The following is a 113829-nucleotide window of genomic DNA, read 5'->3' on the forward strand; positions in this document are numbered from 1 at the left end:
CGGCGGACTCGGTCATGTCGATGGTCCGCGGCCGGGGCAGCGTCACCTCGGTGATGGAGTGGATGTGGCCGGGCTTGGTCCCCAGCATCACGATCCGGTCGGCCAGGAACACCGCCTCGGAGACGGAGTGGGTCACGAAGACGACCGTCTTGCGGTTCTCCAGCCAGATGCGCTGCAACTCCACGTTCATCATGTCGCGGGTCTGCGCGTCCAGGGCGCCGAAGGGTTCGTCCATCAGCAACACCTGCGGGTCGTGCGCGAGCGCGCGGGCGATGGAGACGCGCTGCCGCATACCGCCGGAGAGCTGGTGCGGGAGCTTGTTCTCCGCCTCGGGCAGCCCGACGAGGGTCAGCATCTCGCGGACCTTCTCGGTGCGCTCCCGCCGACCCATGCCGGCCATTTCCAGCGGCAGGGCGACGTTGGCGCCGGTCGTGCGCCACGGCATCAGGGTCGCCTCCTGGAAGACGAAGCCCAGTGGCCGGTCGGCGCGCTCCGGTCGGTCGCCGTGGTCGAGGCGGACCCGCCCCACGGTGGGGCTCTCCAACTGACCGATGATCCGCAGCAGGGTGGTCTTGCCGCAACCGGACGGGCCGAGCAGCACGACGAATTCGCCGTCGGCGATGTCGAGCGAGACGTCGCTCAGCGCGAGCATCGACTGCCCGCCGGCGCCGGCGAAAACCTTGCTGACACCCTCCACTTTGATCGCACTCATGGCCACCCCTGTCGCCCGCCGGGCTCGCGATAATCGCGAGATTGTTCGCTTGTGCAGTACGCCGTTCTGTTGGTGCGAACGTAAGCTATGTTCGGCGGCAAGGTCAATGGTCCGCGGGGCCGGACTCGGCGCCACTGGTTCCATACCAATCCCCCGAACCGGGAGTTAACGCCATGAAACATTCGGCGCAACGCACTGCGGTGCTGGTCATCGACATGCAGAACGACTTCTGCTCCCCCGCCGGCGCGATGGCGGCCCTCGGCGCCGACGTGCAGGTCAACACCGCTGTGGCCGGTCGACTGCCGAGCTTCCTGGACCGCGCACGCCACGCCGGCTGCCTGGTCGTCTGGGTACGGCAGGCCGCCCACGAACAGCTCGTCTCACCGGCCCGACGGGCCCGCGCCGAAGCGATGGGACGCAGCCCGCTCAGCGTCTGCGCCGCAGGCTCCTGGGGCGCGGAACTCGCCGAAGGGCTGCGGCCCGAGCCGGGCGACTGCCACCTGGAGAAGACCCGCTACAGCGCCTTCGTCGGCACACCCCTGCACAACCTGCTGCGCGCGCACGGACGCGACCACGTGGTGGTGGTCGGGACGGCCGCCAACGTCTGCGTGGACTCCACCATCCGCGACGCGTACATGGCCGACCTGGCCACCACGATGCCGACCGACCTGGTCGGCTGGACCCGCGCGGACCTCGCCGAGGCGGCGATCCGCAACCTCGGGTTCTACTTCTGCGAGACGACGACCTCGGCCGAGCTGCTCTCGGACTGGTCCGTGGTGGACCGGGCCGCCTGACGCCGCGCCACACGCCTGCGGTCCCCCTGCTCCGGCTCGGCCGGGGCAGGGGTGGCGGCCGGCTGGTAGCCAAGCTCCGCGCTGACCTGACGGGCCGCATCGGCCACCAGGTCGCCGTACTCGGCAAGCAGACGCGGCGAGAAACGGTCCTGGGGCCCGCACAGCGACAGCGAACCGTAGACCTCGCCCGAGGCGAGGCGGATCGCCGCCGCCACGCTCGCGGCGCCGGCCTGCCGCTCACCCTGGCTGACCGCGTAGCCCTGCTCACGAACCTGCCGCAGGTCGGCCCAGAGTTGCTCGACCGAGGTGATGGTGGCCGCCGTGAGCGGCACCAGCTCATGGCCGGCGAGATACTCGGCCACCTCGGCGTCGGGCAGCGCCGCCAGGATCGCCTTGGACGACGACCCGGCGAGCAGCGAATGTCGGGAACCGAGCGTGACCGACATTCGGATCTCGTGCGGTGAGAGCACCTGGTCGGTGTAGACCCGTACCCAGCCCTGCCGCATCGACAGGGTCGCGGTCTCCCCGGTGGCCTCCGTCAACCGACGCATATGGCGATTGGTGACGGCCTGGACGTCGATGGCGCGCAGCGCGGCCAGACCGACCGCCAGGGCACCGGACCCCAACCGGTATCGCCGGGTGCCTTCGTCGAAGGTGACGAACTGGTTGGCCGTCAGCTCCTTGAGGATGCGGTGGGCCACCGCCTTGGGCAGATCCAGCTCACGCGCGACAGTGGACACTCCGACCATGTCCGGACTGCGTTCGGCGAGCAGGTCGATCACGGCCAACGCGCGACCGAGGCCGCTGGTCGTGTAGCGGTGACCGTCCGCTGGTTCAATCACCGGCACCGCTGATCCCCCATTCGGCCCTGATCGTGCTGACACCTGCCGCGCGCTCGCGGCGGCCCGTACGGGCCGCCGCGAGCGCCCGGAGTCTAGTGCTGGATGCCGAGCATACTGACACGACGTAGATACTCTTTGGCATCCTCGGGGTTTTCCGCGAGCGTCCGCAGGCGGATCAACCGCTCGCGGCGGCCGGCCAACTCGACCCCGTCGGCCGACGTGCGGTTCTCCGTCGTGGTCGGCTGGACGAACTGCTCGGCGATCGACCGGCGGCGCTGCGCGTACGCCGCGGTGGCCGCGTCCTGGTCGGGCTCGGCCAGGGCGGCGGCGACCGCCACCGCGTCGTGGATCCCGGAGTTCAGTCCCATTCCGCCGGTGGTGCTGCTCAGGTGGGCGGCGTCGCCGGCCAACAGCACCCGACCGATCCGGAAGGAGGCCGCCAGCCGCTGGTGGCTGCGGTACATCTGGTGCTGGCTCAGCGGCAGCTCACCGGCGTCCGGCCGATCACCCAGCAGCAGCGCGACGGCGGCCAGGAAGTCCGGGTGGGTGCCCGACGGCGGCTCGTCGTCGACCCCGGTCCCGGTCGACAGCGCCGCCCGCCAGATGTCCGGGGTCCGGATCAGCGAGAAGCGGCCGCGGGGGCCGGACCAGTAGCCGACCGCGCCGAGGTCGGGCACCGCGTCCTCGAAACGGAACGGGGTGGCCACGACCAGGCTCATCGTCGGGTACGTGAAGCCGGGGAACGGCACCTCCAGCAGCTTGCGGGCGGTGCTGTGCGCGCCGTCGGCGGCAACCACCCAGCTGCAGGTCACCGCGGTGCGGGTGCCGTCCACGGCGACGTCGAGGGTGACCTGGGTGTCGTCCTGACGCAGCCCGACCACGTCGTGTCCGAACCGGATGTCCACGTTCGGGTCCTGCGCGACCGCCTGGCGCAGCAGCCGGACCAGCTTGTACTGCTCGAACTGCAGACGGAACGGGTAACGGGTCTCGCCCTCCAGCAGTTCGTAGGGGAAGCGGGCCGTCTCGGTCAGCTCGAGGTCGCGGTAGTCCAGCCGGTGCACCCGGACCGCTTCGGCGAGCATCGGTGCGGCCAGATCCAGCTCGTCGAGCAGTTCGGTGGTCGGCGGGTGGACGGTCGAACCCCGCCACTCCGACTGCACCTCGTCCTGACCGCGTTCCAGGACGATCACCGGGATGTCGCGTCGGGCCAGGGCCAGAGCCGTCACCATGCCGACGGGTCCGCCGCCGAGGACGACGACCGGTGCTTGTACGGGGTGGCTGGGTGACGCCACGTTCACTCCTTCCCGCCGGCGATGTCGCCGACGACTCCGGTCATCGAGGTGTGCGCCACGACCGCGGCCAACTGCCGCAGCGCCGCGCTCGGCGACTCGCCCGCCAGGTCGGTCGCGCCGGCGGTCTCCAGCAACTGCCAGGCGCCGGCCAGGTTCGACGAGAGCACCGGCACGGGTGCGGTCGGCAGGACCTCGTCGAGCACGTCCAGGCTGGGCGCGCCGGTGCCGGTCAACAGCACCGCATGCCCGGGCGGGAACCCGCCGGCCTGCAGCACCTGCCGGACGGTGTCGCGCACGGTGGTCGAGGTCAGGTCGTAGATGGCGCCCGTGCCCGGCACCCGCACCGGCGCGCCGACCGTACGGCCGGTGGTGCGCCAGAACGCCGCCGCCTGCTCGGTGAGCCAGTCCGGGTACGGCGAGACCAGGGTCAGCGAGCGTACGCCGAGACGGTCGAGCAACTGCCGTACCGCGCTCGCGGCACCGAACACCGGCGAGCCGAGTCGCTGCGTCGCCGCGTCGTCGGTGCGGTGCGCGTCGGTGTGCCCCGGCCGGTAGTAGCAGCCGGTGCAGGCGACGTAGGTGGCCGCCAGGTCCAGGCCCTGCAGGGTGGCGGCGGTCTCGGGCAGCAGTTCGGCGTACCGGTCCAGCCGCTGTGCCAGCGGGCCGTCCACGACCGGCAGGCGCGCCACGTGGTGGCGCACGCGCAGCGGCAGCAGCCGGCGCAGCTCAGGCTCCACCGTCGGGTTGGCCGGTGGGACGATGATGCCCAGTGCTTTCTCCATCACCCACACCTACCAAATCGTTCGACTGAGCCGTACGCCGTTCTACGTACTGGAACGATAGGGGCTGGGGTGGGACCGGGTCAACCCATTCGTGACCGCTCCCGGACCGGACGATGACACGGCGCGACCAGGCAGGACGTGCTGAACCGGTCCGCCTCAGAGGCCGCCACCGACGCGCAGGACGGCGCCGGTGGTGTAGGAGGCGTCCGGGCTCAACAGCCAGGCGACGGCGGCGGCGACCTCGTCGGGTTCGCCGGGGCGGCCCAGCGGAATGCGGGCGGCGGCGCGGTCGGGCCGGTCCGGTTGACCGGACAGGGCGTGGATGTCGGTGCGGATGATGCCGGGGGCGACGGCGTTGACCCGGATGCCCCGGGGGGCGAGTTCCTTGGCCAGGCCGATGGTCAGGGCGTCGGTGGCGGCCTTGACGGCGGCGTAGTGCACGTACTCCCCGGGGCTGCCGAGGGTGGCGGCCACGGAGGAGATGTTGACGATGGCCGCGCCGTCGGTCATCCGGTGCGCGGCCTGCTGGGCGCAGAGCACGTAGCCGACGAGGTTGACGTCGACGACCTCCCGCAGGTCGTCGACGCGCAGGTCGGTGAAGGGGCCGATCGGGCTGGTGATGCCGGCGTTGTTGACCAGCCCGGTGACGGGGCCGAGTGCGGCGGCGGCGTCGAACAGGGCACTGACCTGGTCGGGGTCGCGGGTGTCGGCGGGGACGACGACGACGCGTACGCCGGTGGCGCGCAGCTCGGTGGCGACGGCCTCGGCCGTGGCGTGGTCGCGGCGGTAGCCGAGGGCGAGATGGTGGCCGGCGGCGGCGAGGCGGCGGGCGGTGGCGGCGCCGATGCCACGGCTGCCGCCGGTGATGACGGTGACCGGTGGTGTCATTGACCTTCTCCCCTGTCCCGACCGGTGGCGGCGACGTTACCGTGACGGTCGATGCGGTGGGCAGCGTGATGTGGCGCAGCACACGACCGGGTGCACACCGATGTCGTGGTCGGTGGGCGGGTGGGGGACGCGCGCGGCCCGGGCGTGGGGGCTGATCTTCGGGTTGTCGGCGGCGGCTGGTATCAAGGCAGGCGATTGAACACGTGTACGAGGGAGAGGTCGTGTGATGGGTGCCGCTGACCAGGGTTTGTCCGATGACGAGGTTCGTGGCATCCGGGAGGCGCTGGCCGCCGGCCGTAAGCCGAAGGTGATGTTCACGGCGGCGGCGGGTCAGATCGCCGGGCAGTTGGGTCAGGTCGTCGAGCTGACCGATCCGTCGGTGTCCGACGAGTTCGTGGTGGTGCGCTTCGGGCGCGACGAGTTGCCCTTCTCCCCCGCAGATGTGGCGATGGCGCCGCGCGGCGCCGGTCGCCGACCGGCGGAGTCGAAGGTGGAGGCTGCGCCGGCCGAGCCGGTGGCGGCGGAGCCGGAGTTCGTGTTGGACCAGGTGCCGCAGCCACGTCGGGAGGAACCGAAGGTGCGGGAGGAGTCGAAGGTGGAGGCAGCGGAGGCGAAGCCGGCCCGGCGGGCGGTGAAGGCGACGAAGCCGAAGGGCCCGGCAGGGCTGACGGTGACCTTGGCGTACGCCGAGGGCGAGTGGACGGTCGCCGCTCAGCAGGGTGCGAAGGCGCTGGCGAAGCCGTACGTGGTGAAGCCGGCGGAGGCGCTGCGGATGGTGGCGTTGGTGGACGTGCCGGGGGTGCACGAGGCGGTGGAGCAGATCCTGGCGGCGGAACGCGCCGAGGCCGAGCGGCAGGCGGAGAAGCTGCGGGCCGAGTTGGCCGAGATCGAGGCCCGGCTGGCGGAGTTGCGCGAGGCCAGCTGAGCGGAGTCGGTGACGTGGGGTCCGGGGCCGATGCCCCGGGCCCCACGCTCGCTTGTCAGAAGTAGTCGAGGGCCTGGGCGGGTGCGCCGGCGGCGAGCAGGTCCAGGGCGCCCGGGTCGGGTGTGCGGTGCTGCAGGAGGCCGGCTTCGGCGAGGGTGCGGGCGGTGGCGGTGGCCGTGTAGAGGCGGGCGAACCCCCGCACGGTCAGGTGCAGGTCGGTGTCGGTGCTGCTGCGGCGCAGCCGGGCCTGGCCGTCGGCGACGGTGAGCTGCCAGGTGCCGGTGTTCCAGTCGGCGAGCTCGTCGGTGAGGGCGAAGGTGACCTGCCCGCGGACGTGTGCGGGCCAGCCGCGGGCTTCGACGGCGCGGACGACGTCGACGGGACGGTGCATCCAGGTGTCGCGTTCGTGTTCGCGGGCGCGTTCGACAGGCAGGTGTGCGCTGAGGGCGTCACCCGTCAGCGGGGTCAGCCGCACCGTGGGGGCGACGCTGTGCCAGCTGGCGAGCACGCCGATGAGCGCGCGGGCGGCGTCGGCGCTGGTGGCGAGGGCGTCCTCGACGGTTAGGACGGAGTCGGGGCCGTAGCCACGGCCGCGGTTCCAGCCGGCGTAGCCGACCAGGGTGTCGTCGTGTTCGACGAGGGTGAGCCCGTCGTAGGGCAGTTCGTCGCCGGGGGCGAAGCGGGGGTGGGTGCGGGTGAGCAGGCCGTTGCGGTGTGCGGCGACGCGTTGGTACAGGTCGACGGTGGCCGGCAGGTCGGCGGGGGTGCCGGCGCGTACGACGAGGTGCGGTGCCGGCCGGTGTCGGGGCAGCGCGGTGGTGGGCAGGTCGAGGGTGCGCAGGTGTCCCGCGACGTCCCAGCCGAGGGCACGGTAGGGGGCGCTGGTGGTGGCGAAGAGGGTGCTGACGGCGGCGCCGCGTTCGTGGGCGCCCCGCAGCAGAGCGCGCAGCAGCGCCCGGGCGATGCCGGTGCCGCGGGCCTCGGGGGCGATGGCGACCCCGGCGACGTCGGCGGCGGGTACGGCCCGGCCGGTCCACCACTGCTCGTCGTGCAGGTCGACGGCCTTGCCGACAAGGGTGCCGGCCGGGTCGAAAGCGCCGTAGCTGGTGCGGCCGGCGGGTGCAGCGGCGGGCTGCGGGGGCGGCTGCGGGTCGCCGCCGAAGGTGAGTCGGCCGAGCTGCCAGGCGGCGGGCAGGTCGTCTGCGGTGAGTTCGCGGATGGTCAGCTGCACGGCCTGACGATAGTGATGTCCGCTCAGCCGGTGCGGGTGCTGGGTTGGTGGCGGACCGGGAAGTTGACCGAGTTGGCGATGAAGCAGAGGTGGTGGGCGTCGTCGTGCAGGGCGGTGGCGGCGTCGACGGTGTCCGGGTCGGCGACGGTGACCTCCGGGTGCAGGACGACGTCGGTGAAGCGTCCGCTGCCGGTGTTGTCGGTGGTCATGGTGCCGCTGGCGTGGTCGACGTAGTCGGTGACCACAATGCCGTTGTCGGCGCACAGGTGCAGGTAGGCCAGCATGTGGCACTGGGACAGGGCGGCGAGCAGGAGTTCTTCGGGGTTCCAGCGGGTCGGGTCGCCGCGGAAGGTGGGGTCGGAGCTGCCGGGGATGACCGGGTGACCGTCGGCGGTGACGTCGTGGTCGCGGCGGTAGTCGCGGTAGCCGCTGGTGCCGGTGCCGAGGTTGCCGGTCCAGGTGACGGTGGTGGCGTAGGTGTGGGTGTGCAGGCGGGGCATGGTCGCCATGGTGCCGGATCGGGCCGGAGGCCGTGGCCCCCGGCCCGATGGCCGATCAGTTCAGTGCTGCGGGATGTGGGCGACGCCGATGCGCTTGCGGAACACCCAGTAGGTCCAGCCCTGGTAGGCCAGCACGATCGGGGTGAAGATCACCGCCACCCAGGTCATGATCTTCAGCGTGTAGGGGGTGGAGGCGGCGTTGACGGCGGTCAGCGTGCCGGCCGGGTCCAGCGTCGAGGGCAGCACGTTGGGGAACAGCGCCGCGAACAGCGTGGCCACGGCCAGGGCGATGGCCACCGCGGTGCCGGTGAAGGCCCAGCCTTCGCGGCGTACCTTGGCGGCGGCGAGACCACCGAGCAGGGCCAGTGCCGCGCCGACGGCGAAGACCACGGCGGCGGTGCTGGAGCGGATGGTCAGGGTCCAGCTGAGGAAGGCCACGGCGAGCACGGCGGTGCCGACCCCGAGGCGTACGGCCAGGGCGGCGGCGCGGTCCCGGATGTCGCCGACGGTCTTGAGGGCGATGAACACCGCGCCGTGCGTGAGGAACAGGGCCGCGGTGGTGGCGCCACCGAGCAGGGCGTACGGGTTGAGCAGGTTGAACAGGCCGCCGGCGTACTCGTGGTCGGCGGTCAGGGGTACGCCGCGCAGGATGTTGGCGAAGGCGACGCCCCACAGGATGGCCGGGACCAGGGAGCCGAAGAAGATGGCGGCGTCCCAGCGTCGCTTCCAGGAGGCCTCCGGGCGCTTGTGGCGGTATTCGAAGGCGACCCCACGCACGATCAGGGCCAGCAGGATGAGCAGCAGCGGCAGGTAGAAGCCGGAGAAGAGGGTGGCGTACCACTCGGGGAAGGCGGCGAACATGGCGCCGCCGGCGGTGATCAGCCAGACCTCGTTGCCGTCCCAGACCGGCCCGATCGTGTTGATCATGACGCGGCGTTCCCGGTCGTCACGGCCGAGTACCGGTAGCAGCATGCCGACGCCGAAGTCGAAGCCCTCGAGGATGAAGTAGCCGGTGAACAGTACGGCGACGAGGAGAAACCAGATGGTGGTCAGTTCCACGATGGGGCTCCGGGTCAGTAGGCGAAGGCGAGCGGGCGCTCGCTGTCGTCGGTGTCGTCGGGTTCGGGGTCGGGGGTGACGTCGGGGACCCCGGCCTTGGCGTAACGCAGCAGGAGTTTGACCTCGACGACGGCGAGGGCGGCGTAGATGAGGGTGAAGGCGGTGAAGCTGGTGAGGACCTCGGTGAGTGAGACGCTGCGGGACACGCCGTCGCGGGTGAGCATCTCGCCGAAGACGATCCAGGGCTGGCGGCCCATCTCGGTGAAGATCCAGCCGAAGGAGTTTGCCAGCAGGGGCAGGATCGGCATGGCCAGGCCGGCGCGCAGCAGCCACTTGCTGTTGGGGGTGGTGCGGCCCTTGCGGTGGGTCCAGAGGACCAGCAGGGCGATGGCGGCGGCGGCCAGCCCGAAGCCGATCATGAAGCGGAAGCTCCAGTAGGTGACCGGGATGATCGGGGTGTAGCTGCCGGGGCCGTACTGGGCGGTGTAGAGGGCCTGCAGGTCGTTGATGCCCTGCACGGTGCCGTTGGGGTCGCCGGTGCCGAGGTACGACAGCAGGTAGGGGATCTTGATGGCGAACAGTTCGCGGCTGCCGTCGAGGCTGCCGACGGTCAGTACGGAGAACGAGGCCGGGCTCTCGGTCTGGTAGAGCCCTTCGGCGGCGGCCATCTTCATCGGCTGCACCTGAGTCATGATCTTGCCCTGGATGTCGCCGGTGATGGACACGGCGACGGCCGAGACGAGGGTGACCCAGGAGCCGAACTTCGCGGCGAAGCGGTACGCCGGGGTGTCGGCGCTGTCGCGGTTGCGGATCAGGTGCCACAGGGCGACGGCGACCAGCAGGCTTCCGGCGACGAGGAAGGAACCCGCGATGGTGTGCGGGAAGGTGATCAGGGCGACCTTGTTGGTCAGGACGGCGACGAAGTCGGTCAGTTCGGCGCGGCCGGTCTCGGGGTTGAAGCGGTAGCCGACCGGGTTCTGCATGAACGAGTTGGCCGCGAGGATGAAGTAGGCCGACAGGTTGGTGCCGATCGCGGCGGCCCAGATGCTGGCCAGGTGCAGGCGCTTGGGCAGCCGGTCCCAGCCGAAGATCCACAGGCCGATGAAGGTGGATTCGAGGAAGAAGGCGACAAGGGCCTCGATGGCCAGCGGGGCGCCGAAGATGTCACCGACGAAGCGGGAGTAGTCGCTCCAGTTCATGCCGAACTGGAATTCCTGCACGATGCCGGTGACCACACCCATCGCAAAGTTGATCAGGAACAGCTTGCCGAAGAACTTGGTGAGCTTGAGGTACTTCTCGTTACCGGTGCGGTGCCAGAGGGTCTGAAGGATGGCGACCAGGACGGACAGCCCGATGGTCAGTGGAACGAAAAGAAAGTGGTAGACGGTGGTGACACCGAACTGCCAGCGGGCGACGTCCAACGCGTCCACCTGCGACCCCCCAGGCTGCTGCTCATACTACAAGACGTAGTAGATACTACCGCTCGTCGTACAGCAAAGTGCAGAGTCGAGGGGCCCGAACGGGCCCGGGACCAATGACCCTGCTCACCTCTGCCGGAGGGCCCGCCGCGATCAGCCCGATCGCGGCGATGACGGCACTGTGCATGGCCGCGCGTCGCCGAGCCGCCCGCTCAGCCGGGCGACAACCTGCGCAGGGCTCACGCCCCCAGGCATCGGTAGGTGGCTCGGGCATGCGACCATGCCCGCTGATGGACCTCGCGCACTCCCCCTGGCAAGCTCCGCTGATCTGGCGCGCCGCGCAGGCGCTCGCCCGTGGCGTGGTCGCGCTGCTGGCTCGGCTGGAGGTCACCGGCGACCTGCCCGCGTCGCTGCGCGACAGGCCGCTGATCCTGGCCGCCAACCACATCAGCCCGTTCGACCCGATCGTCCTCACCGCCGCCTGCCGGCAGCGCCGGATCGCGCCCCGGATCATGGCCACCGGCGGGCTGTTCCGGGTACCGGTGATCGGTGCCGCCATGCGCGCCGCCGGGCACATCCGCGTCGACCGGGGCACCAGCGCAGTGCACCGGGCGCTGGACGACGCCGCCGCGGCGGTCACCGCGGGTGCGGTGATCCTGGTCTACCCGGAGGGGCGCATCAGCCTGGACCCGGGCCTGTGGCCCGAACGCGGCAAGACCGGCACCGCCCGGCTCGCCCTGGCCTGCGGCGCCCCGGTCATCCCGGTCGCCCAGTGGGGCTCCCACGAGGTCCTGCCCTACCAGGCGCCCAAGGGACTGCTCGGTGGCGTGACCCGCGCCCTGCTGCGTCGCCCGACAATCCGGGTGCACTTCGGTGAACCGGTGCCGCTGGCCGACCTGACGGCGAGCCGACCCGGTGTGGCCCGGCTGGCCACCGACCGGATCATCGACGCCCTCACCGACACCCTCGCCCCGCTGCGCCCGGACGAACCCGACCGGCCCCGGCACGTCGACCCGGGACGGCCGGTCGACACCAGCCGCTCCCACCGGCGACGCACCGCCGCCGACTGATCCGATCCGACCGGCTCGGGTCGATCAGGGTCGGGCCCGGCCGGGTCGGATCAGGCGGTCAGGGTCGTCACGGCAGGGCTTCGCCGCGGGCGGTGAGCCACAGCTCGTACCACTGCTCGTGGGTGAGGTCGGGTTCACGGCGTACCGCGTCGGCGCAGGCGCGGATGCGCTCGGGCCGGGAGGTGCCGATCACCGGCACGATCCGGGCGGGGTGCCGCTGCAGCCACCACAGCAGGATGGTCTCCGGCGTGGTGTCGTGCTGCTCGGCCAGGGCCGCCACGTGCGCGGTGGTGGCGTGCTCGGCCGGGGTCTGGGCGGCACCGGTGAACCGGCCCCGGGCCAGCGGACCCCAGGCCTGCACCCCGACCCGGTCGAGCAGGCCGCGCTCGACGGTGCCGAGGGGGAAACCGAGTGTGGCGGCGGGCGGGGTGTTGACCAGGACGCCGGCCTCCAACCAGTCGCGGTCGGCCAGGCTCATCTGCAACTGGTTGACGATCAGCGGCAGGTCCAGGTGCGCCTGGAGGTAGGCGATCTGTGCGGCGGCCATGTTCGACACGCCGAAGTACCGCACCAGGCCCTCCCGGTGCAGCGCGGTCAACGTCTCGGCGACGTCCTCCGGGTCGGCCAGCGGGTCCGGCCGGTGCAGCAGCAACACGTCGATCACGTCGGTACGCAGCCGGGTCAGGCTCTGCTCGACGCTGTGCCGGATGTGGGTGCCGCGCAGGTCGTAGTAGCCGGGTCGGTCACCGTCGGGCAGGTGGATGCCGCACTTGGTCTGCAGCAGGATGCGCTCGCGCAGACCGGGCGTACGGGCCAGCACCTCACCGAAGACGGCCTCGGACTTGCCGTGGCGGTAGATGTCGGCGTGGTCGAAGGCGGTGACGCCCACCTCCAGGGCGGCGACGATGGCGGCCTCGGCGGCGTCGATCTCCGCGGGGCCGTAGGGTTGCCGGTCCCAGCCCCCGCCCAACCCCATGCACCCGTAGATCAACCGGTGGGTGCGGATGTCGGTCACGGTGCGGGACTCCTTCTCGATCATGGAGTGTGGATAGCACAACCGGTCCGCCGGTGCCCGGTGCGGGTGGCGGCCACGTCCCCGCCACCCGCAGGTCACCGGGGCCGGGCATACTGCGCTGCGTGCCACCCCGTTCGCGCTACCTCGACGGCTCGACCCCGCTGGCGTTCGCGCACCGTGGCGGTGCCGCCGACGGCGACGAGAACACCACGGCGGCGTTCGCCCGTGCGATCGACCTCGGCTACCGGTACGTGGAGACCGACGTGCACGCCACCGCCGACGGCGTGGCCGTGGTGTTCCACGACGACACCCTGCAACGGGTGACCGGCGCACCCGGCCGGGTGGCCGACCTGCGCTGGGCCGACCTGGCGGCGGTGCGCGTCGGTGGGGCCGCGGCGGTGCCCCGCCTCGACGAGGTGCTCGACGCCTGGCCGCAGGTGCGGTTCAACATCGACGTCAAGTCCGACCGGGCGGTGGTGCCGACGGTGGCCACGGTGACCCGGGCCGGCGCCGGTGACCGGGTGCTGCTCGCCTCGTTCAGCGACAGCCGGTTGAGCAGGCTGCGGGCGTTGACCGGCGAGCAGGTGGCGACAAGCCTCGGGGTCCGGGGGGTGGCGCGGCTGCGCTGGGCCTCGCTGACCGGGCGGCGACTGCGCCTGCCGCCGTCGGTGGTGGCCGCGCAGGTGCCGGTGCGCTACGGCCGGCTGCCGCTGGTCGACCGCCGGTTTCTGCGTACGGCGCATCGGTTGGGGTTGCAGGTGCACGTCTGGACGATCGACGAACCTGCCGAGATGCACGAGTTACTTGATCTTGGTGTTGATGGCATCATGACCGACCACGTCGGCGTGCTGCGCGACGTCTACCGCAGCCGCGGCCACTGGGCCGCCTGAACAAACAGGGCAAGGGACCCCACATGGCCGAGACGGTGACCCCCACCGCGCAGGACGACGCTCCTCCCCCCGCCAGCACCCGCCGCGAGCGCACCGGCTGGTACTTCTACGACTGGGCCAACTCGGCGTTCCAGACCACCGTCATCACGGTGTTCCTCGGGCCGTTCCTGACCAGCGTGGCCAAGGTCGCCGCCGGGTGTGAACTGGGTGCCGACTGCAACGGTTACGTGTACCCGTTGGGCATCAAGGTGGCGGCCGGCTCCTACTACCCGTACCTGATCTCACTGTCGGTGTTGCTTACCGTCTTCGTGCTGCCGGTGATCGGGGCGATCGCCGACCGGTCGCTGCACAAGAAGCGGCTGCTGGCCGCCACCGCGTTCACCGGTGCCTTCGCCACCATCGGCATGATCTTCGTGACCGGGGACCGGTACCTGCTCGGCGGCCTGCTGTTCATGGTCGCCAACATCAGCTTCGGTGCGGCGATCGTGGTGTACAACTCGTTCCTGCCGCAGCTGGGCGGCCCGGACGAACGCGACGGCATCTCCAGCCGGGGCTGGGCGCTGGGCTACCTCGGCGGTGGTCTGCTGCTGGCGTTGAACCTGGTCGCGGTGCAGTCGTTCGACAACGGCACCGCCGAGCGGACCCTGGACCTGGCCCGCTGGTCGATCGTCTCGGCGGGCCTGTGGTGGGCGGTGTTCACCCTGGTGCCGCTGCGCTGGCTGCGGGAACACCCCACCGCCGCGGCGCTGGCCGCCGGTGGCCGGGGCAACGTGCTCACCGACGGATTCCGGCAGCTCGGCCGCACCCTGCGGGAGGTCAAGGCGTACCCGCTGACGTTGTTCTTCCTGCTCGCGTTCCTGGTCTACAACGACGGCATCCAGACCGTCATCACCCTGGCCAGCCAGTACGGCACCGAGGAGCTGCGGCTGGACCAGAGCACCCTGATCGTGACGATCCTGCTGGTGCAGTTCCTGGCCTTCGGTGGGGCGTTGGGCCTGGGCGCGCTGGCCGGGCGGATCGGCGCCTGGAAGACGGTGCTGCTGAGCCTGGTGCTGTGGACCGCGGTGATCGTCGGGGCGTTCCGGTTGCCGGCCGAGGCACCGCTGCCGTTCATGATCCTCGGCGCGGCCATCGGCCTGGTGCTCGGCGGCAGCCAGGCGCTGAGCCGCTCCCTGTTCAGTCAGCTGATCCCGGCCGGCAAGGAAGGCGAGTACTACGGCTTCTACGAGATCAGCGACAAGGGCACCAGTTGGCTCGGCCCGCTGGCGTTCGGCCTGGTGTTCCAGCTGACCAACTCCTACCGGGTCGGTCTGGTCTCCCTGCTGATCTTCTTCGTGGTCGGTTTCGTGTTGCTGCTGGCGGTGCCGATGCGTCGGGCGATCGTCGCGGCCGGCAACACCCCGCCACGGGTGCTCTGAGGCACATCGCGCGCCCCGCCGTGATCGGCCCGTCGCCGCCGATCCGCTAGGCTGCCCGTCCGTGACGAGCCCCGCAGACGCCGTGCCGACCTGTTTGTCCCGACCCGCGCTGGACGGGTCGAGTGACACCCCGGCCGGGTGTGTCGCCGCCCGTGGTGTCGACGGGCGGCCCGCGCACGCTGCCGCGCTGCGGTTCTACTGGGGGCCGATGGACTGCGGCAAGTCGACGATGGCCCTGCAGATGAACTACAACCACGCCCGGCAGGGCCGGCGCGGGCTGGTCACCACCCGCATCGACCGTTCGCTGGGCCCGCAGGTCACCACCCGCATCGGGCTGGCCCACGAGGCGATCGAGATCACCGACGAGGTGGACCTGCGGGCACTGGTCCGCGACGCCTGGGCCGACGGGGTACGGGTGGACTACCTGATCTGCGACGAGGCCAGCTTCTACTCGGTGCAGCACGTCGAGCAGATGGCCGAGCTGGTCGACAGCTACGACGTCGACGTGTACGCCTTCGGCCTGGCCACCGACTTCCGGTCCTGCCTGTTCCCCGCCGCCCAGCGACTGTTCGAACTGGCCGACACGGTGGCCCGCATCCAGGTCGAGGTGCTCTGCTGGTGCGGGCGTGAAGGGCTGCTCAACGCCCGGGTCGCCGGCGGGCGGGTGGTCCGCGAGGGCGAGCAGGTCGTCATCGGTGACACTGTCGACACCGCCGACGTGCGTTACCAGGTGCTCTGCCGGCGTCATCACCGCAGCGGCGACCTGGGTCCCCGCGTCACCGTCGACGCCTGACGGCCGTCCCCCGCCACCGGTCTGTACGACCGGCGGATAACAAAATGATCACTGCTGCGAACCTTTCCCCGGGTCCCGCCCCTTCTGGTGCATGACGAGACGTGAGCAGGGGCCGTCGGCGCCCCGCGAACCGGTGGGGGTACAGGTCGAATGAGGTTCGCGTTGCGGCGTGCCCGAGGCACGAAAGGGCTGCTGCTGGCCGCCGCCGGGGCGGCGCTGGTGGCTACCGTCGCCCTCACCGGACTGGCCGCGTACAACCGGGACGTGGTCGACTCGGGCACCCGTAACGTGCTCGCCGCGGCCACCCCGCAGGAACGCTCGGTGCTGATCCGGTCGTCGGCCGGGCGTACCGCCGACGCCCTGCAAGAACGCGACACCGCCCTACGCGAGCAGGTACGCGTCGACGTGGACGGGTTGGCCGCCCGGGTCACCTCCGCCGGGTACGCGGCCGGCCGGCAGTTGCGCGGCGACGCCGGTGACGCCACCGCCGACCGTACCGGCAGCATCTACGCCTCGGTGATGTTCCTCGACGACCTGCCGGAGCACGCCCGGCTCACCGCGGGCGCCTGGCCGCAGGCCGGCTCCGCGCGACCGGAGACCGCCCTGGCGGCCGCGGCCGCGGCGACGCTGCGGGTGGGGGTCGGTGACCGCATCCCGATCACCGACGGACTCACCGAACGGGTCACCGAGGTGACAGTGGTGGGGGTGTTCACGCCGGTGGACCCCGACGCCGCGTACTGGCGGCTCGCGCCGGAGACGGCGACCGGTTCGCTGCCGCAGGCGGCCACCTACGGCCCGATGATCGTGCACCGCGACGACTTCGTCACCCATTTCCTGGCCAACGCCTCCGCCGGCTGGCTTGTCGAACCCGACCTGTCCACGATCAGGACCACCGGCGAGTTGGACCGGTTGGCGCAGGTGGCCACCCGGATCGTCACCACCACCACGGCGCAGGCCGGCCTCGGTGACTCCGCGGTGGCCATCAGCGACCTCGCCAGCCTGGTGCCCCGGCTGCAGCAGGCCACCCTCGTCGGCCGTTCCGCGTTGGTCACTCCGATGCTGCTGGTGGTGGTCCTCGGCGGGTACGCGCTGCTGCTCGTCGCGGTCCTGCTCACCGAGCACCGCCGGGGTGAGACGGCGCTGCTGCGCGCCCGGGGCGCCAGCCGATGGCAACTGGCCGGGCTGACCGCCCGCGAGGCCACCCTGGTCGTCCTGCCCGCCGCCGTCCTGGCCCCGCTGCTCGTCACCGAACTGCTCGGCCTGGCCGGGCACCTCCCCGGGCTCGCCGCGGTGTCGCTGCGCCCGGACGTGTCACTGGACGCGATGATCTGGCTGGTCGCGGGGGCCGCGGCCGCCGGTTGCGCGCTGGCGATGATCGGGCCGAGCCTGCGCCGGGGCGGCAGTTACGTCGCCGACCTGGCCAGCCGTTCCCGGCCGAGCCGCCGCGGCATGGTGCAACGGGCCGGACTCGACGTGCTGCTTGTCGGTCTGGCCCTGCTGGCGTGGTACCAGCTGAGCCGGTACTCCTCACCGCTGTCGCGCAGCCGGGGCGGCGAGTTGGGCATCGACCCGCTGCTGGCCGCCGCACCCACGCTCGGGGTGCTGGCCGGGGCGGTGCTCGCCCTGCGGCTGCTGCCCCCACTGGTCCGACTCGTGGAACGCTGGGTGGACCGCAGGCCGTGGACCGCCACCATGCTCGGCACCTGGCAGGCCGGTCGGCGACCGCACGCCGGTCCGGTGCTGCTGCTCGCCCTCGCCGTCGCGGTCGGCACCCTCGCCTGGTCACTGGCCAGTACGTCCCGACAGTCCCTCGACGACCAGGCCGCCCACCAGGTCGGCGCCGACCTGCGGCTGACCGAGACCGACGGATCGGCACCCGACGACCGGGCCGACCGGCTCGCCGAGCTGCCGGGCACGACGGCGGTCCTGGCCGGCTGGCGGGACCGCCTGCGGGTCGGGCCGGACCTGCAACCGCTCACCGTGCTGGCCTGGGACGCCGAGTCCGCCGGTGAGGTGGTGCGGATCCGTCCCGACCTGGCCGACGGCTCGGCCGACACGCTGTTCGACGGACTCACCGCCGGGCGTGTGACGGCACCGGCGACCCCGCTGCCGGCGGGCACCCGACAACTGACCGGACAACTTCGGACCAGGATCGACCATCCGTTCGGCGCCGTCGCTCCGGTACGCCACCATGCGGTGCTCTCCGGACCGGGCAACGGATACCGGCGGGTGCTGCTCGGCGTCACCGGCAACGGCGACCGGCTGCCCTTCTCCGTCGAACTGCCGGCCGCAGACACGCCCTGGCGGCTGGTCGGCTTCACCGTCGAGACCGCCGGCAGCGACCGGATCACCATCGACTGGCAGCTGTCCGACCTGCGGGCCAGCCGGGACGCCTCTCGTGGGGAACCGGTCGACCTGGCGGCCGACGGCCCGTGGCGGATGGTCAACCCGTCCGGTCCGGTGGCCGCACCGAGGGCCACCGGGAACACCCTGAAGGTCAGCTACGTGGGAGGCCAGGGAGCGGATATCTACGCCCGAGGCAAGACGTTGCGGCTGGGCATCTCCCGACCCGCGGCCGGCGGTCTGGTGCCGGCGGTGGCCACGCCGCAGGCGCTGGCCGCACTGCGGCGCGACATCGGCACGCAGACCCAGTTGTTCCTCGGCGGCGCCGACGTCGACCTGACCATGGTCGACACCATGGTCGCGGCACCCGGCGACACCGACGACGCCGCGCTGCTGGTCGACCTGCCGTCGCTGGCCACCCGGCTCTTCCACGACTACGGCATCGTCCGTCCACCGGAGGAGTGGTGGCTGGCCACCCGGCCCGGTCAGGCGGAACAGGCGGCGAACGCGGCCGCCGCGCTCGACGGCCTGACCGTGCTGAACCGGGAACGGGTCGCCGACGAGTTGGCCCGTGACCCGTTCGGGGTGGGTGCCCGCGGTGCGCTGTTCGCCGCCGCCCTCGCCGCGGTGCTGCTGGCCGCCGTCGGGGTGGCGGTGGACGTCAGCGCCACCGCCCGTCGACGAGCCACCGAGTTGGCCGTGCTGCACACCCTCGGCGCCGGACACCGCCTGGTCGCCCGGTCGCTGCTGGCCGAGCAGTCGTTCCTGGCCGGGATGGGTGTGCTGGTCGGCCTGGCGGTGGGGGTCGGGGTCGCCGCGACGATGGCACCCCTGGTCATCCTCACCCCGTCCGCCGAGCGACCCCATCCACCGCCGTTGCTGAGCGTCGACTGGCCACCGGTGGTCGCCACCGGCGCGGGCCTGCTGCTGTTGGCGCTGACCTTCAGCGCCGCGGTCTCGGCGACCATGCGCCGCCGCCTGACCGCCACTCAACTGCGCATCGGGGAAGACCGATGAGCATCAGCCCCGCAGTCGCGAACGAAAGGCACGACACCGTGAGCGCGAGGAGTGAGCTTGCGAGCCCCGCAGTCGCGAACGAAAGGCACGACCAGTGGTGAGGCGGATCGGGGCGTACGGCGCCCAGGTGGGGCTGTTGGCGGTGCTGGGGTTGGTGGCGGCGGTGCTGCTGACCGCGATGCCCCGGCTGGCCAACGGGTACGCCGACCGTAGTCTGCACGCCGATGTGGCCCGGCTGCCGCACCTGGTCCGTGACGTGTCACTCGCCGTCGAACAGCGCCTCGACCAGCAGCGGCCCGACGAGGTGAAGCCGGCTGCGGCGGGTGAGGCCAACCTGGAGCGGTTCGCCGCGGCGTTGCCGCAGCCGCTGCCCTCGCTTGTGGATCGCCGGTGGTACGCCGCCGTGCTGGACGAGCAGAACCTGTCCGCCACCGGTGACGATCCGCCGATGGACGGCGGGGCGGCCAAGAAGATCGGTCTGCGTGCGCAGACCGGTCTGCAGGATTCGGCGGTGCTCACCGCCGGTCGCTGGCCGGACACCGAGGCAGGCGGGTCGGCCGAGGTGGCGGTGTCCACGGCGGTGGCCGAGGTCCTGTCGCTGCGTCCGGGCAGCCGGCTGCGCTTCACCGGCGCAAGCCCGGCGAATCAGGCGTCGGCGCAGGTCGTCGGCGTGTTCAACGCGCGCGATGCCGGCGATCCGATCTGGGACGACCTGACGTTGGGCCTGAACCCGATCGTGCCGGTCGTCGATGGCGAGCCCTACCTCGCCATGGCGGTCACCGACTGGGCCGGAATCGACACCGTGGTCGCCGGCAGCGGTGTGCCGGTCAGCTACCAGTGGCGGTACCGCCTCGACGAGCGGCGACTGGACACCGCCACGCTGGAGACGGTGGTCACCGCCCTCGGCGACACCCGGCGCACCGAATGGCTGCCCCGCTCGACGGTGCACACGTCGCTGGACGTCGCGCTGGTCCGGTTCGTCGACCAGTTGCACGCGGTGCAGGCGCTGCTCGCCATCGCGCAGACCGGCCTGGTCGCCAGCCTGCTCGGGCTGATCCTGCTGGCCGCCCGCCTGACGGTGCAACGCCGCCGCGACGAGTTGGCGTTGCTGCGGGCCCGAGGCGCCTCGCTGGCCGCGATCGGGCGACGAACGCTCGCCGAGGCGCTGCCGGTGCAACCGGTCGCGGTGCTGCTCGGGTGGCTGATCGCCACCCGGGTGCCGGGCCGATCGGAGGGAACGCCCTGGGGGGTGCTGCTGCTGGCGGTGCTCACCACCGCCGTGGTGCCGGTGCTGGCCATGCTGTCGCAGCGGCGGGCCGCGCTGACCGCCGGGCGGGTCGACCTGGTCCGGCAGCGCCCGTCCGTACGCCGGTTGGTGCTGGAGGCCGGTGTGTTGGTGCTCGCCGGTCTGGGTGTGGTGCTGCTGCGTCGCCGTGGCCTCGACCCGGCCGGCGGTGTCGACGCGTACCTCAGCTCGGTGCCGGTGCTGGTCGCGGTCGCTGCCGCGCTGGTGGCGATCCGGCTGCTGCCGTGGCCGCTGCGACTGGTCGGCCGGCTGACCGGCCGGGCCCGGGGCGCGTTGTTGTTCCTCGGTGTGGCGCGGGCCGGTCGGGGCGCGCCGGTGGCGTTGGGACCGTTGGCGGTGTTGATCGTCGCGGTCAGCACCGGCGTGTTCGGTGGGGTCGTCACGACCACCGTGGCCGCCGCCCGGGATCGGGCCGCGACGCTGACGGTGCCGGCCGACGCCTGGCTGACCGGGTGGGCCTTCTCCCCGGACGCGGCGGACGAGCTGAACCGGGTGCCCGGGGTGCAGGCGGTGGCTCGCGTGTCGGTGGAGTCCAGCCGGCGGCTGTTGTCCGAGGCCGGGCCGCAGGCGAGGGCGCTCGGGCAGGCGCGGGTGCTGGTGGTGGATGCCCCGGCGTTCGCCGAGGTGGTGGCCCGCAGCGGGGTCGACGTGCAGGTGCCTGCCGCGTTGCGGTCCGCGGCCCGCGGTGACGGGCCGGTGCCCGCGGTGGTGTCGCCGACGTTGGCGGCGGAACTCGGCGACACCGCAGTGGCCGACGTCCAGAGCCGGTGGTACGAGTTCCGCGTCGCCGCGGTCGCCGACAGCTTCCCCGGCGTGGGGTTGGGGGTCGACCGGTTCGTGGTGCTGCCGTGGCAGGCGCTGCCGGAGTACGAGTTCACCCCGATCATCCCCAACCGGTATCTGATCGCCGGCGACGGTGTCGACGAGGCGAAGCTGCTGGAGGTGGCCGACGCCACGCAGCGTCGCCGGCAGTCCGAGGTGCTCGGCAGGGAGGTGACCCGGACGCAGCTGCCGGCGACGTTGGAGACCCGGCAGGCGTACCGGGACGGGCTGGAGCGTACCGGGGCCAACGAGGTGTTGACCTTGGCTTTCACCGCGGGTGCGGCCGGCGGCGCGGCACTCGCCGTCCTCGCTGTCGGGTTCGCGGTGGTCGCCGACGCGGCCGGCCGGGGCCGGATGCTGTCGCGGCTGCGCACGATGGGCCTGTCCGCCGCGCACGGCCGCCGGCTGCTGGTGTACGAGCTGGTGCCGCTGGTGGTGGTCGCGGCGGTGACCGGTGCGGCGGTGGGCATCGCCCTGCCCCGGCTGCTCGGCCCGACCCTCGGGTTGGCCCAGTTCGCGCCCGGTGTGCCGATGCGCGATCACCTGGACCCGTTGGTCGTGGGCGGGGTGCTGGCGCTGGTGTTGCTCGGGCTGCTGGCCGGCCTGTTGGTGGAGAACCTGGTGAACCGACGGATGCGTCTCGGTGAGGCGCTGCGTCTCGGAGAGGGGAACGCATGACCGTGGTCAAGGACGCGCCGGACCTCGCGACGCTGCAACGGCGCGCGGCGGAACGGGCCGCCGCCCGGGCCGGTGGCGCAGACCGGTTGCGTGGGCACATCGTCTGCGACGGGCTGGTGCGCATCTTCACCACCGAGGGGGTGGAGGTCGTCGCCCTGCAAGGCCTGGACCTGGTGGTCGACCGGGGTGAGCTGGTGGCCATCGTGGGGGCCTCCGGTTCCGGCAAGTCGACGGTGCTCAACATCCTGTCCGGGTTGGACACCCCGACCGCGGGGATCGCCCGGGTGGCCGGCTACGACCTGTTGACAATGTCGGCGCGGAAGCGGTTACGGTACCGGCGGCACACGGTCGGGTTCGTGTGGCAGCAGACCGGGCGCAACCTGCTGCCCTATCTGACCGCTCGGGAGAACGTCGAGTTGCCGATGCGGCTTGCCGGCCGGGGCGGCCGGGCCGGTCGGCGGCGGGCGATGGAGCTGCTGGAGATGGTCGGGGTCGGCTACTGCGCGGATCGCCGGCCGGGGCAGATGAGCGGCGGCGAGCAGCAGCGGTGCGCGGTCGCGGTGGCGGTGGCCAACGACCCCGAGGTGCTCTTCGCCGACGAGCCGACAGGTGAGCTGGACGAGGCCACCGCCGCCGAGGTGTTCGGCGCGTTGCGGGCCATCAACGCGGAGTTGGGGGTCACCGTCGTGGTGGTCACCCACGATCCGCAGGTGGCCTCGCAGGTGCGGCGCACCATCGCGATCCGCGACGGCCGGACCGCCTCCGAGGTGCACCGCACCGCGCGCGTCGGCGCCGACGGCGTCGAGGAACTGGTCACCGAGGAGTACGCGGTGCTCGACCGGGCCGGTCGGATGCAGTTGCCCGCCGGTTTCGTCGACGCGTTGGCGTTGCGGGACCGGGTGAAGCTGACCCTGGAGCCGGACCACGTGCAGGTCCGCTCCGGCGAGGAGAGGAAGACGGTGTGAGCGAGGATCTGGTCCGGGTGCAGGGCCTGTGCCGCGACTACGGCAGCGGCGACCGGGTGGTGCACGCGCTGCGGGACGTGTCGCTGCGCGCCGGACGCGGTGAACTGGTGGCGGTGCGGGGCCGTTCGGGTGCGGGCAAGACCACCCTGTTGAACCTGATCGGTGGTCTGGACCGGCCCACCGCGGGCCGGGTGTGGGTGGCCGGTCACGAGGTGACCGGCGCCGGCGAACGGGACCTGCTGCGGCTGCGGCGCGATGACATCGGGTTCGTGTTCCAGTCGTTCGGGTTGATCCCGATCCTGTCGGCGGCGGAGAACGTCGGCGTGCCGATGCGGTTGGCGAAGGTGCCGGCGGCGCAGCGCGAGGAACGGGTGTCGGTGCTGCTGGAGCTGGTCGGGTTGGGTGGCCACGCGGCGCAGCGGCCGTACGAGATGTCCGGTGGGCAGCAGCAGCGGGTGGCGATCGCCCGGGCGCTGGCCAACGACCCGGCGTTGCTGATCGCCGACGAGCCGACCGGTCAGCTGGATTCGGAGACCGGGCGCGCGGTGATGGACCTGTTGCGGGCGTTGGTGCACGCCCGTGGGATGACCGCGCTGGTGGCCACGCACGATCCGACGTTGATGGAGTTGGCCGACCGGGTGCTGGTGCTGCGCGACGGCCGGCTGGTCGAGTCGTCCGAGCCGGTCGGGGTGTGACGGTCAGTACGGGTCGCCGCAGACCCGCCAGCCGTCCTCTTCACGCACCACCGACAGGTCCCGCTCTTCGGTGCTGCCGCTGTCGCGGGTCAGCCGTACGGTGACGGTGCCGTACGGCCGGCCGGCGCGGGTGGCCACCGACACGTCGACGATCTCGTAGTCGCGCACCACCGGCGGGGTGCGGACCCAGCTGGCGAAGCCCAGTTCGCTCCACCGGCTGCGCGCGTCGCTGCACAGCCGCCCGTACGCGCCGTCGGTGTCGCCCGCGGTGACCTGCCGCAGGAACCCTTCGGCGGTCTCCCGGACCGGGCCGGCGGCCTGCGTGACGACCTGGACGTTCCAGGCGCCCAGGCCGGCGACGCCGACGCAGCACAGGGCCACCCCGATCCCGGCGAAGGTGAGCCCAGCCCGCATCGGGTGGCGTCGCCGGGCCGGTCTGCTCCACGACTGCGCAGCGCCCACACCCTCAGACGGTAGAGAATTCGCCGCCACGGCGGGCGGAAAGCCGCCGCCGTCGGTGGGGTGGGCGCTGCGCGCCGGTCAGCCGCGACGGCGGGCGCGAGCGGCCCAGATGACGTACGCGGGATCCCGGTCGAGGTTGTGCCGGTCCCGGTCGTAGCGGCGGGTGGTGCGCGGGTCGGCGTGACCCATGGCGTCCTGCACGTCCTCCAGCGGTACGCCCTCCGCGCGGGCGGTGGTGGCGAAGGCGTGCCGCAGCGAGTGCGGCGACAGGTGCGCCCAGGCCGGTATCTGGGCGCTGCGGGCCAGGCGGCGGACCAGCCGGAACACCGAGTGCCGGTCCAGGCGGGCACCGCTGGCGGTGACCAGCAGCGGGCCGGTCAGCTCGTTGACCTGCACGCCCTCGGCGGCGGCCCGCTGCGCCAGGTACGTGTCGACGGCGTGGGCGGTGGAGGGGGTCAGCGCCCGACGGCGGGCCTTGCCGCCCTTGCCGACGAAGCGGACGCTGCGGTGTCCCCGTTCCGCGCCGAGGTCGGTGATGTCCAGGGCGACCAGTTCCCCGACCCGCAGGCCGAGGTCGGCCAGCAGGGCGATGGCGGCCCGGTTGCGGGCGGCGGTCGGCCCGGTTTCGGCGTCGGCGGCGGTGAGCAGCGCGTCGACCTCGTCGGGGGTCAGCCCGATGGTGGCGGAGTGGTCGCGGTCGACGCGGGGCCGGTCGGCGTCGGCGACCGGGTTGGTGTCGACGGCGCGCAGCTTGACCAGGAAGTCGTACCAGCTGGACAGGGCCGACAGCCGGCGGGCCACGGTCGCCGGGGTGAGTGGACGCCCGGTGCGCGCCACCAGTGTGGACTCCAGTGTTCGCGCGTACTCGTTGACGTGCAGGAAGTTCACCCGCAGCGGGTCCAGGTGGCGGTCGGTGCACCAGGCGAGCCAGTTGGCGACGTCGCGACGGTAGGCGTCGCGGGTGTGCTCACTGAGTCGCCGGTTGCGCAGCCACGCCTCGGTGACGGCGATCGGGCCGCCGGGCAGAGCGGGATGATCCGGTGGGCGGAACAGTACCGGAGTGTTGGACACGGCCATGTGAAAAAGGTTCCCAGCCGGGAGGCCGGTTCACGATCAGGCGCGCCGGAACATGATCAGCAACCCTGGGCGGCTGGTCCGGTCGATGTGGAGTGAGGACGACGGCGGGACGGCACCCGTCCCGCCGTCGTCGCGGTCGCGGTTTCAGGCGTTGATCTGCTTGCGGCCGTTGCCGGTGGCGCTGATGGCCACCTTGCGGGGCTTGGCCCGCTCGGCCACCGGGATGCGCAGCGTCAGTACGCCGTTGTCGTAGCCGGCTTCGAGCTTGTCGGTGTCGAGGGTGTCGCCGAGGAAGAGTTGCCGGTGGAACACCCCCATCGGGCGCTCGGCGGCGACGAGTTCGACGCTGTCGCCGGTGGGGCGGCGACGCTCGGCACGGACGGTCAGCACGTTGCGTTGCACGGTGCAGTCGATGCTGTCCGGGTCGACGCCCGGCAGGTCGAATGCCGCGTAGAAGTAGTCACCGTCGCGGTAGGCGTCCATGTGCATGACGGCGGGACGGCTGGTGGTGCCGAAGAACTGCTCGGCGATCCGGTCGATCTCCCGGAACGGGTCGGTGCGCATCAGCATGTCGTGCCTCCTCGGTTCCTTGGGCCGAAGGTTTCAGAGTTGAGTCCGTACGACTCAACTTCACCTACGTGTTTAACGCGCTCGCCGCTCGTCGTCAAGTCGAGTTTTCAGTGGTCGTTCTCGGGTAGCTGGCTGACCAGGACGACCGGCACCGTCAGGTGCATCGCCCCCAGGGCGATCTTGGCGCCGGCCGTGGCGTCGACCTGGAGCAGAGGCGCGAACGACAGCAGCGTGGCCGCCACCACGAGGCTGAACCAGATGGTGGTGGCGGATCGTCCGGTGAATCGCTCCAGCAGGGCCAGTGCCGCCCAGCCCAGCAGGGCTGCTGCGAGGGAGACGACGACGACCGGAACGAGGTTGACGACCATCACGGCCTGACCGGGGCTGCGTACCGCGTAGTCGGCGCCGCCGAACGCCCCGACCAACCAGATCGCGACACAGGCGGCAACGGCCGCCAGGATGCCGAGGGATCGGCGGCGCAGGGACGCGGTGGTGCTGACGGATGGCGCGGTGGTGCTGCTCATGGGCCACTCCTTGGTTGGGTACCTGCACAGTGACCGTATCAGATGATCTCGCGCGGGACGATCTGTTTCGAGATCAAGCAGGCGTACGAAGCGCCGCTCAGGTCGCCGGTTTGTGGCGGGTGCGTTCCTGGTGGCGGCGGGCCTTCAAGCGGTTGCCGCAGGTCTTCATCGAGCACCAGCGGGCGGTGTTGGCGCGGCTGCGGTCCAGGTGGAACAGGCGGCACTCGTCATTGCCGCAGGGGCGCAGTCGACCGGGGCGGCGTGTCTGCACGTCGTACCAGGTGAGCACCAACTCCACCGCGAGCATCCGTTCGGGTGGTCCGTACAACCGCCAGCGCAGGGTCGACCCGTCGACCTCGGGCACCTGCTGGACGCCGGTGAGGATCCGCCGCAGGTCCGCCTCCGGCACCGGGCCGCGCGTGGCGACCTGAAGCACGTCCCTGGCCGTACGCAGCCACTCGATCGCCGGCGCGTCGTCGGCACCGCCGTGCTCGCGCGCCCACTGCCGCAGTGCGTCCTCGTCGGCCCACCGGTCCTGCGGTCGGCCGTCCACCACCGGAGTGCTGTTCAGTGCCTCCAGCAGCGCCTCTTCGTCGATCATCCACCCACCCGGTCGGCTAACCCTCTTGATTGCCTTGACAGGTTACCCCGACATTCGGTCCACTGGGCGCAGGTAACCATCAAAAGCATTCGAGAGGGTTAGTCATGGTCGAGGTTCGTCACCGGTACGCCACCGTGCGAGGGCACCGCATCTTCTACCGCGAGGCAGGGCCCCACGACGCGCCGACGCTGCTGCTCCTGCACGGCTTCCCCACCAGCTCACGGATGTTCCGCCAGCTGATCCCGCGCCTCGCCGACCGGTTCCACGTCATCGCCCCCGACCACCTCGGCTTCGGCCACTCCGACACCCCGCCCGCCGACACGTTCACCTACACCTTCGACGCGCTCGCCAACCTCACCGAGGCGCTGCTGACCGACCTCGGCATCACCCGCTACGCCATCTACGTGCAGGACTACGGCGCGCCCGTCGGATGGCGGCTCGCGCTACGCACCCCGGCGGCCGTCACCGCCGTGATCAGCCAGAACGGCAACGCGTACGACGACGGCTTCGTCCCGCAGTTCTGGGCACCTGTGTGGGCGTACGCCAAGAACCCGGGACCGGACACGGAGCCCGCGGTCCGCGAGGCGCTCAGCGTCGACGCGATCCGCTGGCAGTACCTGCACGGCGTGGACCGGCCCGAACTGGTCGACCCCGACACCTGGACGTCCGACCACCGCGACATCAGCCGCCCTGGCAACGACCTGGCCCAGCTCGCCCTCTTCCGCGACTACGCCACAAACCCGCCCCTGTACCCGCGGCTGCACGCGTACTTCCGGCAGAGCCAGGTGCCGCTGCTGGCCGTATGGGGCGCCGAGGACCTCATCTTCGGCCCGGACGGCGCACGCGCATTCACCCGGGATCTACCGGCGGCCGAGATACGCCTGGTGCCCGGAGGCGGTCACTTCCTGCTCGAAAGTCACCTGGACACCGCGGCCGGTCACATCCGGGACTTCCTGACCCGGACGGTGCTGACCTGAGACTCGCCGCTAACAGACCGAGCCGGCCGGCCCGCAGGCGTTGACCCGGGACAGCCGCCCGCCCACCAGCCGCTGCACCGCGCTGAGGAACACCTCACGCTCGCTGTCCGGCAACGCGGCGAGCACGTCCTGTTCCAGCCCGGCGGCGATCTCCTGAGCCTGGTCGAGCACCTGCTCGCCCTGCGTGGTCACCTCCACCAGCCGGGCCCGTCGGTCGGTCGGCGACGGGACCCGGCGGGCCAGGCCGGCGGCCTCAAGGTGATCCAGGGTCACCACCATTGTCGTCTTGTCCACCCCGCACAGGTCACCGAGCTGCCGCTGGGTGAGGCCGCCGGCCCGGGCCCGGGCCAGCACGCAGTGGTCCCGAGGAGTGATGCCGAGCTCGGCCAGGCCCACGGCGTGCTCCGCGCGCAGGGCGTGGCTGGCCCAACTGAGCAGAAACATCAAGTCCGACGGGCGCCCCGGCGACGGGATGGTCATGCCCTGAGGTTAACAACATATTCCGAACCGGGATCGTTGCCTCGATCACGGACCGGGTACCCGTCGACGGCCGATCTGACCGACAATGGGTGCCGTGACGCGGTCGACGGCACCCGAGACCGACCTCGGCCAGCCCCGACGGCCGGGCCCACCCGCTCCGGGCCCCCGGTCCGGTGGCCCGTGGCTGGTCGCCGGGGCGGTCACGATCCTGCTGCTGATCATGGCGCCCCGTTACGGCTACCACCGCGACGAGCTGTATTTCCTGCTCGCCGGGCGCCACCTCGACTGGGGGTACGTGGACCAGGGGCCGCTGGTGCCCGCCCTGGCCCGGCTGGTCGACACGATCGCGCCGGACAGCCTGCTCGCCCTGCGTACGCCGTCTGCGCTGCTGGCCGGTGCGGCGGTGCTGATGGTCGCCGCGATCGCCCGGCAGCTCGGTGCCGGCCGCGGCGCACAGACGCTCGCCGCGGCCCTCGGCGGCGCGTCGGGCATCACACTGGCCAGCGGTCACCTGCTCAGCACCACCACCGTCGACCTGGTGATCTGGCTCGCCGCCGCGCTGTGCACGGTCCGGCTGCTGCGTACCGCCGACAGTCGGTGGGCCCTGGCCGTCGGCGCGGTCCTCGGCATCGGCATGCTCAACAAGTTGCTGCCCGCGCTGCTCGCCGTCGGTCTGCTCGCGGGACTGGCGATCGCCGGACCACGCCGGCTGCTGCGCGACCGCACCGTGCTCCTCGCCGCCGGGATCTTCGCGCTGCTCGCCGCGCCGACCCTGCTCTGGCAGGCGACCCACGGATTTCCCCAGCTCGGGGTCGCCGCCACCATCTCCGGCGGGGACAGCTCCTACAGCGGTCGGCTCGACGCGGCCATCCTCCAGTTCCTGATCATCAGCCCGTTCGTCGTGCCGATCTGGTCGATCGGGCTGTTCGTGCTGGTGCGCCGTCCGGCGTGGCGCAGGTACCGGTCGCTGGGCTGGGCGTGGCTGGTCGTCGTCGGTGTCGTGCTGCTCGCCGGCGGCAAGGGCTACTATCCCGCTCCGCTGCTGCTGGTGCTGACCGCCGCCGGTGCGGTCGTGGCCGCCCAGTGGGCGCAGCACGGCCGGGCCCGCGTGCGCCGGGTGTTGCTGGCGGCCGTCGTGGTGCTCACCGCCGCCAGTAACACGGTGCTGCTGCTGCCGGCGTTGCCGGTCGACCGGCTGCCCGGCTTCGTGGTCGCCGTCAACTACGACACCGGCGAGACCATCGGCTGGCCGGCGTTCACCGACTCCCTCGCCGCCGTGCACCGCCGGCTACCGGCCGACGAGCAGGCCCGGGCGGTGATCCTCACCGGCAACTACGGCGAGGCCGGCGCGGTGGCCCGGTACGGCCCGCAACGCGGCCTGCCCGCCGCCTACTCCGGGCACAACAGCATGGCCGACTTCGGCCGGCCACCGGAGGACGCCGACGTGGTGATCGCCGTCGGCTGGCAACAACCACAGCAACTGCGTACGTGGTTCACCGAGGTGACCCTGGCCGGCCGGGTGGACCAGCGGGTGGCGGTGGACAACGACGAGAACGGCGGGCCGATCTGGCTGTGCCGGGGCCTGCGCCGCCCGTGGGCCGACATCTGGGCCACCGAGGTACGCCACAGCGGGTGACCGTGGCATCAACGAAGCGCCATGGCCGATGGTGTGGACGGGTTAAGGTGCGGCGATGAGCTTCCAGTCTGCCGCGGTCGAGGCGCTCAAGGCCGATCCGGCCACCGCTGCACTGCACCGCTCCCTCGAGGTCTACTACGGCGACCCGGAGCGCGACGCGGCGATGGACGCCTTCTACGCCCGCTTCGTACGCCCCGGCGACCTGGTGTTCGACATCGGCTCGCACGTGGGCGACCACATCGGCAGCTTCCGCCGCCTCGGCGCCCGGGTGATCGCCGTGGAGCCGCAACCGCTGTGCCTGCGCGCGTTGCGGGCCATCTACGCCGACGACGACCAGGTCACCCTGGTGGCGGCGGCGTGCGGGGCGCAACCGGGTCGGATCGGCTTCCTGGTCAACTCCGCCAACCCGACCGTCTCCACCGCCTCCGGTGACTTCGTCGCCGCCGCGGCCGGCGCCGGTGGCTGGGAGGACCAGGTCTGGGACGGCCAGATCGAGGTACCCGTCACCACCGTCGACGCGTTGATCGCCGAGCACGGTACCCCGGCCTTCACCAAAATCGACGTGGAAGGATTCGAGGACGCGGTGCTCGCCGGTCTGAGTCGACCGCTGCCGGCGCTGTCGTTCGAGTTCACCACGATCGGACGGTCGGTGGCGCTGCGCTGCCTGGACCGGCTGGCCGCCCTCGGCTTCGGCGGCTTCGACGTGGCCCTCGGCGACACCAAGGCGCTGACCCTCGGCCGTTGGGTCGACGCCGCCGAGATGGCCACCCATCTGCTCGCGCTGCCGCACGAGACCAACTCCGGCGACGTCTACTGCGTCCCGGCGACCAACCGGTAGAGGTGTGCCGGTGCCGTTCGCGCCGCCTGCTACGACGGCAACCTGTCGGCGGCGGGCCATAGCATGAACCGATGCTGTCCCAGATCAACGGGCTGTCGCGACACTTCACCGAGGAGACCCTGCGGGCCTACCTGCTGAGCCGCTCCACGCGTGCCGACAACGGATGTCTCGTCGTGCGTGGCTATGGCCCTCAGCGCGGCGTGTATCAGAAGCTGGCCGGTCGGGCCTGGGCGCACATCGCCGCGTACGTGGTCTTCGTCGGCGGCTACGACCCCACCTTCGAGGTCCACCACGACTGCGGTACCCCGGACTGCATCGAGCCCAGCCATCTGCGTCAGCTCAGCCACGCGGACAACTGCCGGGAACGTGCCCAACGTCCGTGGTGCCGCAACGGCCATGAGCGGGAAACCGATCCCGTGACGGGCCGGCTGCGGCGGCTCTGTCGGGCCTGCAACCGACAGGCACAGCAGCGGTGGCGCGAGCGTCAAGCCGCGACGGTCGCCGACGCCCGCGCCACGTACGGACGCCAGCCGTCCTGATTGGCGGTCCATCTCCACCACCGTGTCGAAGCCCCGCTGCCGGCCGCTGATCCTCGGTCGACGCCACGAATACACCAGCCCAACTTCTTACGCACAATAACAGTCATTATGATGCACGCACGATATGCCCACTTTGTGACGGTGAATTACCGGATTGCTGAGTAAAGTAATCCGGTAATTCGAAGTGGGGTGGTTCCGCCGTCGGAGATCGGCTCGCCCGTGGTTCCAGCGGGGTGCTGTGTCAGAAGCAATCAACGGCGCTGTCCGGCTGAAGCCGCACGCCGCGATGAGTTGCCGGCAGGGATTGCCGCGAGCCAGGCGCAGCTCGCATCGCATCGCCCGTTCGGCCGTCCGTGGCTGACGATCGGACATTTCCATGTGCGTGTGCCCCGAGGCGACGGCTACGAAGGACGAATGACAAACGAGGTGACCATCCCCCTGCTGCCCTGCCCGTCGATCGACGACATCGTCGCCTTCTACTCGGTGCTCGGGTTCCACACCACGTACAAGCAGCGCAAACCCAACCCTGCCGTGGGGTTGCAACGGGAAGACCTGAACCTGCAGTTCTTCGAGATCCCGGGGTTCGATCCGGCGCAGTCCTACGGCTCGTGCATCGTGCTGACCTCGGACACGGGGCAGTTGTACCGGGCATTCGCGGCGGGCATGCGCGCCGCGTACGGCAAGGTGCTGGTCTCCGGGACGCCACGGATGACCCGACCCCGGGCGCGGAAGAACGCCGACGGGCTGAGCGGCTTCAGCGTCATCGATCCCGGCGGCAACTGGATCCGCGTCTTCCAGAACACCCCGGCCTCCCCCGCCCCGGCGTCGACCGGGCGGCTGGGCAAGGCGATGGCGAACGCCGTCGTGCAGGCCGACTCCCGAGGGGACGCCCGACAGGCGGCCCGGATTCTCGACAGCGCACTGGCCCGTCCCGAGCCGGATGACGACCCGGTCGCGGTGGTGGAGGTGCTCGTCTACCGCGCCGAGGTGGCGATGGCCCTGGACGATCCGGCCACGGCGGCCGAGATGCTGGCCCGCGTCGATCGTGTCGCGTTGAGCGCGGACGACGCCACACGGGCCGCTGCCGCGTACGAGGCCGCTGCGGACCTTGAGGCAGCGCTGTCCTAGGTAGCACGCGCGGGCCGAAACGGCGCGGCCGTCAGCGTTCGGCGGACGCCGGCGAGTTGAGGCCGATCCGGTGCACCTGGTCCGTCAGGGCCGCCAGAAAGGTGGTGAGCGCGGGAGCGGCCGGGGTGTCCCGGGTGGCGGCGACCAGGCGGCGTTTGAGGGCGGTCTCGGCGATGTCGCGGATCGCGAGGGCGGGATCATCGCCGGGCAGGGTGAGGGCGGGCATCAGGGACACGGCGGCGCCGGCGCGGACGAGTTCGAGTTGCACGTCGGCGTCGCTGGCCCGGTGTCGCAGGTCGGGTTCGTAGCCGCCGAGGGCGCGGCAGGTGCCGACGACCATGGCGTGGTGGCCGGTGCCCTCGGCGGAGGCGGCCCAGACCTCCGAGCGCAGGTCGGCGACCGCGACGGGCCCGCCGGTACGGGCGAGTGGATGCGCGGCGGGCAGCACGATCTTCAGCGGTTCTTCGAGCAGGAGCGTGAAGCGTAGTCCGGCCGGCCGGGGGCGCGGGTGGCCGTCGTACTCGTCGCCGATGACCACGTCGACCGCACCCAGCCGCAGGCTGGGCAGGGCCTGTTCGAGTTCCAGCTCGAATATCTCCACCCGGATCTGCGGGTGGTCGGCCCGCAGGCGTACCAGGGCGGGCACGAGCAGGCGTCGGGCCGCCGACTGCAGGCCGCCGGCGCGTACGGTGCCGCGGATGTCGCCGCTGAGGGCGGCCAGGTCGGCCGCTGCCGTCTCGGCCGCCGACAGCAGCACCCGGGCGTGCTGCGCCAGCAGACGTCCGGCGTCGGTGAGTCGCACACCTCGTCCGGCCTTGGTGAGCAGCGGGGCGCCGACCTCCCGTTCCAGCAGCGTGAGCTGCTGGGAGACCGTGGACGGGCTGTAGCCCAGCGCGGCGGCGACGGCGGCGAGGGTGCCGCGTTCCTCGAACTCCCGCAGGAACCGCAGCCGCCGCAGGTCGATGTCGATCATTCGGAAATGCTAAAGAGTCAGCTGCGGGAATCGTCGCTGGACCCGAGGGGTCACCGTCCAAGATCATTGCACGCATGGGTGCAGCACTGTGTCTTCTCTCCGCGGCCTGCTTCGGCGCGATGGCGATCTTCGGAAAGCTCGCGTACGACGCCGGGGTGTCACCCGGGGCGTTGCTGCTGGTGCGCTTCAGCCTGGCCGCCGTCCTGCTGGGGATGGTCCTGCTGGTGCGACCGGGGCTGCGCCACGCCGGTGCGCGCACGGTCGACGCGGCCGGGCGGGCGCCGATGAGGCGGGGGCGGGTGCTGGCCGTCGCCGTCGGCCTGGGCGCCGTCGGGTACGCCACGCAGGCGAGTCTGTTCTTCTCCGCGCTGCAACGGATGGACGCCTCGCTGCTGGCCCTGATCCTCTACACCTACCCGGTCATGGTGACCGTGGTGGCGGTGGCGCTCGGTCGGGACCGGCTCAGCCCCGCGCGCGGGGCGGCGCTCGTGGCCGCCTCGGCGGGCACCCTGCTGGTGCTGCTCGGTGCCGGCGGGGTGAGCTTCCACCCGGTCGGGGCGTTGCTGGCGTTCGCCTCCGCGGTCACCTACACCGTCTACATCCTGGTCGCCGACACGGTGGTGCACCGGTTGGCCCCGGTGGTCCTGACGGTCCTGGTGATGACCGGTGCCGCCGGCACGCTCGGCGTCCGCGCCGTGCTCACCGGCGGCGTCGACCTCGGGTTCGGGCCGTCGGGATGGTTCTGGCTGGCCTGCATCGCCGTGGTCTCCACCGTGGTGGCGATGCTCACGTTCTTCGCCGGGCTCAAACGCACCGGCCCGTCGACGGCGGCGATCCTGTCCACCTTCGAGCCGGTGGTCACCGCCGCACTGGCCACCCTCGTCCTCGGCGAGTCCCTGACCCCGGTGCAGCTCCTCGGCGGCGTGCTGGTGCTCTCCTCCGTCGCCGTCCTGCAACTGCGCCGGACCCGCCGTCAGGGCCCGGCACCCGAGCGTGATCGGCCCGTTGTGACAGCGGGAGTCGGGTCGTAGGCGGTCAGCCGGCGCGGCGGCGGCGGAACCAGGTACGCCGGGGCGGCGTCGGTGCCTCGGCGACAGCGGCCGGCGACGCGGTGCGGGTGGCTCGGCGATCGGCCTGCCAGCGCCGCACCACCGCGTCGGCATTCACCGGTCGCACCACCACCTTCGGGCCGGACGGGTTACGCAGCCACGCGATGATCTCTTCGTTCAAAGCGGCGACGCAGGCCCGTACGGACTGCTCGGTGGGCAGGTCACAAACCTCGTCGGGCAGCTGTTCGATGCGGCGGCGCAGCAGCAGCGGGGTGGGTAGCAGCAGGTCGGTGGGCACCTGCTCGCGTTCCAGGAAGCTCTTGATCCACCAGGACTCGTCGTAGGGCAGGCCACGGCCGGGAATCGGCTTGCCCGCACCGGGCAGGTTGTCGAACTCGCCCCGTTCCTGGGCCGAGCGGATCTGCGCTTCGACCGACGCCTGCCAGCTGTCCATTCCGCGACTCCCCCCACCTCACGGTAACGCGACCACGGGTACCCGATGCACAGCGTCATCGTGTCCGTCGGCATTCCGCGAGTCGTCCGTCGCGCCGAACGACAGCGGCGCTAGGCTCCCCGACGAAGACGGGGGTGTACGACGATGGTGAGTACTGCCGGAATTGTCGGAATCGCGCTTGTCGCTCTGGGGCTGGTGCTGACGCCGGGGCCGAACATGGTCTACCTGGTGTCGCGGTCGGTGACCCAGGGACGGCGCGCCGGGTTGATCTCGCTGCTCGGGGTGGCGGCCGGTTTCGCGGTCTACCTGGCCGCCGCGGTGGCCGGCATCGCCACGGTGTTCGTGCTGGTGCCGGCGCTGTACACGGCGGTGAAGGTGGCCGGTGCGGGATACCTGCTGTGGCTGGCGTGGCAGGCGGTGCGTCCGGGTGGGCATTCGCCGTTCACCCCGACGCCGCTGCCGGCCGATCCGAACCGCCGGCTGTTCACCATGGGCCTGGTCACCAACCTGCTCAATCCCAAGATCGCCATCCTGTACGTGTCGCTGCTGCCGCAGTTCATCGACCCGAGCCGGGGTGCGGTGGCGGTGCAGAGCCTGCTGCTCGGGTCGACCCAGATCGCGGTGGCGTTGACGGTGAACGGGCTGATCGTGCTCACCGCCGGCAGCATCGCCGGGTTCCTCGGCCGACGGCCCATGTGGCTGCGCGCGCAGCGGCTGGTGATGGGTACGGTGCTGGCGGCGCTGGCCGTACGCATCGCCGCCGACCGTTCGCACGCCGCCGTGGCCGCGCCCTGACCTCAAGCTGTCAGTGTTCGCGCAGCACGGCGACGCCGCCGGGCGGCAACTGCACCGCCTCGCCGACCGCGGTCGCGGTGAGCAGGTCGGTGCCGCGGGCCGGAACCCGTTGCGGGGTGTCGGTGTGGTTGAACAGGAACAGCCAACTGCCATGCGCAGCACGGCGGCGGACCGCCTCGACGCCGGCCGGTGCGTCCGGGCACACCGGGGTGAGGCCGGCCGACCGGGCCGCCTCGTCGAGCAGGCGGCGATAGGTGGCGTCGTCGGGTCGGGTGGAGACGTACCAGGCGGTCCCGGAGCCGGCCCGGTGCCGGGTGATCGCCGGCTGGCCGTCGAGGACCCCACCGGCGTACGCGGTGATCACCTGCGCGCCGGTGGGCCGTAGCGTCTCGGCCCAGATCCGCCCGGTCCCGCCGTCGCTCAGCCGCACCTGGTCGTCGGCGGCGAGCGGATGGAACTCCTCGACCCGCACGCCGAGCAGGTCGCGTAGCGCGCCCGGGTAGCCGCCGAGTCGCACCCTGGCGTGTTCGTCGGCGACCCCGCTGAGGTACGTGGCCAGCAGGTGTCCCCCGCCGGTGACGTACTCGCCGACCCACTGGGCGGTGTCGTCGTCGGTCAGGTAGAGGGCGGGCAGGACGAGCAGCCGGTACCCGGTGAGCGGGTCACCGGGCAGCACGATGTCGCAGCCGTAGCCGGCGTGCCAGAGGGCGCGATGGGCGGCGGCGCTCTCCTGCTGGTGATCGAGCCGGTCCGAGGGCATACCCGGGTGGCGCAGCGCCCACCCGCTCGCCGCGTCCACCGCCAACGCCACACCGGCCTCGACCTGCCCGTCGACCTCGGCGAGTCGGTGCAGGGCGGCGCCGAGGTCGGTCGCCTCGCGGAAGACCCGGCTGTCCGGGCCGGCGTGTGGCACCAGCGCCGAGTGGAAGCGTTCGGCGCCGCCGGTGGGGGCCCGCCACTGGAAGAACATCGCCCCCTGCGAGCCGCGGGCGACGTGGGCGAGGCTGTGTCGGATCATGCGGCCGGGTTCCTTGGTGTGCGCCCGACCGGTGGTGTGGATCTGCTGGGGGGCGCTTTCCATCAGCAGCCAGGTCGACGTCGGGTCGCCGTGGTGGCGGCTGCCGTGCCGGGCCCAGCCTCGGGCCAGGTCGGCGACCAGGGCGGTCTGTTCCTCGGCGCCGATGTCGACCGCCGACGGGTAGTGGTCGACGGCGACCACGTCCACCTCGCCGGCCCAGCGGGCGTGGTCGACCGGCACCCAGTCGCCGAGCACGTAGTTGGTGGTGACCGGGATGCTCGGGTTGGCGGCGCGCAGCAGGTCGCGTTGTTCGCGGTACGCGGCCAGCAGGGTGTCCGACCAGAAGCGACGGAAGTCGAGCAGTTGGCCGGGGTTGGCCAGGTACTGGGTGGCGCGGGGGGTGCTGATCTGCGTCCAGTCGCTGTAGTGCTGGCTCCAGAAGCTGGTGACCCAGGCGTCGTTGAGGGCGGCGAGGTCGCCGTGTCGGTCGGCCAGCCAGCGGCGGAACGCGCGGGCGGTGTGTTCGCAGTGGCAGATGGTGCCGTACTCGTTGTGCACGCGCCACAGCGCCAGGGCCGGGTGGTGGGCGTACCGGTCGGCGAGGGCGCCGGCGATGCCCCGCGCGGCCGTACGGTAGGCGGGCGCGGCGGCGCAGTAGGTGTCCCGGCTGCCGTGGTGCAGGCGTACGCCGTCGGCGGTGACCGGCAGGGCGCCCGGGTGGACCGCGGAGAACCACGGCGGCGGGGAGGCCGTCGGGGTGGCCAGGGCGACGCGGATGCCGCCGGCGTGCAGCAGGTCGAGCACCTCGTCGAGCCAGTCGAAGGTGTACCGGCCGGGGGCCGGTTCCAGGCGGGACCAGGCGAACACGCCGACGGTGACCAGGTTGACCCCGGCCCGGCGCATCAACGCGACGTCCTCGGCCCACACCGACGCCGGCCACTGTTCCGGGTTGTAGTCCCCGCCGAAGCAGAGTCGGCCGTCGTTGAACATGCCACCCACCCGCCCATTTAGTTTGAGATCCGTCCAAACTAGGGATGGACTCTGCCCATGTCAAACCCCGACCGATACTTTCGGCGGCCGGTCATGCGTTGACAGTTCGTTGGAAAGTTAAAGAAACTGTCGGCACTGCCCGAGGTGGGTCGGGCCCACGGTCGGAGCCGTCCGGAACCGGCGCAGCGGAAGGGAGTTTGCCGCCTCCGACGCCCCGACTAGCATTAGTTGGGTTTCCAATCCAATAGACCGATCGACGGTGATCCGTCCCCAGGACAGGCAAGTGCCAGCGCGGCCGGCGGCGTGCCCGGCCCGCCACGGCCGTACGCGATGATGGACGCACGCCGTGACACCGGCGCAGGGAGCGGGCAGATCGTGATCAGCATCCACAGCGAGCCGCAGCCGACCGACCTCGGTGACGTGCGGGTCGCCAACCGGGCGGTCGTACTGCGACACGTCCGTCTGCACGCCCCGTGTTCCCGGGCCGACATCGCCGCGCACACGGGCCTGAACAAGGCCACCGTCTCCAGCCTGGTGGCCGAGCTGATCGATCAACGGCTGATCCGCGAGACCGGGCTGACCGAGAACCGGGTCGGCCGCCCGGCGACGATGCTCGTGCTCGACGGCGAGCCGTACGCCGCCCTGGGCCTGCAGATCGGCGCCGACGAACTCGTCGCGGTCGCCATCGACCTGGCCGGCAATCGCCTGCTGACCTGGCGGCGGGCCTTCGCCGCCGGCACGGCCTCCCCCACCGAGACGCTCCGGGCGCTGGCCGCGCTGGCCCGTCGGGCGATCGGCCGGGTCGGCGCGCAGGGCCGCACGGTGCTGGGTCTCACCGTCGGCGTGCCCGGGCTGGTCGACTCGGCCGGCACGGTGCCGGTGGCCACCGCTCTCGGCTGGCGGGAGGTGCCCGTCGCCGCCGAACTGCGCGCCGCGCTGCGGGAACCGGCCTTCACCGTCGGCGTCGACACCGTCGCCAACCTCGCCGCCATCGCCGAGCAGCGGCACGGCGCGCACGCCGGCACCGCCGACCTGGTGCACCTGACCGGCGGCATCGCCGTCGGCGCGGGCATCATCGCCGACGGCCGGCTGCTGCGCGGCGGGCGTGGCTTCGCCGGCGAGATCGGCCACCTGTGCCTCGACCCGACCGGCCCGCAGTGCTTCTGCGGCGGCCGGGGCTGCCTGAGCGCCCTGGTCGGCCTGCCCGCGGTGGTCCGCCGGCTGCTGCCCGACGTCGAGGCCGACGGCCCGGTCACCGACTACCTGCCGGAGTTGCAGCGGATCGTGGCGCTGGCCCGGCAGGACGACCCGGCCGTGCTCAGCGGGCTGGCCGAGACCGGCCGGCACCTCGGGCAGGGGGTGGCCGTCCTGGTCGACCTGCTCAACCCGGAGGCGGTGGTGGTGGGCGACCACCTCGCCACCCTGGCTCCCTGGCTGCTGCCCGCGGCCCGGTCCGGGCTGGCCACGCGCGCCCACGCACCCGGCGCCGGCGGCTGCCGGCTGGACGCCTCCATCCTGGACACCGCGGCGGCCCTGGGTGGCGCCACCGCCGCCCTGGCCGCCGTCGAGGCAGGACGCCTGCCCGGGCGCTGATTCCGGCGACACCGACCGACCCGGGTGATCGACGGAGCACCGCGTCCGACCCTGCGCCGAGTCTTGACCGGACCCGTGCCGGGTGCCAACCTCGAAGCGAGCCGCTCCGCTCGGGCACCCGGGGCGGCTTGCTTTCCACGGTTTGTCGAAGCGCTTCACCAGCGTCCGGGCCGACGACCGTCATCCCACCCTGACCTGCGATGCCGCTCGGCCATCGGTCGTCGAAGCGCTTCGACTCTCGGCGTGCCGGGCACTGGAAGGCGAACCACCATGACCGACCGCAGTACGCCCCCGCACCAGACACGCGTCGACGACCTGGTCGCCGCGCTGACCCTGCCGGAGAAGATCGGCCTGCTGCACCAGTGGCAGGCGCCGGTGCCCCGGCTCGGCCTGCCCGGCTTCCGCACCGGTACGGAGGCGCTGCACGGTGTCGCCTGGCTCGGCCCGGCCACCGTCTTCCCCCAGGTGATCGGCCTGGCCAGCAGCTGGAACCCGGAACTGGTGCGGGCCGTCGGCGTCGCCGTCGGCGAGGAGGTACGCGCCAAGCATCACGCCGACCCGCAGCGCGTCGGCCTCAACGTGTGGGCGCCGGTGGTCAACCCGCTGCGGGATCCCCGCTGGGGACGCAACGAGGAAGGCTGGTCCGAGGATCCGTGGCTGACCGGCACGCTGGCCACCGCGTACGCCCACGGGCTGCGCGGTGACCATCCGCAGCGGCTGCGCACCGCCCCCACGGTCAAACACTTCCTCGCCTACAACAACGAGACCGACCGGGCCACCACCTCCAGCGACCTGCCGTCCCGGGTGCTGCACGAATACGAACTGCCCGCCTTCCGGGCCCCCATCGCCGCCGGCGCGGCGGTCGCCGCGATGGCCTCCTACAACCTGGTCGACGGGGTGCCGGCGCACGTGAGCCCGCTGATCGAGGCCGAGTTACGTCGTTGGGCGCCGGGCGAGGTGCTTGTCGTCGGCGACGCGGGCGCGGTGAGCAACCTCGCCGGGGTGCAACGGCACCTGCCCGACCACGTCAGCGGATTCGCCGCCGCCCTGCGGGCCGGCGTCGACAGCTTCACCGAGGACGACACCGACAGCGCCCCCACCCGGCAACGCCTGACCGAGGCGCTGCGTCGAGGACTGATCAGCGTGGCCGACGTCGACCGGGCGGTACGCCGCATCCTCACCCTCCGCTGCCGCCTGGGTGACCTGGACCCACCGGAGACCGACCCGTACGTCACCGGCACCGACGTGATCGACTGCCCGGCGCATCGGCGGCTGGCCCGGGAAGCCGCCCGCCAGTCGGTGGTGCTGCTGCGCAACGACGGCCTGCTGCCCCTGGCCGCGCCGCCGCGCATCGCCGTGCTCGGCCCGCTGGCCGACACCGTGTACGAGGACTGGTACAGCGGCACCCTGCCGTACGCGGTGACCCTGCACGACGCGCTGGCCGCGCGGCTGCCGCAGGTCAGCACCCATGCCGGCGCCGACCGGATCGCGCTGCGGGTGGCCGGACGCTACGTCGGCTGCCCGGACGACGCCGACGGTGGCCCGCTGACCGTCGACGTCGAACCGGCCTGGTTCGACGTGTTCGACTGGGGACGGGACACGGTGGCGTTGCGGGCCGTCGGCAACGGTCGACACGTCGGCGTCGACGACGACGGCGTGCTGGTCAACGACCGACCGGGGCCGGGCGGCTGGGTGGTACGGGAGACCTTCCAGTTCGACCCGCTGCCCGCCGGCACGGTGCTGCTGCGGCACCTGGCCACCGACCGGTACGTCACCGTCGACGCCGACGGGCGGCTTCGGGTCGACGGCGACGGACCGCAGGCCGCCACCGCCTTCGTGATCGAAGTCGGTGGCGACGGGGCCGCCGAGGCCGCCGCGCTGGCCGCCGCCGCCGACGTGGCGGTGGTGGCGCTGGGCAACCATCCGATGGTCAACGGCCGGGAGACCGAGGACCGGGTCGACCTGGCCCTGCCGGCCCGCCAGGAGGCGCTGCTGCGGGCCGTGTACGCCGCCAACCCACGCACCGTGCTGGTGGTGACCAGCAGCTACCCGTACGCGATCGGCTGGGCCGAGCAGCACCTGCCGGCGGTGCTGTGGTCCGCGCACGGCGGACAGGAACACGGCAACGCCCTGGCCGACGTGCTGCTCGGCGACGCCGAACCGGCCGGCCGGCTCACCCAGACCTGGTACGCCGACACCGCCGAACTGCCCGACCTGCTCGACTACGACGTGATCGGCGCCGACTTCACCTACCTGTACCACCGGGGTGAGCCGCTGTTCCCGTTCGGACACGGCCTGTCCTACACCGACTTCGACTACACCAACCTGCGCCTGAGTGCGACGGCGGTGCCGGTCGGCGCGGAGGTCGAGGTGAGCGTGGACGTCACCAACACCGGCGAGCGGGTCGGCGAGGAGGTGGTGCAGCTCTACACCCGGCAGCGTCGCTCCCGGGTCAAGCAGCCCCTGCGACAGTTGCGGGACTTCGCCCGGGTGACGGTGGCGCCCGGCGAGTGCCGCACGGTCACCCTGCGGCTGCGCACCGCGGAGCTGAGCTGGTGGGACGTCGACCAGGGCCGCCTGGTGGTGGAGGACGCCACCCACAGTGTGCTGGTGGGCCGCTCCGCGACCGACGTGCGGCTCACCGGCACCGTGGCCGTACGCGGTGAGACGCTGCCGTGTGCGTCGCGGCTGTCCAGCACGAGCGGGGCGCGGTGAGCGGGCGCGGACGGGTGGCGTCCGGGCAGCCGACCATCGCCGACGTGGCCCGCCACGCGGGTGTGGCGGTGAGCACCGTGTCGTACGTGCTCAGCGGCAAACGGGCCATCTCCGAGGTGACCCGCAGCCGGGTGCTGTCCAGCATCCGGGTGCTCGGCTACCACCCGAACGCCGGGGCGAGGGCGTTGGCCAGCCGCCGGTCCAACGTGATCGCGTTGGTGCTGCCGCTGCGCTCGGGCATTCAGGTGCCGGTGGTGATGCAGTTCGCCACCGCCGTGGTGACCTCGGCCCGCCGCCACGACCACGACGTGCTGCTGCTCACCTCCGACGAGGGTCCGGAAGGGCTGCGCCGTATCGCCGCCGGTGCCCTGGTCGACGGGGTGCTGGTGATGGACGTGGAGTTGCACGACGTACGGGTGCCGTTGCTGCGGCAGCTGGGCCGACCCAGCGTCCTGATCGGGCTGCCCGCTGACACCAGCGAGCTGACCTGTGTGGACCTGGACTTCCACCGGGCCGGGCAGCTCTGCGTGGAGCATCTGGCGGGGCTCGGTCACCGACGGATCGCCCTGCTCGGCGCCCCGGGGGCCGTCTACGACCGGGGCACCGGGTTCGCCCACCGTACCCGCGCCGGGGTGATCGAGGCGGCGGCCCGCCACGGTGTCGACGCGGTGACCATGCCGTGCGAGGAGAACGCCGCCGACGTCCACCACCGGGTGGTCGGGCTGTTCGCCCGCCACCCGGACATCTCCGCGTTGATCGTGCAGAACGAGGCGGCGGTCGCACCGATGCAGGCGGCCCTGGCCGCATCAGGTCGCCGGGTGCCCGACGACGTGTCGGTGGTGGCGGTCTGCCCCGACCAGTTCGCCGACCACGCCAGTCCCCGGTTGACCTGTGTGCCGGTGCCCGCCGAGGAGATCGGCCGGCAGGCGGTGTCGCTGGTGATGGGCAAACTCCGCGACGAGCCGGTGCCGGAGGTCACACTGCTGCCACCACGGTTGACTGTGCGCGACAGCACCGCCCGCCCCGGCCACTAGACTGCCCGTTCGATGGACGCCGAGCCCGCCACCGACACCCGCCCCTGCGCCCACTGCGGTGCCGACGTGCCGCAGCGGGCCGGCGCGGGCCGACCCTTCCGCTACTGCCGGGACAACGACGGCGCCTGCCAGCGTGCCTCCCGCAACAGCCGGATGCGTCACCGCAACGCCCCCGGCCTGCCCGGTCAGGTGGCCCGCACCTGGGAGGCGGTGGACCGGCTCGACCAGATCGTGCAGACGTTGACCGAGGCCCTGCACGCCGAACTGTCCCCGGCCGGGGTGGAACGGCAGTTGGCGCAGGTACGGGCGGAGACGGCCGGTGCGGTCGCCGCGGCGCAGACCGAACGCGACGAGGCGGTGCGGGCGGCCGAGGACGCCGCGGCCCGGGCCGAGCGGGACCGCCGGCAGGCGCAGGCCGCCACCGCCGAACGTGATGCGGCCCGCCTCGACGCCGACCGGGCCGCGCAGCGGGCGGCGGCAGCCGACGCGCGGGCCGAGCGGGCGCAGGCCGACCGGGACGAGGCCCGCCGGGCCGCGGTCGCCGCCGAGGCGCTGCGCGCGAAGGCGCAGACCGACCTGGACGACGTCCGCGAACAGGTGGCGGCCACCCGCGCCGACCTGGACGCCGAGCGGCGTCGCACCGCCACGCTGGTCGCCGAACGTGACACCGCCCGCGCCGAGGCGCACCGCGCCGACCGGGCCGCCGCCGAGGCCACGGCCCGTGTCGAGGCGCTGCGCGCCGAGGTGGAGCAGGTCCGCGCACAGGAACAGCAGGTGCGGGCCGACCTGGCCCAGGCCCGTACCGACGCCGAACAGGCGACCGCGCGGCTGGCCGCCGTCCGCGTCGACCTCGACCAGGCGCAGCAGGCCCGGGCGCAGGCCGAGGCGGACCGGCAGCGGGCCCAGGCCACGGCCCGGCAGGTCGGGGTCGACCTGGCCGCCGCGATCGCCGACACCGATTCGCTGCGCGCCGATCTGGCCGCCGCCGTCTCCCTCGCCGACACCCTGCGCGCCGAGCTGGCCGCCGTACGGGAGGCGGCAGCGGCCGCCGACAGCCGCATCGGCGAGCTGACGCAGCGTCTGCGGGCGGCCGAGAGCGACCGCGACGACGCCCGGGAGCGGGTCGCCCAGCTCGCCGGTCAGGTCGCCGAGCTGGCCACCGCGCTGACCCGGCGCGCCCCCACCGGCTGAGTCGCGCCGCCCCTCGCGCCCGGTCGGGGAGCGTTTCGGGGTGAAGGTGGCGAGGCGCTACGCCGGTGCGGTGGGACGGCGGGCTAGGATTTGCGCTGACGGCGGCGATGGGCCGCACGACCCGGCCGGGGCGGACCCCGCCGGGCACATGCCGTGGCCGGTTACCCTTGACTGTGCACCCGCGGGTAGCGGGCCGTCGAGGCGTGGCCGCAGGGAATGGCCCGGCGACGGCGGACCGTTACACCGACAGGACCAGCACCACCGAAGAGGGGAAGTCGATCATGGGCGAGCGCATGCTGCGCGGTAGCCGACTGGGCGCGGTCAGCTACGAATCCGATCGCAACACGGAGCTCGCGCCGCGGCAGACCCGCGAGTACCTGTGCGCCAAGGGCCACCAGTTCGAGGTTCCGTTCGCCGTCGACGCCGAGGTGCCCACCACCTGGGAATGCAAGTTCGACGGCAGCGTGGCCCGGCTGGTCGACGGCACCGAGCCGGAGCAGAAGAAGGCCAAGCCGCCGCGTACCCACTGGGACATGCTGCTGGAGCGGCGTTCGATCGCCGAACTGGAGGACATCCTCGCCGAGCGGCTGCAGGAGGTACGCACCCGCCGCGGTCGCGCCTGACCCGTCCGACGACGACGCCCCCGGGAGGTCACCTCCCAGGGGCGTCGTTCGTTGTCTCGTCAGCGTGGCTCGACGATCTCACCCTCGATGGCCTGACCGTTGTCGACCACCGGCGCGGCCGGCGGGCGCGGCGTGGCCAGACCGGTCGGCTCCGGTCGGGTCGCCTCATCCGGCTGCGGCGCACCCCGGTACACCCGCACCCGACGCGGCCCGAACAGGTCACCGGCGGTCATCGACGACACCCGACGCTCGGCGGCCCGCTGCATCCCGCCACGCGCCAACTTCCGCACCGGCGGCACCAGCAACACCACCCCCACCAGGCCACTGACCAGGCCCGGGGTCGCCAGCAGCAACGCGCCGAGCAACCCCACCAGCCCGTCGGTCACCTGCCGTCCCGGCGGCCGACCGGACTGCGCGGCCTCCCGGAAACCCCGCCAGGCGCGGATGCCTTCCCGCCGCAGCAGCACCATGCCGAGCAGGGACGCCGCGAACACCAGCAGGGTCGCCGCGCCGAAGCCGATCGCCCGGCCCACCAGCACGAACACGGCCAGCTCCGCGACCACGGACACCAGCAGGGCCAACGGTACGAACCGCAGTGACCGGCGCATATCACCCCATCCGCCGCATGGCGTGTCAACGTACGCGGCTGGCCGGTGCGGCGCAGCCGTCTGCGTACCTCCAGCATGACACGACCCGGCTCACGGCCACCGCGCCTGCCCCGCCGTGACCGCCCGCCACCCCCGACGCACCGCCGTACGCCGGTCATCCACCGCCCACCCGGTGATCCGCCACAACGCCTCCACCACGATCAGCGGACTCATCTTGCTGGCGCCCCGTTCCCGTTCCGCGAACGTGATCGGCACCTCCGCGATACAGGCCCCGGCCCGATGCGCCAACCGGCACAACTCCACCTGGAACGAATAGCCCTGCGACGACACCGACTCCAGGTCCAGCAGGTCCAGCAGGCTCGACCGGTAGACCCGGTAACCACCTGTCGCATCGGCCACCGGCATCCCCAACGCCAGCCGCGCGTACAGGTTGCCGCCCCGCGACAACAGCAGCCGCCGCAACGGCCAGTTGACCACCCGCGCGCCCCGCGTCCACCGCGACCCGATCACCACGTCGGCGTCGACGGCGGCGGCCAGCAGAGCCGGCAGATCCCCCGGATCGTGCGACCCGTCGGCGTCCATCTCCACCACCGCGTCGAAGCCCCGCTGCCGCGCCCACGCGAACCCCGCCAGGTACGCCGCGCCGAGCCCCTGCTTGCCTTCCCGGTGCAGCACGTGCACCTGAGCGTCGGCGCGGGCCAGGTCCTCGGCGATGGCGCCGGTGCCGTCAGGGCTGTTGTCGTCGGCGACGAGCACCTCCACCTGCGGGGCGGCCCGCCGGACCCGACCCACGATCGCCGAGACGTTGTCGGCCTCGTTGAAGGTGGGGATCACCACCAGCACCCGGCCCACCCCAGGCACCTCGGTCATCGCCGGACGAATGGTCTCCTGCATCACCGCTGCCTCCCTCGTGCCGGCCCGCGGGTCTAGCCGGGGCGCCGCCGCAGCACCGCCGCGCCGGCCAGCGCGGCCACGGCCAGCCCGGCCAGCAGCACCTCCGGCAGCATCCCGATCCGGGTGGCCAGCGTGCGCCCCTCGGTCAGCGTCAGCTGCCGTACCACGACCGCGCGGGTGTTGAAGCCGGTCGCATCGCTTACCCGCCCGTCCGGGGAGACGAACCCGGACACCCCGACCGTGGAGGCCATCAACGCCGGCCGACCGTGCTCGACGGCCCGCAACCGCACCATGGCCAACTGCTGACGGGCCTCGGCCACGTCGAAGGTGGCGTTGTTGGTCTGCACCACCAGCAACTGCGCCCCACCGGTCACCGTGTCCCGCACCAGCCCGTCGTAGGCGACCTCGAAACAGATCACGTCGCCGAGCACCACCGCCGGGGTACGCACCACCCCCGCCTCGGTGCCGGCCACGAAGTCGGCGCGGACCCGGTCGACCTGCTTGCTGACCATCCGGGCGAGGTCGCGCATCGGCACGTATTCGGCAAACGGCACCGGATGCCGCTTGATGTACAGCTGCTCCAGGTCCGGGCCGGTACCCGGACGCCACAGCAGCCCCGCGTTGCGCACCTGCCCCTGCTCCGGGCCGCTCAACACCGCCCCGACCAGGATCGGCACCCCGACGGCGTCGGCGGCGGCCGAGATGCGGGCACCGGCGGCCGGGTTGCGCAGCGGGTCGATGTCGCTGGAGTTCTCCGGCCACACCACCAGGTCGGGCTGTGGCCGCGCACCGGCGGCCACCTGGCCGGCCAGCTCGATCGTGGCGTCGACGTGGTTGTCGAGCACCGCCTGCCGTTGGGCGTTGAAGTCCAACCCCAGCCGCGGCACATTGCCCTGCACGATGGCGACCGTGACACTCCCACCGCTCGCGGACCCGCCCAGCGGCACCAGCAGCGCGCCGGTGAGCAGCACCAGCACCGCCGCGCCGGCCCCGGCAGCCGGAACCCACCAGCGTGCCGCGGTGGGCTGCCGACGGGCCTGGACCAGCCACCAACCGGCGGCGACGAGCAGCCCACCGGTCACCGCCACCGCGAACGTCACCAGCGGGGCGCCGCCGACGGCGGCCAACCGCAGCAGCGGCGAGCCGTCCTGACCGAACGCCAGCCGCCCCCACGGAAACCCACCGAACGGGGTGCGGTCACGCAGCGCCTCCTGCCCCACCCACAGCACACCGGTCACCACCGGCCACACCGGCGGGAACCGGTCGACAAGCGGCGACACCCACGCCGTCGCCACACCCAACAACGCCAGATACGCGGCCTGCAACAGCGACAACAACACCCACGGCAGGTAGCCGGTGTGCAGGTTCGTCCACGCCAGCAACGGCGCGAACAGGGCCACACCGGTCACGAACCCCAGACCGGCACCGGCCCGCAGCCGCCGCCGATGCGTCGCCGCGGCCAGCAGCGCCACCCCCACCGGGGCCAACGGCCACCACCCGTACGGCGGGAAGGCCAGCAGCAACGCCAACCCGGCGGCCACCGCCATGGCCACCGCCACCGGCAGACGCAGCGGCGACAGGCGCGGTGGCGGGGTGGCCGCGGCGACAGGGTCCACGGTCGTCACGGGCGAGTCGGGCACGGTCACCCGCCGAAGGCTACCGGGGCCACCGGGGCGGTGACGCCGCCGGTCGGCCGACTCACATCCGCCGGGCCACCACCACCGCGTCGTGCACGACGATGTCGCGGCCCTGCGGGTCCACCGCGCCACGCGGGCGGGTCTGCGCCACCAGCACCTCGAACTGCTGCGGGTCCAGCTCGGCGGCGACCTGCTCGGCGGTGAACATCATCTCCGGGTAGTGCAGGCGGTGCGCCGTGGACCGCAGATCCCGCGGGTGATGCCCGACGATCAGCAGCCGCCCACCGGGGGCCACCGCGGCGGCCAGCCGCGCGTACAGCTCCCGCCGCGGCTGCGGCGGCAGATGCATGAACTGCGCCGACACCAGGTCGTACGCCCCCTCGTCCAGGTCGCCGCGCAGCAGGTCGGTGTGCACCCACTCGATGCGCTGCGCGACCTGCTCACCCACCTCGCGGGCGTGCTGCGCGGCCCGCTGCAGGGCGGTCTTGGAGATGTCCACCCCGGTGACCCGCCAACCCCGTTCGGCCAGCCACACCGCATCGGCCCCCTCCCCGCAGCCCACGTCCAGGGCCCGCCCCGGCGTCAACTCCGCCGCCTCGGCCACCAGCTGCGGGTTGGGTCGGCCACTCCACACCGCCGGCCGTTCCTGGTAGCGCTGCTCCCAACCGGCCTCGGTGAACGCCTCCTCCCGCAGGCGGCGGTGCCGCGCCACCGCCTGCCGGGTGTCCTCCTCCATCAGATCCGCGTTGATCGCCGCCGCGGCGGTGATCCCGGCCCCCGCCGCGCGGATCACCTTCGCCGACAGGTCGGCGACGTTGCCGGCCACCCACACCCCCGGCACCGAGGTGGCCCCCGACGGCCCGGCCGGCACCTGCTCGCCGAGCACATGCCCGAACATCTCCACCGGCTCCGCCGCCAACCCCAACGACCCCAGCAGCTCCGACCGGGCAGTCATCTTCGGACCCACCACCAGCACGTCACACTCGACATGCTCCCCCGAGGTCAGCCGCACCCCGGTGACCTGGTCGGCGTCGACGGTCAGCTCGGCCACCGGGCCCGGCACCACGGCCACCCCCAGGGCGGCCAGCCGCTCGGCCTCCTCGGCCTCAGGCGCCGGCTCGTGGTGCAGCAGAAGCAGCACGTCGGCGCTCCACTGCCGCCACAGCCGCGCCTGGTGTGCCGCCAGCGGCCCGGTGGCCAGCACCGCGATACGTCTGTCGGCCGCCTCCCACCCGTGGCAGTACGGGCAGTGCAGCACGTCACGTCCCCACCGATCGGCCAGCCCCGGCAGCGGCGGCAACTCGTCGACCAGACCGGTGGTGATCAGCAGCCGCCGCGCCCGCACCGCACGCCCGCTGTCGACGGTGACCGTGAACTCGTCACCGTCACGGTCGACACCGGTGACCCGCCCGGTCACCAACTGCCCGCCGTAACCGGCCACCTCGTCGCGGCTGATCGCCGCCAACTGCGCCGGCGGCACGCCCTCCCGACCCGGGTAGTTGTGCACCCCGGCGGCCGGGGCGTTACGCGGCTCACCGGCGTCCACCACCAACACCGAACGGCGCGCCCGGGCCAGCGTCAACGCCCCCGCCAGACCGGCGGCCCCGCCACCGACCACCACCACGTCGTACCTGTCGTCCATGTCCGCTCCCTCGTCGGTTCTGTGCGTCACCATCCACCCGCACCACCGGTGACGACAAGTATTGTTGCCGTTGTGGCAAACGACGAGGCGGCGGTGCTGGCAGCGGTGGGTCCCCGCCTGCGGGCCCTGCGCAAGAACCGCGGCACCACCCTGAGCGAACTCGCCGACACCACCGGCATCTCGGTGAGCACCCTGTCCCGACTCGAATCCGGACAACGCCGCCCCACCCTGGAACTGCTGCTGCCCCTGGCCCGCGCCCACCAGGTGCCGCTGGACGAACTGGTCGGCGCCCCCGCCGTCGGCGACCCCCGGGTACACCCCCGCCCGATCGTCCGCCACGGCACCACGTTCCTGCCGCTGACCCGCCGCCCCGGCGGCCTGCAAGCCTTCAAACAGATCCTGCCACCGCACAGCCCCACCGAAACGCAACTACAGTCCCACGAAGGCTACGAATGGCTGTACGTGCTCTCCGGCCGGCTGCGACTGCAACTCGGCGAACACGACCTGATCCTCGAACCGGGCGAGGTCGCCGAGTTCGACACCCGCACCCCGCACCACATCAGCAACCCCGGCCCCGAAACCGCCGAAGTGCTCAACCTGTTCGGCCCGCAGGGCGAACGCCTGCACGTACGGGCCCGACCCGCCACCGGCTGACCGGCCACCAACCAAGTCGGGGCGCGGCGTGCGCCGCGCCCCGATGCTCCCAGGCCCCTTCCCGGCCGGTGGGGCGAGAGTGCGGCACGCCGACCTTCGGACCGACACGACGGTGACTGGCTGTCCCCGTCGGGCCGTTGTCTACTGGCCGTGCACCTCACCCTGCCCGTACACCGGTAACCGCGGCCGGTTCGCGCCGCCCCGCCGACCCCCGCCCGCTGGACCTGGCCGCCGCAACAACATGTCGCTCGGCCAGCGGACGAAGGGACGAAGCGAACAACAGCCACTTCCCGTGGTAGGACTCAAAGACGGTACGTGGGCCACCCCCGCCCTTGTCAACCCACCACCGCCGAGTCGTCACCACACATCGGCGTGTCGCACCCCACCCCGGCGGTGCGGCCGGTCAACCGAGCAGCGACCGCAGCAACCCCCGCGCCGCCACCGGATACTCCCCCACCAGCAGACCCGCCGCCGCCAACACGTAGTCCACATCGACCACCGGCCGCGCCGCCCGCGGCACCGCCCACCCACCGGCATGATCGGTCAACACCGCGTCCAGCACACCGCCCGCCTCGTTGTCCCGGGCGTGGCGCAACACCCCACCCGACCCGACCAGCAGCCGCACATCCCGCAGATCCCGCCCCGACCGCTCCCCCGTACCCACCCCACGGGCATGCCGACGCACCGCCACCGTCGCCGCCAACGCCGCGATCCGCGCATCCACCGCCCGCCCCGCCGCATCGGCCGGCAGAAACCCCGCATCAGCGGCCCGCCGCGCCGCCGCCGACTCCAACTCGTCCGCCTCGACCGGCCCCACCAGCCGTTCCTCGATTGCGGCCCGCACCACCCCCGGCGCACTCCACCGCATCCCCAGATCACCCTCGACCGTGCGGGCCCGCCACAACGACCCCGCCACCTCCCGACCCGGCCCACTGGCCCGCTCGTCCGGCGTCAACACCGAATACACGTCCGTGGTGGCCCCACCCACATCCACCACCACCAGGTCACCACCGGCCACCTCGGCCAACGCCTCCACCCCGGTCAACACCGCATCCGGGGTCGCCGCCCGCACCAGGCCGGCGAACCTGCGCCCCCGCGACAACCGCTTACCACCGATGACGTGCCGCAGGAACACCTGCCGGATCGCCTCCCGCGCCGACGCCGGCGCCAACACCCCGATCCGCGGCAACACGTTGTCGGCCACCGTCACCGGCACCCCCGCCGCCGCCAACAACCCCTGCACCTCGTCGCGGACATCCCCGTTGCCCGCCACCACCACCGGCACCCGCAACCGGGCCCGCGCCAGCCGGGTCGCGTTGTGCAGCAACGTCTCGGCATCCCCACCGTCGGTGCCACCGACCAGCAGCACCACATCCGCGCGAGCCGCCCGCAACGCCGTCAACTCACCCCGACCGAGCCGCCCGGCGGCCACATGCACCACGTTCGCGCCCGCCGACAACCCGACCCGCCGACCCGCCTGCGCCGTCACCAGCGGCTCGTAACCCACCACCGCCAGCCGCAACCCACCCCCCGCCGACGAACACACCAACCACGGCACGTCCCGCGCCCCCAGGCCCGCCAACGCCGACCCGACCGCCGCCTCCAGACCGTGCAGCACATCCGTGTCCACCGACGTACGCGCCGACGCCGACGCCACCAGCCCCCCGCCGTCGAGGTCCACCACCAGCACCTTGGTGAACGTCGAACCGACGTCGGCGCAGACCGCGACCCTCACGCCGCCGACGGAACGACCACCGTGCCGGTCGCCGTCACCACCACCACCGGCTCCGCCAACACCTCCGCCGCCGACCCACCCCGATCAGGCCGCCCCCGACACACCACCCGCGCCTCGAAATCGAGGGTGCGGCTACGGGTACCGACCCGCGTTACCGTCGCCACCACCTCCAGCACGTCCCCCGCCCGGATCGGCGCCCGGAACTGCACATCCGAATAGGACGCGAACAACCCCTCATCCCCGTCGGTGCGGATACACACCTCCGTGGCCACATCACCGAACAACCCCAACGCGTACGCCCCGTCGACCAGATCACCGGCATAGTGGGCATGCGAATACGGCACGTACCGCCGGTGCGTCACCGACAACCCGACCCGCGAATCAGACATCACTTCACCCTCTTGTTCGTGTCCGTGAGCAACGCATCGACCAGATAGCTGGCCACCTCACCCGGCGTCGTCCCCCGACCGAAGATCCGATCCACCCCCAGCTCGGCCGCCATCGACTCGTCGAACCGCGGCCCACCGACGATCAGCAACGGCCGCCGCCCCGCCGGCATCGCCTCCCGGAACGCCGCCGACATCTCCCGCGTGTTGTGCAGATGCGCATCCCGCTGCGTCACCACCTGCGACACCAGCACCGCGTCCGCGCGTTCCCGCCGCGCCGCCTCGACCAGCTCCGGCACACTCACCTGCGCACCCAGGTTCGTCACCTTCAACTCCCGGTAGTACTCCAGGCCCTTCTCACCCGCGATGCCCTTCACATTCAGGATCGCGTCGATGCCCACCGTGTGCGCATCCGTGCCGATGCACGCCCCCACCACCGACAGCTTGCGACGCAACCGCCGCTTCACCACCGCGTTGACCTCCTTGGCGCTCAGCAGCGGAAAATCGCGCTCCACCACCTGCACCTTCGCCAGGTCCACCAGATGGTTCACCCGCCCGTACACCACGAAGAAGGTGAACCCGTCACCGATCGGCTTGGCGTGCACCAGCATCGCCGGATCCATGCCCATCTTGTTGGCCAACTGCACCGCAGCGCCCTCAGCCCGCTTGTCGTGCGGCACCGGCAACGTGAACGACACCTGCACCATGCCGTCACCCGTGGTGTCCCCGTACGGCCGCACCACCGTCTTCTCACTCATGCCGGGCAGGCCCGCACGGCCCTCGCTGCGCTCGGTGGGTTCGCTCATGCTGTGCCGACTGGGCATGCCTTCACGGCCCTCGCTGCGCTCGGTGCGTTCACTCATGCCGACTGCTCCAGGATCTCCGTGGCCGGGTTGTAGTAGTCCGCCTCGTGCCGGGCCACCCCGTCCAGACCCTTCCCCCGATCCGCCGGCCGCTTCATGATCCCGAACGTGCCCTCCGCGATCGCCGTCAACAACGACTGATCCCCGATCCGCTCCAACAGCTCCACCGCCTCACCCAACACCCGATGCGCCCGCTGCTGGATGAACCCACCCGGCGCCGGCACGAAATCCTCATGCAACCCGCCCGCCGCACCCAGCACGTACCGCACGTTCTGCAACGCGATGTCCCGATCCGACAACCACGGCGTCACCACCGCCTCGGTCATCATCCCCACCAGCAGAATGCCCTGCCCCGTCATCGTGCCCACCAGATTGAAGAACCCGTCGAGCAGATTCCCCCGGAACACATCACCGGTCATGTGCTTCGTCGGCGGCATCCACTTCAACGGCGCATCCGGAAACAACTCCCGCGCCAACAACGCGTGCGCCAACTCCAACCGCAACGACTCCGGCACATCAGGATTGATCTCGAACGCGTGCCCCAACCCCAACTGCCAGTCCGCCAACCCCGCCTCATGCGCGAAATACTCGTTCAACAACTGCGACACCGTCACCGTGTGCGCCTCGTCGACCGCATCCGCAGTGGTCAGATAGTTGTCCTCACCGGTGTTGATGATGATCCCCGCCCGCGCGTGCACCTGCCGCGAAAAACGCTGATCCACGAACGTCCGAATCGGATTGATATCCCGGAACAGAATCCCGTACATCGAGTCGTTGAGCATCATGTCCAACCGCTCAAGACCCGCCAACGTCGCCATCTCCGGCATACACAACCCCGACGCGTAATTCGTCAACCGCACATAGCGGCCCAACTCCTTCGACGACGAATCCAACGCCGCCCGCATCAACCGGAAATTCTCCTGCGTCGCGTACGTGCCCGCGAACCCCTCCCGCGTCGCCCCCTCCGGCACATAGTCCAACAACGACTGCCCCGTCGACCGGATCACCGCGATCACATCCGCCCCGGCCCGCGCCGCCGCCTGCGCCTGCGGAATGTCCTCGTAGATGTCACCCGTCGCCACGATCAGATAGATCCACGGCCGCCGCGCCGGATCCCCGAACCGCCGCACCAGACGCTCCCGCTCCGCCCGCCGCCGATCGATCAGCCGAACCCCCGCACCCACCGCCCGCCGCGCCGCCCGCCGCGCCGCCGTCGCCGCCTTCCCCGACGGCACCTCGAACCGCACCGACCCCGCCGCCGCCTTCTGCGCCAACAACGTCACATCGGTGATCTGCTCCCGCGCCAGCGCATCGAACACCGGCACCGCCACCCCATGCCCCAACCCCACATCCGCCACCACGGCATCCACCAGCCGATTCACCCACGGAATACCATCCGGATCCGCACCGGTGACCCCCGCCAACCGCAACACGGCCCGCTCCACCGACACCGTGGTGTGGCTACGCGCCAACTCCACCACCGGACGCCCCGCCCGACGCGCCAACTCCCGCGCCCGCGCCACCAGCACCGGATCCAGATCAAGCTTGCCCGTCACGACAGCCCTTCCCCCTCATAGATCACATCACCACGCAACACCGTCGCCCGACACACCGGCAACGGCGTCGGATCCTGCTCCCCCCGCAACTCCGGATCCTCGGCCTGCAACACCGGCAGACCCCGCTGCACCCCCGCCGGCGTCGACCACACCGCGAACGTCGCCGGCGCCCCCAACGCCAACACCCCCTCGCTGTCCAGATGCACCGCCCGCCAGCCACCCCGGGTGTGCGCCGCGAACGCCGCCCGCACCGTCATCCGCTGCACCGGACTGTGATGCGCCACCGCCGCCCGCACCGAACCCCACGGATCCAACGGCGTCACCGGCGAATCCGAACCGAACGCCAACGTCACCCCCACCCCGTGCATCGCCCCCATCGGATTCGACGCCAACGACCGCGCCAACCCCAACCGCGTCTCGTACATCCGCCCCGCACCACCCCACAACCGGTCGAACGCCGGCTGCATCGACGCCACCACCCCGTACTCCACGAAAGCGGCGATCAACCGCCGATCCATCACCTCCGCGTGCTCCACCCGATGCCGCGCCGCACGCACCCGATCCGTACCCAACCGCTGCGCCGCCGCCGCGAACCCCGCCACCACCGTCGAGATCGCCGCATCACCGATCGCATGGAAACCGCCCTGCATCCCATGCGCCGCACAGTCCAACAGGTGATCACGCACCTGCTCCGCACTCAGATACCCGTGACCACACCCGTCACCGTCGACGTACGCCTGCGACAGAAACGCCGTACGCGACCCCAACGCCCCGTCGGCGAACAGATCCCCACCAGCACCCACCGCACCCAGTTCCCGCGCCCGGGCCGCACCACCCAACTCACCCCAGTACCCGTACACCTCCGGCACCCCCGCACCGGAGATCGACAACAAGCCGGTGAAATCCTCCTCGTCGGAAATCTCCGGCCCACCACACTCGTGCACCGCCGCGATCCCCAACGACGCCGCATGCGCCAACGCCACCCGCTGCGCCGCCATCCGCTGCACCCGCGTCACCGACGCCCGCGCCGCCGCCCGCACCACGTGATGCGCGTCCAGCCGCAACCAACCCGACCCGTCGTACCCGGACACCGCCGCCGCCTGCGGACACGCCGCCAGCAACGCCGAGGACACCAACGCCGAATGAATCGACGCCTGCGACAGATACACCCGCCGCCCACCGGCCGCCCGCCCCAACTCCACCGCCGAAGGCGGCTGCGGCACCGACCACGTCGACTCGTCCCACCCGTGACCCAACACCACCGCGTCCGCCGGCAACCCCGCCGCGAACGCCGACACCGCGTCCAACAACTCACCAGCCGAGCGCACCCCGGACAGGTCCAGCCCCGACAACGCCAGCCCGGTGTCGCTGACATGCACATGCGCGTCCACGAACGCCGGCGTCACCAACGCCCCGGCCAGGTCCACCACCCGGTCGGCGGCCGGTGCGTCCGCATCCGCACCCAACCAGGCAATCCGCCCATCCCGGACCAACAGTGCCGTCGCGGACGGTTCCGCCGGACAATGCAGCACTCCACCGCGGTACAACGTCGAGGGGTTGTTCGTCATGGCCTCAGTCTGCCGCCAGCCGAGCCTCGAACAGCCCCCGCACCCCCGGATCGCCCCGCAACAACCCCAACGCCAACTCCGCGTGCCCCGGCACGTACCCGTTGCCGACCAGCATCGTCACGTCCGCGGCCAGGCCCTCGGCCCCCAACGCCGCCGCCGAGAAACTCGTCGCCATCGAGAAAAAGATCACTGTGCCGCCGTCGGCCGTCGCCAACACCGCACCGTGCTCACAGCCCGGCACGTCCACGCAGACCACCGTCACATCCGCCGGCATCCCCAACGCCGACGTCACCGCCGTCGACAACGCCACCGGATCCCGGGCATCGGCCATCGCCACCGCATCACACAACCCGGCCGCCGTCAGCGCGTCCCGCTCCGCCGCCACCGGCACCACCCCGACCGTACGACCCGCCCCCGCCTGCCGCGCAGCCGCCAGCGACAGCGAGCCACTCTTACCCGCGCCACCGATCACCGCCACCGTCACCGGTGGCCCGCCCACCGCCCGCTCGGCCACGTACCGCGACACCACCCGCGCGGTAAGCGCCGGCGCCCCGCACACGTCAAGCACCGCCAGCGACAACTGCGGATCCAGATCCACAGGCAGCACCGCCGCGACCGACCGGGCGAACAGAATCGCCCACCCGTCACACGGCACCTGCTCACTACGGCCGTCCCAGCGCGCCAGGCCGTCGGTCACCACCAGCGGCGTCAACGTCAGCGACACCAACGTGGCGACCCGCTCACCCGACTTCAGCCCCAGCGGCGAACGCCGACCGGCCTCCTCGACCGTGCCGATCAACATGCCACCCGACCCGGTCACCGGGTTCTGCATCTTCCCCCGCGTCGAAATGATCCCCAGAACCTCGGCGCGGACCGCATCGCCGTCACCGCCGTGCTTGTCGAACAGCTGACGGAAACTCGCCGCGTCCAGGTTCAGCCGCTCCACCCGGATACGTACCTCGTTCGCCGCGATCTCCGGGCGCGCGTCCAGCCGCCAGGCCGCCTGCGGCAGCACCCCCGCCGGTTCCACGACGCGGTGCAGACCCACCGGTGACGTCACGCCGACCTCCCTGTCCGACCGCCTGAACCTCCGGCCGAGGCTCGCGAGGCGGGAAAACTTACGGCAGACTAATTTCTTGACCGGATATTTTCCAGTACCCTTCAGATTTCGATCAACCACCAGGAGGGGCCGTGACCCAGACCCACCCGCCGGTGCAGAGCACCCCGGCTGCCCAGCCGGCCCCCGCGAACACCACCGGCCAGCCCTACGAATACCGCCGCACCCCACTCGTCGAACCCGACTGGACCCGCTTCCCCGGCTGGCGCCACGTCACCCGCGACCAGTGGGAGAACGCCCAGTGGCAGCGCGTCAACTGCGTCAAGAACGTCAAACAACTGCGCACCGTGCTCGGCGACACCGTCGACGAGAGCTTCTACGCCGACCTGGAAGCCGACCAGCGCGCCATGGCCACCATGTCCATGCTGGTGCCGCCACAGATGATCAACACGATGGTGCCGTTCGCGCCGCCCAGCACCGAAGCGCTGCTCGCCGACCCGATCCGGCGCTACATGATCCCGGTCGCCTCCGACCGCCGCACCGACTGGCCCTCACACCCCTACGCCAGCCGCGACTCCCTGCACGAACACGACATGTGGGTCGCCGAGGGCCTCACCCACCGCTACCCCACCAAGGTCCTCGCCGAACTGCTCGCCACCTGCCCCCAGTACTGCGGCCACTGCACCCGCATGGACCTGGTCGGCAACTCCACCCCCGCCGTCGACAAGCTCAAACTCAGCCTCAAGCCGGTCGACCGCTACGACGCGCACATCACCTACCTCAAGGCCCACCCCGGCGTACGCGACGTGGTCGTCTCCGGCGGCGACGTGGCCAACGTGCCCTGGCGCAACCTTGAGTCCTACCTGATGCGCCTGCTGGAGATCGAGACCATCCGGGACATCCGACTCGCCACCAAGGCCCTCATGGGCCTGCCCCAGCACTGGCTGCAACCCGACGTCGTCGAGGGCCTGGAACGGGTCGCCCGCACCGCCGCCCGACGCGGCGTCAACCTCGCCATCCACACCCACGTCAACCACGCCCAGTCGCTCACCCCACTGGTCGCCAAGGCCGCCCAGACCGCCCTCGACGTCGGCGTACGCGATGTCCGTAACCAGGGCGTGCTCATGCGCGGCGTCAACGCCACCAGCAAGGACCTGCTCGACCTGTGCTTCGGCCTGCAGGGCGAAACCGGCATCCTGCCGTACTACTTCTACATGTGCGACATGATCCCCAACGCGGAGCACTGGCGGGTGCCGGTCTGGCACGCCCAGCAGCTCCAGCACGACATCATGGGCTACCTGCCCGGCTACGCCACTCCCCGGATCGTCTGTGACGTGCCGTTCGTCGGCAAGCGCTGGGTGCACATGGTCACCGAGTACGACCGCGAGCGCGGCATCTCGTACTGGACCAAGAACTACCGCACCTCCATCGAATCCGCAGACCTGGCGGCGTTGAGCAAGCGGTACGCCTACTACGACCCGATCGACACCCTGCCCGAGGCCGGCCAGCAGTGGTGGCAGGCCCACCGCGACGACTGACGGCACGTACCACGAAGGGGCCCCCGGGATCATCCGGGGGCCCCTTCGCGTCGCTCGTCACCGGTTGAAGGCGTTCTTCGCCTTGTTCTTCATGTCCTCGCCCGTCTGTCGCGCGCGGGCCTCGGCCTGCTCGCCGGCGCCCTCGGCGCGCATGCGCTCGTTGTCGGCCATGTCGCCGATGCGCTCCTTGGCGGTGCCGCTCATCTCCTCGACCTTGTTCTTCGCCTTGTCGATGAAGCTCATCTCGCCTCCTCTGCTCGGCCGGGACGGCCAAGCCCCGTGTTGTTGGTGTCCCCGGGTGTCGCGGGTGGAAACCTGAGGTGGGTGGCACATCGCGTAAGGCGTCCTAGGATGCTAGGTGATCGGCGGAAGACGGGGACTGGTTGACTGGGCCAATGGGACAGATCACGCTCATCCGACACGGCGCCACCACCTGGAGCACCGCACGACGGCACACCTCGTACACCGACCTGGGCCTGACCCCCGACGGCGAACGGCAGGCCCGATCGCTGCGTCCCGCCCTCGCCGACGAACGGTTCGTCGCGGTGTTCGCCAGTCCCCGACTGCGGGCGGTACGCACCGCCGACCTGGCCGGCCTGACCATCACCGACACCGACGAGGACCTGGCGGAATGGAACTACGGCGACTACGAGGGACGGACCACCGCCGAGATCCACGAAGACCAGCCGGGCTGGAGCGTCTGGACCGACGGGTGCCCGGGCGGGGAATCCCCCAGCGAGGTCGGCGAACGCGTCGACCGTCTACTCAGCAGGCTCCATCCCCTGCTCGAACAGGGTCACGTGGCCCTCGTCGGCCACGCCCACTCGCTGCGTGTGCTGGGTGCCCGGTGGGTCGGCCTGCCACCGTCGGCCGGCGGACTGCTGCGACTGGACACCGCCACCCTCAGCCTGCTCGGCACCGAACACGGACGCCGGGTCATCCTGCGCTGGAACCACCCGCCCGCACCACCGGTCGACGCGGTGGACGCCACCACGGCCCGACACTGACCCACGAAACGGCGACTGGCTCCGCCCCGGCGGGTGCCGGAAGCCGGAGCCAGTCGCCGCGACAGGTCAGAGGTAACGATTCGCCTCGTCGATGAAGTGCTGCGCGTACCCCTCGGACGGGATGTCGCCGAGGTAGTACTTCTTCAGGTCGTGCCGGATGGCGGCCAGCGGGTCGCTGCCGAGCAGCTCGTCGAGCACCGGTTCCAGGTTGGTCACCCGGCCGCTGTGCGCGTCGATCACGTACGACGCGCGGGCCAGCGGAAAGGCGTCGGTGAACCGCTCGGCCGGCGTGGAGACCGCGACCATCGCGAACGGCTTCTCCGAGTACAGGTAGTCGGCGACCACACTGGACACGTCCGACACCATCGCGTCCGAGGCGTTGAAACAGTCCACCACGGACATCTTCGTCTCGGCCTCGGCACCGAACACGTGCTTGCGGCCACTGGACCGACGGTCCTCGGCGAGCAACGCCTTGATCCGCTCCGACTCCTGCGTCAACGCCGCCGAGCGCATCGTGTACGGGTGCGGCCGGAACACGATGCTGCAACCCCGCGAGATCAACGCCTTGACGATGTCGTAGCCCACCAGCAGCGACGAGTAGTTCGAGTCGGCGTAGAAGCCGGCCCACGTCGGGGCGTACAGCACCCGCGGCGCGGTCAACGAGGCGATCGGCGCGGCGGCGATGGCGACATTCTCCACCTGCGGACGCCCGACGATGCTGAACATCTCCGCCGGCATGCTCACCCCGTTGGCCGCGAAGCGGTCCACTGCGGCCTGACCGGCGACGAAGTTCTTGTCGTACATCCGAAAGACCGGGTTGTGGCTCGGCACCTTGTCGCTGTCACCGTGGTTGAGCTGAATGTGCGTCAGGTTCGTGTACCGCACGAGGTGGTTGTTCTTCGTCGCCGTGTTGACGTAGAACGCCGCCCGCAGCGACGGGACGATCACGTCGTCGATCTGGGTCAGCCCCGACCGCATGACCACCGGCGCCGTGGTCAGCCGCAGCACCTCGTTGAAGTTGGCCTCCGAGCGCACCAGCACGAAGAACTTCTTGCCCAGCCGCTCCAGGTAGGGCAGCCACATCCCGACCTGGTACGCGGTACCGGCCGGCGCCTCCCAGTGCAGCAGGAAGGCCGGCTCGTAGGCGGCCAGCGCCGCGTTCAACCGCGTCTCGCTGGCGTGCCGGGCCCGTACCCGGGTCACCGCCTGCCAGCCGGTGAACGCGATCAGGGCGAGCGCGGCCACCGACACCACCAGCGAGATCACCTCAAGGGTGCCGGCGAACGCGCAGCCCAGCGCCACCACCACGGCAGCGCCGTTGACCAGCACCGCCCGACTGGTGTTGGGCCGCAGGTTGGGCCGCAGACCACTGCCGCGCAGATTGGCCGACACCGGATAGACCGAACGGGACGTGGCCGTCACCGCCGGCTCGGCGAGAATCGCCAGCGCCGCCACGCCGACCCCCAGGGCCAGCACCAGATCCGCGCCGGAGTGCACCACGCCGAGCAGGTAGGCGCAGGCCAGCAGAAGCAGGCGGATCACGAGTGTCGAACCGGAGGGGGTCGGACCGCCGCTCAGCGCGTTGCGCCAGAGGTAGCCGAGCAGGCCGAGCGCGACCAGGGCCGGGGGCAGCGCCCACCACGGCGAGTCCGCCACCGCCGCCAGCAGCAGGGCGACGAGTGCCGCCACCTCGGCGGCCAGCGCGGGCAGTCGGCCCGCCAGCCACCCCCGCAACCCGGACTTGGCGCTCACCGGCGGGCGCCCGTCGACGTGCCGTTCATCCGCAGCACCCGGCTGACCCGGCCGCGCCAGCTCGCCAGGAAGGTCTGCTGGACCTTCAGTTCCTTCTCCAACTGGGTTACCCGCTCCTCGAGTGACTTGTATCCGCGGGGCTCGCGGAAGGGGGGTTCGAAGTCGTAGGCAGGTCGGGCCAGGTCACCGTCGTGGCCCTGCCGCAGCCAGCGCAGCCGCGACATGACCTGGCGACGCCCGACGGCGTCCGAGGCCATCAGCGTGTGCACCGGCCCGGGGAAGTTGGCGGAGGCGATCGCCTTGTCGTAGGCGGGGTTCTCCTTGCCGGGCTGGAACACGTGCTCGAGGTCGTTGTGCTCCAGGAAGCGCAGGTAGGTCTCGAAGGTCGGCACCTGGCGGGGCAGGAAGGCGTCGAAGTCGGCCTCCTCGTAGAGCCGCTGCGCGTCGACGTCCGGCGGCAGGTCGGCGTAGAGGCGGTACGGGATGCCGTGGTACTCGGCCAGCTCGACGGTGCGCGAGTCGTGGGCCAGCACCACCGCCGGCGTACCGGCCAGCACCGCCGCGACGTTGCCGTGGATCCGGGTGCCGAAGGCGAAGTGCTGCTCGGCCATGAACTCGACCCAGGTCGAGGCGTCCACGAAGAAGCGCATCCGGTCGTTCTCGTACAGCGGGTGCTCGGTGTGGATCGGCATCCGCTTGTTGCCGACCTTGGCCGGGTTCTCGCCCCAGAGCATCAGGGCGAGGCGGTGATGTTGCTGCGGCACGATGACGCTGTTCGGGTAGCGGTCGGTGTTCGCCTCGACCAGCCGGTCCACCCCCTTGACCTTCGGGGTGTACGAGATGGCCAGCGGGCTGTCGTAGCGCAGGTGCCCGACCTTGCGCACCAGCGGCCCGAGCGGCCCGTTGCCGAACATCGACGGGCAGCCGATGACCCGCACGTGCTCGTCACCGAAGCCGAGGTACTTCAGCATCCGGGCGGTGTACTCACCGCGTACGCCGATCGAGGCGGAGCGGTCCAGTACGGCCCGGGTGAACCGGGTGACGATCCGCTTGTACTCGTCGGGCAGGGAGTCGAACTCGGTGCCGTACGGCAGCTGGGCGCCGATGCCGACCACCGTGACAGGGATGGTCAGCTTCTCGATGACCTTCGCGAGTCGTTCCAGGTGCGGCAGGAAGGTGTCCCGGTACGAATTCGCCATCGGCAACACGAACCGGTCGAACTCCTCGTTCGTCCGCGCGATGTACCGGCCCAGGTGAACCGGACGTTCGTGCACGTACGAGTTGGCGACCAGTTCGGCGTCGGGCACGCTCAGCGCCCGGAAGACCGCGCTGTAGAAGAGCATGTTGCCGGAGTTGGACCCGAAGACCCCGAGCCGCGAGGTGGACAGACTCTGCTCGTGCGACAGCACGGTCGCCGGATGCTTGCCGGCGCGTACGAGGATGCGTGTCATGAGCGGGCACCGGACCCTGTGTGGCTGAACCGCGACCGTGCCGGTCGGAACATCTCATCCTCCCCTTGACGACACCCCGAGCGACCCGGTGCCGCGGCACCACCAGGGAACAGCGCGCGTGCTGACTCGCGCCGCTCACGATCGGGTCTCACTTCCGCAGAATCAGGGATGGATCCTAGCTCCGTATCCCGAAAGTTCACCGCACCGGGGTCGGATGTTCTTGATCATCTCGTCGCATTCCGCACAATCTCCTCAGCCCTCACCAGACGCCATCCCGAAACGCCTGGTCAGGGCGGGCCGCTCGGCTACCCGCCGGACGGCTCGGCGGCGACACCACGCGGCCGAGGCTGCTCCGCCGGCTGCGCGAGCTTCGGCGGACGGTGCTCGTACGGGGTGGAGAGCACCACGGTCGTCCGGGTGGTGACGTTCGCCGAGGTCCGGATCTCCTGCAGCACCCGCTCCAGGTCCGCCGGCCCGGCCACCCGCACCAGCAGCAGGTAGAAGTCCTCCCCCGCCACCGAGTAGCACGAGTCGATCTCCGGCAGATGGGCCAGGCGTTCCGGCGCGTCGTCGGGCTGCGAAGGGTCGAAGGGCCGGATCGCCACGAAGGCGGTCAGCGGCAGGTCGAGCGCCTCGAAGGAGACCCGCGCGCCGTAGCCCTTGATGACTCCGCGCTGCTCCAGCCGGCGTACCCGCTGGTGCACCGCGGAGACCGACAGGCCGACCCGCTCGGCGAGGTCCGTGTACGACAGCCGACCATCGACGGTCAGTGCCGCGACGATGGCCCGATCGATCTCCTCCACGGCGTGCAACCTACCCGCTGAGCGCCCGATGTGCGACGTTCAGCCCTTCGCCAACGCCCGGGAAATCACCATCCGCTGGATCTGGTTGGTGCCCTCGACGATCTGCAACACCTTCGCCTCCCGGAAGTAACGCTCCACCGGATGATCGGCCACGTAGCCGGCGCCGCCGAGCACCTGCACCGCGTCGGTGGTCACCCGCATCGCCACGTCGGTGGCGAACAGCTTGGCCTTGGCCGCCTCGATCGAGTACGGCCGGCCGGCGTCGCGCAGCCGCGCCGCCGCCAGCGTCAACGCCCGGGCGGCGGAGATCTGCGTGGCCAGGTCGGCCAGGGTGAACCCGAGACCCTGGAACTCGATGATGGCGCGGCCGAACTGCTGGCGCTCGCGGGCGTAGTTGACCGCGTAGTCCAACGCCGCCTGGGCCAACCCCACCGCGCAGGCGGCGATGCCGAGTCGGCCGGAGTCCAGCGCGGCCATGGCGATGGTGAAGCCCTTGCCCTCCCCACCGATCAACCGGTCGGCGGGCACCCGGGCGTCGTCGAAGACCAGCTGCGCCACCGGCGAGGAACGCAGCCCCATGGTGCGCTCGGCGGTCTGCGGCGCGATCCCCGGCGTCGCCCGGTCGGCAAGCAGGCAGGAGATGCCCTTCGGGCCGGGCCCGCCGGTGCGGCAGAAGATGTTGTAGAAGTCGGCCGTGTGGGCGTGGGTGATCCAGGCCTTGGTGCCGGTGACGACGTACTCGTCGCCGTCGCGGACCGCCTTCGTGGTCAGCGCCGCGGCGTCCGAGCCACCCTGGGGCTCGGAGAGGCAGTACGCGCCCAGCAACTCGCCACCGATCATGTCCGGCAGCAGGCTGCGCTGCTCGTCGGTGCCGAACGCGGCCACCGGGTAGCAGGACAGGGTGTGCACGCTGACCGCCTCGGCGACGGTGAGCCAGCGGCCGGCCAGGATCTCCAGCACCTGCAGGTAGACCTCGTAGGGCTGGGCCGCGCCACCGTACTCCTCGGGGTACGGCAGCCCCAGCAGGCCGGCGCGGCCCAGGGTGCGCAGCACCTCCCTGGGGAACTCCCCACGCTGCTCGTGCTCGACGACCCTCGGCGCGAGTTCCCGGTCGGCGAGTTCGGTGGTCAACTCCAGCAGGTCGTGGGCCTCGTCGGTGGGCAGGATCCGCTCGACGGTCATAGCTCGATCAGCTCCGTGGTGGTGGTGTTGAGCCGACGTACGCCGTCGGTCGTGCAGACGACGATGTCCTCGATGCGGGCGCCGTGCCGCCCGGCGAGGTAGATGCCCGGTTCCACGGAGAAGGCCATCCCGGCGACCAGCGGTTGGTCGTTGCCGGCCACCACGTACGGCTCCTCGTGGCCGTCCAGGCCGATGCCGTGCCCGGTGCGGTGCAGGAAGGCCGCGCCGTACCCGGCGGCGGCGATCGGCTCGCGGGCCGCGGCGTCGACCGCCTCGGCGGTCACCCCCGGACGGACCGCCGCCACCGCGGCGTGTTGCGCGTCGCGCAGCACCATGTAGTAGTCGGCGAACTCGGCCGGTGCCGGGCCACCGGCCACATAGGTACGGGTGCAGTCGGAGCGGTAGCCCGAGGGCATGGTGCCGCCGATGTCCACCACCACCGGCTCACCGGCCCCGATCGGCCGGTCGGCGGTGCCGTGGTGCGGGCTGGCCCCGTTCGGGCCGGCGGCGACTATCACGAAGTCGACGGTGACGTGCCCGGCGGCGCGGATCGCCGCGGCGATGTCGGCGGCCACCTCGACCTCGGTACGCCCCGGCCGCAGCCACTCGCCCATCCGCTCGTGCACCGCGTCGATCGCCGCGCCGGCCTCGGCGAGCGCCGCGATCTCGGCGGGCGACTTGACGATCCGCAACTCCCGCAGCACCTCGGAGGCCAGCCGCTGCCGGGCGCCGGGCAACACCGCACGCAGCGCGAGGACCTGCTCGGCCCACATCCGGTCGGCCAGCCCCACCGCGTCGACCGCCCCGTCGAGCGCCGCGGTCACCAGCGGGTACGGGTCGCTGCCGTCGGCGTGGTCGACGATGCGCACGCCGGTGGCCGGCGCCGGCGACGCCTCGGCCGCGGGCCGCTCCAGGGCGGGCACGATCAGGGTCGGCTCGCCCTCGGCGGGCAGCACCAGCAGGGTCAGCCGCTCACCGGCGTGCGCGTCGTAGCCGGTGAGGTAGCGCAGGTCGGAGCCGGGGCTGAGCAGCAGGGCGTCCAGGCCGGCGGCGGCGATGGCGCGCTGCGCGGCCACCAGTCGCTGCGGCGGGTAGAGTTCGTCGATTCCCACCCGCACAGCTTAACGGTCGTTTGGGGGCGGGTTCTGTGGACGGTCGCGCCGAGCGTAGCCCGCCGACCGGTCAGGAATCGAGAAGCACTCCGCGCCGCAGCACAGCAGGCTGACCTTCAGGACATCCCGCCCGGCACGTCACGTCGGGCCGGGCAGCTCATCTCTGCTGGAGGTCGCCGTGCGCTGGAACAATACCGTCCGACAGACCCACCGATGGACCTCGATCATCTTCGTGGTGACGGTCATCGTCGCCTTCGTCGCCGCCGCCCAGGCGGAACCCGCCGAATGGCTCTTCTACCTGCCGCTGCCCCCGCTGGCCCTGCTCCTGTTCACCGGGTTGTACCTGTTCGTGCTGCCGTACGCCATCCGCCGGCGACGCACCGCGAGCTGACCCGGCACGGCTCAGTGCATCAGCCAGAGGCAGAACGGGTGGCCGTCCGGGTCCAGACAGACCCGGACGTCATCCTGCGGCTGGAACTCGGCCAGGGTCGCGCCGCAGGCCAGCGCGTGCGCCACGGCGGCGTCCAGATCCTCGACGCCGATCTCCAGGTGCATCGACATCTGCTGCCGTCCCGGCTGCGCCGGCCAGGTCGGGCGGACGTACGCCCGTTCCCGCTGGAACGACAGTCCGACGCCACCGTCGGCGTGGTGCAGGATGACGTCGTCGGCCTCCTCGACCTTGATCTCCCAGCCGAGCAGCCGCACGTAGAAGCGGGCCAACGCGGCTGGGTCGGGCGTGTCCAGGTTGACCGTGGTCAGCGTCAGCCGGGTCGGTACGGACATCTGTGGTCCTCCTGGTCGTGCCGGGCACCCCGAACGTCGGTGGGGTGTGCCAGGCTGTCGGACGTGGCACAGCAGACCCCGATCATGCTCGTCGACGCGCCCAGTCTCTACTTCCGCGCCTACTTCGGCATCCCCGAGTCCGCCGCGAAGACCGCCGACGGCCAGCCGGTCAACGCCGTACGCGGCTTCCTCGACATGCTCGCCCAACTGGTGCGCACCCGCCGCCCGGGCCGGATGGTGTGCGCGATGGACCACGACTGGCGACCGGACTGGCGGGTCGCGCTGCTGCCGTCGTACAAGGCGCACCGGGTGGCGCCGGAGGGCGGCGAGATCGTGCCGGACACCCTCTCCCCGCAGGTGCCGATGCTCCTCGACGTGCTGGCGGCGCTGGGCATCACCGTGGTCGGCGCGGCCGGCTACGAGGCCGACGACGTGCTCGGCACCCTCTCGGTCACCCAGCCCGGGCCGGTGGAGGTGGTCTCCGGCGACCGCGACCTGTTCCAGTTGATCGACGACGCCCGCGGGGTGCGGCTGCTCTACATCGGCCGGGGCGTGGCCAAACTGGACGACTGCGACGACGCCGCGGTGCGCGCCCGCTACGGGGTGCCGGCCGACCGGTACGCCGAGTTCGCCGCGCTGCGCGGCGACCCCAGCGACGGGCTGCCCGGAGTGGCAGGTGTCGGCGAGAAGACCGCCGCCCGGCTGATCGACAGGTACGGCGACATCGCCGGCATCCTCGCCGCCCTGGACGACCCGGCCTCCGGATTCGCGCCCGGTCTGCGCGCCAAGCTCGCCGCCGCACGGGACTACCTCGCGGTGGCTCCGAAGGTGGTCCGGGTCGCCCTGGATGTGCCGCTGCCGCCGCTGCCCACCGAGTTGCCGACCGCGCCCGCCGACCCGGATCGGCTGCTCGACCTGGCCCAGCGGTGGAACCTGGCTGGCTCGACCCGGCGGCTGGTCGACGCGCTCGCCACCCGAGACACGACGGGCTAGGTCCGGTCTACGCTGGTGCCGTGGGAGCCATCGACCCGCTCAAGACTGTAGTGATCATCCTGGCGGTCGTCGCGATCCTGCTGGCCGCTGTTCTTCTCGTCCGCAGGCGACCTACCGGCACCGCCCGACTGCTCGGTCGAGAGGTCTACCGTCCTGGGCTCGCGGCATCGGCATTGACGTGCCTGGGTGTGTCCATGTTGGTGAGGACGAGCAGCGACGCCATGCCCGTGGCATGGCGGGAGCCGGCGTCGCTGGTCGGCGGCGGGTTGATCCTCGCCGTTGTAGTCCTGGTGTCCATCCGCTTCCGGTGGCGACGCACTCCAAGGCAGGCCACCGAATAGCCCGGTCCATCGCACCGGCCAGCCCCGGTCGCGGCGGCGGGATCGGCAGTCGACCCGTACCCCCGGCGGCCTACCGGCAAGGGTTCCCGCCGCCTCGGTCGTCTGCTCCGCCAACTGGCTCGCCTCCACGTTCCCTCCACCCGGCACCGCCAGCCATCGTCCCGTCGGAACGTCGTTACCGGCGCGGGCGCGATGCTGTGTTAACAGGGGCACCTTCTACTACGCGAGGCGTTAACAAGGTGCCCTTCCTTTCATGCGACCTCGCGCAGGTAGCCGTCGATCGCGGCGGCGAGCACCTGCGCACCAGGGCGGGCCCAGATGTCGGCGTGGAAGACCTCCACCTCGATCGGGCCGGTGTAGCCGGCCGCGTCGACCGCCTCGCGCAGCCGGCGCAGCTCGATGCAGCCGTCGCCGGGCAGCGCCCGGCCGAGCAGCACTCCCTCGGGCAGCGGGGTGATCCAGTCGCAGACCTGGAACGAGGCGATCCACTCCCCCGCCCGGGCGATCTGCGCGTACACCGTGTCGTCCCACCAGACGTGGTACGCGTCCACCACCACACCGACCACCTCGGGGGCGAACCGTTGCGCGATGTCGAGGGCCTGGCCGAGGGTGGCGATGACACACCGGTCGGCGGTGAACATCGGGTGCAGCGGCTCGATCGCGAGCCTCACCCCGGCGGCCTCGGCGTGCGGGGCGAGGTCGGCGATCGCGTCGGCCACCCGGGCCCGGGCCCCGTCGATGTCCCTGCTGCCCTCCGGCAGCCCGCCGGAGACCAGCACCAGCACGGGTGCGCCGAGCGTGGCGGCCTCCTCGATGGCGCGCAGGTTCTCGTCGCGCCATCCGCCGGCGCTGAAGAAGCCGCCCCGGCACAGGGTGGTCACCTCAAGTCCGGCGTCGCGGACCAGCTTGGCGGTGCGGGCCAGGCCGTGCTCGGCGACCGGTTCCCGCCACAGGCCGATGCCCGGCACGCCGGCGGCCACGCAGCCGGCCACCACGTCGGGCAGCGGCCAGCGTTTCGTGGTGGCCTGGTTGAGGGAGAAGCGGCGCAGCGCCGTCCGGTCGCCGGTCACTGGGCCACCCCCGCGACGGTGAAGAACGCGCGGGCGCGGGCGGCGGCCAGGTCGGCGTCGGGTAGCAGCCCGGCGTCCTCGGCGAGGGTGAGCAGGGTGGCCAGGTGCGCCGGGGAGCGGCCGGACTGCAGGCCGCCGACCATGGTGAAGTGGTCCTGGTGGCCGGCCAGCCAGGCGAGGAAGACGATGCCGGTCTTGTAGTACCAGGTGGGTGCGGCGAACAGGTGCCGGGCCAGCGGCACGGTCGGGGCGAGGATCTCGTCGTACCCGGTCAGGTCGCCGCGGTCGAGGGCGGCAAGCGCGGCGGCGGCGGCCGGTGCGATGGCGGCGAAGACGCCGAGCAGCGCGTCGGAGTGCCCGCTGTCGTCGCCCCGGATCAGCTCCGGATAGTTGAAGTCGTCACCGGTGTAGAGGCGTACCCCGGCGGGCAGCCGCCGCCGCAACGCGACCTCGCGGCCGGCGTCGAGCAGCGACATCTTGATGCCGTCCACCCGCGACACGTGGGCCTTGATCAGCTCGATGACGGTGTCGGCGGCCAGGTCCAGGTCGGTCGCGCCCCAGTAGCCGGTCAGCGCCGGGTCGAACATCGGGCCGAGCCAGTGCAGCAGCACCGGGCCGTCGGCGGCGGTCAACAGATCGTCGTACACCCGCAGGTAGTCCTCGGCGTGGCGGGCGACGGCGGCCAGGTGGCGGCTGCACATCAGCACCGGCACCGCGCCGGCGGCCTGCACGTCGGCGAGTTGCTCGCGGTAGGCGGCGGTGACCTCGGCCAGGGTGGCCGGGCCGGGCGGCAGCTGGTCGGTGGCGACCCCGGCGACGATCCGGCCGCCGACCGCGCGGGCCTGCGCCGCGCTGCGTCGGATCAGCTCCCGGGTGCTCGGATAGTCCAGGCCCATGCCGCGCTGCGCGGTGTCCATCGCCTCGGCCACCCCGAGGCCGTACGACCAGAGGTGCTCGCGGAAGGCGAGGGTACGGTCCCAGTCGAGCACGGCCGAAGTGCCCGGCGTGTTGTCGGCGCCCGGATCGGCCACCACGTGCGCGGCGGCGTACGCGATGCGGCTGCGCGGCGGGCCGTCGGGGCGCGGATGCCCGGTGCCGCCGGCCAGCCGCAGTCGCCGCCCGCCGGGCAGGGTGACGGTCGTGCCGCTCACAGCGACAGCTCCGGCACCTCGACGCGGCGGCCCTCGCGGGCCGAGCGCAGACCCGACTCGGCCAGCTGCACGCCGCGCGCCCCGGCCAGGAAGTCCCACCGGAACGGCTCACCGGCCACCACGTGCCGCAGGAACGCCTCCCACTGCACCTTGAAGCCGTTGTCGAAGTCCTCGTTGTCCGGCACCTCGGACCACTGTGACCGGAAGTCCTCGGTGGCCGGCAGGTCGGGATTCCACACCGGTTTCGGGGTGACCGCCCGGTGCTGCACCCGGCAGCGCCGCAACCCCGCCACCGCGCTGCCCTCGGTGCCGTCGACCTGGAACTCGACGAGTTCGTCGCGGAACACCCGCACCGCCCAGGACGAGTTGAGCTGGGCGATGACCCCGCCGTCGAGTTCGAAGACGGCGTACGCGGCGTCGTCGGCGGTGGCCTGGTAGGGCCGACCGGCCTCGTCGACCCGGCGCGGGACGTGGGTGGCGATGGTGGCGGAGACCGCACGCACCTCACCGAACAGCTCCGCCAGCACGTAGTGCCAGTGCGGGAACATGTCCACCACGATGCCGCCGCCGTCTTCGGCCCGGTAGTTCCAGGAGGGACGCTGGGCGGGCTGCCAGTCACCCTCGAAGACCCAGTAGCCGAACTCGCCGCGCACCGACAGCACCTGACCGAAGAAGCCGCCGTCGAGCAGGCGCTTGAGCTTGCGCAGACCGGGCAGGAACAGCTTGTCCTGCACCACACCGGTGCGTACGCCGGCGGCGCGGGCCGCGCGGGCCAGGTCGAGGGCGGCGGCGGTGTCCTCGGCGAGGGGCTTCTCGGTGTAGATGTGCTTGCCGGCCTCGATCGCCGCCCGGATGGCCTTCTCCCGCTGCTGGGTGACCTGGGCGTCGAAGTAGATCTCGACGTCGTCGCGGGCCAGCGCCGCCGCCAGGTCGGTGGTCCAGTCGTCCAGGCCGTGCCGTTGCGCGATCTCGCGCAGCTTGGCCTCGCTGCGTCCGACCAGGACCAGGTGCGGCCAGACGGTGGTGCCGTCGGCCAGTGGCAGGCCACCGGCGTCCCGGATGGCCAGCAGGGAACGCACCAGATGCTGCCGGTAACCCATCCGGCCGGTGACGCCGTTGACGATGATGCCGATCGACCTGCGGGTCATGAGGGATCCTTCCGCAACGAGGCCAGGTAAGCGCTTTCCTGACGCAGCCTAGGGCGCGCGGGACCCACGGGGCAAGGGCTTTCCTGGCGGCGACGCCGCCGAACTTCCGACGGCAGCACCTCGGCACGAACCGGCCGAACCGGGCCTATCTCCCGGTGTGACCTGCGCGAACCACGCGACGGTAAAACACCCGCACTGCGGTACGGTGACGCTGGCCGTCACAGGCGCGGCCGACGCGACACGGGAGGGGACGCGGGTGGCGACGCTGTCCGATGTGGCGCGGCGGGCGGGAGTCTCCCCCGCCACGGCTTCTCGAGTGATCAATGGCAGCAGCAAGCCGGTCACCGACGAGTTGCGCGAACGGGTCCTGCAGGCCGTCGCCGAGTTGCAGTACGTGCCCAACGCCCACGCCCAACTGCTGGCCCGCTCCCATCGCGGCGCCGTCGGTGTCATCGTGCACGACGTCTCCGACCCGTACTTCTCCGAGATCACCCGAGGGCTGCAACGGGTCGCCACCGACCAGGGTCGGCTGCTGATGATCTGCAACAGCTACCGGGACCCGGACCGGGAGTTGGAGTACGTCGAACTGCTGCGCGGGCAGCAGGTGGCCGCCATCATCCTGGCCGGCTCCGGCTACCACGATCCCGACTTCACCACCCTGCTCAACGGCAAGCTGGCCGCGTACGAGGCCACCGGCGGGCGGGTCGCGGTGATCGGCCGCCACGAGCACTCCGGTGACGCGGTGATGCCGGACAACCGCGACGGCGCCCGGCTGCTCGGGCAGGAGATCTGCCGGCTCGGCCATCAGCGCATCGGGGTGGTGGCCGGGCCCCGGGTGCTGACCACCACCACCGACCGGCTGACCGGGCTGCGCGAGGCGCTCGCCGAACACGGTCGGCAGCTACCGGAACAGCTCGTCCGGTACGCCGATTTCGACCGGGACAGCGGCGCCGAGGCGACCGCCGCCCTGCTGGACGCCGAACCCGCACTGACCGCGATCGCAGCGCTCAACGACTCGATGGCCATCGGCGCGTTGTCGCTGCTGCGCTCCCGGGCGGTGGCGGTGCCCGATCGGGTCAGCGTCTTCGGTTTCGACGACATGCCGATGGCCCGCGACGTCACCCCGGCGCTGACCACGATCCGGTTGCCGCTTGTCGAGATGGGTGCCCGGGCGATGGCGCTGGCCCTCGACGGTGGTTCCGCCGGGCCCCGGGTCGAGTCGCTCGCCGCCGAACTGGTCCGCCGCGACAGTTCCGGACCGCCGCCGCACTGAGGTGCATCACGGGAGATTTGCGCGAATGGGATAGATATAGTCACATGCGTAGACTCCTGATCTCAGCCGCGCTCGTGGTGGCGCTGGTGACCGGGGCCACCGGGCCGGCGGCCGCCGAGCCACCCGAGGACCCCACTCCCCGATCCGCCGTCGAAGGCTGGTCGGTGGCCGACGGCGAGCTGACCTGGCGCTCCGACACACCGGTGCCGATGGGCGACGCCGCCGTCGAATTCTGGTCGGGCCAGCGGCGGCTCGGCGCGGCTCGTCCGCACCCGGACGGTCGAACCTTCAGCCTTCCGCTGACCGCGCCGGTCGAACCCGACGAACTCGCGGTGCGGGTCGGCGGCAGACGAATCGACGCGGACGCCCCACGCGAACGCGCCCGCCGGTCGGGACCGGTCGCCGCCATGGCGGCCCCGCAGCCCGCCGGCCCCGTCGACCCCGGCAGGCCCGGACCGTACCGACAGATCACCGGCGAGTACGACCTGCCCGGGGTCACCCTGCCGCAGTTCCCGGAAAAGGTGGAGATGCGGGCGGTGGTGGTCGCGCCGCAGGGCACCACCGGCGCCCGGCCACTGGCGCTGTTCCTGCACGGCCGCCACGCCGTCTGCTACCGGGGCGACGAGCAGGTGCCCCAGCAGTGGCCGTGCCCGGCCGACACCGAGCCGATCCCGAGCCACCGTGGCTACCTGCAGGCGCAGCGGCTGCTCGCCTCACAGGGATACGTGACCGTGTCCATCTCGGCCAACGGGATCAACGGTCAGGACTGGGCCGCCGCCGACGGCGGTGCCCAGGCCCGCTCCTCGCTCGTGCGGCTGCACCTGGCGAAGTGGGCCGACTGGGCCGGCACCGGCCGTGCCGGCGCACCGGCCATCGTGCGGGCCGCGCCCCGGGCCGACCTGTCCCAGGTGTTCCTGATGGGTCACTCCCGTGGTGGCGAGGGGGTCAGCCGGGCGGCGATGGACTCGCTCACCCCACCGCCGAGGGCACAGGACGGCTACCCCGGCACAGTTCGCTGGACCGTACGCGGCATGCTGCTGATCGGTCCCACGCTCTTCGGGCACAACCCGGTGCCGGACGTTCCGTCGGTGACCATCCTGCCCGGCTGCGACGGTGACGTCTTCGATCTGCAGGGCCAGATGTTCGTCGACGCCACGCGGGGGCTCAGCCCGAGTCGCGCACTGCGCAGCGCGCTGTACGTGATCGGGGCCAACCACAACTACTTCAACACCGAATGGACGCCCGGACAGTCGGTGGCACCGTCCCAGGACGACTTCTACACCAGCGACGACGAGCCGGACCCGGTCTGTTCACCGGGCATGCCGAGCCGGCTCACCGCCACCCAGCAGCAGACCGTCGGCGCCACCTACATCGCTGCCGCCGCGCGGCTCTTCGTCGGTGGTGACGACCGGGTCCGGCCGCTGCTCGACGGCACCGGCCGACGGGCGCCCTCGGCCGACCCGGCGCGGGTGCTCGCCCACGCCCTCGGCGGCAACCGCACGCCGGTGCTCACCCCGGACGCGTCGACACAGCTGTCGGGTGGGGCCCGGATCTGCGACCAGGTCACCGACGACGCGGATCGGTCCTGCCTCGGCCTGAACGACCGCAACGCCCTCCTGGCGCACTTCACGCCGTTCCTCTGGACCATTCCCGAGCCTGACCGGTACGCAGCCGAGCTGGCCTGGTCCCGTGCCGGCACACCGATCCTGCTGGCTCCGGCCCGGCCGGTTTCCGTCGCCGGTGCCCGTGACCTGGCGATGCGGATCATCATCCCACCGAACACGACCGGCACCCGGCTGGACGTGACCGTCGTCGGGACCGACGGCCGACGCAGCCGGCTGGGCGAGGTACGGGTCGACGGCCTGCCCGGCACCGGCAACACGACCTCCTACTGGGCGCAGGAGGTACGGGTGCCACTGCAGGGGGCACCGGCACGGCTGGCCGCCATCGAGATCACTCCACGTACCGCGTTCGGGCAGGCATGGCTGCTCGACGCGTGGGGCTGGAAGCCGGGCACCCCCGACCCGCGTGCCCCCCGCCTGCCGCGGCTCGACATCGGCACCCTGGAGGTGGCCGAGGGTGACTCCGGCACGAAGACGTACGAGATCCCGGTGACCATCACGGGACGCGGCAGCGCGACGGTACAGCTGAACCTGACCGATGACACGTTCGTCAGCCGCTCCTGGCTGGCCACCGTCCGGCCCGGTCAGCGCAGCATCCGGGTGCCGGCCGAGGTGGTCGGTGACACGCTGTGGAACTACACCGAGCGGCACCTGCTGACCGCCAAGGCGCAGCACGGCATGGTGGTCGGCAGCTACCTCGGCGGCCTCGACGTGCTCAACGACGATCCGGCGCCGACCATCACTGTCGAGGCCGCCCAGCGCGTCACCGAAGGCGAGACGTTGACCTGGCGTTTCACCGCGTCCGCGCCGACGGAACAGGGCATCTTCGCGATCGCCTGGCCGCAGCCGCCCACCGCCGGCCCCGAGCTGTCCACCATGGACGTCGATCCGGACTGGTTCACCGAACACGCGTACTCCCCGGTGGAGCCCGAACGGCCGCTGTCGCAGACCTGGCTGGTGCCGTACCTGGAACTGGCCCCGGACGCGGTCGTCGCTGAGATCACCGTCCCGACGATCACCGACTCGGTGGTCGAACCGGACGAGTGGATCGAGCTGCGCTTCGACCAGGAACCGGACGGGCCGCAGCTGCCACCGGTGCTGACCGGTGTGGTGACCGACGGCTGAGCGGGGACGCCGCGGTGGCACCGGTACGGATACCCTGTGCCGGTGCCACCGCTGAGCCCCACCCAGCAGGTCCTCTCCCCCGACGACGTGGCCGACTACATCGCCGCCTCGTTCGGCGCAGACCGGCAGGTCGCCGACTGCGGGCCGCTGACCGGCGGCGGGTTCGCCACCGTCTGGTGGGTACGCCTCGACGACGGCGCAGACGTCGTCCTCAAGGTCGGGCCACCGTCGCACGTGCCGCTGCTGCGCTACGAGACCGGGATGCTCGCCGCCGAGGCCCGCTACTTCCGGCTGGTCGCCGCCCGGGCCCCGCAGGTGCCGGTGCCGCCGGTGCTGCACCACGGTCGCGACACCCGCCTCGGCGAGTGGCTGGTCACCGGCCGGCTGCCCGGCCGGGCGCTGCCCGACCTGGACGGCGCCGGCGAGGGCGCACGCTACGACTTCGGGGCGACGATGGCCACCCTGCACCGGATCACCGGTGACCGGTTCGGCTACGACGCCGGCCGTACCGGCGGCACCACCTGGTCGGCGGCGTTCGCGGCGATCATCGACGATCTGCTCGCCGACGCCGCCGACTGGAACGTCACCCTTCCCGCGCCGCCGCAGCGGTTCCGCGAGCTGGTGGCCCGGCACACCGACCTGCTCGACCAGGTACGCCGACCCGCCCTGCTGCACTTCGACGGCTGGGACGGCAACGTGCTGGCCGCGCCCGACGCGCACGGGGCGTACCGGATGTGCGGGCTTGTCGACGGCGAACGGTTCCTCTACGGCGACCCGATGCTGGACCTGGTCTCCCCCCTGCTGTTCCGGCGCGCCGAGGACGAGCCGGAACATCCGTTCCTGCACGGCTACGCCGATGCCGTCGGCACGCCGCTGGTCTTCGACGACCGGGTACGTCGCCGGTTGGCGTTGTACCGGATGCACCTGCACCTGCTGATGACCGTGGAGATGCCCAGCCGGGGCATCACCGTCGACAACGACCCCGGCCGACACACCCTGCTCGCCGAGCTGCTCGACCGCGACCTGGCGGACCTGAGCCGCGGCTGATGCCGGTCACCCGGCCGTTGGTGTGAAGCGGGCCAGGGGGTTGGTGAGGGCGCCGACGAGTTGCAGGGCGGCCGACGGGTCGGCCAGGTCGACCATCTGCTGGTTGTCGCGCAGTTGCAGCCGGTTGAGGCAGGACAGGGCGAACTCGGGGGCGAACAGGTCGTAGCGGGCCAGGCGGTCGGCCAGGTGGGGTACCCGGGCGGCATAGTCGGTGGCGCAGTCGGCGACCGTACGCCAGAAAATCTCCTCGTCGGCGATGCCCTGGTCGGCGAGAGTGGCGCCGAGGAAGCGGAAGAAGCAGTCGAAGACGTCGGTGAAGATGGACAGCAGCTTCATGTCCTCCGGCACCTCGGCGCGGATCCGTTCCACCGCCGGTGGCAGGGTGGCCTCGGTGCTCATCACCACGATCTCCTCGGCGATGTCCTTGAAGATCACCCGTTGTACGGCGTGGTCGCGCAGCACCAGGATGACGTTCTCGCCGTGCGGCATGAACGCCAGGTCGTAGGCGTAGAAGGCGTGCAGCAGCGGGGTGAGGTAGGCGTGCAGGTAGCGGCGTAGCCATTGCGCCGGTGCCAGCCCGGAGGCGGTGATCAGTTCGGCGGCGAAGGACCGGCCGTCGGCGTCGACGTGCAGCAGCGAGGCCATGGTGGCCAGCCGTTCGCCGGGGGCCAGGGTGGGCACCGGGCTCTCCCGCCACAGCGCGGCAAGCATCTTGCGGTACGGCGAGTAGCGGTCGGTGGCGGCCTCGTACTGCCGGTTGCGGTAGCCGACGGCGGCCCGTTCCCGGATGATCGTCAGGCCGGTGGCCCGGAACACCTCGTCGGCGGCGATCAGGTCGGCCAGCCAGTCGTTGATGGCCGGGGTGGCTTCCATGTACGCCGCCGACAGTCCTCGCATGAAGCCCATGTTCAGCACCGACAGCGACGTCTTGACGTAGTGCCGGTGCGGCGCGCTGACGTTGAATAAGGTGCGGATCGACTGCTGGGCGAGGTAGTCGTCGTCGCTCTCACCGAGGTGCACCAGGCGGCGGCGGGCCACCTCACCGGCGAAGGTGACCGACAGCTTGTTCCACCACTGCCAGGGGTGCACCGGGATGAGCAGGTAGTCGGCCAGGTCCAGGTCGAGGGCGGCCATGGTCTGGGCGAACCGGGCCAGGGTCGCCTCGTCCAGTTCGGTGCGGAGCAGGGTGGCGTAGTCGAGGTCGGCGGCGCTGGTGAAGGTGGCGTGGTCGCGGTGGGCGGCCAGCCAGATCAGGCGTACGGGTCGGGCGGCCTCGGGGGCGTAGCGGTGGTATTCGTCGACGCCGAAGCCGAGGCGGCCGTTGTTGGCCACGAAGCAGGGATGCCCTTCGGTCATCGACGTCTCGATGGTCTGGAAGTCGGCCTCGATCAGCTTCGCCGCCGCGGGCAGGGCCCGGTCCAGTTTGTAGGCGCTGCCGGCCAGGGTGGAGCTGATCTCCTCCAGGTAGACCGGCAGGATCCGGTCGCTGAGGCCGAGCGAGGTGCGCAGGTCCAGGCAGAGGTCGACGGCGTCGAGGGGTTGCGGTCGGCCGTCGTGGTGTCGGGTGATGCTGTCCGGGTCGATGTCCCAGTGCTCCAGGATGCGCAGCCGGGCGGTGAACCGGTAGCGGACGGTGCCGCAGTCGCTGGTCACCGCGTACCAGCGTGCTCCGGTGGGGTCGGTGGCGGGGCCGTCCGGCTCGGGGGTGATCAGCCGCTCGTGGGCGAACTCGGCCAGCGCCTTGCGTACCAGCAGCCGGTTGGCCCGCTCCCAGGTCTGCGGGCGCAGGTGGGCGACCGGGTCGATGGTGGTCACAGGGTTGCTCCTTGGCTACGGGTGGCGGCGAGGAACCGCTCGCGGGTGCAGATGCTGAGCAGGGCCTGCTTCTCCGGTTTGGCGATCGGGCCGATCACGTCGAAGCCGACGGCCGCGTTGAGGGCGTGCACGGCGGTGTTACGGACGTCCGGCTCGACCACCACCCGGGCGGTGTCGGGGTCGGCGAACAGCCAGGACATCACGGTGGTGAGCACGGCGTGGGTGAAGCCGTGCACCGGGGTCTCGGTCGGCGCGCAGAGGAAGTGCATGCCCACGTCACCGGGCTGGGCGTCGTAGAGCCCGACCAGCTCGACCTGGGCCGGGTCGTACCGTTCGGCGAGGAAGGCGGGCTCGCCGCGCCACAGTCCGAGGAAGGCGTCGTGGTGCGGATGCACGGCGATCCGCTCGTACTCCTCGACGACTGCGGCCAGGTCGGCGTCCTGCATCAGCCAGAACGCCGCCTTGGGGTGGGTCACCCAGCGGTGCAGCAGCGCAGCGTCGGTGGCCACGTCGAGCGTACGCAGGGCGAACTCGCCGAGCACCGGATCGGTCCGGGTGTGCACGGTGGCGCTCATGCGGGCACCCCGAACTCCTGGAAGGTGATCGACTTCTCGATCGGGTACACCTCCCGGCCGACCAGCTCGCGGATGATCCACGAGTTGCGGTACGGGCCCATGCCGAGATCCGGTGAGGTGATGCTGTGCGTGTGGGTGCCGCCGTTCTGCAGGAAGATCCCCCGCCCGGTGTGGTCGACGCTGTAGTTGCGGGCCACGTCGAGGCGACCGTGGCCGTCGAAGCGCAGCCGGTCGCGGATCGGGTCGCAGAAGGCGGGCACCTGGTAGCGGTAGCCGGTGGCCAGCACCAGTCCCTCGGTGTCCAGGGTGTGGTCGCGTCCCTGCTCGACGTGGCGCAGCCGCAGGGTGTGCCGGCCGGTGGACCGGTCGTAGGTGACCCCGGTCAACTCGGTGTTGGTCAGCAGTCGGGTGTTCACCGGGCCGGGCACGCTTGTGGCGTAGAGCAGGTCGAAGATGTCGTTGACCAGGTCGGCGGAGATGCCCTTGAACAGCCCCTTCTGCTCGGCCTCCAGGTCGTAGCGGGTCTGCTCGGGCAGGGCGTGGAAGTAGTCCACGTAGTCCGGTGAGGTCATCTCCAGGGTCAGCTTGGTGTACTCCAGCGGGAAGAACCGGGGTGAACGGGTCACCCAGTTCAGCTGGTAGCCGTACGTGCCGATGTCGGAGAGCAGGTCGTGGTAGATCTCGGCGGCGCTCTGCCCGCTGCCGACGATGGTGATGCTGCGTTTGGCGCGCAGCGCGTCACGGTGTTCGAGGTAGCGGGAGTTGTGCACCGCGTCGGAGTCCAGTCCGGCGCAGGCTTGCGGCAGGTGCGGCGGGGTGCCGGTGCCGAGCACCAGGTGCCGGGCCCGGTGGGTGACGGTGTCGCCGCCGACCGTGGCGGTGACCACGTACTGCTCGCTCGTCGGGTCGTACTCGACGGCGCTGACCTGGTGGCCGAAGCGCAGGTTGGGCAGCTTCGCGGCGGCCCACCGGCAGTACGCGTCGTACTCGGCGCGCAGCGGGAAGAAGCTCTCCCGGATGTAGAAGGGGTAGAGCCGGCCGATCTCCTTGAGGTAGGCGAGGAAGGAGAACGGTGAGGTGGGGTCGGCCAGGGTGACCAGGTCGGCCAGGAACGGGGTCTGCAACCGGGACGACTCCAGCAGCATGCCGGGGTGCCAGGAGACGTCGTCGCGGGCCTCCAGGAACAGCGCGTCGATCTCGGCGATCGGCGCGGTCAGGCAGGCCAGACCCAGGTTGTACGGCCCCAGGCCGATCCCGATGACGTCGTAGCTGTCCATCCGCTCCTCCAGTCGGGAATTCTGCGTCGGCATGCTCAGCCCACCCGGCAGGGCACGGCGGGGGTGGACACGGCGTGGGTGTGCGCGTACCGGCCGGCGTGTTCGGCGATCAGGTCGAGCACGTACGCCACGTCGTCGGTGCTGGTCGCCGGGTTGAGCACGGTGAACTTGAGGTACTGCCGGCCGTCGACCCGGGTGCCGGCGACCACGGCCAGGCCGGAGGCGGCCAGCGCGGACCGGGCGTGCAGGTTCGCCGCGTCGGCCAGCTCCGCCGGGGTGCCGGCGGGCCGCCAGCGGAACACCACAGTGCTCAGCGCCGACGCGGTCAGCACTTCGAACCGGGGGTCGGCGGCCGCCAGCTGCCACGCCTGGGCGGCCCGGTCACAGACCTCGTCGAACAGTTCGCCGATGGCGTCGGGGCCCATCACCCGCAGGGTCAGCCAGAGCTTGAGGGCGTCGAAGCGGCGGGTGGTCTGCAAGGACTTGTCGACCTGGTTGGGGATGCGTTCGGCGACCATCCGGGCCGGGTTGAGGTAGTCGGCGTGCCAGGTGGCGTGCCGCAGCGTATGCCGGTCGCGGACCAGCACGGCGCTGGAGCTGACCGGCTGGAAGAACGACTTGTGGTAGTCGACGGTCACCGAATCGGCCCGCTCGATGCCGTCGAGCAGGTGCCGGCGGGTCGGCGAGACCAGCAACCCGCAGCCGTACGCGGCGTCGACGTGCAGCCACACGCCGGAGGTGCCGCACACCTCGGCGATCTCGTCGAGCGGGTCGATGGTGCCGAAGTCGGTGGTGCCGGCGGTGGCGACCACCGCCAGCACGGTCAGGCCGGCCCGCCGGCAGCGGCTGATCTCGTGGCGGACGGCACCGGCCCGCATCCGCCGGTCCGGGCCGGTCTGCACCACCACGACCGCGTCCGGGGCCAGGCCCAACAGCTTGGCGGCCTTCTGCACGCTGAAGTGACCCGCGGCCGAGGTGATGATCCGCAGGTGGGGCAGCAGGATCCGTCGGTCGGTCGGGCTCGCCCCGGCCAGGGCCTCCTCCCGGGCCAGCAGCAGCGCGTGCAGGTTGGACTGGGTGCCGCCGCTGGTGAACACGCCGTCGGCGGCCGGGCCGAGGCCGATCCGGGCGGCGGTCCAGTCGATCAGGCGTCGTTCGATCAGGGTGGCGCCGGCGCTCTGGTCCCAGGTGTCCATCGAGGAGTTGACGGCGCTGAGCACGGCCTCGCCGAGCAGGGCCGGGATGACCACCGGGCAGTTGAGGTGGGCCAGGTAGCGCGGGTGGTGGAACCAGACGGCGTCGCGCAGGTACACCTCGTCGAGTTCGTCGAGGGCGGCGGTGGTGTCGTGCAGCGGCCGGTCCAGGTCGATCGCGTCCACCAGCGGTGCCAACTGCTCCGGGCGTACGCCGGTGAACGGGCCGGTCGCCTCGGCGACGCGCCGGGCCACCCGGTCGGCACCGGCTGTCACCGCGGCTCGGTAGTCGTCGACTGTGCCGTCGTGGAACAGGTGGGCTCGGGCGGCGCTCGGCGGTGGCGCGGTGTGCACCGGCAGGGTCATGGACGTGTCCTCCACGCTCGGCGGTTCGGTTTCCGGGCAGCCTGAACCCGCCGCCCGCGCGGCGCGCGGCGGGTTGGCGTCGATGAGGGTGGTGGGTGGACGACCGGCGGTCACGGGTCACGCGGGTCGTCCGTGGCGGGTCAGGTCAGCTTCTTCGCGCCCTGGATCGCCTTGGCGAGGTCTTCGAGCAGCGGGGCGGCACCGGCGTACGAGAAGCGGGGCACCGCGTCCCATCCGGTCACCTGGCCGGCCTGCACGGCGGGCAACTGCTTCCAGGTGGGCTTGGCGGCCAGGTCGGCCGGTTGCAGGGCGGTGCTGCGGTTGTCGAGCAGGATCAGGTCGGCCGGGAACTTGCCGGCGTTCTCCCAGCTGAGCGCCTCGAAGTAGTCGCCGGACTCCAGCTTGGTGGGCACCACGATGTCGACGCCGAGTTCGGCGAAGTACATCAGGTCGGTGCTGACCTTCGGGTTGGAGACGTAGAACAGGTCCGGGCTGCCGGAGGCGGCCAGCACCTTGATGCCGGGGTTGGCCTTGACCGCCTGGCGTACCGCCTCGGCGGCGGCCTCGAAGCGCGCCTTGGCGTCGGTGACCTTCGGTGCCGACAGGTCGGCGCCGAGGGATTCGGCGAGTGCGGCGTAGCGTGCGATCGGCTTGGTCATCGGGACGCGGGCGGTGGTGATGGTGACCACCGGTGCGAGCGGGAGGATCTTGTCTTTGCTCTCGTCCGGGACGTACCAGTAGGCCCCCGGGTCGTACATGTGGGTGACAAGCAGTTCCGGGCGCAGCGCCGCGTACTTCTCGACGCTGAACTCGCCCCAGACGTTGCCGAGGATCTCCACGCTCTCCACGTCCAGGTCGCCGGCCTGTGCTTCCTTGCTGCCGTCGGCCTTCTTCGTCTCGCCGAAGACGCCGACCACCTCGCGCCCGAGTCCGAAATCGACCAGGGCAGCCGCCGAGCCGGTGAAGGCCACCACCCGGGCGGGCCGCGCCGGCGCGGTGACCGCCTCCGGGCGGTCGTCGGTGAACGACCACGGCCCGGAACCGTTGCTGGTGCTGGATTTTTCAGCCTCGTCCCGCCCGCAGCCGACGAGCACAGCGGTGAGGGCGGCGGCGCCACCGGCGGCGAGCAGGCCGCGACGGGAGAGGCGGCGGGCGGAAACGGGATCAGGCATGGCGTCGTCTTCCGATCAGGGTGTGCGGATGGCCATGGACAGCCGCGGTTAGGCTAACCTAACCTAACTGCCTGTCAAGTCCCGCACGGCGTTTCGCACCGCACTGGAGTTCACACTGTCCGTCACCGAGTCGCCTCCCGCCGCGACACCACTGCGGGACCAACCACCGCCGCGGGCAGGTCATGCCGCGTCACGCGCCGCCGGCCTCGCCGTCGCCGCGCTGGCTCTGGTCGTCGTGGTGGTGCTCAGCATCGCCGTCGGCGCCAAACCGATCCCCCTGACGCAGGTGTGGGCGGCCCTCACCGATTCCGGTGCCGTCGACTACGCCGTCGTGCACGAGATGCGCCTGCCCCGAACCCTGCTCGGGCTGCTCGCCGGCCTGGCGCTCGGCACGGCCGGCGCGGCGGTGCAGGCGCTGACCCGCAACCCGCTCGCCGACCCCGGCCTGCTCGGCATCAACGCCGGTGCCGCCGCCGCGATCGCCACCGCCTCGTTGCTCTTCGGTGTGGGCGGCGGCACCGGCCAGGTCTGGTTCGCCCTCGGCGGCGCCGCCGCCGTCACCGTGGGCGTCTACGCCGTCGGCGGTGGCCGTACCGCCACCCCGGCTCGGCTGGCGTTGGCCGGCGCGGCGCTCAACGCGGCCCTGTACTCGTACGTCAGCGCGGTGATGCTGCTCGACTCCGCCGGGCTGCAGCGGCTGCGGTTCTGGACCGTCGGCTCGCTGGCCAGCGCCGACGACGCCACCGTACGGCGGGTCCTGCCCTTCATCGCGGTCGGTCTGGTGGCCGCGCTGGCCGCCGCGCGACCGCTCAACGCGTTGGCCCTCGGCGACGACACCGCCCGCGCCCTGGGCGCACGGCCGGCACTGATCCGGGCTGCGGTGATCGTCGCCATCACGCTGCTCTGCGGCGCGGCCACCGCCGCCTGCGGACCGATCGTCTTCGTCGGGCTGCTGGTGCCGCACCTGGTGCGTACGCTCACCGGGCCCGACCTGCGCTGGCTGCTGCCGTACTGTGCGCTGCTTGCGCCGGTGCTGCTGCTCGGCGCCGACGTGCTCGGTCGGGTCCTCGGCCGTCCCGGCGAGTTGCAGGTGGGGCTGGTCACCGCCGTGCTCGGCGGTCCGCTGTTCCTCTGGCTGGTGACCCGGACGAGGACGGCCCGCCCATGATCGTGATTCGGGTTCCGGGCCGCCTGTCGTTGCGGCTGCACCCCCGCGCCCTGGCCGTCGGGACGACCGGCCTGCTGCTCACGCTCGCCGTCGGTGTGCTGGCCGTCGGCCACGGCGACTATCCGATGTCACCGGCCGACGTGCTGCGCACCCTGACCGGTGGCGGCAGCCCCGCCGAGGATTTCATCGTCACCCAGTTGCGCCTGCCCCGGCTGGTCACGGCGTTGGCCGTGGGCGCCGCGCTCGGGCTGGCCGGTGCGGTGTTCCAGGCCCTGGTCCGCAACCCGCTGGGCAGCCCGGACGTGCTCGGCTTCACCCAGGGCGCGGCGACCGGCGCGCTGATCGTGGTGGTCGTCGGCGGCAGCAGCGCCGCCCTGGCCGGGGCCGCCGCGATCAGCGGTGTGCTCACCGGTCTGCTGATCTACCTGGTCGCCTGGCGGCGCGGCGTGCACGGCTACCGGCTGGTGCTGGTCGGCATCGGCGTGTCGGCCATCCTCACCGGCGTCAACGGCTACCTGCTGACCCGCGCCCCGCTGATGGAGGCGGCCCGGGCCATGCTCTGGCTCACCGGCAGCCTCGACGGCCGCGGCTGGTCCGACGCCGCACCGCTGCTGGCCGCCCTCGCGGTCACCGTGCCGGTGCTGCTGGCCTGCGGCCCGGCACTGCGGATGACCGAGTTGGGCGACGACGCTGCCACCGGGCTCGGCGTACCCGTGCCCCGGCTGCGGATGCTGCTACTGGCCACGGCGGTCATCCTGGTCTCCCTGTCGGCGGCCGCCGCCGGCCCGGTGTCGTTCGTCGCCCTCACCGCCCCGCACCTGGCCCGTAGGCTGACCCGGGCACCCGGCACCAACCTGCTGCCCGCCGCGATCATCGGCGCGCTGATCATCGTGGTCGCCGACCAGGTGGCGCTGCGGGCCTTCCCCAGCCAACTGCCGGTCGGCGTGGTGACCGGGGTGCTCGGCGGCGGCTACCTGGTCTGGCTGCTGGCCACGCAGCGTCGGGCGGGCCGGCTGTGACCCGCGACAACGAGAACGGAGCAACAAACATGCCGACCTCCCGGCTGGGTGGCAGCGGGCTGCGGCTGGCCTACGAGCGGCGAGTGGTCGCCGACGACCTGACCGTCGCCGTGCCCGACCAGTCCTTCACGGTCATCATCGGCCCGAACGCCTGCGGCAAGTCGACCCTGCTGCGGGCGTTGTCCCGGCTGCTGAAACCGGCGGTGGGGGCGGTGCTGCTCGACGGTGAGGACATCCAGCGACGGCCGGCCCGGGCGGTGGCCCGTACCCTCGGGCTGCTGCCCCAGTCACCGATCGCACCGGACGGCATCGGGGTGGCCGACCTGGTGGCCCGGGGCCGCTACCCGCACCAGGGGCTGCTGCGCCAGTGGTCCCGCGACGACGAACGGATCGTGGCCGAGGCGATGGCCGCGACAGGTGTCGCCGACCTGGCCGACCGGCTGGTCGACGAGCTCTCCGGCGGCCAGCGGCAACGGGTCTGGTTGGCCATGGCGCTGGCCCAACAGACCCCGCTGCTGCTGCTCGACGAGCCGACCACCTACCTGGACATCGCCCATCAGATCGAGGTGCTCGACCTGTGTGCCCGGCTGCACGAGGAGCAGGGCCGTACCCTGGTCGCGGTGTTGCACGACCTCAACCACGCCGCCCGCTACGCCACCCACCTGATCGCGATGCGCGACGGGCGGGTGGTGGCCGCCGATGAGCCGCGCCGGATCGTCACCGCCGAACTGGTCGAGGAGGTCTTCGGGCTGCCCTGCCGGGTCATCGACGACCCGGAGACCGGCACCCCGCTTGTCATCCCGGCCGCCCGCGTCCGCACCGGAGGTCGGGGATGAGCGAGCGCAGCGAGCGAATCATCAGGCTCAGTGCGGTGGTGCCTCATGCCGGCACGCAGCGCAGCGGAGTGCCGGCATGAGCGCGCGGTGGTACCGCGACGGGTACGGGATTCCGCATCTGCGCGCCGACGACCACGAGGCGCTGGCGTTCGCCCAGGGCCGGGTCACCGCGCGGGACCGGGCCTGGCAGATCGAGGTGGAACGGCACCGCTCCCAGGGCAGCAGCGCCGCCTTCCTCGGGCCGGAGGCGCTGGCCTGGGACAGCTTCGCCCGCCGGGTGCGGCTGGACGACACCGCCCGCCGCTGCCACGCCGCCCTCGACCCGGCGACCGCCGCATGGGTGGGTCGCTACGTCGACGGGGTCAACGCCGGGCTGGCCGCCGGTGCGGCACGCGCACCCGAGTTCACCGCGACCGGGCTGAGCCCCGGACGCTGGGAGCCGTGGACGCCGCTGGCGATCTGGCTCGGCCATCATGTGCTCTTCGCCGGCTTCCCGGGCAAGCTCTGGCGCGAACACGTGATCCGTCGGCTCGGTCCGGGCGCGGCCCGGCTGTTCGCCGTCGACGGGCACGTCACCTCCGGCAGCAACGGCTGGCTGCTCGCCGCCGAGCGCACCGCCACCGGCGCAGCGCTGATCGCCGGTGACCCGCACCGTTTCATCGAGGCCCCCGGCATCTACCAGCAGATCCGGCTGGCCTGCCCGGAGTACGACGTGCTCGGCTTCGCCGTGCCCGGCGTACCGGGCATCGCCCACTTCGGGCACGCCGGCACGGTCGCCTGGGCCATCACCAACGCCTCCGCCGACTACCAGGACGTGTACGCCGAACGGCTGCGCCGCGACGGTGACGGCGTGCAGGCGTACGGGCCGCAGGGGTGGCAGCCGGTGCACCGGCACGTCGAGACCATCGAGGTGGCCGGTGCTGATCCGGTCGAGGTCGAGGTGATCGAGACCGAGCGGGGGCCGGTGATCTCCGGCGGTCCCGACGAGCAGCCCGAGGTGACGGTCAGCCTGCGGTATCCGCCCCGGGTCACCGGCGACCTCGGCTTCGCCGTACTGCCCGCGCTGCTGCGCGCCCGTACGGTCGGCGATCTGGACGCCGCCCTCGACGGCTGGGTGGAGCCGGTCAACGTGGCGCTGGCCGCGGACACCGCCGGTGGGCTGCTGCACCGGGTCGCCGGCCGGGTGCCCCGCCGCCACGCCGACAACGGGCTGCGGGTGGTGCCCGCCTGGGAGTCCGCGTACGCCTGGCAGGGCTGGCATCCGATGCCGAAACGCCCGGTCGACCAGGTCGCGGTGATGGCCAACGAACGCAGCATCTCCGCCGGCCTCGGGGTGGAGTACGCCCCGCCGTACCGGGCCGACCGGATCCGTGAGCTGCTCGGCGAGCGCACCGACTGGCGGGCCGAGCAGATGGCGTCCGTGCACACCGACACCTACCTGGCGGCGGCCGGACCGCTGCTGGAACTGCTCGCCGACGTCGACGGACTCAGCGCGCCGGCGCAGACGCTGCGGGATCGGCTGCTGGGCTGGGACCGCCGGATGGCCACCGACAGCGTCGACGCGGCCCGCTTCGCCGACCTGCGGACGGCGGTGGTCCACGCGCTCGCCGCCCACCCGGCGCTGGCCGAGCTGACCGCACCACCGGCCCACCCGGAGGTGTTCACACCCTGGCTGACCCTGCTGCCCCGGATCGGGTACGCGCTGCCCTCGCTGCTGCGCGCCGACCTACCCGGCCTCGACCCGGCGGAGCTGGTGCGGGCCGCGGCCGAACAGGTCGCCGCGGCCGACGACACCCGCCGCTGGGGTGAGCGGCACCGGCTCGCCCCGTGGCGGGCGCTGCCCGACCCGGCCGCCCCACCCGGACCGGAACTGGCCGGTGACCACGACTGCGTGCTGGCCACCTCCGGCATCCCCGGCGTCACCGACCTGTGCGGACGCGGCCCCGCCGCCCGCTACGTGTGGGACCTGGAGCGTCGGGAGAACAGCCGGTGGGTGGTGCCGCTGGGCGCCACCGGCGCCGGGCCGCACCACGACGACCAACTGCCCCTGTGGGTACGCGGCGAACTGATCGAGGTGACAGGCGACTGGGACCTGCTGACCGAGGAGCACGATGACTGACCACTACCAGCGGCAGGTCCCCGGCTTCGGGACGGTCACCTTCCGGCCGGTCGACCCGGACGCCGACGCCGCGGTCATCCACGGCTGGACCAGCCAGGAACGGGCCCGGTTCTGGGGGATGCGCGACGCCGACCGCGACCGGGTCGCCGAGATCTACCGGTACGTCGACTCGCTGCCCACCCACCACGCGTGGCTGACCCTGCGCGACGGGCAGCCGGTGGCGCTGTTCCAGACCTACCAGCCCGAACACGACCCGGTCGGCGAGTGCTACCCGGTACGCCCCGGCGACCACGGCGGTCACCTGCTGATCGGCACCCCGGTCCGCCCCGAGCCGGGCTTCACCGGCACCCTGCTGGCCGAGTTCATCGCGTTCGTCTTCACCGACCCCACCCGGCTGCGGCTGGTGATGGAGCCGGACGCCCGCAACGACAAGGCGATCGCCCGACTGAAACGGGCCGGTTTCGTCGAAGGGCCCCTGATCGACCTGCCGCACAAGCGGGCCCGGCTGATGTTCCTCGACCGCGCCCCAGACTCCGCCGACGGCCCACCCGCCGCCGTTTCGGCGCACGGGCGGTGAACCGGCCCGCCGATTGTGTCGGACCCGGGTGATTGGATCGGCGAAACGCGAACGGGGGCACGGTGGGACGCAACGCGATCATCTTCCACGGGACCGGCGGCAGCCCGGACAACTGCTGGTATCCCTGGCTGGCCGGGCAGCTCGCTGGCCGGGGATACGCCGTCGAGGTGCCGCACCACCCCGGCATCAACGTCGAGCCGATCACCACGTTCCTGCCGAAGGTGCTGGGCAGCCACACCTTCGACGGGGACACCGTCCTGGTGGGGCATTCCGGCGGGGCTGCCCTGCTGCTCGCCCTCCTGGAACACCTGGACGTGACAGTCGCCCAGGCGATCCTGGTCGCCGGCTACTGCACCCCGCCCAACACGGAGGATGAGCCGGTCCTGCAACCGAGCTACGACTGGGCCGCGATCCGCGAACACGTGCGGGACATCTACTTCGTCAACTCCCGCACCGACCCGTACGGCTGTGACGACCGGCAGGGACACGCCATGTTCGAACGGCTCGGCGGCACCCAGATCGTGCGCGACGACGGGCACTTCGGCGACTACGACCAGCCGTACGAGCGGTTCGACCTGCTCGACCGACTCATCCCCTGAGGAGCCGCGCCAGGTCGGCCGTACATGTCGCCCGCCGCATGGCCACCGCCGCCCGCGCCGGTGCCTTCGGTTGAGCGGCTGCGGGATGCTCAGGGCCGCCGGGCGTCGAGCCGCGCGATCCGGCGGGCCCCGGCCGTGAGTCGATAGCTGGCGTCGAGCAGCTCGCCGACCTCGTCCCAGCTGGTGTCGTCGGTCAGGTCCACCCCGACCCAGCCGGAGGCGCCCAGGTAGGCCGGCACGAAGCACCGCTCCTCCGTCAGCAGCGCCGCACGCTCCTCGGGGTCGACAAGCACCATCACCGACTGGTCGTGCTGGTGATAGACGCCGTCGACCTTCACCGAACCGCCGTAGTAGGCGAAGACCTTTGTGGTGAAGAAGGCGGGACGCCCGTGGGAGACCTTCTCGGCCGCGTCGGGAAAGGCCAGGGCGAGGGTCCGCACCCGGCCCAGGACCGGGTCCGCCTCGTCGAACATGATGGGATGCGGCATATCAGAAGGTAACCACATCCTGGCTGCCCCGCGATGCCCTGCATCACCGGCCCGCGAGTGCGTGTCACCCTCGCCCCCTCGCACGTCTCCGCCGCCGTTTGCCGCACCCGACCGTCGGACGGCCGACTCCCGCCCATCGACTGACGAGCTACCGCGCACGAAAGGTTGCATGGTCCAGTAGGGAGCGACGGCGGTCGGTATCGAGCCGACGGCGAGGACCCATTCGTCGCCGAGCGTGCCGACGACGAGGTCACCGATGTCGAACCGCAGCACCAGACCAGCGCAGCTCAGGTCGCCGTCCGGGCCGATGATCACGGCGCCGTCGACAAGTCCGGCCCCGACGAACCCGGACAGGATGCCCGGACGCAGCGCCGGGCCGACCCTCGTCTCCCCGTGCTCGCCCATGTCGTAGGGGCGGTACGGCTCCTCCTTCGCCCGCATCAACTGGTCACCGCTGCCGTGCAGACCGACGGGCAGGGCCGATTCGAAGCAGCCACGCGTGTAGCAGGCTCGTGGCGTCGGGCTCGCATCGTCTGCCGTACCAGTGCCGGGCTTCCGTCACCGTTTCGAGCCGTCGACCCGCCATGTCGTCCAGCCAGGATGCGACCATCCGGGGGGCGCTGAACCCCGCGTACGGTGTCGGGTGTTCGATGCCCAGGGCCTGCCACACGGCGCGGGCGGTGGCCTCGTGGACGTCTCCCGTAGCTGTGTCGACCTCGGTGGTGAGCACGTCGGTCACCGTGACCTTCGCCGCTGCCGGAAGGCCGCGCAGCGCCCACCGAGCGCCCAGGTCGGCTTCCCGTCGGTGTGCTGCGGTGACGGCGGCGGTCACCTCCACCTCGGGCACACTCGATGGCTCGACCTCGACGGTGACCGCAGCGAATCGCGAGGTGCGGCTCGTCTGCCGCCGCAGCCGGTAGGTGGTCGTCATCCCGATGACTCCAGCCGCAGCGGATCCACCACCGCTGCGATGATGGAATTGTCGTCTCCGGGTACGGACGCCACCGCCCGCGCTGTTCATCGCCCTCCGCCAGCGCGTCGTGGTCGACCACAGCGACGGTCAGGCCGGCTTCTCGGGCGGCCTGCGCCTCGTCGGCAGATGCACGCCCCTTCTACGGTGAGCACATGTGGTGGTATCTCCTGCTCGCCGGCATCGGGCTCGCCATGGGCATCACGGTCCTGATCTACAGGCGTGGCCGTCGTCGGCCGCAGACCGTCGAGGAGAAGGCGGCAGCAGCCCGATCCGCCATGCGTGCCATCCGCCGTGGTTCGCCGCGCCCTGGTCGCGGCGTTGTCGGGCGGGGCCGAGGGGTGCCCGACCGGCACTCCGCCGCCATCGCGGAGAACGCCGCCTATGGCGACGCGGCACAGTTCGGCTCAGGCGGTGGCGGAGGGGGAGCGGACTGACAAGCGACGGGAGCTGCTGATCATGAATGAAGGCTCACCCGGCGCACCGGCCGAACGAACGTGGCGGTGGTGGCCTGCGCTGCGGCTCGCTCTGGTTCTCCTCTGGCTGCTCGCGGCGATGACGACCTGGTGGACGGCTCCCCGGCAGCAGGGCTACGAGCAGGCGAGGGCGGACGCCGCTGCCGGCCGAATCACGGCATACCAGTGGGGCGACCGATGGGACGCCAGCAGCCCTCCACGATGGTTCGACACTCCCGCCTTGCACAGCTCCGGCACCCTCGGTCCCCTGTTCGCGTGGAGAACCCCCGACGGCCGGAGGCACTGGACCGACACCGACACGTTCGACCAGGTGACCATCACCGACACCGTCGACAATGGCAGCTACTCCGGACCTGGCGCCATCGGTGTCGCGCAGGACCTGCGAGCCTCCGGCCTCGAACACCGGGCCGGCGCACTCCACCTACCGACACCCGTCGTCATCTGGGCGGGTCTCGTCCTCGCTGCCATCTCTGTCGGCGTCGTCGTCGCCGGACCGGCTCCGGTCCGGGGCACTCGGTGGTTCTGGTTCTGGCTGATCTCCATCACACCGTACGGCCTCGGGCTGCTGTACTGGTGGGCCCGGGAGCACCCGTGGTCGACTTCGGCGACTCCGGCCGGGCACGTAAACCGGCGAGACCGCGGCATCCTTGGTCTCGGTCTGGGCATCCTCGCGTCGATCCTGATCAGCCTTGCCCTGCTGGCCCTCCACACAGCCCTCGGCGACAGGTGGGCGCCACAGCCCGGCACCTAGCCCCGCGCGTTGGCGTCCCATTCGGTGCCGAGTAGCCCGAGAACGACCTGGTCAGCGAAGTCCCCATGCACCCATGCCGCGCGACGCAGGGTGCCTTCGCGCACGAACCCGGCCTGGGTGGCTGCTCGGATCATCGCGACGTTGTCGGCCAGCGTCTCGACCTGCAACCTGTCAGCTCGACAGGCCGCGGACCGTCAGCACGAGGGGACCCGGACGCTCAGGCCAATTCGCAGCGTTCCGACAGGGCGTAGCGGGTCAGCACCACGTCGCCGATCTGGCGGGCCTCGACCACCTGGGCGCGCCGGGCGGAATGCCACGGGAACCGGCCGTCACCGACGAAGCGGGGTGCCCGACGGTCGCCCACGAAGAAGGGGGCCACCACCAGGTGCAGTTCGTCGGCGAGCCCGGCGGTGAGGAACTGGCCGTGGACCAGGGCACCACCTTCCACAAGCAATCGGCGTACGCCCCGGTCGGCCAGGTCGGTCAGGGCCCTTGCCAGGTCGACCGGGTCACCGGCGTCGACCACCGTGGCCCGCTCCCCCACCCGGTGCCGGGTCTTCTCGCACGCGGCGCTGGCACAGTAGACGATCCGTTCGGTGTCACCGACGGTGAAGAACCGGGCGGTCGGGTCCAGGTCCCCGCAGCCGGTCACGGTCACCCGGATCGGGGACTCCGGCAGGCCACGGGCGATCCGGTCGGCGCGGCGGCGGTCGCAGCGCACCAGCAGGCGGGGGTCGTCGCGACGGACGGTGCCGGCACCCACCAGGATGGCGTCGCAGCTCGCGCGTACCTCGTCGACCCGGTCCAGGTCGGCGTCGTTGGACAGCATCAGTCGTTCGTCGGTGGCGTCGTCGATGTAGCCGTCGATCGAGGTGGCGCAGCTGAGCAGCACGTACGGCCGGCGGGCCGTGGCCTGGCCGGTCACCGGACGGCGGGGAGGTCGGCGGCACGGGCGGCGCGGCTGGCCTTCGCCGCCAGGTAGTCGGCGTTGGCCGGGGAGAGGAACACGCCGGTGGGCACCTGCTCGGTCACGGTGACGCCGAGCCGGCTCAACTGGTCGGTCTTCTCCGGGTTGTTCGTCAGCACCGCGATCGGCCCGACGCCCAGCGCGGTGAGCATCTGCGCGGCGACCGTGTAGTCCCGCTCGTCCTCGTCGTGGCCGAGGGCGACGTTGGCCTCGAAGGTGTCCAGCCCGGCGTCCTGCAGGGCGTACGCGTCGAGCTTGGCGTACAGGCCGATGCCGCGACCCTCCTGCCGCAGGTAGAGCAGGTACCCGCCGACCTCGGCGATGCGCTGCACAGCCTCGCGCAACTGGGGACCGCAGTCGCAGCGCTGGCTGCCGAACACGTCGCCGGTCAGGCACTCGCTGTGTGGACGGACCAGCGGCACCGCCCCGGCGGCGGTGTGGTCACCGAGGGCGAAGGCGAGGTGCTCGCGACCGTCGACCAGCCCGTCGAAGGTGTGCAGCCGGGCGGTGGTCTGGTATCCGTCGGAGAAGCGCAGCGGCACGGTGACCTGCGTCCGGATGGTGGCGGCAGGCAGTGATTCGGACATGGCTCTCCTCGTCAGACGGTGGCGGGTACACGGACACGACGGGCCAGCAGCACGGCGGCTCCGGGCAGGCTCGCGACGAGCACCAGGGCGCCGTACACCGTTGCGGTGGCCACCCCCTCGGCGGCGGTCAGGCCGGCGGCGGCGAACGCCCACGCGGCCACCCCCTCGCGGGGGCCGAACCCGGCGACGTTGGCCGGCACCCCCATCGCGAGCAGGGCCAGCAGGGTCAACGGCAGCAGCAGGGTCAGCGGTGCGGTGGAACCGGCAGTGCGGGCGGCCACCAGGAACGTGGCGAGGTGCCCGGCGACCGCGAGCGCGGAGGCGACCAGCACCCCGGCCCAGGTGCGCTTGCCCAGCAACCCGGCACGTACGTCGGCCACGGCGGTGACCATCGCACGGGTGAACCGGGAGGCCCCCGAGTGCGGCAGCAGGCGGGCGGCCAGCACCACGGCGACGAGCGCGGTCACCACGACCGCGGTGGCCACCGGCAGGTACGGCCGCACCGGCGACGGGAAGGCGAACAGCAGCACCACGGCGACGGCGACCAGCACGACCTGGCCGGCGACACGCTCCCACACCACGGCCCGGATGCCCCGACCGACGTCACCGACGTCACGGCCGTGCCGCACCGCCCGGTGCACGTCGCCGAGGATCCCGCCGGGCAGGGTGGCGTTGAGGAAGACGGCCCGGTAGCAGTGCGCCACGGCCTCGCGCAGCGGCATCCCCACGCCGAGCCCGCCGGCGACCAGGCTCCACCGCCAGGCGACACAGACGGTGGTGAGCGCGCCCAAGGCCAGCGCGGCAGCCAGCGCGGGCGCGTCGATCAGGCGCAGCCCGGCCAGGAACGGCCCGGTGCCCAGCCAGCACAGCAGCCCCACCAGCACAGCGAGCCCGAGCGCCAGGCGCAGCCAGGCCCAGAAGGACCGGCCGGTCGGGGCCGCCGTGGACCCGACGCCACCAGCTTCGTCCGCCACGCAAGCCTCCCGGCATGGTGATCTTTCCCTGACTGTACGCACGTAACTCGCGGGCCGCCGGTTCAACGGGGTACGGCCAGCAGGTCGGTGTGATCGACCAGTACCCCGAGTCGGCCCGCGTTAGCCTCGTTGCGTCGACGCTTGGCGTACTCGTGGGTGAGATCGACCAGTTCCGGGCGTTGCTCGCAGGCCGCGTCGAGCCAGCCGGTGAACCACTGAGCGGTCAGGGCGGCCTGCTCCGGCCCGAGCCGCCACGGGCTGGGCCGGGTCCGCACGGTGATCCCGTGCCGGGTGAACGCCGCCGCGCAGGCGTCGACGGCGACGGGGCCGAGCAGGTGTCGGCCCCCCACGGTGCGACGCTGGTGGGCGTTGAACGCGTCGGCGATCTCGACGTCGAGCGGGTCGGCCGGGGTCAGCCGCACGGTACCGGTGACCGAGATCAGGAACAGCGCCGGGCAGCCGGCCCCCGCGCAGGCCGCGACCAACCGCTCGATCTCGGCGGCGGTCAGCATGTCGAGCAGCGCCGAGGCGGTGACCAGCGCCGCGCCGGCCAGGTCGGTGGCGGTGAGCCGGGTCAGGTCACCGCGGCGGGTCTGCACCGTCACCGGCGCGCCGCCGGCGGCGACGGTGGGCATGCCGGCGCGGGCCCGGGCCAGCAGGTCCGGGTCCTGGTCGTAGAGGACCCAGTGCTGCGGGCCGGGCAGCAGCGGGGCCAGCCAGCGGCCCAGCGAACCGGTGCCGGCCCCCAGGTCATGCACCACGTACGGCGTGTCGCCGGTCAGCGTGCCGCGCACCGTGTCGACCAGGTCCGTGGCGCGGGCGGCCACGTCGGCCGGCTCCCGCAGCGCGAGCCACTGCGCGAAGTCCGGCGGCAGCTCGATGGGCGCATCCTGAACTGCCTGCTGTTCGGTCATGACGCCATCGCCTCTTCCAGGGCCGTGGTGATCCGGGTGGTGGTGCTCGTCCAGTCGTCGAGGGTGGTCCGTCGCCGGGCGGCGATGCGGCGCAGCCGCGCCCGTAGGGACGTGTCGTCCAGCCAGCGGCGCAGCGCGTCGGCCAGCGCCGCCGGCTGTTCGGGCGGCACCAGCACGCCGGGGCGTTCCCCGGCGACGTGGCCGAGGGCGTCGGGCAGGCCACCGACCGCCGTGGCGAGCACCGGGATACCGCGCGCCAACGCCTCGGTGACCACCATCCCGTACGTCTCCCCGCGTGACGGGTGCACCAGCAGGTCGGCGCCGGCGTACGCGGCGGCCAGCAGGTCACCGGAGAGCGGACCGGCCAGCCGGATCCGGTCGTCGAGCCGGTGGGTGGTGATCTGCGTGCGGAGCCGGTCGACGAAGTCCGGTTCGCGGTGCAGCGGGCCGACGCAGGTCAGCGTCCAGTCCCGGTCGGTCACCGCCGCCAGCGCCTCGACCAGCAGGTCGTGGCCCTTGTGGGCGGCGACCGCGGCGACGCAGAGCAGCGCCGCACCGGCCGGTGATCCGGTGACCCGCGGCGCCGGGTCCACCCCGGGGGCGGCGACGTGCACCAGCGACGGCGGCAACGCGTACCGGTGCAGCAGCCGGTCGCGGGTCCAGGTGCTGGTGGCGACGATGACGGTGGCGCTGGCCAGGGCCCGCGCCTCGGTGTCGTCGTCGCGCGGCAGGTGCACCAGCGGGACCAGCCGCAGCCGCCGGGCCTGCGCGGCCAGGGCGTCCGGCACCACCGAGGCGACCAACCCGTCGACCAGGACGAGCGCGCCGTCGGGCAGGGCGGTGAGCAGCTCGGCGAGCCGGGCGTGCTCCGCCGGGGACGGTGCCGGCCACGCTCCCGGTACGGGATGTTCGCGGACCGACCAGCCGGCGGCGGCGAGCCCGGCGCAGATCCGCCGGTCGTAGCCGTTGCCGCCGCTGGGTGTGGCCGGGTCGTCGATGTCGCCGGGCAGGATCACGTGCACGCCCGGCACGTCAGGCGCCGGTGCCGCTCGCCCCCGGCAGTGACCGTTCGTAGCTGGCCCAGGCGACGTGTGACTCGTGCAGGGTGACGGTGATGCCGGTCAGCCCGTGAGCGCCGGCGCCCAGGTCGCCGGCGTGCACCCGGTCGGCGAGCCGGTCGGCGATGGTCCGGGCCAGCACCTCGGTGGTGGTGTTGGTGCCGGCGAAGGCGGGCTCGTCGTCCAGGTTGCGGTAGTTCAGTTCGCCGAGCACGGTCTTGAGCTGGTCGGTGGCCAGCCCGATGTCGACCACGATGCCGTCGGCGTCGAGATCCGGGCGGCGGAACGTGGCGTCGACCACGAACGTCGCGCCGTGCAGCCGCTGCGCGGGGCCGAAGACGTCGCCCCGGAAACTGTGAGCGATCATGATGTGGTCACGGACGGTCACACTGAACACGGAGTCACTCCCCGTCGTAGGTGATGAGGTGGCACAGCGCGGGCAGGCTGCCGGCGCTGAGTCGGGCAAGAACGTCGGGCAGTTCCGCGAACGCCGACCGCCCGGTGATCAACGCGTCGAAGACCGGGTCGGCCAGCAGGTCGAGGGCGAGCGCGATCCGGTCGGCGTACCCGCGGCTGCTGCGGCGCGCGGGGGCGACCATGCCGACCTGGCTGCTGCGGATGGTCAGCCGCCCGGAGTGGAAGGCCGCGCCGAGGGAGAGTTGCACCTGACGGTCGCCGTACCAGCTCAGTTCGAGCACGGTGCCTTCAGGGGCGAGCAGGTCCAGGCCGCGTTGGAGGCCGGCGGCGCTGGCGCTGGCGTGCACCACCAGGTCACGACCGCCGGTGGCCGCCTCGGGGGTGGCGAAGTCGACGCCGAGCGCGGCGGCCACCTCGGCCCGGGTCGGGTCGGTGTCGACGAGTTCCACCGCCACGCCGGGGAAGCGGGCCAGCAGCGCCGCGACGGCGCAGCCGACCATGCCGGCGCCCACCACGCTGACCCGGTCGCCGATCAGCGGTGGCGCGTCCCACAGCGCGTTGACCGCGGTCTCCACCGTGCCGGCCAGCACCGCGCGGGACGCCGGCACCTGCTCCGGTACGACGGTCACCGCGTCGACCGGCACCACGTACGCGCTCTGGTGCGGGTACAGGCAGAACACCGTACGTCCACGCAGGTGGGCCGGGCCCTGTTCGACCTCGCCGACGTTGAGGTAGCCGTACTTGACCGGGGCCGGGAAGTCGCCCTCCTGGAACGGGGCGCGCATCGTGGCGTACTGGCTGTCCGGCACCTTGCCGGCGAACACCAGGGTCTCGGTGCCTCGGCTGACTCCGGAAAACAGGGTGCGTACCTGCAGTTCGTCGGGGCCCGGTTCGGGTAGCGTCACCGGTCGGATCTCTCCCGCACCGGGTGCGCGCAGCCAGAAGGCGCGGGCGGGTCGCGTCACCGGTTCTTCTCCTCACCTGCGTCCGGACCGAACCGATCCGTCATGTTTTCCGTACTTCCTGACAGGGGTCGTCGATCATAAACACGGAGGCACGGTGTCCACAGTTCGAACCGGTCCGCAAATCGGGATGCTCGTCCAGGTCGTTCTGCTGGGCGGGCTCGCCGCGACGGTCGGCCTCGGCGTCGCCGGCTGGCTGGCGGGCCTGACGTACGGTGCCGTGACCTGCCTGGCACTCATCCGGGCGCTGCGGCGCGCCGGCACGCCCCGACTGGGCCCGGCCGACTGGGTCACCATGGGTCGGGGGCTGCTGGTGGGGGCGGTGACGGCGCTGATCGCCGACGCGCTGATCGCCGGCCGGCCCGCGCCGACGGTGGTGCTGGTGGTGCTGACCGTGGTCGCGTTGGCGTTGGACGCGGTGGACGGCAAGGTGGCCCGGCGGACCGGAACGGTCAGCGGGCTCGGTGCCCGTTTCGACATGGAGGTCGACTCGATCCTGGTGCTGATGTTGAGCCTTTACGTGGCGCCGTCGGTCGGGGTCTGGGTGCTCGCCATCGGCCTGATGCGGTACGCCTTCCTCGCCGCGAGCTGGGTACTGCCCTGGATGGACGCGCAACTCCCGCCCCGGTACTGGCGGAAGGTGGTCGCCGCGGTCCAGGGGATCGTGCTCGCCGTCGCCGCCTCCCAGCTGCTGCCCGCGCGGGTGACCCTGCTGGTGCTGCTCGCGGCGCTCGGGCTGCTGGTCGAGTCGTTCGGCCGGGACGTGGCCTGGCTGTGGCGGCGCCGTCTGCCGCGTACCGTCTCCGGGATCGTCGTCGCGACGGTGCCGCTGCGCGGTCGTCCGCTCGACCGGGTCGAGGAACGCGACCTGCCCCCCGCGCCTGTCCTGTCGCTGCGCTGACCCGGGAGAAACCAGTTGTCGACCACCGATGCGGCGCGCGCCACGAACACCGCCGAGCGCCTTCCCACGACCGACTCCCCGGACACCGAGGCGCTGACCGAGGCCTCCGACGCCCCTGCCCGGTCCGGCCGCCGACGGATGCTGGCCCGGGTGGTCACCGTACTGGCCGTCGTGCTGGTCCTGGCCGCCTTCACCCTGCCCAACCAGCCGTGGCGGATGCAGGCCGGCGCGTTCCTGCGGATTCCGCTGGAGGCGCTGCTGCTCGCCGCCGCGCTGCTCGCGTTGCCCGGCCGCCCCCGCCGGGTGGTCGCCGCCGTCGCCGGAGTGCTGCTCGGCCTGGTGGTGCTGGTGAAGATCGGCGACCTCGGGTTCTACTCCTCGTTGGGGCGGCCGTTCGACCTGGTGCTGGACTGGTCCCTGCTGGACGAGGCGTTCACCTTCGTGGCCGAGTCGATCGGCCGGCCCGGTGCCATCGCCATCGCCGTCGGCGTCGTGCTGGTGCTGCTGGCCGTGCCGGTGCTGACCGCGCTGTCCACGGTACGGCTGTCCCGGGTGCTGGCGCGGCACCGTACCGCCAGCACCCGGGTCGTCGCGTCGCTGGTGCTGGTCTGGGCGCTGCTGGCCGCGTTCCAGGCCCGGATCGTGACCGGTGTGCTGGTCGCCGACAGCAACGCCAGCACCATCGTCTACGAGCACGTCTCGGAGGTCCGCGAACGGATCAACGACCGGGCGGCGTTCCGTACCGAGGTGAGTGCGGACCCGTTCCGGGACGTGCCGGCGGACCAGTTGCTGACCGGGCTGCGCGGCAAGGACGTGCTTATCGCCTTCGTGGAGAGTTACGGCCGCGACGCGGTCTCCGACCCGGAGTTCGCCTCCGTGCAGCGGCTGCTCGACGACGGCGCCGGACGGTTGCAGGCGGCCGGTTTCTCCTCGCGCAGCGGCTTCCTCACCTCGCCGACCATCGGCGGCGGCAGTTGGCTGGCCCACGCCACCCTGCTGTCCGGGCTGTGGATCGACAACAACCAGCGGCACAAGAGCCTGCTGGCCAGCGACCGGTTCACCCTCGGCGACGCCTTCCGCAGCGCCGGTTGGCGTACCGTCGGGGTCATGCCGGCGGTCAACCAGGCCTGGCCGGAGGGGAAGTTCTACGGCTACGAGCAGTTCTACAGTGGCCCTGACCTCGGCTACCGGGGTCCCCGGTTCGCCTTCTCCCCGATGCCCGACCAGTACGCCATCAACGAGTTCCACTCCCGGGAGCGGGTCGGGCCGCGGGACCGGCCGGTGATGGCCGAGTTGGCGCTGGTCTCCAGCCACTCCCCCTGGACCAAGGTGCCCTCGCTCGTCGACTGGGACGACATCGACGACGGCGAGGTGTTCCGCAAGGGCATCATCGGTACGCCGACGGCACAGGCCCGTACCGGTTACCGACACGCGGTCAGTTACACCCTGCGTACCCTCATCTCCTACCTGGAGACCCACGGCGACGACGACACGGTGCTGGTGGTCCTCGGTGACCACCAGCCCGCGCCGGTGGTCACCGGGGACAATGCCAGCCCGGACGTGCCGATCCACCTGATCGCGAAGGATCCCGCCGTGCTGGAGCGGATCGCCGACTGGGGCTGGCAGGACGGCCTCACCCCGGACGCCACCGCCCCGGTCTGGTCGATGGATTCCTTCCGCGACCGTTTCCTCACCACCTTCGGCTCCGCCCCGGCCCGGCCGCAGGCTCAGTCCCGCTGAGGCCGGGCCGGGTCAGAGCGTGGGGCCGGTGGTGTTGACTACCGCCGGCTCCACTGCTGGTTGGCCTGGCCGTTGCAGGTCCAGAGGACGAGCCGGGTGCCGTTGGCGGTGCCCCCGCCGTTGGCGTCCAGGCAGAGGCCGGACTGCACGCCGCTGATGGTGCCGTTGGCGTTGAGGTTCCACTGCTGGTTCGTCCCGCCGTGGCAGTCGTAGATGGTGACCCGGGTGCCCGGGGAGGTGCCGTACCCCTCGGCGTCGAGGCACTTGTTGCCGTAGACGGTCAACGCCCGGCCGGAGGTGTAGCTCCACTGCTGGTTGGTGCCGCCGTGACAGTCCCACAGCTGCAACTGGGTGCTGTTGGCGGTGCTGTAGCCCGGCACGTCGACGCACCGGCCGGACTGGTTGCCGACGATCGCGCCGGCGGTGGGAACCGGGGTGGGGGTGGGAGTGCCGCCGTTGCCGGGGGTGCCGATGCTGCCGGGCACCGACTGCAGGGCGTTGTACCAGACCGCGGCCATCTTGTCGTAGCCGTTGGCGGTCGGGTGGACGCCGTCGATCAGGTCGCCGGTGGTCAGCGCGGCGTGCATGTTGACCAGGTGCACCCGCTTGCCCGCGTTCACCTTGCTCTGCACGATGCCGGGAATCGCGGCGTTGAAGGTGCGTACCGCCGCCGCCTGGTTGGTGTTCGACAGTGTGATGATCTGCGCGACGAACACCTCCGCGTTGGGGGCGGTGTTGGTGATGCGGTCGATCAGGGTGGAGAGCCGGTTCGGTGCGCTGCTGACGTTGTAGTTCTGCAGGATGTCGTTGGTGCCGATGTGCAGCAGCACGGTCTGCGGTCGCTGGGTGTTCAGCCAGTTGACGATGTTGGCGTCGATCTGGTCGATGCGCCAGCCGGGGTGCCCCTGATGGTCCCGGTCACCGAGGCTGCTCGGCCCGTTGAACTGCGACCCGACGAAGTCCACCGTGTATCGGCCGTTGACCAGGCGCTGCCACAGGCCGATCCGGTAGCCGCCCGGGATCTGGGTGCCCTCGGTGATCGAGTCACCGAGCGGCATCACCCGTACCCCACCGTTGGACTCCGCACTGGCGGTGCCCGCCGCTGTCACCGCCGCACTCACCGCGAGACCGACCGCGGCCACCACCGCAAGCCATCGCACCCTCATCCTCATCCCCACTCCTGCCACTAGTCCCCAGCGCACACCAGAACTGTGAGCGCTAACACTCACAACAGTCGATATTCCCACCCCCACCGACCCCCGTCAACATCCACTCCCCTCCCCCACCCCGCCCCGCGCCTCACCCCGTCGATCTTGCACTTTGTGTCGCGGCATAAGCCACAAAAGCCTCATCACGGCGACCGAAAGTGCAAGATCGGCGGGCAGGGGGTGCCTGCGGGGTGGGGGTGCCTGCGGGGTGGGGTGGGGAGGGGAGGGGAGGGTGGGTGGGAGGGGGCTAGGGGGTGGGTTTTTGGGCTACGAGGATGTCGCGGACGATGGCCTGGTCGACGCGGTGGGACAGGGTGCGCCAGGGACCGTCGTCCAGGACGGTGAGGCCGGCGGCGGTCAGGTGTTCGGCGGCAGCCTCCCGGCGGGCCACGTTGGTGTTCCAGGAGATGCCGAGAGCGCCGCCGGGACGCAGCAGCCGCGCCCAGCCCGGCACGGCCGCAGCGAGCAGGGCCAGGGGATCGCGGGCCAGCCCGTCGGCGGTACGACTGCCGTGCTGCACACCGTACGGCGCGTCGGCGACCACCAGGTCGACGCTCTCCGGGCGGAAGAATTCGCCGATCCGGGTGGTGTCGGCGTTGACCACGTCCACGGTCTGCACGTCGCCGGCCTTGTGCGCCTCCTTCGAGGCGGCCACCTCCAGCCGCAGCCGACGGCCGACCACCTTGCGTTCCCGGCGTACCGGCCCGGATTCCAGCACCCGGTGCTTGACCCGCTTGCGCTTGAGCCAGGTACTGAGGAACGTCTGGTACGCCTCGAAGTCCTTGCTGTCGCGGTCCAGGCCGGCGGCGTCGAAGCCGTACATCATGGCCTGGTTGACCGTGGTCCCCCGGCCGCACAGCGGATCGATCACCCGGAACCGCCGGGTGAGCAGCTCGTCGGCCCAGGTCGAGGCGAGCAGCGTGACGTTGAGCAGCAGCTTGGTGAACTGTTCGTTGGTCTTGCCCGGGTACTTCTGGATGGTGACCAGGTCGTCGTCGTAGCGGTCCAGCCGGGTCAGCGGCACCGGACGCAGCAGATCATCGACGAACTCGAAGATCGCGTACGCGCTGGACAGGTTGCTCAGCAACGCCACGTCCCGCTCGCCCAGCCCGCCCTCGACACCGAACGTGACGTACGGGACGCCACCCACGGTGGTCGTCTCCACCGCCCCGAGTCGCCCGCCGAGCACCGCCCCGCCGAAGATCTCCAGCTCCGCCCGCGTCAACTCGACAGCCGCCCCCGAGTACACCCGGTTACTCGACGGCAGAATCAGCACCCCATACCGTTTCACGACCAGCCACTATTCCACGGCGGCACCCGCCGGCCCCCGCCGCCCTGCGCAGCGGCGTGGTGCCCGCGAGCCCTGTCCGGGCTCGCGGGCACCAGGTGATCGAGCGGTGTCAGGGTCAGGCGGGCAGACCGCCGACCTGGGTGTTGATCCAGGAGCGGATCGAGGGGAGGTCACCGTAGATGGACGGGGCGGTGGCGCAGGTGGAGCTGTTGTTGCCGGCGCGGCTGGTCGCACCGATCACGTTCCACACGCCGTTGATCTTCCGCACCTGCGGGCCGCCCGAGTCGCCGTAGCAGGCGCCGGCGTTGCCGTTGGTGTTGTTGGTGCAGATCTCGTACGGGCCGTTGATGCCCAGGCACCGGCTGTCGGCCACGATCGAGGTGTCCAGCTCGTTCGCGACGGTCGGCGCGGAGCCGCAGCCGCGGGGCGCGCAGGTCTGGCCCCAGCCGATGATCCGGGTGGCGGTGCCGACCGCGCCCGAGGTGGTCGGGATCGGGGCCGGCGCGTAGCTGACCGAGCTGGAGAGCTGGAACAGCTTGACGTCGATGCTCGGGTGGTTGACCGCCCGGCTCACGCCGACGACGGTGCCGCCGCTGGTGCGGTTGATGCTGCCCACCCGCACCGAGGAGGGGGTCGAGCAGTGCTTGGCGGTGACCACCCAGTTGGCCTTGATCAGGGTGCCGGTGCATCCGGAGGTGTAGACCAGCCAGGGGTAGTTCTCGGTGGCCGGGCGCCCGTTGACCACGAGCGTGCCGATCCCTCCGGCCTCGTCCCCGGTCCAGGTGTACGTCTCGGCGACCTCGGCGGTGCTGCGGCTGCCGGCGAAGAGCTGGTTGACCCGGCTGGCCTCGGCGGCGCTGGGGTTGGCGTTGGTGCAGGAGACCGGCGCGCTGCTGCCGGACATCAGGTCGGAGCAGAGCCCGGTGCGCCGGTCGGGCAGCCCGAGGATGTGACCGAACTCGTGGGTGGCGATCCGGGTGCGGTGGTAGCCCTGGTTGACTGCCTGCCAGCCCATCCAGATCCGGCCGGAGCCGAGCCCGGTGACCTGTGCCCGGGGCCAGCCGGTGTCGACCAGGATGGTGACGTTGGCGGGGGTGCCGGGCACCAGCCGGACGTTGCTGACCTTGCTGTTCCAGATCTGGGCGGCCTGGTCGAAGTTGGTCCGGAACTCGCCGGCCCGGCTCGCGTCGTAGTAGACGGTTCGGGCGGCGGAGGCGCTGGCGGCGGTGGCCACCTGCAGCCCCGTCGCGGCCAGCACCGCTGCCAGCGCGACGGTGGCCGCGCGCAGCAGTCTCTGTCGGATCATCTCGTACTCCCCTGCGGAAACCCGCGGCGCATCGACGCACCGCGATCGATGTCCGTGGATATTAGTAGACATCAGTCAATAGGTGTCATCGCGGAAGTGTCATACCGCCCGCACGGCGTTGCCCGGCTGTTACGTCCCGGTGAAGGCGCGGTGGCGAAGCGTGTCGACGGTGGACTCCACGAGCATCACCGGCCCGCACGGGCGGGCCGGCAGCGGAGAGGAGATCCACGATGCGAATCAGCAGAACTCTCGCCGCCCTGGCGGTGGCGTGCGCCGTCCTCCTGACCACCGCCGGCACGACGGCCACCGCCGGTACGACGGCCACCGCCGGCACAAGAGCCGCAGCGACCGCGACCGGCGAGCCGTACTGCGGAATCACCTGGGGCAGCGGGGACAAGGTGGCCGGCGCGCTGAGCGACGCCCCGTTGACCGAGGTACGCACCGGCCGGCATGACTGCTACGACCGGGTGGTGTTCGAGTTCGACGGGACGGTCACCGGCTACTCGATCGGCTACGGCGAGACGTACACCGAGGGGGAAGGACTGGCCCTGTCGCCGTACACCGCGGGTGGCGCGCTGCTGCGGGTGTCGTTGCGGGCGCCCGCTTACGACGACGAGCACCTCGCCACCGTGCCGTACCGGGTCGGTGACCACGTGGCCAACGTGCTGCGCTACCAGACGCTGCGCGACGTGGTCTTCGGCGGCAGCTTCGAGGGTTACAGCACCTTCGCCGTCGGCGTACGGGCCCGGCTGCCGTTCCGGGTCCGCGTGCTGGCCGGGCCGGGCACCCACAGCCGGATCGTCCTCGACGTGGCACACCAGTGGCAGCAGTGATCGGCAGGGGCGGTAGTGACCGGTAGTGGCGGCGGGTGTCCGGCGTTCGGGCACCCGCCGCCGACCGTCACGGCGAGCGACGACCGGGGTGAGCGGGACTACCCTGGGTACGTCATGGACGGCCGCGTGCTGGTGGTCGAGGACGACGCCTCCATCAGGGAGGTCACCGCCCTCGGGCTGCGCCGCGCCGGGTTCCGGGTGGACACCGCCGCCGACGGTCGACAGGGTCTGGCCGCCTGGCGCGCCGGGTCGGTCGATCTGATCGTGTTGGACGTGCTGCTGCCGGGCCTGGACGGTCTGCAGGTGTGCCGGGAGATCCGGCGCAGCAGCGCGGTGCCGATCCTCATGCTCACCGCCCGCACCGACACCATCGACGTGGTTGTCGGGCTGGAGTGCGGCGCCGACGACTACCTGCGTAAACCCTTCGACCTGCCCGAACTGGTGGCCCGGGTACGGTCGCTGCTGCGCCGCGCCGTCGCAGCACCCGAGCCGGGCCCGCTGCGGATCGGTCGCCTGGAGATCGACCCGGGCGCCTTCGTGGCCCGCCGGGACGGTCACGAGCTGCCGCTGACCGCCACCGAGTTCCGGCTGCTGCTGGAGCTGGCCCGCCGCCCGGGGCAGGTCTTCACCCGAGAGCTGCTGCTGGAACGGGTCTGGGAGCAGGGCTACCTCGGCGACAGCCGGCTGGTCGACGTGGCGGTGCAGCGGCTGCGGGCCAAGGTCGAGGACGATCCGGCCAGTCCACGCCTGATCCGCACCGTACGTGGTGCCGGCTACAAGCTGACCGCGAGCTGAGCGGGCGGCGGCGATGGCCACGGACCCGGTACGCCCCGGCCGGCTACGTCGCCGCCTGACCGTCGCGTTCGTGCTGGTCGCCGGGGTCTCCGCCGGGGTGCTCGCCGGCGGGTCGTACCTGCTGCTGCGGCAGGCCAGCTACGACGCCTCGCTGCACGCCGCCGCCGCGGACGCCCGGTACCGGCTGGTGCTGGCCGGGCAGTTCCTGCCGTTGACCGAGCAGCGTCGCACGGAGCTGCTCACCAGCTTCGAGGGCAGCGGCCGGCACGTGGTGCTGGTCACCGGTGACGTGTGGCCTTCGCATCCGCAGCACGCGCCGGCACTGGGCGAGCCGCTCCGGGCCACCGTCGCGGCCGGACAACTCGGCTACCAGCGCAGCGACGGGCCGCCCCGGCTGCTCGTGGTGGGCGGGCGGATTCCCGGCTCCACCGCCGAGCTGTACGTGATCACCGGCGAGGACGACGTCGCCGCCGGCCTCGATCGGCTGCGCAACGCCCTGGCGGCCGGCTGGGTCCTGGTGACGGTGCTCGCCGCCGCGATCGGACACACCCTCGCCCAGCGCACCCTGGAACCGGTCGGGCGGGCGAGCCGGGCGGCCCGGGCGATCACCGAAGGGCTGCTGGCGACCCGGCTGCCGGTGCGGGGCCGGGATGAGTTCAGCGACTGGGCCGCCTCGTTCAACGAGATGGCGGAGGCGTTGCAGGCGAAGATCGTCGCGCTGCGTCGGGCGCAGGATCTCCAGCGCCGGTTCACCGCCGATGTCGCGCACGAGCTGCGTACCCCCGTCACCGCACTGGTGGCCGCGGCCTCGCTGCTGCGCGAGCACCTCGACCAGCTGCCCGGCGACGCCCGACGCGCCGGTGAGCTGCTGGTCGACGACGTGGTCCGGCTGCGACGGCTGGTCGAGGACCTGATGGAGATCTCCCGGCTGGACGCCGGGCAGGAGGCCGTCGTGGTCGCCGACGTGGACGCACCGGCCCTGTTGCGCGCGATCGTGGCGACCCGAGGCTGGCAGGGTCGAGTCGAGGTCGACGACGAGCCGGTGCGGTTACGCACCGATCCGCGCCGGCTGGAACGGGTGCTGGGCAACCTGATCGCCAACGCGGTGCAGCACGGCGACGGCGAGATCCGTGCCCGGGTCGCGCGGGCCGGTGACCGGGTGGTCTTCGACGTCGACGACCAGGGGCGGGGAATCCCGGCCGCACACCTGCCGCGTCTGTTCGACCGCTTCCACAAGGTCGACCCGGCCCGCTCCGGCGGTGGCAGCGGGCTCGGCCTGGCCATCGCCCAGGAAAACGCCCAACTGCTCGGCGGCCGGCTCACCGTGCACAGTGCCGTGGGCAGCGGCACCCGGTTCCGCCTCGACCTGCCCGACCGTCTCGACCTGCCCGACCGCCTGGACGCCGATCGGTGCGACGCAGGCTCGTCGGATTGCACCGGCGGTGCCGGGTGAGCCGGCACCCGGTCGGCACAACGGCGCGGCGGCGGTCGGCCGGGATTGCCGTCGTGGTGCTGGTCCTGGCGGTGGGATGCGCGCCGTCGCGGTCCGGATCGCTCGGCCCGGCACCCAGCGTCGCCGCGCCCACCACCGGCGTACCCACCACCACCGGCGCCGTGCCCGGCGGGCCCGCCACCGTCGCGTCGTCGGCCGCCACCGCCACGCCGGCTGCCGGCAGCTCCGCTCCCCCGCCGCCGAGCACCGGGCCCGTGGCCAGCAGTCGGCCTGCGAACCTCACCCTGGAGCTGTGGTACGTCCGCGACGGTCGTCTCGTCCCGACCCGTCGCACCCGCCCCGCCACCGTCGCCACCTCGCGGCTGGCACTGACCGAACTGGTCGCCGGACCGAACCCGGCGGAGGCCAGCACCGGTCTGGTCACCCTGCTGCCCGCCGCCGAGGTGAGCCGGATCGAGGCCGGGGTGGCCACGGTACGCCTGCCCGAAGCCCTCGATCCGGGCACCGCACGGCTGCGCGAGGCGCAGGTGGTCTACACGCTCACCCAGTTCCCCACCGTCCGGCAGGTCGCCTTCGGCACCGCCGCACCGGCCGGGCGCGTCGACTACGCCGACCTGCTGCCCGCGATCGTGGTCACCCACCCGGTCATCGGAGACCGGGTGAGCAGCCCGGTCACCGTCAGCGGCAGCGCCGACGTGTTCGAGGCGACCGTCAGCGTCCGGGTACGCGACGCCGCCGGCCGGCAGCTGGCCACCGCGTTCACCACCGCCACCTGCGGCACCGGCTGCCGGGGCGGCTACCGGGTCACCGTCGGCTACCGGCTGGACCGTGAGCAGCCCGGCACCATCGAGGCGTACGAGGTGTCGGCCGTCGACGGCAGCCCGACCAAGCTGGTCTCCGTACCGGTGACGTTGGCCGCCACCCGGTAGCGCCGAGCGGCCCTGCACGGCCCTCTGCCCGGCGGCGGTGGTCAGCGGCGCTTGCGGCGGCCTCTGGCCCGGGAACGCTGGCTTACCCGCGGCTTGGACAGCACCAGCGTGCCGGCCTCGGCGGTCACCCGGCCGGTGGCCGGCGGACCGATGAGCTCCTGCTCCGGCAGCCGTCGTTCGAGGTCGGTGATGATGGCCTGCACCCGGGCCAACTGCTCGCGGACCGACGGCTCGTCCTCGGCGTGCCCGCCGGGCGGACGATCGCTGCGCTGGGCGGCGACCTGCTCGTCCTGATGCGCCTCCTGCAACGCGGTCAGCACCAGACCCACAAGCAGATTGGTGAGCAGGTAGCAGGCGGCCACCATGTAGGAGACGTAGTACAGCACCGCCCAGCCGGTGACCTCCCGGCCGGCCTGGAGCGTGTCGGTGATGCCGTCCAGCGACAGCAGCAGGAACAGGGTGAGCATGGCCTGCCCCACGCTGCCGTACTCCTGCGGGTAGGCGACACCGAACAGCATCCAGCCCAGCATCGCGTACCCGTACAGCAGCAGCGCGGTGACCAGCAGGAAGCTGGCCAGTCCGGGCAGGCTGCGCCGGATGCCGACCAGGATCACCCGCAGGCTCGGGAAGAGCCGGAACGCGCGGACGATGCGGGCCAGCCGCAGCAACCGCAGCAGGGTCACGTTCTCCCGGACGCCGGGCAGCAGCGGAGCGACCACGATCACCAGGTCGAAGACGTTCCACCGGTCCCGCAAGAACCCGCCGGGGGCCAGCGCGTGGGCACCGAAGCGCACCAGCAGTTCCAGCACGAACAGGGTGAGGCAGGCGTACTCGACCGTCCGCAGCGCGGTGCCCACGATGGCCACCACCCCGCCGTACGTCTCCAGGCCCAACGCCATCGCGTTGACGATGACCACGGCGAAGCTGGCCAGATTGAACCAGGAGGCGCCGACGACGGCCTGGCACCGGGCGGCAAGCCGGCGCAACGGACTACGGACAGTGCGTGCCATCTTACTCCTCGACCGGCTCACGACCGGACGGCAGCCTATGACACCCGTGGCCCGCCTCCGCACCCGGATCGGCCACAAAGGACAGTCCCCTGGTCACCCCGCTGAAGCCTCGGGCCTGTCCCCCACCGGCTCGATCGCCCGGCCGGTCAGCGGCTCAGCTGGCCCGCAGTTCGGCGGGATCGGTGGTGGAGCGGTGCATCAGCACGCTCGCCCCGATCACCAGGAGCACGGCCAGCAGCGCGATCGACATCACCGCGACGATGTCGGCCCAGGGCACCGCGGCCTGAAGGGTGTGGGTGACCTCGCGATACTCCAGGTGACGCTCGGCGTCCGGCCCGGCGCACTCGGCCGGCGTGCCGACGCAGACCGTCCGGCCCCAACCCGCGGTGGCGGTCGTGGTGAAGGCCCGCATTCCGGCCAGTCCGACCAGGCCCGCGATGGCGATGCCGGGTACCGCCGGCAGCAGCACCCGCCAACACAGGGCACGGGCCAACACCGCCCTCGGGGTGCCGCCGGCCACCAGTGCGGCGATGGCCCGGCGACGGGCCACCCCGGCCTCGACCAGGGCGATCAGCAGGGTGAGCGCGGCCACCCCGATGAGACTGACAAGCACCGCGTCGACGAGGGTACGGACCTCCGACCGAAAGGCCGCGGTGCCCCCGAGATCCAGGGGCGGGGTGTCGTAGCCCAGCGCCGGGTCCAGCATCGCGGCCGTCCGCACCGCCACCTCGGTGTCCAGCCAGGAGTGCAGCATCATCGCGGCGGCACCGAAGGCGGTGACGACCAGGATGACGGTGAAGCTGCGGCTGCCGGCATGCGGGTCGGCGAGGATCTGCCGGGCCGCGATCAATGCGCTGGGTCGCCGGGTCACCCGCAGCAGCAGCCGGGCGCTGCGGTAGCCGATCCAGGCCACCGTGAACATCAGACCGAGCAGCATCACGACAGTGCAGCCGAGCAGCGCGATGACGAACAGGTCGTCACGGTTGGCACCGAACCCGCCCTGCCGGACGTACTCGCTGCGCATCACCGCACTTATCGACACCAGGCCGCCCAGGCCGAGCCCCAGCAGCAGGGTCGGCCAGGCCCGTACCGGCTGTTGCCGGCTCTGCCGCAGCACCCCGAACGGGGTGATGGCCACCCGACGCAGCAGGACGACGGTGAGCAGCGTGGTCAGCAACGGCACCGCGACCGCGATGGCCACGATCGCCGTGACCGACGGCAGCACGTCCGTCGGCAGTGGCCGTACCCCGGCGGGGTCCGGGCGGTCGAGCAGCACCCGCCCGACGAGGTAGCCGACCACGCCGACCACCGAGCCGATCATCGCCGCCAGCCCGGTCTCCACAGCGGCGACCCAGGTGATCTGCCTCGGCGTCGCGCCGGCCATCCGCAGGGCCGCCAGTCGGCGGTTGCGGGCAGGTGCCCCGAGTCGAGCGCACTGGGCGACCAGGAACAGGATCGGGATGCTGCACAGCAGCATCGCCACCGCGACGTTGAGCAGGAGGCCCGGTTGGGTGAGCATCCGGTTGTGGTAGCGCCCGGCAGCCGACTCGATGCTGAGCACAGTGGCGCAGCAGAGCAGCACCAGCACCGCGATCGCCGCTCCGGCGGCGGTAACCGGCACCCGGGCCCGGTCGCTGCGGGTGCCGACGAAGGCCAGACGGAACAGGCTGCCCGGTCTCACCGCACCTCCCCGCGGAGCACGACCCGCCGGTCACCGTCACCCCGACCACCGCCGCCGTCGTCCGGGCCATAGCTGTCGCTGCGTCCGTCGCTGTCCACGCGGCCGTCGCGCATGGTGATCTCCCGATCCGCGTACGCGGCCACCTGCGCGTTGTGGGTCACCACCAGTACCGTCGTGCCGTGCTCCCGGGCCAGCCGGACCAGCTCCACCATCACCTGCTCACCGGCGAGGCTGTCCAGCGCCCCGGTCGGTTCGTCGGCGAAGAGCACCTGCGGTTCGGTGACCAGAGCGCGGGCCAACGCCACCCGCTGCTGCTGACCGCCGGACATCTCGCCGGGCCGCTTACCGGCCAGGTCGCCGACGCCCAGCCGGTCGAGCAACGCCTGGGCCCGTACCGCGGCGTCCCGGTAGCTGTGGCCGCCGAGTTGCAGCGGCAGGGTCACGTTCTCGATCCCGGTCAGTTCCGGCACGACCTGACCGAACTGGAAGAGCACCCCGAAGACGGTACGACGCAACCGGGATCGCTCCGCTTCGCCGGCGGTGCCGATGTCCCGCCCCTGGAACCGCACGCTGCCCCGCTGCGGAGCCAGGATGCCGGACAGGCAGTGCAGCAACGTCGACTTGCCACAGCCACTCGGGCCGGTGACCGCCACGATCTCGCCCTTGTCGATGCTCACCGACACGTCGCGCAGGGCCGCGGTCGGCCCGTACCACTTCTCGATGTGCTCGGCGTGCAGGATCGGTGCGCTCATGACCGTACCTCCGCGCGAAGCTGACCGATCCGGTCCACCGTGATCGCCATCCAGCGCAGGTCGGCATCGAGGTGATTGAGCAGGTAGTCGGCGGCGGCCAGTTCCGTCACCGAGGCGCCGCCGCCGGTCTTGACGGCGGTCAACTCCCGCATCCGGGCCAGGTGGGCGGCACGCTGCGCGGCCAGGTACGACCGGGCGGTCGCCTCGTCCGGCGTGGCGAGCAACGCGACGATGACCTTGACGAACAGCTCGCCCGACACATGCACCGCAGGCGGTACGGCCCGACTCAGCCACCCGTCGAGCGCGGTCCTGCCCTCCGGCGTGAGCCGGTAGGCCACCCGGTCCGGCCCGCCGACGCGCTGGTGGGCCGCCTCCACGATGTACCCGTCGCGCAGCATCCGAGCCAACGTCGTGTACAGCTGGCCGAAAGCCAACGGCCGAACCCCGAGCAGCCTGCGGTCATGCTCACGCTTGAGCTCATAACCATGGCTGACCCCCTGAGCGGCAAGGACACCAAGCAGCACATGTGCGGTCGACATGACCCCACTATTCCCTGTGAGAATAGTGCCGGTCAACCCCGCTCCAGCCGTCAGCTGACGGCTGACGGCGCTGGTTGCCGGAGTCAGCCGCGCTCTGCGAGGTCGCGCGGCTCGGTGGCGAGGAAAACGCGGATGGCCTCGGAGATGGCGGGCCAGTCCACGCCGAGCTCGAGGAAGTGACTGTCGGACCTGCTCTCGACCAGTACGGCCCGACGGATCGCAGACGCCAGGTGCTCGGCGTCGTCGAAGGAGACGGCGCCGTCGTGCCGGCTGGCGATCACCAGTGTCGGCTGCCCGATCTCGGCGGTGACGTCGACGTAGGGTCGCAGGTCCTGGCGGAAGCCCGTACCGGAGCGCATCGCGGAGAACAGGGCGATCAACGTGGCGCGATGCTCGGGCCGTACGTCCGCCAGTAACTGCCGGGGCGGCACGGTGGACAGCCCGCCGAGCAGCATCCGCAGGCCGGCATCCGGTGCACGACGCAGCAGCCAGCGCAGCCCACTCCAGGTCAGCCGTTCGGCAACCGGCGAGAAGATCAGGTTCGCCAGCAACCGATCACGACGCCCCGGCCAGTGCGGGCCCTGGGGACACTGGAGGATCAGCCGCTCGACCAGGTCAGGGTGGCGGGCGGCGACGGTCATCGCAGTCGGGCCGCCGGCGGAGATGCCGAGCACGGCCGCGACCTTGTCGATCCCGAGGTGCCGGCAGAGCTCAGCGGTGACGTCGGCGAACCCCGCTCTGGTCGTACCGGTCGACAGCGGGGTCCGCCCGTAGCCGGGACGCGATGGCGCCAGCACGGTGATGTCCGCGTCGGCGAACACGGTCTCGTCCCACGCCAGCCCGGCCCGCAAGTGTCCACCGCGCAGAACCACCACGACGGTGTCGCCCCGCCGCTCCAACCGGTACTCCACCGCCCCCGACCCAAGGCGTGCCACCGTGGTCGAACGCTGCACCGAACCTCCCACCACCCCACCCTAAGCCGCCCTCACCGCCCTCTCCGCGCCGATCTTGCACTCATGGTCGCCGATACGTAACTTCTGCGGCTTATGTCGCGACGGAAAGTGCAAGATCGACGGGGTGAGGGGGGTGGGGTGGTGGGGGGATGACAAGTGTCATGGGTGGGAGGTGCGCGGTGCCCTACCGCTGGTGAGGGGGTGCGGGAAAACTGATCCGCAACGCAGCCGAGCCGACAGTGGCACGGAGAGCAACCGGGTGAGGACGGGCTGGCCGTTCGCGGGACAGCCGACATGAAACAGCTGTGGGTAGTCCAGATACCCACAGCTGGCTTCATCCTAGCCGGATTTGCTCGCCCGTGCATGAACCACGATGCGCCACTTCAGGAGAGACGACATGCGCGACTTCGGAGCAGACAGCATCAGCGTGATCCGTGC

The 113829-nt window shown here is 72.0% G+C and carries 105 protein-coding genes and 2 pseudogenes (2 of these 107 running past the window's edge); 45 read left to right on the forward strand and 62 right to left on the reverse strand.

Annotated features, from left to right (window positions below; genetic code table 11):
• Positions 1–712, reverse strand: the 5' portion of a protein-coding gene (locus tag EG812_RS24625) for an ABC transporter ATP-binding protein (RefSeq protein ID WP_013733879.1). 83 nt of this gene lie to the left of the window's left edge; only the first 712 of its 795 coding nucleotides appear in the window; it begins with the start codon at positions 710–712; its stop codon lies off the left edge, out of view.
• Positions 713–885: 173 nt separating this feature from the next.
• On the opposite strand from EG812_RS24625, the gene EG812_RS24630 reads away from it, so the two are divergent.
• Positions 886–1506, forward strand: a complete 621-nt coding sequence (locus EG812_RS24630; RefSeq protein ID WP_013733878.1) for a cysteine hydrolase family protein — start codon at positions 886–888, stop codon at positions 1504–1506.
• Here EG812_RS24630 and EG812_RS24635 read toward each other — a convergent pair.
• The 4 genes from EG812_RS24635 to EG812_RS24650 all read right to left on the reverse strand — a co-directional run bounded on the left by EG812_RS24635 (position 1437) and on the right by EG812_RS24650 (position 5310).
• Positions 1437–2348 (reverse strand): IclR family transcriptional regulator, encoded by a 912-nt coding sequence (locus EG812_RS24635; RefSeq protein WP_233579619.1) that lies wholly within the window; start codon positions 2346–2348, stop codon positions 1437–1439. The genes EG812_RS24630 and EG812_RS24635 overlap by 70 nt on opposite strands.
• 92 nt (positions 2349–2440) lie before the next feature.
• Complete coding sequence (locus tag EG812_RS24640) at positions 2441–3640, reverse strand: FAD-dependent oxidoreductase (protein WP_043720907.1); 1200 nt, start codon at positions 3638–3640, stop codon at positions 2441–2443.
• A gap of 2 nt (positions 3641–3642) precedes the next feature.
• Entirely contained in the window at positions 3643–4422 is a 780-nt protein-coding gene (locus EG812_RS24645) for an aspartate racemase/maleate isomerase family protein (protein WP_126712906.1), read from the reverse strand.
• A gap of 156 nt (positions 4423–4578) precedes the next feature.
• A complete protein-coding gene (locus EG812_RS24650) occupies positions 4579–5310 on the reverse strand; it encodes an SDR family oxidoreductase (RefSeq protein WP_126712907.1) in 732 nt (243 codons plus the stop codon).
• A 226-nt stretch (positions 5311–5536) separates the two neighbouring features.
• Between EG812_RS24650 and EG812_RS24655 the strand changes: the two genes are divergently transcribed.
• Positions 5537–6235 carry a hypothetical protein gene (locus EG812_RS24655; RefSeq protein WP_126712908.1) on the forward strand — a complete coding sequence of 233 codons (699 nt, stop codon included), beginning with the start codon at positions 5537–5539 and terminating at the stop codon, positions 6233–6235.
• A 55-nt stretch (positions 6236–6290) separates the two neighbouring features.
• Here EG812_RS24655 and EG812_RS24660 read toward each other — a convergent pair whose 3' ends face one another.
• From EG812_RS24660 to EG812_RS24675, 4 genes are read right to left on the reverse strand one after another with little or no spacing between them, the layout of a single operon-like run.
• A complete protein-coding gene (locus EG812_RS24660) occupies positions 6291–7460 on the reverse strand; it encodes a GNAT family N-acetyltransferase (protein WP_126713015.1) in 1170 nt (389 codons plus the stop codon).
• A 29-nt stretch (positions 7461–7489) separates the two neighbouring features.
• On the reverse strand, positions 7490–7975 hold the full coding sequence (locus EG812_RS24665) for an OsmC family protein (RefSeq protein ID WP_126712909.1): 486 nt from the start codon (positions 7973–7975) through the stop codon (positions 7490–7492).
• A gap of 51 nt (positions 7976–8026) precedes the next feature.
• On the reverse strand, positions 8027–9025 hold the full coding sequence (gene cydB / locus EG812_RS24670; protein ID WP_126712911.1) for a cytochrome d ubiquinol oxidase subunit II: 999 nt from the start codon (positions 9023–9025) through the stop codon (positions 8027–8029).
• Between the two features lie 14 nt (positions 9026–9039).
• On the reverse strand, positions 9040–10455 hold the full coding sequence (locus EG812_RS24675) for a cytochrome ubiquinol oxidase subunit I (protein WP_126712913.1): 1416 nt from the start codon (positions 10453–10455) through the stop codon (positions 9040–9042).
• A gap of 278 nt (positions 10456–10733) precedes the next feature.
• Between EG812_RS24675 and EG812_RS24680 the strand changes: the two genes are divergently transcribed.
• Positions 10734–11513: a lysophospholipid acyltransferase family protein gene (locus EG812_RS24680; protein ID WP_013733868.1), complete on the forward strand. Its 780-nt coding sequence runs from the start codon at positions 10734–10736 to the stop codon at positions 11511–11513.
• Positions 11514–11580: 67 nt separating this feature from the next.
• Here the strand turns inward: EG812_RS24680 and EG812_RS24685 are convergent, their stop codons facing one another.
• The gene (locus EG812_RS24685) at positions 11581–12552 is read right to left on the reverse strand and encodes an aldo/keto reductase (RefSeq protein WP_013733867.1); all 972 of its coding nucleotides are present in this window, start codon (positions 12550–12552) and stop codon (positions 11581–11583) included.
• A 98-nt stretch (positions 12553–12650) separates the two neighbouring features.
• Between EG812_RS24685 and EG812_RS24690 the strand changes: the two genes are divergently transcribed.
• From EG812_RS24690 to EG812_RS24720, 7 genes are all read left to right on the forward strand, one after another.
• A complete protein-coding gene (locus tag EG812_RS24690) occupies positions 12651–13418 on the forward strand; it encodes a glycerophosphodiester phosphodiesterase family protein (protein WP_126712915.1) in 768 nt (255 codons plus the stop codon).
• Positions 13419–13441: 23 nt separating this feature from the next.
• Complete coding sequence (locus EG812_RS24695) at positions 13442–14836, forward strand: MFS transporter (RefSeq protein WP_013733865.1); 1395 nt, start codon at positions 13442–13444, stop codon at positions 14834–14836.
• Between the two features lie 61 nt (positions 14837–14897).
• Complete coding sequence (locus EG812_RS24700; RefSeq protein ID WP_043720896.1) at positions 14898–15629, forward strand: thymidine kinase; 732 nt, start codon at positions 14898–14900, stop codon at positions 15627–15629.
• A 150-nt stretch (positions 15630–15779) separates the two neighbouring features.
• Complete coding sequence (locus tag EG812_RS24705) at positions 15780–18989, forward strand: FtsX-like permease family protein (RefSeq protein WP_126712916.1); 3210 nt, start codon at positions 15780–15782, stop codon at positions 18987–18989.
• 94 nt (positions 18990–19083) lie between these two features.
• Positions 19084–21795 (forward strand): ABC transporter permease, encoded by a 2712-nt coding sequence (locus EG812_RS24710; protein WP_126712917.1) that lies wholly within the window; start codon positions 19084–19086, stop codon positions 21793–21795.
• Entirely contained in the window at positions 21792–22760 is a 969-nt protein-coding gene (locus EG812_RS24715; RefSeq protein ID WP_013733861.1) for an ABC transporter ATP-binding protein, read from the forward strand. The genes EG812_RS24710 and EG812_RS24715 overlap by 4 nt, the downstream gene beginning before the upstream one ends.
• Entirely contained in the window at positions 22757–23455 is a 699-nt protein-coding gene (locus EG812_RS24720) for an ABC transporter ATP-binding protein (RefSeq protein ID WP_126712919.1), read from the forward strand. Before EG812_RS24715 ends, EG812_RS24720 begins: the two co-directional genes overlap by 4 nt.
• 3 nt (positions 23456–23458) lie before the next feature.
• Here EG812_RS24720 and EG812_RS24725 read toward each other — a convergent pair whose 3' ends face one another.
• The 5 genes from EG812_RS24725 to EG812_RS24745 all read right to left on the reverse strand — a co-directional run bounded on the left by EG812_RS24725 (position 23459) and on the right by EG812_RS24745 (position 26689).
• Entirely contained in the window at positions 23459–23869 is a 411-nt protein-coding gene (locus EG812_RS24725) for an Rv0361 family membrane protein (protein ID WP_013733859.1), read from the reverse strand.
• A 126-nt stretch (positions 23870–23995) separates the two neighbouring features.
• On the reverse strand, positions 23996–24994 hold the full coding sequence (locus EG812_RS24730) for a tyrosine-type recombinase/integrase (RefSeq protein WP_126712920.1): 999 nt from the start codon (positions 24992–24994) through the stop codon (positions 23996–23998).
• A gap of 144 nt (positions 24995–25138) precedes the next feature.
• Positions 25139–25564 carry an Hsp20/alpha crystallin family protein gene (locus tag EG812_RS24735; RefSeq protein WP_013733857.1) on the reverse strand — a complete coding sequence of 142 codons (426 nt, stop codon included), beginning with the start codon at positions 25562–25564 and terminating at the stop codon, positions 25139–25141.
• Between the two features lie 107 nt (positions 25565–25671).
• The gene (locus EG812_RS24740; protein WP_013733856.1) at positions 25672–26088 is read right to left on the reverse strand and encodes a DUF6069 family protein; all 417 of its coding nucleotides are present in this window, start codon (positions 26086–26088) and stop codon (positions 25672–25674) included.
• A gap of 97 nt (positions 26089–26185) precedes the next feature.
• A complete protein-coding gene (locus tag EG812_RS24745) occupies positions 26186–26689 on the reverse strand; it encodes a CGNR zinc finger domain-containing protein (RefSeq protein WP_013733855.1) in 504 nt (167 codons plus the stop codon).
• A 104-nt stretch (positions 26690–26793) separates the two neighbouring features.
• On the opposite strand from EG812_RS24745, the gene EG812_RS24750 reads away from it, so the two are divergent.
• Positions 26794–27666, forward strand: a complete 873-nt coding sequence (locus EG812_RS24750) for an alpha/beta fold hydrolase (RefSeq protein WP_126712922.1) — start codon at positions 26794–26796, stop codon at positions 27664–27666.
• A 9-nt stretch (positions 27667–27675) separates the two neighbouring features.
• Here the strand turns inward: EG812_RS24750 and EG812_RS24755 are convergent, their stop codons facing one another.
• Complete coding sequence (locus EG812_RS24755; RefSeq protein ID WP_126712923.1) at positions 27676–28146, reverse strand: MarR family winged helix-turn-helix transcriptional regulator; 471 nt, start codon at positions 28144–28146, stop codon at positions 27676–27678.
• An 85-nt stretch (positions 28147–28231) separates the two neighbouring features.
• On the opposite strand from EG812_RS24755, the gene EG812_RS24760 reads away from it, so the two are divergent.
• The 4 genes from EG812_RS24760 (at position 28232) to EG812_RS24775 (ending at position 32287) form a co-directional block, all read left to right on the forward strand.
• A complete protein-coding gene (locus tag EG812_RS24760) occupies positions 28232–29782 on the forward strand; it encodes an ArnT family glycosyltransferase (RefSeq protein ID WP_126712925.1) in 1551 nt (516 codons plus the stop codon).
• A 55-nt stretch (positions 29783–29837) separates the two neighbouring features.
• Positions 29838–30620, forward strand: coding sequence for an FkbM family methyltransferase (locus EG812_RS24765; RefSeq protein WP_126712927.1), 783 nt, complete (start codon positions 29838–29840; stop codon positions 30618–30620).
• A 71-nt stretch (positions 30621–30691) separates the two neighbouring features.
• Positions 30692–31159: an HNH endonuclease gene (locus EG812_RS24770; RefSeq protein WP_126712928.1), complete on the forward strand. Its 468-nt coding sequence runs from the start codon at positions 30692–30694 to the stop codon at positions 31157–31159.
• 414 nt (positions 31160–31573) lie between these two features.
• Entirely contained in the window at positions 31574–32287 is a 714-nt protein-coding gene (locus EG812_RS24775) for a DUF8817 family protein (protein WP_013733849.1), read from the forward strand.
• Between the two features lie 31 nt (positions 32288–32318).
• On the opposite strand, the gene EG812_RS24780 is transcribed toward EG812_RS24775, so the two are convergent.
• Positions 32319–33251: a LysR family transcriptional regulator gene (locus EG812_RS24780; RefSeq protein ID WP_431883259.1), complete on the reverse strand. Its 933-nt coding sequence runs from the start codon at positions 33249–33251 to the stop codon at positions 32319–32321.
• A gap of 83 nt (positions 33252–33334) precedes the next feature.
• Between EG812_RS24780 and EG812_RS24785 the strand changes: the two genes are divergently transcribed.
• Positions 33335–34291 (forward strand): DMT family transporter, encoded by a 957-nt coding sequence (locus EG812_RS24785; protein WP_126712931.1) that lies wholly within the window; start codon positions 33335–33337, stop codon positions 34289–34291.
• A 4-nt stretch (positions 34292–34295) separates the two neighbouring features.
• Here EG812_RS24785 and EG812_RS24790 read toward each other — a convergent pair whose 3' ends face one another.
• A complete protein-coding gene (locus EG812_RS24790) occupies positions 34296–34763 on the reverse strand; it encodes a DnaJ family domain-containing protein (RefSeq protein ID WP_126712932.1) in 468 nt (155 codons plus the stop codon).
• Between the two features lie 144 nt (positions 34764–34907).
• Between EG812_RS24790 and EG812_RS24795 the strand changes: the two genes are divergently transcribed.
• Positions 34908–35558: a LysE family translocator gene (locus EG812_RS24795; RefSeq protein ID WP_102656111.1), complete on the forward strand. Its 651-nt coding sequence runs from the start codon at positions 34908–34910 to the stop codon at positions 35556–35558.
• 10 nt (positions 35559–35568) lie between these two features.
• On the opposite strand, the gene EG812_RS24800 is transcribed toward EG812_RS24795, so the two are convergent.
• Positions 35569–37566: a beta-galactosidase gene (locus EG812_RS24800; protein ID WP_126712933.1), complete on the reverse strand. Its 1998-nt coding sequence runs from the start codon at positions 37564–37566 to the stop codon at positions 35569–35571.
• A 375-nt stretch (positions 37567–37941) separates the two neighbouring features.
• Here EG812_RS24800 and EG812_RS24805 point away from each other — a divergent pair, with 375 nt between their 5' ends.
• From EG812_RS24805 to EG812_RS24825, 5 genes are all read left to right on the forward strand, one after another.
• Positions 37942–39159, forward strand: a complete 1218-nt coding sequence (locus EG812_RS24805; protein ID WP_043724454.1) for an ROK family transcriptional regulator — start codon at positions 37942–37944, stop codon at positions 39157–39159.
• A 270-nt stretch (positions 39160–39429) separates the two neighbouring features.
• Positions 39430–41874 carry a beta-glucosidase family protein gene (locus tag EG812_RS24810; protein ID WP_126712935.1) on the forward strand — a complete coding sequence of 815 codons (2445 nt, stop codon included), beginning with the start codon at positions 39430–39432 and terminating at the stop codon, positions 41872–41874.
• Positions 41871–42908, forward strand: coding sequence for a LacI family DNA-binding transcriptional regulator (locus EG812_RS24815; protein ID WP_233579621.1), 1038 nt, complete (start codon positions 41871–41873; stop codon positions 42906–42908). The genes EG812_RS24810 and EG812_RS24815 overlap by 4 nt, the downstream gene beginning before the upstream one ends.
• A gap of 12 nt (positions 42909–42920) precedes the next feature.
• Positions 42921–44099, forward strand: coding sequence for a coiled-coil domain-containing protein (locus tag EG812_RS24820; protein ID WP_126712937.1), 1179 nt, complete (start codon positions 42921–42923; stop codon positions 44097–44099).
• A 281-nt stretch (positions 44100–44380) separates the two neighbouring features.
• Positions 44381–44722 (forward strand): RNA polymerase-binding protein RbpA, encoded by a 342-nt coding sequence (locus EG812_RS24825; protein WP_007070998.1) that lies wholly within the window; start codon positions 44381–44383, stop codon positions 44720–44722.
• A gap of 59 nt (positions 44723–44781) precedes the next feature.
• Here EG812_RS24825 and EG812_RS24830 read toward each other — a convergent pair whose 3' ends face one another.
• The 4 genes from EG812_RS24830 to EG812_RS24845 all read right to left on the reverse strand — a co-directional run bounded on the left by EG812_RS24830 (position 44782) and on the right by EG812_RS24845 (position 49503).
• Positions 44782–45330, reverse strand: a complete 549-nt coding sequence (locus EG812_RS24830) for an FxsA family protein (protein WP_126712938.1) — start codon at positions 45328–45330, stop codon at positions 44782–44784.
• Positions 45331–45420: 90 nt separating this feature from the next.
• Positions 45421–46224 carry a polyprenol monophosphomannose synthase gene (locus EG812_RS24835; RefSeq protein ID WP_199743946.1) on the reverse strand — a complete coding sequence of 268 codons (804 nt, stop codon included), beginning with the start codon at positions 46222–46224 and terminating at the stop codon, positions 45421–45423.
• Between the two features lie 32 nt (positions 46225–46256).
• A complete protein-coding gene (gene lnt, locus EG812_RS24840) occupies positions 46257–47870 on the reverse strand; it encodes an apolipoprotein N-acyltransferase (RefSeq protein ID WP_126712939.1) in 1614 nt (537 codons plus the stop codon).
• 52 nt (positions 47871–47922) lie between these two features.
• Positions 47923–49503, reverse strand: a complete 1581-nt coding sequence (locus tag EG812_RS24845) for an FAD-dependent oxidoreductase (protein ID WP_126712941.1) — start codon at positions 49501–49503, stop codon at positions 47923–47925.
• 72 nt (positions 49504–49575) lie between these two features.
• Between EG812_RS24845 and EG812_RS24850 the strand changes: the two genes are divergently transcribed.
• Positions 49576–50157, forward strand: coding sequence for a helix-turn-helix domain-containing protein (locus EG812_RS24850; RefSeq protein WP_126712943.1), 582 nt, complete (start codon positions 49576–49578; stop codon positions 50155–50157).
• Between the two features lie 403 nt (positions 50158–50560).
• Here EG812_RS24850 and EG812_RS24855 read toward each other — a convergent pair whose 3' ends face one another.
• The 6 genes from EG812_RS24855 to kdd all read right to left on the reverse strand — a co-directional run bounded on the left by EG812_RS24855 (position 50561) and on the right by kdd (position 57325).
• Positions 50561–51892 carry a glutamate mutase L gene (locus tag EG812_RS24855; RefSeq protein WP_126712945.1) on the reverse strand — a complete coding sequence of 444 codons (1332 nt, stop codon included), beginning with the start codon at positions 51890–51892 and terminating at the stop codon, positions 50561–50563.
• Complete coding sequence (gene kal / locus EG812_RS24860; protein ID WP_126712946.1) at positions 51889–52281, reverse strand: 3-aminobutyryl-CoA ammonia lyase; 393 nt, start codon at positions 52279–52281, stop codon at positions 51889–51891. Before kal ends, EG812_RS24855 begins: the two co-directional genes overlap by 4 nt.
• On the reverse strand, positions 52281–53036 hold the full coding sequence (gene kamE, locus EG812_RS24865; protein ID WP_043724435.1) for a lysine 5,6-aminomutase subunit beta: 756 nt from the start codon (positions 53034–53036) through the stop codon (positions 52281–52283). Before kamE ends, kal begins: the two co-directional genes overlap by 1 nt.
• Positions 53037–53137: 101 nt before the next feature.
• Positions 53138–54697 (reverse strand): lysine 5,6-aminomutase subunit alpha, encoded by a 1560-nt coding sequence (kamD, locus tag EG812_RS24870; protein ID WP_126712948.1) that lies wholly within the window; start codon positions 54695–54697, stop codon positions 53138–53140.
• Positions 54694–56265: an amidohydrolase gene (locus EG812_RS24875; protein WP_126712950.1), complete on the reverse strand. Its 1572-nt coding sequence runs from the start codon at positions 56263–56265 to the stop codon at positions 54694–54696. The genes kamD and EG812_RS24875 overlap by 4 nt, the downstream gene beginning before the upstream one ends.
• 4 nt (positions 56266–56269) lie before the next feature.
• The gene (kdd, locus tag EG812_RS24880; RefSeq protein ID WP_126712952.1) at positions 56270–57325 is read right to left on the reverse strand and encodes an L-erythro-3,5-diaminohexanoate dehydrogenase; all 1056 of its coding nucleotides are present in this window, start codon (positions 57323–57325) and stop codon (positions 56270–56272) included.
• Positions 57326–57456: 131 nt separating this feature from the next.
• Here kdd and EG812_RS24885 point away from each other — a divergent pair, with 131 nt between their 5' ends.
• On the forward strand, positions 57457–58860 hold the full coding sequence (locus EG812_RS24885; RefSeq protein WP_126712953.1) for a KamA family radical SAM protein: 1404 nt from the start codon (positions 57457–57459) through the stop codon (positions 58858–58860).
• Positions 58861–58917: 57 nt separating this feature from the next.
• Here EG812_RS24885 and EG812_RS24890 read toward each other — a convergent pair whose 3' ends face one another.
• Complete coding sequence (locus EG812_RS24890) at positions 58918–59103, reverse strand: CsbD family protein (protein WP_126712954.1); 186 nt, start codon at positions 59101–59103, stop codon at positions 58918–58920.
• Positions 59104–59255: 152 nt separating this feature from the next.
• On the opposite strand from EG812_RS24890, the gene EG812_RS24895 reads away from it, so the two are divergent.
• The gene (locus EG812_RS24895) at positions 59256–59867 is read left to right on the forward strand and encodes a histidine phosphatase family protein (RefSeq protein ID WP_126712955.1); all 612 of its coding nucleotides are present in this window, start codon (positions 59256–59258) and stop codon (positions 59865–59867) included.
• 66 nt (positions 59868–59933) lie between these two features.
• Here EG812_RS24895 and EG812_RS24900 read toward each other — a convergent pair whose 3' ends face one another.
• The 5 genes from EG812_RS24900 to EG812_RS24920 form a co-directional block, all read right to left on the reverse strand.
• Positions 59934–61619, reverse strand: a complete 1686-nt coding sequence (locus tag EG812_RS24900; RefSeq protein WP_126712956.1) for a CDP-glycerol glycerophosphotransferase family protein — start codon at positions 61617–61619, stop codon at positions 59934–59936.
• Positions 61616–63070 carry a polysaccharide pyruvyl transferase family protein gene (locus EG812_RS24905; protein WP_126712957.1) on the reverse strand — a complete coding sequence of 485 codons (1455 nt, stop codon included), beginning with the start codon at positions 63068–63070 and terminating at the stop codon, positions 61616–61618. Before EG812_RS24905 ends, EG812_RS24900 begins: the two co-directional genes overlap by 4 nt.
• A gap of 305 nt (positions 63071–63375) precedes the next feature.
• Positions 63376–63873 carry an Lrp/AsnC family transcriptional regulator gene (locus tag EG812_RS24910; RefSeq protein ID WP_158632536.1) on the reverse strand — a complete coding sequence of 166 codons (498 nt, stop codon included), beginning with the start codon at positions 63871–63873 and terminating at the stop codon, positions 63376–63378.
• Between the two features lie 39 nt (positions 63874–63912).
• Positions 63913–65055 (reverse strand): acyl-CoA dehydrogenase family protein, encoded by a 1143-nt coding sequence (locus EG812_RS24915; protein ID WP_126712959.1) that lies wholly within the window; start codon positions 65053–65055, stop codon positions 63913–63915.
• Positions 65052–66173, reverse strand: coding sequence for a M24 family metallopeptidase (locus tag EG812_RS24920; RefSeq protein WP_199743942.1), 1122 nt, complete (start codon positions 66171–66173; stop codon positions 65052–65054). Before EG812_RS24920 ends, EG812_RS24915 begins: the two co-directional genes overlap by 4 nt.
• Positions 66174–66345: 172 nt before the next feature.
• On the opposite strand from EG812_RS24920, the gene EG812_RS24925 reads away from it, so the two are divergent.
• Positions 66346–66558, forward strand: coding sequence for a hypothetical protein (locus EG812_RS24925; protein ID WP_126712961.1), 213 nt, complete (start codon positions 66346–66348; stop codon positions 66556–66558).
• A gap of 11 nt (positions 66559–66569) precedes the next feature.
• Here EG812_RS24925 and EG812_RS24930 read toward each other — a convergent pair whose 3' ends face one another.
• The gene (locus EG812_RS24930; RefSeq protein WP_126712962.1) at positions 66570–66950 is read right to left on the reverse strand and encodes a VOC family protein; all 381 of its coding nucleotides are present in this window, start codon (positions 66948–66950) and stop codon (positions 66570–66572) included.
• Positions 66951–67034: 84 nt separating this feature from the next.
• Here EG812_RS24930 and EG812_RS24935 point away from each other — a divergent pair, with 84 nt between their 5' ends.
• Both EG812_RS24935 and EG812_RS24940 read left to right on the forward strand, forming a co-directional pair.
• Positions 67035–67943 (forward strand): 5'-3' exonuclease, encoded by a 909-nt coding sequence (locus tag EG812_RS24935; protein ID WP_199743948.1) that lies wholly within the window; start codon positions 67035–67037, stop codon positions 67941–67943.
• A gap of 20 nt (positions 67944–67963) precedes the next feature.
• A complete protein-coding gene (locus tag EG812_RS24940; protein ID WP_126712964.1) occupies positions 67964–68284 on the forward strand; it encodes a hypothetical protein in 321 nt (106 codons plus the stop codon).
• 251 nt (positions 68285–68535) lie between these two features.
• Here the strand turns inward: EG812_RS24940 and EG812_RS24945 are convergent, their stop codons facing one another.
• From EG812_RS24945 to EG812_RS24955, 3 genes are read right to left on the reverse strand one after another with little or no spacing between them, the layout of a single operon-like run.
• Positions 68536–69354: a sugar phosphate isomerase/epimerase family protein gene (locus EG812_RS24945; RefSeq protein WP_126712965.1), complete on the reverse strand. Its 819-nt coding sequence runs from the start codon at positions 69352–69354 to the stop codon at positions 68536–68538.
• Positions 69351–70505, reverse strand: coding sequence for a dihydrodipicolinate synthase family protein (locus EG812_RS24950; protein ID WP_126712966.1), 1155 nt, complete (start codon positions 70503–70505; stop codon positions 69351–69353). The genes EG812_RS24945 and EG812_RS24950 overlap by 4 nt, the downstream gene beginning before the upstream one ends.
• Positions 70502–71653: a Gfo/Idh/MocA family protein gene (locus EG812_RS24955; RefSeq protein WP_126712967.1), complete on the reverse strand. Its 1152-nt coding sequence runs from the start codon at positions 71651–71653 to the stop codon at positions 70502–70504. The genes EG812_RS24950 and EG812_RS24955 overlap by 4 nt, the downstream gene beginning before the upstream one ends.
• A 256-nt stretch (positions 71654–71909) precedes the next feature.
• Between EG812_RS24955 and EG812_RS24960 the strand changes: the two genes are divergently transcribed.
• From EG812_RS24960 to EG812_RS24970, 3 genes are read left to right on the forward strand one after another with little or no spacing between them, the layout of a single operon-like run.
• Positions 71910–72926 (forward strand): LacI family DNA-binding transcriptional regulator, encoded by a 1017-nt coding sequence (locus tag EG812_RS24960; RefSeq protein WP_126712968.1) that lies wholly within the window; start codon positions 71910–71912, stop codon positions 72924–72926.
• 44 nt (positions 72927–72970) lie between these two features.
• The gene (locus EG812_RS24965) at positions 72971–75673 is read left to right on the forward strand and encodes a hypothetical protein (RefSeq protein ID WP_126712969.1); all 2703 of its coding nucleotides are present in this window, start codon (positions 72971–72973) and stop codon (positions 75671–75673) included.
• Positions 75674–75715: 42 nt separating this feature from the next.
• The gene (locus tag EG812_RS24970; protein WP_233579622.1) at positions 75716–76720 is read left to right on the forward strand and encodes a phosphotransferase; all 1005 of its coding nucleotides are present in this window, start codon (positions 75716–75718) and stop codon (positions 76718–76720) included.
• 6 nt (positions 76721–76726) lie between these two features.
• Here EG812_RS24970 and EG812_RS24975 read toward each other — a convergent pair whose 3' ends face one another.
• The 5 genes from EG812_RS24975 to EG812_RS24995 all read right to left on the reverse strand — a co-directional run bounded on the left by EG812_RS24975 (position 76727) and on the right by EG812_RS24995 (position 83118).
• Positions 76727–78535, reverse strand: coding sequence for an IucA/IucC family protein (locus tag EG812_RS24975; protein WP_126712971.1), 1809 nt, complete (start codon positions 78533–78535; stop codon positions 76727–76729).
• On the reverse strand, positions 78532–79110 hold the full coding sequence (locus tag EG812_RS24980; RefSeq protein WP_126712972.1) for a GNAT family N-acetyltransferase: 579 nt from the start codon (positions 79108–79110) through the stop codon (positions 78532–78534). Before EG812_RS24980 ends, EG812_RS24975 begins: the two co-directional genes overlap by 4 nt.
• A complete protein-coding gene (locus EG812_RS24985) occupies positions 79107–80387 on the reverse strand; it encodes a lysine N(6)-hydroxylase/L-ornithine N(5)-oxygenase family protein (RefSeq protein ID WP_126713018.1) in 1281 nt (426 codons plus the stop codon). Before EG812_RS24985 ends, EG812_RS24980 begins: the two co-directional genes overlap by 4 nt.
• 35 nt (positions 80388–80422) lie before the next feature.
• A complete protein-coding gene (locus EG812_RS24990; protein ID WP_126712973.1) occupies positions 80423–81946 on the reverse strand; it encodes a pyridoxal phosphate-dependent decarboxylase family protein in 1524 nt (507 codons plus the stop codon).
• A 140-nt stretch (positions 81947–82086) separates the two neighbouring features.
• Positions 82087–83118: an ABC transporter substrate-binding protein gene (locus tag EG812_RS24995; protein ID WP_126712974.1), complete on the reverse strand. Its 1032-nt coding sequence runs from the start codon at positions 83116–83118 to the stop codon at positions 82087–82089.
• Positions 83119–83189: 71 nt separating this feature from the next.
• Here EG812_RS24995 and EG812_RS25000 point away from each other — a divergent pair.
• From EG812_RS25000 to EG812_RS25025, 6 genes and pseudogenes are all read left to right on the forward strand, one after another.
• A pseudogene (locus EG812_RS25000) lies at positions 83190–84286 on the forward strand (FecCD family ABC transporter permease).
• Positions 84283–85305, forward strand: a complete 1023-nt coding sequence (locus EG812_RS25005) for a FecCD family ABC transporter permease (protein ID WP_126712976.1) — start codon at positions 84283–84285, stop codon at positions 85303–85305. Before EG812_RS25000 ends, EG812_RS25005 begins: the two are co-directional and overlap by 4 nt.
• 29 nt (positions 85306–85334) lie before the next feature.
• Positions 85335–86141, forward strand: a complete 807-nt coding sequence (locus EG812_RS25010; RefSeq protein WP_126712977.1) for an ABC transporter ATP-binding protein — start codon at positions 85335–85337, stop codon at positions 86139–86141.
• A gap of 76 nt (positions 86142–86217) precedes the next feature.
• Positions 86218–88260, forward strand: coding sequence for a penicillin acylase family protein (locus tag EG812_RS25015; RefSeq protein ID WP_126712978.1), 2043 nt, complete (start codon positions 86218–86220; stop codon positions 88258–88260).
• Positions 88253–88837 carry a GNAT family N-acetyltransferase gene (locus EG812_RS25020; RefSeq protein WP_126712979.1) on the forward strand — a complete coding sequence of 195 codons (585 nt, stop codon included), beginning with the start codon at positions 88253–88255 and terminating at the stop codon, positions 88835–88837. The genes EG812_RS25015 and EG812_RS25020 overlap by 8 nt, the downstream gene beginning before the upstream one ends.
• 62 nt (positions 88838–88899) lie before the next feature.
• Positions 88900–89436: an RBBP9/YdeN family alpha/beta hydrolase gene (locus tag EG812_RS25025; protein WP_126712980.1), complete on the forward strand. Its 537-nt coding sequence runs from the start codon at positions 88900–88902 to the stop codon at positions 89434–89436.
• A gap of 89 nt (positions 89437–89525) precedes the next feature.
• On the opposite strand, the gene EG812_RS29775 is transcribed toward EG812_RS25025, so the two are convergent.
• Together EG812_RS29775 and EG812_RS25035 are read right to left on the reverse strand one after the other, a co-directional pair.
• Positions 89526–90365: an MmcQ/YjbR family DNA-binding protein gene (locus EG812_RS29775; RefSeq protein ID WP_233579623.1), complete on the reverse strand. Its 840-nt coding sequence runs from the start codon at positions 90363–90365 to the stop codon at positions 89526–89528.
• A gap of 7 nt (positions 90366–90372) precedes the next feature.
• On the reverse strand, positions 90373–90855 hold the full coding sequence (locus tag EG812_RS25035) for a hypothetical protein (protein WP_199743943.1): 483 nt from the start codon (positions 90853–90855) through the stop codon (positions 90373–90375).
• Between the two features lie 194 nt (positions 90856–91049).
• Between EG812_RS25035 and EG812_RS25040 the strand changes: the two genes are divergently transcribed.
• Positions 91050–91331 carry a hypothetical protein gene (locus tag EG812_RS25040; RefSeq protein ID WP_126712981.1) on the forward strand — a complete coding sequence of 94 codons (282 nt, stop codon included), beginning with the start codon at positions 91050–91052 and terminating at the stop codon, positions 91329–91331.
• Positions 91332–91353: 22 nt separating this feature from the next.
• Entirely contained in the window at positions 91354–92121 is a 768-nt protein-coding gene (locus tag EG812_RS25045) for a hypothetical protein (RefSeq protein WP_126712982.1), read from the forward strand.
• Here EG812_RS25045 and EG812_RS25050 read toward each other — a convergent pair.
• The 8 genes from EG812_RS25050 to EG812_RS25085 form a co-directional block, all read right to left on the reverse strand.
• Positions 92118–92288, reverse strand: a complete 171-nt coding sequence (locus EG812_RS25050; RefSeq protein ID WP_126712983.1) for a GNAT family N-acetyltransferase — start codon at positions 92286–92288, stop codon at positions 92118–92120. The two genes, EG812_RS25045 and EG812_RS25050, sit on opposite strands and share 4 nt — an antisense overlap.
• A 50-nt stretch (positions 92289–92338) precedes the next feature.
• On the reverse strand, positions 92339–93046 hold the full coding sequence (locus EG812_RS25055) for a RibD family protein (RefSeq protein WP_126712984.1): 708 nt from the start codon (positions 93044–93046) through the stop codon (positions 92339–92341).
• Positions 93043–93675 (reverse strand): GTP cyclohydrolase II, encoded by a 633-nt coding sequence (locus EG812_RS25060; protein WP_013733791.1) that lies wholly within the window; start codon positions 93673–93675, stop codon positions 93043–93045. Before EG812_RS25060 ends, EG812_RS25055 begins: the two co-directional genes overlap by 4 nt.
• A gap of 11 nt (positions 93676–93686) precedes the next feature.
• Positions 93687–94649 (reverse strand): lysylphosphatidylglycerol synthase domain-containing protein, encoded by a 963-nt coding sequence (locus EG812_RS25065; RefSeq protein WP_126712985.1) that lies wholly within the window; start codon positions 94647–94649, stop codon positions 93687–93689.
• Between the two features lie 62 nt (positions 94650–94711).
• Positions 94712–95563 carry a methyltransferase domain-containing protein gene (locus EG812_RS25070; RefSeq protein ID WP_126712986.1) on the reverse strand — a complete coding sequence of 284 codons (852 nt, stop codon included), beginning with the start codon at positions 95561–95563 and terminating at the stop codon, positions 94712–94714.
• The gene (locus tag EG812_RS25075; protein WP_126712987.1) at positions 95560–96585 is read right to left on the reverse strand and encodes a glycosyltransferase family 4 protein; all 1026 of its coding nucleotides are present in this window, start codon (positions 96583–96585) and stop codon (positions 95560–95562) included. Before EG812_RS25075 ends, EG812_RS25070 begins: the two co-directional genes overlap by 4 nt.
• 10 nt (positions 96586–96595) lie before the next feature.
• Complete coding sequence (locus tag EG812_RS25080) at positions 96596–97018, reverse strand: 6-pyruvoyl trahydropterin synthase family protein (protein WP_126712988.1); 423 nt, start codon at positions 97016–97018, stop codon at positions 96596–96598.
• A gap of 4 nt (positions 97019–97022) precedes the next feature.
• Entirely contained in the window at positions 97023–98003 is a 981-nt protein-coding gene (locus EG812_RS25085; protein WP_126712989.1) for a zinc-dependent alcohol dehydrogenase, read from the reverse strand.
• A 127-nt stretch (positions 98004–98130) separates the two neighbouring features.
• Between EG812_RS25085 and EG812_RS25095 the strand changes: the two are divergent.
• Positions 98131–100641, forward strand: a pseudogene (locus tag EG812_RS25095) (CDP-alcohol phosphatidyltransferase family protein).
• A 38-nt stretch (positions 100642–100679) separates the two neighbouring features.
• Here the strand turns inward: EG812_RS25095 and EG812_RS25100 are convergent.
• The 3 genes from EG812_RS25100 to EG812_RS25110 all read right to left on the reverse strand — a co-directional run bounded on the left by EG812_RS25100 (position 100680) and on the right by EG812_RS25110 (position 104446).
• Positions 100680–101813, reverse strand: a complete 1134-nt coding sequence (locus EG812_RS25100) for a ricin-type beta-trefoil lectin domain protein (protein WP_126712992.1) — start codon at positions 101811–101813, stop codon at positions 100680–100682.
• 283 nt (positions 101814–102096) lie between these two features.
• Positions 102097–103140 (reverse strand): TRM11 family SAM-dependent methyltransferase, encoded by a 1044-nt coding sequence (locus tag EG812_RS25105; protein WP_043720803.1) that lies wholly within the window; start codon positions 103138–103140, stop codon positions 102097–102099.
• A gap of 115 nt (positions 103141–103255) precedes the next feature.
• Complete coding sequence (locus EG812_RS25110) at positions 103256–104446, reverse strand: snapalysin family zinc-dependent metalloprotease (RefSeq protein ID WP_013733783.1); 1191 nt, start codon at positions 104444–104446, stop codon at positions 103256–103258.
• Positions 104447–104676: 230 nt separating this feature from the next.
• Between EG812_RS25110 and EG812_RS25115 the strand changes: the two genes are divergently transcribed.
• From EG812_RS25115 to EG812_RS25130, 4 genes are all read left to right on the forward strand, one after another.
• Positions 104677–105279 carry an AMIN-like domain-containing (lipo)protein gene (locus tag EG812_RS25115; RefSeq protein WP_126712993.1) on the forward strand — a complete coding sequence of 201 codons (603 nt, stop codon included), beginning with the start codon at positions 104677–104679 and terminating at the stop codon, positions 105277–105279.
• A 114-nt stretch (positions 105280–105393) separates the two neighbouring features.
• Positions 105394–106074 carry a response regulator gene (locus tag EG812_RS25120; RefSeq protein ID WP_126712994.1) on the forward strand — a complete coding sequence of 227 codons (681 nt, stop codon included), beginning with the start codon at positions 105394–105396 and terminating at the stop codon, positions 106072–106074.
• 13 nt (positions 106075–106087) lie between these two features.
• Complete coding sequence (locus EG812_RS25125; protein WP_126712995.1) at positions 106088–107527, forward strand: ATP-binding protein; 1440 nt, start codon at positions 106088–106090, stop codon at positions 107525–107527.
• Between the two features lie 53 nt (positions 107528–107580).
• Positions 107581–108456 (forward strand): Gmad2 immunoglobulin-like domain-containing protein, encoded by an 876-nt coding sequence (locus EG812_RS25130; RefSeq protein WP_233579624.1) that lies wholly within the window; start codon positions 107581–107583, stop codon positions 108454–108456.
• Positions 108457–108497: 41 nt separating this feature from the next.
• Here EG812_RS25130 and EG812_RS25135 read toward each other — a convergent pair whose 3' ends face one another.
• From EG812_RS25135 to EG812_RS25155, 5 genes are all read right to left on the reverse strand, one after another.
• The gene (locus EG812_RS25135; RefSeq protein WP_013733778.1) at positions 108498–109466 is read right to left on the reverse strand and encodes an ion transporter; all 969 of its coding nucleotides are present in this window, start codon (positions 109464–109466) and stop codon (positions 108498–108500) included.
• A gap of 154 nt (positions 109467–109620) precedes the next feature.
• Entirely contained in the window at positions 109621–111147 is a 1527-nt protein-coding gene (locus tag EG812_RS25140; protein WP_013733777.1) for an FtsX-like permease family protein, read from the reverse strand.
• Entirely contained in the window at positions 111144–111899 is a 756-nt protein-coding gene (locus EG812_RS25145; RefSeq protein WP_013733776.1) for an ABC transporter ATP-binding protein, read from the reverse strand. The genes EG812_RS25140 and EG812_RS25145 overlap by 4 nt, the downstream gene beginning before the upstream one ends.
• Positions 111896–112438 carry a PadR family transcriptional regulator gene (locus EG812_RS25150; RefSeq protein ID WP_126712997.1) on the reverse strand — a complete coding sequence of 181 codons (543 nt, stop codon included), beginning with the start codon at positions 112436–112438 and terminating at the stop codon, positions 111896–111898. Before EG812_RS25150 ends, EG812_RS25145 begins: the two co-directional genes overlap by 4 nt.
• An 83-nt stretch (positions 112439–112521) precedes the next feature.
• Positions 112522–113391, reverse strand: coding sequence for an alpha/beta fold hydrolase (locus EG812_RS25155; RefSeq protein WP_126712998.1), 870 nt, complete (start codon positions 113389–113391; stop codon positions 112522–112524).
• A 397-nt stretch (positions 113392–113788) separates the two neighbouring features.
• Between EG812_RS25155 and EG812_RS25160 the strand changes: the two genes are divergently transcribed.
• On the forward strand, positions 113789–113829 hold the beginning of the coding sequence (locus EG812_RS25160) for a hypothetical protein (protein ID WP_013733773.1). The gene runs 157 nt beyond the window's last position; only the first 41 of its 198 coding nucleotides appear in the window; its start codon is at positions 113789–113791; its stop codon lies beyond the right edge, outside the window.

Source organism: Verrucosispora sp. FIM060022 (genome assembly GCF_003977705.1).
Taxonomy (GTDB): domain Bacteria; phylum Actinomycetota; class Actinomycetes; order Mycobacteriales; family Micromonosporaceae; genus Micromonospora; species Micromonospora gifhornensis.

Excerpts from the sequence above, each read along its gene's own strand:
- EG812_RS24630 (WP_013733878.1), top strand. The coding sequence starts at position 886 with ATGAAACATTCGGCGCAACGCACTGCGGTGCTGGTCATCGACATGCAG.
- EG812_RS24645 (WP_126712906.1), bottom strand. The coding sequence starts at position 4,422 with ATGGAGAAAGCACTGGGCATCATCGTCCCACCGGCCAACCCGACGGTG.
- EG812_RS24650 (WP_126712907.1), bottom strand. The coding sequence starts at position 5,310 with ATGACACCACCGGTCACCGTCATCACCGGCGGCAGCCGTGGCATCGGC.
- EG812_RS24655 (WP_126712908.1), top strand. The coding sequence starts at position 5,537 with ATGGGTGCCGCTGACCAGGGTTTGTCCGATGACGAGGTTCGTGGCATC.
- EG812_RS24665 (WP_126712909.1), bottom strand. The coding sequence starts at position 7,975 with ATGGCGACCATGCCCCGCCTGCACACCCACACCTACGCCACCACCGTC.
- EG812_RS24680 (WP_013733868.1), top strand. The coding sequence starts at position 10,734 with ATGGACCTCGCGCACTCCCCCTGGCAAGCTCCGCTGATCTGGCGCGCC.
- EG812_RS24685 (WP_013733867.1), bottom strand. The coding sequence starts at position 12,552 with ATGATCGAGAAGGAGTCCCGCACCGTGACCGACATCCGCACCCACCGG.
- EG812_RS24695 (WP_013733865.1), top strand. The coding sequence starts at position 13,442 with ATGGCCGAGACGGTGACCCCCACCGCGCAGGACGACGCTCCTCCCCCC.
- EG812_RS24705 (WP_126712916.1), top strand. The coding sequence starts at position 15,780 with ATGAGGTTCGCGTTGCGGCGTGCCCGAGGCACGAAAGGGCTGCTGCTG.
- EG812_RS24715 (WP_013733861.1), top strand. The coding sequence starts at position 21,792 with ATGACCGTGGTCAAGGACGCGCCGGACCTCGCGACGCTGCAACGGCGC.
- EG812_RS24725 (WP_013733859.1), bottom strand. The coding sequence starts at position 23,869 with ATGCGGGCTGGGCTCACCTTCGCCGGGATCGGGGTGGCCCTGTGCTGC.
- EG812_RS24730 (WP_126712920.1), bottom strand. The coding sequence starts at position 24,994 with ATGGCCGTGTCCAACACTCCGGTACTGTTCCGCCCACCGGATCATCCC.
- EG812_RS24735 (WP_013733857.1), bottom strand. The coding sequence starts at position 25,564 with ATGCTGATGCGCACCGACCCGTTCCGGGAGATCGACCGGATCGCCGAG.
- EG812_RS24740 (WP_013733856.1), bottom strand. The coding sequence starts at position 26,088 with ATGAGCAGCACCACCGCGCCATCCGTCAGCACCACCGCGTCCCTGCGC.
- EG812_RS24745 (WP_013733855.1), bottom strand. The coding sequence starts at position 26,689 with ATGATCGACGAAGAGGCGCTGCTGGAGGCACTGAACAGCACTCCGGTG.
- EG812_RS24750 (WP_126712922.1), top strand. The coding sequence starts at position 26,794 with ATGGTCGAGGTTCGTCACCGGTACGCCACCGTGCGAGGGCACCGCATC.
- EG812_RS24755 (WP_126712923.1), bottom strand. The coding sequence starts at position 28,146 with ATGACCATCCCGTCGCCGGGGCGCCCGTCGGACTTGATGTTTCTGCTC.
- EG812_RS24760 (WP_126712925.1), top strand. The coding sequence starts at position 28,232 with ATGGGTGCCGTGACGCGGTCGACGGCACCCGAGACCGACCTCGGCCAG.
- EG812_RS24765 (WP_126712927.1), top strand. The coding sequence starts at position 29,838 with ATGAGCTTCCAGTCTGCCGCGGTCGAGGCGCTCAAGGCCGATCCGGCC.
- EG812_RS24770 (WP_126712928.1), top strand. The coding sequence starts at position 30,692 with ATGCTGTCCCAGATCAACGGGCTGTCGCGACACTTCACCGAGGAGACC.
- EG812_RS24775 (WP_013733849.1), top strand. The coding sequence starts at position 31,574 with ATGACAAACGAGGTGACCATCCCCCTGCTGCCCTGCCCGTCGATCGAC.
- EG812_RS24785 (WP_126712931.1), top strand. The coding sequence starts at position 33,335 with ATGGGTGCAGCACTGTGTCTTCTCTCCGCGGCCTGCTTCGGCGCGATG.
- EG812_RS24790 (WP_126712932.1), bottom strand. The coding sequence starts at position 34,763 with ATGGACAGCTGGCAGGCGTCGGTCGAAGCGCAGATCCGCTCGGCCCAG.
- EG812_RS24795 (WP_102656111.1), top strand. The coding sequence starts at position 34,908 with ATGGTGAGTACTGCCGGAATTGTCGGAATCGCGCTTGTCGCTCTGGGG.
- EG812_RS24800 (WP_126712933.1), bottom strand. The coding sequence starts at position 37,566 with ATGTTCAACGACGGCCGACTCTGCTTCGGCGGGGACTACAACCCGGAA.
- EG812_RS24810 (WP_126712935.1), top strand. The coding sequence starts at position 39,430 with ATGACCGACCGCAGTACGCCCCCGCACCAGACACGCGTCGACGACCTG.
- EG812_RS24820 (WP_126712937.1), top strand. The coding sequence starts at position 42,921 with ATGGACGCCGAGCCCGCCACCGACACCCGCCCCTGCGCCCACTGCGGT.
- EG812_RS24825 (WP_007070998.1), top strand. The coding sequence starts at position 44,381 with ATGGGCGAGCGCATGCTGCGCGGTAGCCGACTGGGCGCGGTCAGCTAC.
- EG812_RS24830 (WP_126712938.1), bottom strand. The coding sequence starts at position 45,330 with ATGCGCCGGTCACTGCGGTTCGTACCGTTGGCCCTGCTGGTGTCCGTG.
- EG812_RS24835 (WP_199743946.1), bottom strand. The coding sequence starts at position 46,224 with ATGCAGGAGACCATTCGTCCGGCGATGACCGAGGTGCCTGGGGTGGGC.
- EG812_RS24845 (WP_126712941.1), bottom strand. The coding sequence starts at position 49,503 with ATGGACGACAGGTACGACGTGGTGGTGGTCGGTGGCGGGGCCGCCGGT.
- kal (WP_126712946.1), bottom strand. The coding sequence starts at position 52,281 with ATGTCTGATTCGCGGGTCGGGTTGTCGGTGACGCACCGGCGGTACGTG.
- kamE (WP_043724435.1), bottom strand. The coding sequence starts at position 53,036 with ATGAGTGAGAAGACGGTGGTGCGGCCGTACGGGGACACCACGGGTGAC.
- EG812_RS24875 (WP_126712950.1), bottom strand. The coding sequence starts at position 56,265 with ATGACGAACAACCCCTCGACGTTGTACCGCGGTGGAGTGCTGCATTGT.
- EG812_RS24890 (WP_126712954.1), bottom strand. The coding sequence starts at position 59,103 with ATGAGCTTCATCGACAAGGCGAAGAACAAGGTCGAGGAGATGAGCGGC.
- EG812_RS24895 (WP_126712955.1), top strand. The coding sequence starts at position 59,256 with ATGGGACAGATCACGCTCATCCGACACGGCGCCACCACCTGGAGCACC.
- EG812_RS24905 (WP_126712957.1), bottom strand. The coding sequence starts at position 63,070 with ATGACACGCATCCTCGTACGCGCCGGCAAGCATCCGGCGACCGTGCTG.
- EG812_RS24915 (WP_126712959.1), bottom strand. The coding sequence starts at position 65,055 with ATGACCGTCGAGCGGATCCTGCCCACCGACGAGGCCCACGACCTGCTG.
- EG812_RS24930 (WP_126712962.1), bottom strand. The coding sequence starts at position 66,950 with ATGTCCGTACCGACCCGGCTGACGCTGACCACGGTCAACCTGGACACG.
- EG812_RS24935 (WP_199743948.1), top strand. The coding sequence starts at position 67,035 with ATGCTCGTCGACGCGCCCAGTCTCTACTTCCGCGCCTACTTCGGCATC.
- EG812_RS24955 (WP_126712967.1), bottom strand. The coding sequence starts at position 71,653 with ATGACCCGCAGGTCGATCGGCATCATCGTCAACGGCGTCACCGGCCGG.
- EG812_RS24965 (WP_126712969.1), top strand. The coding sequence starts at position 72,971 with ATGCGTAGACTCCTGATCTCAGCCGCGCTCGTGGTGGCGCTGGTGACC.
- EG812_RS24980 (WP_126712972.1), bottom strand. The coding sequence starts at position 79,110 with ATGAGCGCCACCGTGCACACCCGGACCGATCCGGTGCTCGGCGAGTTC.
- EG812_RS24985 (WP_126713018.1), bottom strand. The coding sequence starts at position 80,387 with ATGGACAGCTACGACGTCATCGGGATCGGCCTGGGGCCGTACAACCTG.
- EG812_RS24990 (WP_126712973.1), bottom strand. The coding sequence starts at position 81,946 with ATGACCCTGCCGGTGCACACCGCGCCACCGCCGAGCGCCGCCCGAGCC.
- EG812_RS24995 (WP_126712974.1), bottom strand. The coding sequence starts at position 83,118 with ATGCCTGATCCCGTTTCCGCCCGCCGCCTCTCCCGTCGCGGCCTGCTC.
- EG812_RS25005 (WP_126712976.1), top strand. The coding sequence starts at position 84,283 with ATGATCGTGATTCGGGTTCCGGGCCGCCTGTCGTTGCGGCTGCACCCC.
- EG812_RS25010 (WP_126712977.1), top strand. The coding sequence starts at position 85,335 with ATGCCGACCTCCCGGCTGGGTGGCAGCGGGCTGCGGCTGGCCTACGAG.
- EG812_RS25015 (WP_126712978.1), top strand. The coding sequence starts at position 86,218 with ATGAGCGCGCGGTGGTACCGCGACGGGTACGGGATTCCGCATCTGCGC.
- EG812_RS25020 (WP_126712979.1), top strand. The coding sequence starts at position 88,253 with ATGACTGACCACTACCAGCGGCAGGTCCCCGGCTTCGGGACGGTCACC.
- EG812_RS29775 (WP_233579623.1), bottom strand. The coding sequence starts at position 90,365 with ATGCGGGCGAAGGAGGAGCCGTACCGCCCCTACGACATGGGCGAGCAC.
- EG812_RS25035 (WP_199743943.1), bottom strand. The coding sequence starts at position 90,855 with ATGACGACCACCTACCGGCTGCGGCGGCAGACGAGCCGCACCTCGCGA.
- EG812_RS25040 (WP_126712981.1), top strand. The coding sequence starts at position 91,050 with ATGTGGTGGTATCTCCTGCTCGCCGGCATCGGGCTCGCCATGGGCATC.
- EG812_RS25045 (WP_126712982.1), top strand. The coding sequence starts at position 91,354 with ATGAATGAAGGCTCACCCGGCGCACCGGCCGAACGAACGTGGCGGTGG.
- EG812_RS25060 (WP_013733791.1), bottom strand. The coding sequence starts at position 93,675 with ATGTCCGAATCACTGCCTGCCGCCACCATCCGGACGCAGGTCACCGTG.
- EG812_RS25070 (WP_126712986.1), bottom strand. The coding sequence starts at position 95,563 with ATGACCGAACAGCAGGCAGTTCAGGATGCGCCCATCGAGCTGCCGCCG.
- EG812_RS25100 (WP_126712992.1), bottom strand. The coding sequence starts at position 101,813 with ATGAGGATGAGGGTGCGATGGCTTGCGGTGGTGGCCGCGGTCGGTCTC.
- EG812_RS25110 (WP_013733783.1), bottom strand. The coding sequence starts at position 104,446 with ATGATCCGACAGAGACTGCTGCGCGCGGCCACCGTCGCGCTGGCAGCG.
- EG812_RS25115 (WP_126712993.1), top strand. The coding sequence starts at position 104,677 with ATGCGAATCAGCAGAACTCTCGCCGCCCTGGCGGTGGCGTGCGCCGTC.
- EG812_RS25120 (WP_126712994.1), top strand. The coding sequence starts at position 105,394 with ATGGACGGCCGCGTGCTGGTGGTCGAGGACGACGCCTCCATCAGGGAG.
- EG812_RS25125 (WP_126712995.1), top strand. The coding sequence starts at position 106,088 with ATGGCCACGGACCCGGTACGCCCCGGCCGGCTACGTCGCCGCCTGACC.
- EG812_RS25135 (WP_013733778.1), bottom strand. The coding sequence starts at position 109,466 with ATGGCACGCACTGTCCGTAGTCCGTTGCGCCGGCTTGCCGCCCGGTGC.
- EG812_RS25145 (WP_013733776.1), bottom strand. The coding sequence starts at position 111,899 with ATGAGCGCACCGATCCTGCACGCCGAGCACATCGAGAAGTGGTACGGG.
- EG812_RS25150 (WP_126712997.1), bottom strand. The coding sequence starts at position 112,438 with ATGTCGACCGCACATGTGCTGCTTGGTGTCCTTGCCGCTCAGGGGGTC.